Origin of the sequence: Kitasatospora sp. NPDC048365 (assembly GCF_043200835.1) — a bacterium.
GTDB classification, from domain to species: domain Bacteria; phylum Actinomycetota; class Actinomycetes; order Streptomycetales; family Streptomycetaceae; genus Kitasatospora; species Kitasatospora terrestris.
The window spans coordinates 54,914-167,864 of record NZ_JBICYJ010000002.1 but is presented as its reverse complement, the minus strand read 5'-3'; the positions used below and the strand labels follow the sequence as shown (position 1 = coordinate 167,864).

100 protein-coding genes (1 of these 100 only partly in view) are annotated in these 112,951 nt (G+C 74.2%); 61 read left to right on the top strand and 39 right to left on the bottom strand.

The genetic code is table 11. From position 1 onward, the window contains the following. Positions 1-58: 58 nt before the first annotated feature. The 6 genes from ACGFX4_RS02530 (at position 59) to ACGFX4_RS02505 (ending at position 7,409) form a co-directional block, all read left to right on the top strand. A complete protein-coding gene (locus ACGFX4_RS02530; RefSeq protein WP_393069573.1) occupies positions 59-904 on the top strand; it encodes a TIM barrel protein in 846 nt (281 codons plus the stop codon). 51 nt (positions 905-955) lie between these two features. After that, on the top strand, positions 956-1,843 hold the full coding sequence (locus ACGFX4_RS02525) for a 2-hydroxy-3-oxopropionate reductase (protein ID WP_393069572.1): 888 nt from the start codon (positions 956-958) through the stop codon (positions 1,841-1,843). A 177-nt stretch (positions 1,844-2,020) separates the two neighbouring features. After that, positions 2,021-3,163 carry a glycerate kinase gene (locus tag ACGFX4_RS02520; protein WP_393069570.1) on the top strand — a complete coding sequence of 381 codons (1,143 nt, stop codon included), beginning with the start codon at positions 2,021-2,023 and terminating at the stop codon, positions 3,161-3,163. Positions 3,164-3,272: 109 nt separating this feature from the next. Further along, positions 3,273-4,628, top strand: coding sequence for an allantoinase AllB (allB, locus tag ACGFX4_RS02515; protein WP_393069569.1), 1,356 nt, complete (start codon positions 3,273-3,275; stop codon positions 4,626-4,628). Positions 4,629-4,638: 10 nt separating this feature from the next. Then, complete coding sequence (gene alc / locus ACGFX4_RS02510; RefSeq protein ID WP_393069567.1) at positions 4,639-5,895, top strand: allantoicase; 1,257 nt, start codon at positions 4,639-4,641, stop codon at positions 5,893-5,895. A 53-nt stretch (positions 5,896-5,948) separates the two neighbouring features. Beyond that, the gene (locus tag ACGFX4_RS02505) at positions 5,949-7,409 is read left to right on the top strand and encodes a catalase (RefSeq protein WP_393069565.1); all 1,461 of its coding nucleotides are present in this window, start codon (positions 5,949-5,951) and stop codon (positions 7,407-7,409) included. Between the two features lie 114 nt (positions 7,410-7,523). Here the strand turns inward: ACGFX4_RS02505 and ACGFX4_RS02500 are convergent, their stop codons facing one another. Next, complete coding sequence (locus ACGFX4_RS02500; protein ID WP_393069564.1) at positions 7,524-8,909, bottom strand: DUF4241 domain-containing protein; 1,386 nt, start codon at positions 8,907-8,909, stop codon at positions 7,524-7,526. A 182-nt stretch (positions 8,910-9,091) separates the two neighbouring features. Here ACGFX4_RS02500 and ACGFX4_RS02495 point away from each other — a divergent pair, with 182 nt between their 5' ends. Then, positions 9,092-9,871 (top strand): IclR family transcriptional regulator, encoded by a 780-nt coding sequence (locus ACGFX4_RS02495; RefSeq protein ID WP_393069562.1) that lies wholly within the window; start codon positions 9,092-9,094, stop codon positions 9,869-9,871. 1 nt (position 9,872) lies between these two features. Here ACGFX4_RS02495 and ACGFX4_RS02490 read toward each other — a convergent pair whose 3' ends face one another. Next, positions 9,873-10,583 carry a hypothetical protein gene (locus ACGFX4_RS02490; protein WP_393069560.1) on the bottom strand — a complete coding sequence of 237 codons (711 nt, stop codon included), beginning with the start codon at positions 10,581-10,583 and terminating at the stop codon, positions 9,873-9,875. Positions 10,584-10,639: 56 nt separating this feature from the next. Next, a complete protein-coding gene (locus tag ACGFX4_RS02485; RefSeq protein ID WP_393069559.1) occupies positions 10,640-11,281 on the bottom strand; it encodes a pyridoxal 5'-phosphate synthase in 642 nt (213 codons plus the stop codon). 129 nt (positions 11,282-11,410) lie between these two features. Between ACGFX4_RS02485 and ACGFX4_RS02480 the strand changes: the two genes are divergently transcribed. The 4 genes from ACGFX4_RS02480 to ACGFX4_RS02465 all read left to right on the top strand — a co-directional run bounded on the left by ACGFX4_RS02480 (position 11,411) and on the right by ACGFX4_RS02465 (position 16,112). Beyond that, on the top strand, positions 11,411-12,304 hold the full coding sequence (locus tag ACGFX4_RS02480) for a metal-dependent hydrolase (RefSeq protein WP_393069557.1): 894 nt from the start codon (positions 11,411-11,413) through the stop codon (positions 12,302-12,304). 140 nt (positions 12,305-12,444) lie between these two features. Then, on the top strand, positions 12,445-13,530 hold the full coding sequence (locus tag ACGFX4_RS02475) for a PDR/VanB family oxidoreductase (protein ID WP_393069556.1): 1,086 nt from the start codon (positions 12,445-12,447) through the stop codon (positions 13,528-13,530). A 3-nt stretch (positions 13,531-13,533) separates the two neighbouring features. Beyond that, the gene (locus ACGFX4_RS02470; RefSeq protein WP_345699905.1) at positions 13,534-14,397 is read left to right on the top strand and encodes a M24 family metallopeptidase; all 864 of its coding nucleotides are present in this window, start codon (positions 13,534-13,536) and stop codon (positions 14,395-14,397) included. Next, positions 14,394-16,112: an SDR family oxidoreductase gene (locus ACGFX4_RS02465; RefSeq protein ID WP_393069554.1), complete on the top strand. Its 1,719-nt coding sequence runs from the start codon at positions 14,394-14,396 to the stop codon at positions 16,110-16,112. The genes ACGFX4_RS02470 and ACGFX4_RS02465 overlap by 4 nt, the downstream gene beginning before the upstream one ends. On the opposite strand, the gene ACGFX4_RS02460 is transcribed toward ACGFX4_RS02465, so the two are convergent. Further along, positions 16,099-17,004: a protein kinase family protein gene (locus ACGFX4_RS02460; protein WP_393069552.1), complete on the bottom strand. Its 906-nt coding sequence runs from the start codon at positions 17,002-17,004 to the stop codon at positions 16,099-16,101. The two genes, ACGFX4_RS02465 and ACGFX4_RS02460, sit on opposite strands and share 14 nt — an antisense overlap. Beyond that, complete coding sequence (locus ACGFX4_RS02455) at positions 16,991-17,545, bottom strand: chloramphenicol phosphotransferase CPT family protein (protein WP_393069551.1); 555 nt, start codon at positions 17,543-17,545, stop codon at positions 16,991-16,993. Before ACGFX4_RS02455 ends, ACGFX4_RS02460 begins: the two co-directional genes overlap by 14 nt. Positions 17,546-17,653: 108 nt before the next feature. On the opposite strand from ACGFX4_RS02455, the gene ACGFX4_RS02450 reads away from it, so the two are divergent. The 4 genes from ACGFX4_RS02450 to ACGFX4_RS02435 all read left to right on the top strand — a co-directional run bounded on the left by ACGFX4_RS02450 (position 17,654) and on the right by ACGFX4_RS02435 (position 19,947). Further along, on the top strand, positions 17,654-18,502 hold the full coding sequence (locus ACGFX4_RS02450) for a DUF3626 domain-containing protein (RefSeq protein WP_393069550.1): 849 nt from the start codon (positions 17,654-17,656) through the stop codon (positions 18,500-18,502). A 65-nt stretch (positions 18,503-18,567) separates the two neighbouring features. Continuing rightward, positions 18,568-18,990, top strand: coding sequence for a hypothetical protein (locus tag ACGFX4_RS02445; protein ID WP_393069548.1), 423 nt, complete (start codon positions 18,568-18,570; stop codon positions 18,988-18,990). Further along, positions 18,990-19,397: a hypothetical protein gene (locus tag ACGFX4_RS02440; protein ID WP_393069546.1), complete on the top strand. Its 408-nt coding sequence runs from the start codon at positions 18,990-18,992 to the stop codon at positions 19,395-19,397. The genes ACGFX4_RS02445 and ACGFX4_RS02440 overlap by 1 nt, the downstream gene beginning before the upstream one ends. 91 nt (positions 19,398-19,488) lie before the next feature. Further along, positions 19,489-19,947 carry a DUF5709 domain-containing protein gene (locus tag ACGFX4_RS02435; protein WP_393069545.1) on the top strand — a complete coding sequence of 153 codons (459 nt, stop codon included), beginning with the start codon at positions 19,489-19,491 and terminating at the stop codon, positions 19,945-19,947. An 82-nt stretch (positions 19,948-20,029) separates the two neighbouring features. On the opposite strand, the gene ACGFX4_RS02430 is transcribed toward ACGFX4_RS02435, so the two are convergent. The 6 genes from ACGFX4_RS02430 to ACGFX4_RS02405 all read right to left on the bottom strand — a co-directional run bounded on the left by ACGFX4_RS02430 (position 20,030) and on the right by ACGFX4_RS02405 (position 27,164). After that, positions 20,030-20,320, bottom strand: coding sequence for a hypothetical protein (locus ACGFX4_RS02430; protein WP_393069544.1), 291 nt, complete (start codon positions 20,318-20,320; stop codon positions 20,030-20,032). A 127-nt stretch (positions 20,321-20,447) separates the two neighbouring features. Continuing rightward, positions 20,448-21,647 carry an XdhC family protein gene (locus ACGFX4_RS02425; RefSeq protein WP_393069543.1) on the bottom strand — a complete coding sequence of 400 codons (1,200 nt, stop codon included), beginning with the start codon at positions 21,645-21,647 and terminating at the stop codon, positions 20,448-20,450. 89 nt (positions 21,648-21,736) lie between these two features. Further along, positions 21,737-23,218 (bottom strand): NCS2 family permease, encoded by a 1,482-nt coding sequence (locus ACGFX4_RS02420; RefSeq protein ID WP_393069541.1) that lies wholly within the window; start codon positions 23,216-23,218, stop codon positions 21,737-21,739. A 216-nt stretch (positions 23,219-23,434) separates the two neighbouring features. Next, a complete protein-coding gene (pucD, locus tag ACGFX4_RS02415; protein WP_393069540.1) occupies positions 23,435-25,795 on the bottom strand; it encodes a xanthine dehydrogenase subunit D in 2,361 nt (786 codons plus the stop codon). Further along, complete coding sequence (locus ACGFX4_RS02410) at positions 25,792-26,280, bottom strand: (2Fe-2S)-binding protein (RefSeq protein ID WP_393069538.1); 489 nt, start codon at positions 26,278-26,280, stop codon at positions 25,792-25,794. The genes pucD and ACGFX4_RS02410 overlap by 4 nt, the downstream gene beginning before the upstream one ends. Beyond that, positions 26,277-27,164 carry an FAD binding domain-containing protein gene (locus ACGFX4_RS02405; protein ID WP_393069536.1) on the bottom strand — a complete coding sequence of 296 codons (888 nt, stop codon included), beginning with the start codon at positions 27,162-27,164 and terminating at the stop codon, positions 26,277-26,279. The genes ACGFX4_RS02410 and ACGFX4_RS02405 overlap by 4 nt, the downstream gene beginning before the upstream one ends. 400 nt (positions 27,165-27,564) lie before the next feature. Between ACGFX4_RS02405 and ACGFX4_RS02400 the strand changes: the two genes are divergently transcribed. Next, positions 27,565-29,157 carry a PucR family transcriptional regulator gene (locus tag ACGFX4_RS02400; protein WP_393069534.1) on the top strand — a complete coding sequence of 531 codons (1,593 nt, stop codon included), beginning with the start codon at positions 27,565-27,567 and terminating at the stop codon, positions 29,155-29,157. 51 nt (positions 29,158-29,208) lie between these two features. Here ACGFX4_RS02400 and ACGFX4_RS02395 read toward each other — a convergent pair whose 3' ends face one another. From ACGFX4_RS02395 to ACGFX4_RS02385, 3 genes are read right to left on the bottom strand one after another with little or no spacing between them, the layout of a single operon-like run. Next, the gene (locus tag ACGFX4_RS02395) at positions 29,209-30,540 is read right to left on the bottom strand and encodes an acyltransferase (protein WP_393069533.1); all 1,332 of its coding nucleotides are present in this window, start codon (positions 30,538-30,540) and stop codon (positions 29,209-29,211) included. 2 nt (positions 30,541-30,542) lie between these two features. Continuing rightward, a complete protein-coding gene (locus tag ACGFX4_RS02390; RefSeq protein ID WP_393069531.1) occupies positions 30,543-32,693 on the bottom strand; it encodes a bifunctional polysaccharide deacetylase/glycosyltransferase family 2 protein in 2,151 nt (716 codons plus the stop codon). A gap of 32 nt (positions 32,694-32,725) precedes the next feature. After that, on the bottom strand, positions 32,726-33,115 hold the full coding sequence (locus ACGFX4_RS02385) for a hypothetical protein (RefSeq protein WP_345699921.1): 390 nt from the start codon (positions 33,113-33,115) through the stop codon (positions 32,726-32,728). Between the two features lie 360 nt (positions 33,116-33,475). Between ACGFX4_RS02385 and ACGFX4_RS02380 the strand changes: the two genes are divergently transcribed. After that, positions 33,476-34,444, top strand: a complete 969-nt coding sequence (locus ACGFX4_RS02380) for a glycoside hydrolase family 16 protein (RefSeq protein ID WP_393069530.1) — start codon at positions 33,476-33,478, stop codon at positions 34,442-34,444. A 184-nt stretch (positions 34,445-34,628) separates the two neighbouring features. Here ACGFX4_RS02380 and ACGFX4_RS02375 read toward each other — a convergent pair whose 3' ends face one another. Beyond that, a complete protein-coding gene (locus ACGFX4_RS02375) occupies positions 34,629-35,708 on the bottom strand; it encodes an alpha/beta hydrolase (RefSeq protein ID WP_393069529.1) in 1,080 nt (359 codons plus the stop codon). A gap of 310 nt (positions 35,709-36,018) precedes the next feature. Here ACGFX4_RS02375 and ACGFX4_RS02370 point away from each other — a divergent pair, with 310 nt between their 5' ends. Next, a complete protein-coding gene (locus tag ACGFX4_RS02370) occupies positions 36,019-37,116 on the top strand; it encodes an ROK family glucokinase (protein WP_393069527.1) in 1,098 nt (365 codons plus the stop codon). Positions 37,117-37,136: 20 nt separating this feature from the next. Here ACGFX4_RS02370 and ACGFX4_RS02365 read toward each other — a convergent pair whose 3' ends face one another. Continuing rightward, on the bottom strand, positions 37,137-37,712 hold the full coding sequence (locus ACGFX4_RS02365; protein WP_393069526.1) for an O-methyltransferase: 576 nt from the start codon (positions 37,710-37,712) through the stop codon (positions 37,137-37,139). 141 nt (positions 37,713-37,853) lie between these two features. Between ACGFX4_RS02365 and ggt the strand changes: the two genes are divergently transcribed. The 3 genes from ggt to ACGFX4_RS02350 all read left to right on the top strand — a co-directional run bounded on the left by ggt (position 37,854) and on the right by ACGFX4_RS02350 (position 41,269). Then, positions 37,854-39,641 carry a gamma-glutamyltransferase gene (ggt, locus tag ACGFX4_RS02360; protein WP_393069525.1) on the top strand — a complete coding sequence of 596 codons (1,788 nt, stop codon included), beginning with the start codon at positions 37,854-37,856 and terminating at the stop codon, positions 39,639-39,641. 103 nt (positions 39,642-39,744) lie between these two features. Continuing rightward, positions 39,745-40,548: an exodeoxyribonuclease III gene (locus tag ACGFX4_RS02355; RefSeq protein WP_393069524.1), complete on the top strand. Its 804-nt coding sequence runs from the start codon at positions 39,745-39,747 to the stop codon at positions 40,546-40,548. A gap of 148 nt (positions 40,549-40,696) precedes the next feature. Beyond that, the gene (locus ACGFX4_RS02350; RefSeq protein ID WP_393069523.1) at positions 40,697-41,269 is read left to right on the top strand and encodes a hypothetical protein; all 573 of its coding nucleotides are present in this window, start codon (positions 40,697-40,699) and stop codon (positions 41,267-41,269) included. A gap of 74 nt (positions 41,270-41,343) precedes the next feature. Here the strand turns inward: ACGFX4_RS02350 and ACGFX4_RS02345 are convergent, their stop codons facing one another. Continuing rightward, entirely contained in the window at positions 41,344-42,057 is a 714-nt protein-coding gene (locus tag ACGFX4_RS02345) for a lysoplasmalogenase (RefSeq protein ID WP_393069521.1), read from the bottom strand. Beyond that, positions 42,054-42,914, bottom strand: a complete 861-nt coding sequence (locus ACGFX4_RS02340; RefSeq protein ID WP_393069520.1) for a sterol desaturase family protein — start codon at positions 42,912-42,914, stop codon at positions 42,054-42,056. The genes ACGFX4_RS02345 and ACGFX4_RS02340 overlap by 4 nt, the downstream gene beginning before the upstream one ends. Positions 42,915-43,053: 139 nt before the next feature. Here ACGFX4_RS02340 and ACGFX4_RS02335 point away from each other — a divergent pair, with 139 nt between their 5' ends. Further along, positions 43,054-44,463, top strand: a complete 1,410-nt coding sequence (locus ACGFX4_RS02335) for a DUF2398 family protein (RefSeq protein ID WP_393069518.1) — start codon at positions 43,054-43,056, stop codon at positions 44,461-44,463. Between the two features lie 30 nt (positions 44,464-44,493). Here the strand turns inward: ACGFX4_RS02335 and ACGFX4_RS02330 are convergent, their stop codons facing one another. The 4 genes from ACGFX4_RS02330 to ACGFX4_RS02315 all read right to left on the bottom strand — a co-directional run bounded on the left by ACGFX4_RS02330 (position 44,494) and on the right by ACGFX4_RS02315 (position 46,660). Continuing rightward, the gene (locus ACGFX4_RS02330) at positions 44,494-44,697 is read right to left on the bottom strand and encodes a cold-shock protein (protein ID WP_393069517.1); all 204 of its coding nucleotides are present in this window, start codon (positions 44,695-44,697) and stop codon (positions 44,494-44,496) included. A gap of 51 nt (positions 44,698-44,748) precedes the next feature. Then, complete coding sequence (locus ACGFX4_RS02325; protein WP_393069516.1) at positions 44,749-44,931, bottom strand: hypothetical protein; 183 nt, start codon at positions 44,929-44,931, stop codon at positions 44,749-44,751. 135 nt (positions 44,932-45,066) lie between these two features. Beyond that, positions 45,067-45,741, bottom strand: a complete 675-nt coding sequence (locus ACGFX4_RS02320) for a TetR family transcriptional regulator (protein ID WP_393069514.1) — start codon at positions 45,739-45,741, stop codon at positions 45,067-45,069. Further along, the gene (locus ACGFX4_RS02315) at positions 45,728-46,660 is read right to left on the bottom strand and encodes an acyl-CoA thioesterase (protein WP_393069513.1); all 933 of its coding nucleotides are present in this window, start codon (positions 46,658-46,660) and stop codon (positions 45,728-45,730) included. Before ACGFX4_RS02315 ends, ACGFX4_RS02320 begins: the two co-directional genes overlap by 14 nt. 61 nt (positions 46,661-46,721) lie before the next feature. Between ACGFX4_RS02315 and ACGFX4_RS02310 the strand changes: the two genes are divergently transcribed. The 5 genes from ACGFX4_RS02310 to ACGFX4_RS02290 all read left to right on the top strand — a co-directional run bounded on the left by ACGFX4_RS02310 (position 46,722) and on the right by ACGFX4_RS02290 (position 52,634). Next, positions 46,722-48,074, top strand: coding sequence for an SWIM zinc finger family protein (locus tag ACGFX4_RS02310; protein ID WP_393069512.1), 1,353 nt, complete (start codon positions 46,722-46,724; stop codon positions 48,072-48,074). Beyond that, positions 48,071-50,635: a DUF6493 family protein gene (locus tag ACGFX4_RS02305; protein ID WP_393069511.1), complete on the top strand. Its 2,565-nt coding sequence runs from the start codon at positions 48,071-48,073 to the stop codon at positions 50,633-50,635. Before ACGFX4_RS02310 ends, ACGFX4_RS02305 begins: the two co-directional genes overlap by 4 nt. 59 nt (positions 50,636-50,694) lie before the next feature. Next, positions 50,695-51,228, top strand: a complete 534-nt coding sequence (locus tag ACGFX4_RS02300) for a TetR/AcrR family transcriptional regulator (RefSeq protein ID WP_393069509.1) — start codon at positions 50,695-50,697, stop codon at positions 51,226-51,228. A 77-nt stretch (positions 51,229-51,305) separates the two neighbouring features. Beyond that, positions 51,306-51,665: a hypothetical protein gene (locus ACGFX4_RS02295; RefSeq protein WP_393069508.1), complete on the top strand. Its 360-nt coding sequence runs from the start codon at positions 51,306-51,308 to the stop codon at positions 51,663-51,665. Positions 51,666-51,707: 42 nt separating this feature from the next. Next, positions 51,708-52,634, top strand: a complete 927-nt coding sequence (locus ACGFX4_RS02290; RefSeq protein ID WP_393069506.1) for a DUF389 domain-containing protein — start codon at positions 51,708-51,710, stop codon at positions 52,632-52,634. Here ACGFX4_RS02290 and ACGFX4_RS02285 read toward each other — a convergent pair. The 3 genes from ACGFX4_RS02285 to ACGFX4_RS02275 form a co-directional block, all read right to left on the bottom strand. Continuing rightward, entirely contained in the window at positions 52,585-53,913 is a 1,329-nt protein-coding gene (locus tag ACGFX4_RS02285; protein ID WP_393069504.1) for an MBL fold metallo-hydrolase, read from the bottom strand. The two genes, ACGFX4_RS02290 and ACGFX4_RS02285, sit on opposite strands and share 50 nt — an antisense overlap. 166 nt (positions 53,914-54,079) lie before the next feature. Continuing rightward, complete coding sequence (locus ACGFX4_RS02280; protein WP_393069503.1) at positions 54,080-54,535, bottom strand: MaoC family dehydratase; 456 nt, start codon at positions 54,533-54,535, stop codon at positions 54,080-54,082. A gap of 54 nt (positions 54,536-54,589) precedes the next feature. Next, on the bottom strand, positions 54,590-55,024 hold the full coding sequence (locus tag ACGFX4_RS02275) for a pyridoxamine 5'-phosphate oxidase family protein (protein ID WP_393069500.1): 435 nt from the start codon (positions 55,022-55,024) through the stop codon (positions 54,590-54,592). Between the two features lie 163 nt (positions 55,025-55,187). On the opposite strand from ACGFX4_RS02275, the gene ACGFX4_RS02270 reads away from it, so the two are divergent. The 13 genes from ACGFX4_RS02270 (at position 55,188) to ACGFX4_RS02210 (ending at position 69,295) form a co-directional block, all read left to right on the top strand. Then, entirely contained in the window at positions 55,188-56,033 is an 846-nt protein-coding gene (locus ACGFX4_RS02270; RefSeq protein ID WP_345699940.1) for a hypothetical protein, read from the top strand. Between the two features lie 485 nt (positions 56,034-56,518). Beyond that, positions 56,519-56,791 carry a hypothetical protein gene (locus ACGFX4_RS02265; protein ID WP_393069499.1) on the top strand — a complete coding sequence of 91 codons (273 nt, stop codon included), beginning with the start codon at positions 56,519-56,521 and terminating at the stop codon, positions 56,789-56,791. After that, on the top strand, positions 56,785-57,735 hold the full coding sequence (locus ACGFX4_RS02260; RefSeq protein ID WP_393069498.1) for a hypothetical protein: 951 nt from the start codon (positions 56,785-56,787) through the stop codon (positions 57,733-57,735). The genes ACGFX4_RS02265 and ACGFX4_RS02260 overlap by 7 nt, the downstream gene beginning before the upstream one ends. A 75-nt stretch (positions 57,736-57,810) precedes the next feature. Continuing rightward, positions 57,811-58,524 carry an SAF domain-containing protein gene (locus ACGFX4_RS02255; protein ID WP_393069496.1) on the top strand — a complete coding sequence of 238 codons (714 nt, stop codon included), beginning with the start codon at positions 57,811-57,813 and terminating at the stop codon, positions 58,522-58,524. Beyond that, positions 58,524-59,927, top strand: a complete 1,404-nt coding sequence (locus tag ACGFX4_RS02250; RefSeq protein ID WP_393069494.1) for a hypothetical protein — start codon at positions 58,524-58,526, stop codon at positions 59,925-59,927. Before ACGFX4_RS02255 ends, ACGFX4_RS02250 begins: the two co-directional genes overlap by 1 nt. Next, the gene (locus ACGFX4_RS02245) at positions 59,917-61,560 is read left to right on the top strand and encodes a CpaF family protein (protein WP_393069492.1); all 1,644 of its coding nucleotides are present in this window, start codon (positions 59,917-59,919) and stop codon (positions 61,558-61,560) included. The genes ACGFX4_RS02250 and ACGFX4_RS02245 overlap by 11 nt, the downstream gene beginning before the upstream one ends. After that, positions 61,560-62,522: a type II secretion system F family protein gene (locus tag ACGFX4_RS02240; RefSeq protein WP_393069490.1), complete on the top strand. Its 963-nt coding sequence runs from the start codon at positions 61,560-61,562 to the stop codon at positions 62,520-62,522. The genes ACGFX4_RS02245 and ACGFX4_RS02240 overlap by 1 nt, the downstream gene beginning before the upstream one ends. Next, positions 62,519-63,403, top strand: coding sequence for a type II secretion system F family protein (locus ACGFX4_RS02235; RefSeq protein ID WP_393069488.1), 885 nt, complete (start codon positions 62,519-62,521; stop codon positions 63,401-63,403). Before ACGFX4_RS02240 ends, ACGFX4_RS02235 begins: the two co-directional genes overlap by 4 nt. Before the next feature lie 52 nt (positions 63,404-63,455). After that, a complete protein-coding gene (locus ACGFX4_RS02230) occupies positions 63,456-63,731 on the top strand; it encodes a hypothetical protein (RefSeq protein WP_393069486.1) in 276 nt (91 codons plus the stop codon). Positions 63,732-63,775: 44 nt separating this feature from the next. After that, positions 63,776-64,135, top strand: a complete 360-nt coding sequence (locus ACGFX4_RS02225; protein ID WP_393069485.1) for a TadE/TadG family type IV pilus assembly protein — start codon at positions 63,776-63,778, stop codon at positions 64,133-64,135. Beyond that, positions 64,132-64,584: a TadE/TadG family type IV pilus assembly protein gene (locus ACGFX4_RS02220; protein WP_393069484.1), complete on the top strand. Its 453-nt coding sequence runs from the start codon at positions 64,132-64,134 to the stop codon at positions 64,582-64,584. Before ACGFX4_RS02225 ends, ACGFX4_RS02220 begins: the two co-directional genes overlap by 4 nt. 23 nt (positions 64,585-64,607) lie before the next feature. Beyond that, positions 64,608-65,072: a hypothetical protein gene (locus tag ACGFX4_RS02215; protein ID WP_393069483.1), complete on the top strand. Its 465-nt coding sequence runs from the start codon at positions 64,608-64,610 to the stop codon at positions 65,070-65,072. After that, entirely contained in the window at positions 65,072-69,295 is a 4,224-nt protein-coding gene (locus tag ACGFX4_RS02210) for a BTAD domain-containing putative transcriptional regulator (protein ID WP_393069481.1), read from the top strand. Before ACGFX4_RS02215 ends, ACGFX4_RS02210 begins: the two co-directional genes overlap by 1 nt. A 58-nt stretch (positions 69,296-69,353) precedes the next feature. Here ACGFX4_RS02210 and ACGFX4_RS02205 read toward each other — a convergent pair whose 3' ends face one another. Together ACGFX4_RS02205 and ACGFX4_RS02200 are read right to left on the bottom strand one after the other, a co-directional pair. Further along, entirely contained in the window at positions 69,354-69,842 is a 489-nt protein-coding gene (locus tag ACGFX4_RS02205) for a VOC family protein (protein ID WP_393069479.1), read from the bottom strand. Positions 69,843-69,943: 101 nt separating this feature from the next. Beyond that, on the bottom strand, positions 69,944-70,507 hold the full coding sequence (locus ACGFX4_RS02200; RefSeq protein WP_393069477.1) for a DUF4328 domain-containing protein: 564 nt from the start codon (positions 70,505-70,507) through the stop codon (positions 69,944-69,946). A 98-nt stretch (positions 70,508-70,605) separates the two neighbouring features. On the opposite strand from ACGFX4_RS02200, the gene ACGFX4_RS02195 reads away from it, so the two are divergent. From ACGFX4_RS02195 to ACGFX4_RS02185, 3 genes are all read left to right on the top strand, one after another. Continuing rightward, complete coding sequence (locus tag ACGFX4_RS02195; RefSeq protein WP_393069475.1) at positions 70,606-71,601, top strand: zinc-binding dehydrogenase; 996 nt, start codon at positions 70,606-70,608, stop codon at positions 71,599-71,601. Between the two features lie 39 nt (positions 71,602-71,640). Continuing rightward, complete coding sequence (locus tag ACGFX4_RS02190; RefSeq protein ID WP_393069474.1) at positions 71,641-72,681, top strand: S66 peptidase family protein; 1,041 nt, start codon at positions 71,641-71,643, stop codon at positions 72,679-72,681. 118 nt (positions 72,682-72,799) lie between these two features. Beyond that, entirely contained in the window at positions 72,800-74,947 is a 2,148-nt protein-coding gene (locus ACGFX4_RS02185) for a hypothetical protein (protein WP_393069472.1), read from the top strand. A gap of 31 nt (positions 74,948-74,978) precedes the next feature. Here the strand turns inward: ACGFX4_RS02185 and fabG are convergent, their stop codons facing one another. Genes fabG through ACGFX4_RS02170 form a run of 3 tightly spaced genes read right to left on the bottom strand, consistent with a single transcriptional unit; the run spans position 74,979 to position 78,149 of the window. Continuing rightward, complete coding sequence (gene fabG, locus ACGFX4_RS02180; RefSeq protein ID WP_393069470.1) at positions 74,979-75,737, bottom strand: 3-oxoacyl-ACP reductase FabG; 759 nt, start codon at positions 75,735-75,737, stop codon at positions 74,979-74,981. Between the two features lie 46 nt (positions 75,738-75,783). Then, positions 75,784-76,971 carry a thiolase family protein gene (locus ACGFX4_RS02175; RefSeq protein ID WP_393069468.1) on the bottom strand — a complete coding sequence of 396 codons (1,188 nt, stop codon included), beginning with the start codon at positions 76,969-76,971 and terminating at the stop codon, positions 75,784-75,786. Between the two features lie 29 nt (positions 76,972-77,000). Then, on the bottom strand, positions 77,001-78,149 hold the full coding sequence (locus tag ACGFX4_RS02170; RefSeq protein ID WP_393069466.1) for an acyl-CoA dehydrogenase family protein: 1,149 nt from the start codon (positions 78,147-78,149) through the stop codon (positions 77,001-77,003). Between the two features lie 137 nt (positions 78,150-78,286). On the opposite strand from ACGFX4_RS02170, the gene ACGFX4_RS02165 reads away from it, so the two are divergent. Next, positions 78,287-78,922, top strand: a complete 636-nt coding sequence (locus tag ACGFX4_RS02165; RefSeq protein WP_393069464.1) for a TetR/AcrR family transcriptional regulator — start codon at positions 78,287-78,289, stop codon at positions 78,920-78,922. Between the two features lie 46 nt (positions 78,923-78,968). Here ACGFX4_RS02165 and ACGFX4_RS02160 read toward each other — a convergent pair whose 3' ends face one another. From ACGFX4_RS02160 to ACGFX4_RS02125, 8 genes are all read right to left on the bottom strand, one after another. Continuing rightward, entirely contained in the window at positions 78,969-80,195 is a 1,227-nt protein-coding gene (locus tag ACGFX4_RS02160; protein ID WP_393069463.1) for an aminoglycoside phosphotransferase family protein, read from the bottom strand. Positions 80,196-80,253: 58 nt separating this feature from the next. Continuing rightward, positions 80,254-81,477 carry a nitric oxide synthase oxygenase gene (locus ACGFX4_RS02155; protein WP_393069461.1) on the bottom strand — a complete coding sequence of 408 codons (1,224 nt, stop codon included), beginning with the start codon at positions 81,475-81,477 and terminating at the stop codon, positions 80,254-80,256. Between the two features lie 130 nt (positions 81,478-81,607). Further along, the gene (locus tag ACGFX4_RS02150; protein WP_393069459.1) at positions 81,608-82,183 is read right to left on the bottom strand and encodes an RBBP9/YdeN family alpha/beta hydrolase; all 576 of its coding nucleotides are present in this window, start codon (positions 82,181-82,183) and stop codon (positions 81,608-81,610) included. Positions 82,184-82,277: 94 nt separating this feature from the next. Further along, positions 82,278-83,258: an L-histidine N(alpha)-methyltransferase gene (gene egtD, locus ACGFX4_RS02145; protein ID WP_393069457.1), complete on the bottom strand. Its 981-nt coding sequence runs from the start codon at positions 83,256-83,258 to the stop codon at positions 82,278-82,280. Positions 83,259-83,284: 26 nt separating this feature from the next. Beyond that, complete coding sequence (gene egtC, locus ACGFX4_RS02140; protein WP_393069456.1) at positions 83,285-84,025, bottom strand: ergothioneine biosynthesis protein EgtC; 741 nt, start codon at positions 84,023-84,025, stop codon at positions 83,285-83,287. Beyond that, complete coding sequence (gene egtB / locus ACGFX4_RS02135; RefSeq protein WP_393069453.1) at positions 84,025-85,347, bottom strand: ergothioneine biosynthesis protein EgtB; 1,323 nt, start codon at positions 85,345-85,347, stop codon at positions 84,025-84,027. Before egtB ends, egtC begins: the two co-directional genes overlap by 1 nt. Next, entirely contained in the window at positions 85,341-86,666 is a 1,326-nt protein-coding gene (egtA, locus tag ACGFX4_RS02130; protein ID WP_393069452.1) for an ergothioneine biosynthesis glutamate--cysteine ligase EgtA, read from the bottom strand. Before egtA ends, egtB begins: the two co-directional genes overlap by 7 nt. Before the next feature lie 133 nt (positions 86,667-86,799). Next, a complete protein-coding gene (locus ACGFX4_RS02125; RefSeq protein WP_393069451.1) occupies positions 86,800-87,912 on the bottom strand; it encodes an aminotransferase class I/II-fold pyridoxal phosphate-dependent enzyme in 1,113 nt (370 codons plus the stop codon). Between the two features lie 100 nt (positions 87,913-88,012). Between ACGFX4_RS02125 and ACGFX4_RS02120 the strand changes: the two genes are divergently transcribed. The 3 genes from ACGFX4_RS02120 (at position 88,013) to ACGFX4_RS02110 (ending at position 93,719) form a co-directional block, all read left to right on the top strand. Continuing rightward, positions 88,013-88,594: an antibiotic biosynthesis monooxygenase gene (locus ACGFX4_RS02120; RefSeq protein WP_393069449.1), complete on the top strand. Its 582-nt coding sequence runs from the start codon at positions 88,013-88,015 to the stop codon at positions 88,592-88,594. A 111-nt stretch (positions 88,595-88,705) separates the two neighbouring features. Continuing rightward, positions 88,706-90,664, top strand: coding sequence for a protease pro-enzyme activation domain-containing protein (locus ACGFX4_RS02115; protein ID WP_393069448.1), 1,959 nt, complete (start codon positions 88,706-88,708; stop codon positions 90,662-90,664). A 751-nt stretch (positions 90,665-91,415) separates the two neighbouring features. Beyond that, positions 91,416-93,719, top strand: a complete 2,304-nt coding sequence (locus tag ACGFX4_RS02110; RefSeq protein ID WP_393069447.1) for a glycoside hydrolase family 6 protein — start codon at positions 91,416-91,418, stop codon at positions 93,717-93,719. A 59-nt stretch (positions 93,720-93,778) separates the two neighbouring features. On the opposite strand, the gene ACGFX4_RS02105 is transcribed toward ACGFX4_RS02110, so the two are convergent. Beyond that, positions 93,779-95,542 carry a glycoside hydrolase family 15 protein gene (locus ACGFX4_RS02105; protein ID WP_393069445.1) on the bottom strand — a complete coding sequence of 588 codons (1,764 nt, stop codon included), beginning with the start codon at positions 95,540-95,542 and terminating at the stop codon, positions 93,779-93,781. Between the two features lie 121 nt (positions 95,543-95,663). Between ACGFX4_RS02105 and ACGFX4_RS02100 the strand changes: the two genes are divergently transcribed. The 14 genes from ACGFX4_RS02100 to ACGFX4_RS02035 all read left to right on the top strand — a co-directional run. Next, complete coding sequence (locus ACGFX4_RS02100) at positions 95,664-96,470, top strand: SAM-dependent methyltransferase (protein WP_393069444.1); 807 nt, start codon at positions 95,664-95,666, stop codon at positions 96,468-96,470. 53 nt (positions 96,471-96,523) lie between these two features. Then, positions 96,524-98,593, top strand: coding sequence for a putative bifunctional diguanylate cyclase/phosphodiesterase (locus tag ACGFX4_RS02095; protein ID WP_393069783.1), 2,070 nt, complete (start codon positions 96,524-96,526; stop codon positions 98,591-98,593). 277 nt (positions 98,594-98,870) lie between these two features. Continuing rightward, a complete protein-coding gene (locus ACGFX4_RS02090; RefSeq protein WP_393069442.1) occupies positions 98,871-99,698 on the top strand; it encodes a glycosyltransferase family 2 protein in 828 nt (275 codons plus the stop codon). 5 nt (positions 99,699-99,703) lie between these two features. Continuing rightward, positions 99,704-101,029: a glycosyltransferase gene (locus ACGFX4_RS02085; protein ID WP_393069440.1), complete on the top strand. Its 1,326-nt coding sequence runs from the start codon at positions 99,704-99,706 to the stop codon at positions 101,027-101,029. Between the two features lie 5 nt (positions 101,030-101,034). After that, a complete protein-coding gene (locus tag ACGFX4_RS02080; protein ID WP_393069439.1) occupies positions 101,035-102,276 on the top strand; it encodes a glycosyltransferase family 2 protein in 1,242 nt (413 codons plus the stop codon). After that, on the top strand, positions 102,276-103,667 hold the full coding sequence (locus tag ACGFX4_RS02075) for a lipopolysaccharide biosynthesis protein (RefSeq protein ID WP_393069781.1): 1,392 nt from the start codon (positions 102,276-102,278) through the stop codon (positions 103,665-103,667). The genes ACGFX4_RS02080 and ACGFX4_RS02075 overlap by 1 nt, the downstream gene beginning before the upstream one ends. Beyond that, positions 103,657-104,637, top strand: coding sequence for a glycosyltransferase family 2 protein (locus ACGFX4_RS02070; protein WP_393069438.1), 981 nt, complete (start codon positions 103,657-103,659; stop codon positions 104,635-104,637). The genes ACGFX4_RS02075 and ACGFX4_RS02070 overlap by 11 nt, the downstream gene beginning before the upstream one ends. Beyond that, positions 104,634-105,446 (top strand): polysaccharide deacetylase family protein, encoded by an 813-nt coding sequence (locus ACGFX4_RS02065; protein WP_393069437.1) that lies wholly within the window; start codon positions 104,634-104,636, stop codon positions 105,444-105,446. Before ACGFX4_RS02070 ends, ACGFX4_RS02065 begins: the two co-directional genes overlap by 4 nt. A gap of 149 nt (positions 105,447-105,595) precedes the next feature. Continuing rightward, on the top strand, positions 105,596-107,350 hold the full coding sequence (locus ACGFX4_RS02060; protein WP_393069436.1) for a glycosyltransferase: 1,755 nt from the start codon (positions 105,596-105,598) through the stop codon (positions 107,348-107,350). Then, the gene (locus ACGFX4_RS02055; protein WP_393069434.1) at positions 107,347-108,633 is read left to right on the top strand and encodes a family 16 glycosylhydrolase; all 1,287 of its coding nucleotides are present in this window, start codon (positions 107,347-107,349) and stop codon (positions 108,631-108,633) included. The genes ACGFX4_RS02060 and ACGFX4_RS02055 overlap by 4 nt, the downstream gene beginning before the upstream one ends. A 57-nt stretch (positions 108,634-108,690) precedes the next feature. Continuing rightward, a complete protein-coding gene (locus ACGFX4_RS02050) occupies positions 108,691-109,959 on the top strand; it encodes an ATP-grasp domain-containing protein (RefSeq protein WP_393069432.1) in 1,269 nt (422 codons plus the stop codon). Next, complete coding sequence (locus ACGFX4_RS02045) at positions 109,956-111,173, top strand: NAD(P)-binding domain-containing protein (protein WP_393069430.1); 1,218 nt, start codon at positions 109,956-109,958, stop codon at positions 111,171-111,173. Before ACGFX4_RS02050 ends, ACGFX4_RS02045 begins: the two co-directional genes overlap by 4 nt. A 200-nt stretch (positions 111,174-111,373) precedes the next feature. After that, positions 111,374-112,714: a family 16 glycosylhydrolase gene (locus tag ACGFX4_RS02040; RefSeq protein ID WP_393069429.1), complete on the top strand. Its 1,341-nt coding sequence runs from the start codon at positions 111,374-111,376 to the stop codon at positions 112,712-112,714. 149 nt (positions 112,715-112,863) lie between these two features. Continuing rightward, positions 112,864-112,951, top strand: the start of a protein-coding gene (locus tag ACGFX4_RS02035; protein ID WP_393069428.1) for a family 16 glycosylhydrolase. Its footprint extends 773 nt past the window's final position; only the first 88 of its 861 coding nucleotides appear in the window; the start codon lies at positions 112,864-112,866; the stop codon falls past the right edge of the window.

Below are 112,951 nucleotides of genomic sequence, written 5' to 3'. Positions count from 1 at the left end.
CACCAAGCAAAATCGCTCTTCCGAATCGTGGAAGTTGCGGATAGGAAGAGAGCGAGAGGTGACCGACGTGACCGCTGCGGCCAAGCACAGCTTCACGATCAACCTGTCCATCCTGTTCACCGAGCTTCCGCTCCTGGAGCGACCGGCCGCCGCGGCCGCCGCCGGCTTCACCGCCGCCGAGCTGTGGTGGCCCTTCGGTGAGAACCACACCCCCTCGCAGGCCGAGCTGGACGAGCTCCGCAAGGCCTTCACCGACGCGGGCGTGCAGCTCACCGGCATCAACTTCGTCGACGACCTCACCAAGGGCGCCCGCGGCACCGTCTCGCTGCCCGCCGAGCGCGAGCGCTTCCGCGAGAACATCCCGGTCACCGTGGGCCTCGCCGAGTCGCTCGGCACCAAGGCGGTCAACGCCCTCTACGGCAACCGGGTGGCCGGCGTCGACCCGGCCGTGCAGGACGAGCTGGCGCTGGAGAACCTCGCGCTCGCCGCCCAGGCCGCCCACGCGGCCGGCGCCGTCCTGCTGATCGAGGCCCTCAACAAGGTCGAGTCCCCGGACTACCCGCTGGTCAGTGCGGAGGCCGCGGTCGCGGTGGTGGACAAGGTCAACGCCGCCACCGGCCTCGGCAACGCCAAGTTCCTCTGCGACCTCTACCACCTGGCGCGCAACGGCGAGGACCTCGCCGCGGTGATCGACGCCTACGCCGACCGCTTCGGCCACGTGCAGATCGCCGACGTCCCGGCCCGCAACGAGCCCGGCACCGGCGAGCTGGACTTCGAGGACCTCTTCGCCCGCCTCTCGGCCGCCGGCTACACCGGCCGGATCGGCCTCGAGTACAAGCCGTCGAACGGCGTCAGCGCCGACAGCTTCGGGTGGCTCCCGCGCGAGCTCCGCGCCGCCAAGTAAGCGCCACCCGCACCACCCTCCCCGCTTCTCACGTAGTTAAGGATCACCGCGATGAGCCGCAAGATCGCCTTCATCGGCCTCGGCATCATGGGCAAGCCCATGGCCATCAACCTGGTCAAGGCCGGCCACCACGTCACCGGCTTCAACCTGGAGCAGTCCGCCATCGACGCGCTGGTCGCGGCCGGCGGCCACGGCGCCGGCTCGATCGCCGACGCGGTGAAGGACGCCGAGGTCGTCATCACCATGGTCCCCGCCGACCCGCACGTGGAGCAGGTCATCCTCGGCGAGGGCGGCGTGCTGGAGAACGTGAAGGCCGGCACCCTCGTCGTCGACATGTCCAGCATCACCCCGCAGACCTCGCAGAAGGTCGCCGCCGCGGCCGCCCCCAAGGGCGTGCGCACCCTGGACGCCCCGGTCTCCGGCGGCGAGGCCGGCGCGATCGAGGCCGTCCTGTCGATCATGGTGGGTGGCGAGGCCGCCGACTTCGCCGAGGCCAAGCCGCTGCTCGACGCGCTCGGCACCACGGTGATCCACGTCGGCCCGTCCGGCGCCGGCCAGACCGTGAAGGCCGCCAACCAGCTGATCGTCGCGGTCAACATCCAGGTGCTCGCCGAGGCCGTGGTGTTCCTGGAGAACGCCGGCGTGGACCTCGCCGCCGCCCTGGACGTGCTCGGCGGCGGCCTGGCCGGCTCGACCGTGCTGAACCGCAAGAAGGGCAACATGCTGAACCGCGAGTTCGCTCCCGGCTTCCGCATCGACCTGCACCACAAGGACATGGGCATCGTCACCGACGCCGCCCGCGCCGTGGGTGCCGCCCTCCCGCTGGGCGCGCTCGTCGCCCAGCTGGTCGCCTCCGCCCGCGCCAACGGCGACGGCTCGCTCGACCACTCCGCGCTGCTGCGCGGCGTCGAGCGCCTGTCCGGCCGCGAGGTCAAGTAACAGGCTCCCCCTGGTGGCGTGTACCTGTCCGGTCGTGCCCGCGCCACCAGGGGGCTCAATTCCCCCTCCCTGCCGAGGGGAGCCCCTCGTACGTCGGAAGCGGGACGAGGGGAACGGCAGGGAGGGGCACCACCCGCCCCACCGGCCCCGCGAAGCAGCAAGAAAGGCGCACGTCTCATGACCGACACCCCCACGCAGGGCCATGTGGTCGTTGCTCCCGACAAGTTCAAGGGGACGCTGGAGGGCGCCGAGGTCGCCGCGCGGATCGCCGCCGGCATCCGGCGCGCCGCGCCCGGCGCGGAGGTCCGGGAACTGCCCGTCGCCGACGGCGGCGAGGGCACCCTCGCGGCGGCACTCGCCGCGGGCTTCACCCGCGTCCCGGTCAAGGTCGCCGGCCCCACCGGCCTCCCGGTGGACGCCGCCCTCGCGCTGCGCGAGGACACCGCCGTGGTCGAGCTCGCCCAGGCCTCCGGCCTGGCCCGGCTCCCCGGCGGCCGCACCGCCCCGCTCGCGGCCGGCTCGTACGGCGTCGGCCAGCTGATCGCCAAGGCGGTCAGGCTCGGCGCCACCCGGATCGTGCTCGGCCTCGGCGGCAGCGCCTGCACCGACGGGGGCGCGGGCATGGTCCAGGCGCTCGGCGTCGGCCTGTACGACTCCGACGGCGCCGAACTCGCCCCCGGCGGGGCGGCCCTGCGCCGCCTGGACCGGATCGACCTCGGCTCGCTCGCCGACGGGCTCGGCGGGGTGCGGATCGTGGTGGCCTGCGACGTGGACAACCCGCTGCTCGGCACCCGCGGCGCCACCGCCGTGTACGGGCCGCAGAAGGGCGCCGGCCCCGAGGACCTGCCGGTCCTGGAGGAGGGCCTGACCCGCTGGGCCGACGCGGTGCACGCGGTGACCGGCCAGGACTACCGCAACGCCCCCGGCGCCGGGGCGGCAGGAGGCGTCGGCTTCGCCGCGCTGGCCCTGCTGGGCGCCACCATGCGACCCGGCATCGAGCTGCTGCTCGAACTGCTGGGTTTCGACGAGGCTGTGCGTGGGGCGCGTCTCGTCGTGACCGGCGAGGGATGCCTGGACGCGCAGACGCTCCACGGCAAGGCCCCCGCCGGCGTCGCCGCGGCGGCCACCCGGGCGGGGGTTCGGGTGGCCGCAGTGGCGGGGAGGCTGGAACTGTCGGAGGACGAGTGGCGCACGGCGGGCTTCACCGCGGCGCTCGCGCTCACCGATCTGGCCGAGCAGCCGGGCGATTCGATGACGAGGGCAGCCGAGTTGGCAGAAGTCGCGGGGGAGCGGCTGGCGGCCGAGCTGCTGGCGCATTGAGGCCGCCCGGCCGCTTGTGGATTCCTACATTGACGTTTTGTTGAAGGCGGGCCTAGGCTCCGAGCAATCCTTCGGCACCCCCCGCATTCCTGAGTTCGGAGGTCCCCTCATGCCCATCGGCGACACCGCGGTCATCCGCTCCCGCCGGGTGGTCCTGCCGGACGGCGAGCGTCCCGCCGATGTGCTGGTCCAGGGCGGGCGGATCGAGCAGATCGCCGCCCACGGCTCGCTGCTGGCCGGCGACCGGCACCTGACCGACCTCGGCGACACCGTCCTGCTGCCCGGCCTGGTCGACACCCACGTGCACGTCAACGAGCCCGGCCGGACCGAGTGGGAGGGCTTCGCCACCGCCACCCGGGCCGCCGCCGCCGGCGGCGTCACCACGATCATCGACATGCCGCTCAACTCCGTCCCGCCGACCACCACGGTCGACGGCCTGGAGGCCAAGCGGAAGACCGCCGAGGGCCAGGCCTGGGTCGACCTCGGCTTCTGGGGCGGCGCCGTCCCCGGCAACACCGGCGACCTCGAACCGCTGCACCGCGCGGGCGTGTTCGGCTTCAAGTCCTTCCTGGCGCCTTCCGGCGTGGACGAGTTCCCGCACCTGGCGACCGCGCAGGACCTGGAGTCCGTGCTCGCCGAGCAGGCCCGGATCGGCGCGCTCGCCATCATCCACGCCGAGGACCCGGCGGTCCTGGACGCCGCCCCGCAGGTCCCCGGCACGCACTACCGCGACTTCCTCAACTCCCGCCCGGACGACGCCGAGGCCGCCGCCGTCGCGCACCTGCTCGACACCGCCCGCCGGACCGGCGCCCGGGTGCACATCCTGCACGTCTCCTCCGCCGCCGTCCTGCCGCTGCTGCGCCAGGCCCGCGCGGACGGCGTCCGGGTGACCGCCGAGACCTGCCCGCACTACCTCACCCTCGCGGCCGAGGAGGTGCCGGACGGCGACACCGCCTTCAAGTGCTGCCCGCCGATCCGCGACGAGTCCAACCGCGACCTGCTCTGGCAGGCGCTCGCGGACGGCGAGTTCATCGCCGTGGTCTCCGACCACTCGCCGTCCACCCCGGACCTGAAGCTGCTCCGGCGCCACGGCGGCAGCGGCGACTTCGCCGCCGCCTGGGGCGGCATCGCCTCCCTGCAGCTCGGCCTGCCGGCGATCTGGACCGAGGCCCGCCGCCGCGGCCACGACCTGACCGACGTGGTCCGCTGGATGTCCTCCGGCCCGGCCTCGCTGGTCGGCCTCACCGGCACCAAGGGCGCCATCGCCGTCGGCAACGACGCCGACCTGGTCGCCTTCGACCCGGACGCGGAGTTCGCGGTGCACGCCGAGGAGCTGCACCACAAGAACCCGGTCACCCCGTACGCCGGCCGCACCCTGACCGGCGTGGTCCGTACCACCTGGCTGCGCGGCCGCGTCGTCGACACCGACGCCGAGCCGTTCGGCCGTCAGATCACCCGTTCTTAAGGAGACTTCGTTGAGCACCCCGAGCGCTCCGTTCACCGAGCTGGTCAACCTGGCCTCCCGCCTGCTGGGCGCGGGCATCGTCGGCACCAACGAGGACACCTTCGCGGACGCCGAGAACCTGCTGGTCGCCAAGCCGGCCGAGTTCCGCGCGCACACCTTCGGCCACAAGGGCCAGATCATGGACGGCTGGGAGTCCCGCCGCCGCCGCGGCGCCTGTGCCGAGCAGCCGCACCCCACCGACGAGGACCACGACTGGGCGATCGTCCGGCTCGGCGTGGCCGGCGTGATCCGCGGAGTGGTGGTCGACACCGCGCACTTCACCGGCAACTACCCGGAGACCGGCTCCGTCCAGGGCGCCTCCGTCCCCGGCCACCCCTCGCCCGCCGAGGTCGAGGCCGCCGAGTGGACCGACCTGGTGCCGCGCACCGCCCTCCAGGGCAACACCGCCCACGAGTTCGCGGTCGACAACGACACCCGGTTCACCCACGTCCGGCTCAACATCTGGCCGGACGGCGGCGTCGCCCGCCTGCGGGTGCACGGCGAGGTCCGCCCCGACCCGCGCGAGCTCGACGGCCTCACCTTCGACCTCGCCGCGCAGGAGTACGGCGGCGTCGCCGAGGCCGCCTCGGACCGCTACTTCTCCTCCCCGCACAACCTGAACGCTCCCGGCCGCGCCACCGTCATGGGCGAGGGCTGGGAGACCCGGCGTCGGCGCGACAAGGCCAACGACTGGGTACAGATCGCCCTGGCCGGGGGCGGCGAGGTCCTGGCCGCCGAGGTGGACACCACCCACTTCGTCGCCAACGCCCCCGGCTGGGCCGACCTGGTCGGCTACGACGCGAGTGCCGGCGGCGACCCCTCCGCCGACCCGGACGGCTGGTTCGAGCTCCTGCCCCGCACCCGCCTGCAGCCCGACACCCGCCACCGCCTCCGGCTGAACGCCGGCCGCCCGGTCACCCACGTCCGGATCAACGTCTACCCGGACGGCGGCCTGGCCCGCCTGCGCCTCACCGGCAGGCTCACCGAGGCCGGCCGAGCCGCGCTCGCGCTGCGCTGGTTCAACGCGCTCCCGGCCGCCGAGGCCGACGCCGCCCTCGCCGAGGCCGGTCTGACCGCGGCCGAGGCCGCCGCCCTCACCGCCGCCCGCCCGCTCGCGGACGCCGCCGCGACCACCACCGCCGTCGCCGCCCTCCAGCCCACCGACGGCCCCGACGGCGAGCACACCTCCCGCCGCCGCGCCGCCATCTGGCGCCTGCTCGGTATCTGAGCCCGGACCGGAAGCGCGCCAACCCTCCCGTTTTCCGTACTGAAGGACCGCACATGCCCAAGACCCTGACCACCGAGTCCGGCGCGCCCGTCGCCGACAACCAGAACTCCGCCTCGGCCGGCGAGTACGGCCCGCTGCTGATCCAGGACCAGCAGCTGCTGGAGAAGCTCGCCCGCTTCAACCGCGAGCGCATCCCGGAGCGTGTGGTGCACGCCCGCGGCTCCGGCGCGTACGGCTACTTCGAGGTCACCGACGAGGTCTCGCAGTACACCAAGGCGGCCTTCCTGGGCGAGGTCGGCAAGCGCACCGAGCTGTTCCTGCGCTTCTCCACCGTGGCCGGCGCGCTCGGCTCCTCGGACGCGGTGCGCGACCCGCGCGGCTTCGCGGTGAAGTTCTACACCGAGGACGGCAACTACGACCTCGTCGGCAACAACACCCCGGTGTTCTTCATCAAGGACCCGATCAAGTTCCCGGACTTCATCCACTCGCAGAAGCGCGACCCGTACACGGGCATCCAGGAGGCCGACAACGTCTGGGACTTCTGGTCCCACTCGCCGGCGTCCACCCACCAGATCACCTGGCTGTTCGGCGACCGCGGCATCCCCGCGTCGTACCGCCACATGAACGGCTACGGCTCGCACACCTACCAGTGGGTCAACGAGCAGGGCGACGCGTTCTGGGTGAAGTACCACTTCAAGACCAACCAGGGCATCCGCTCGCTGGACGGCACCCAGTCCGCCGAGGTGCTCGGCGCCGACGCCGACTCGCACCAGCGCGACCTGCACCAGGCGATCGAGCGCGGCGTGTTCCCGTCCTGGACCCTGTACGTGCAGCTGATGCCGGTCGCCGAGGCGGCGGACTACCGCTTCAACCCGTTCGACCTGACCAAGGTGTGGCCGCACGCGGACTACCCGCTGATCAAGGTCGGCCGCCTGGTGCTGAACAAGAACCCGGAGAACGTGTTCGCCGAGGTCGAGCAGTCGGCCTTCTCGCCGAACAACTTCGTGCCCGGCATCGGCCCGTCCCCGGACAAGATGCTCCAGGGCCGCCTGTTCGCCTACGCGGACGCCCAGCGCTACCGCCTCGGCGTCAACCACACCCAGCTGCCGGTGAACGCGCCGCGCGCCACCGAGGCCGCCAACTACGGCCAGGACGGCTTCAACGCGCTCAACAAGAACGGCCGCAACAAGAACTACGAGCCCAACTCGTACGACGGCCCGGCGCAGACCGACGACGCTCTCGCCGCTCCGTCCGCCGTCGCGGGCTTCACCGGCACCTACACCACGCCGCTGCACTCCAAGGACGACGACTTCGTCCAGGCCGGCGAGCTCTACCGCCTGATGTCCGAGGGCGAGAAGGGCCGTCTGATCGGCAACATCGCCGGCTTCCTCGCCCAGGTCACCCGCGAGGACGTCATCGAGAAGAACCTGGCGCACTTCCGCGCCGCCGACGAGGAGTACGGCGCCCGGCTGACCGCCGCCGTCGCCAAGCTCCGCGCGGGCGACGACAACTGACCGTCACCTGACGTCATCCGAACCAACCCTCACCGGCCGCCGGGGCACGAAACCCGGCGTCCGGCGGGCCCCTCCCCCTGGGCAGTGGGGAGGGGCCCGTTGGCGTTCCCGGCCCTACCGCCGGCTGACCCGGTCCCGGAGAGCGGTCAGCTCCGCCAGTTCCCGGGCGAGGAAGTCGGCCCGCGCCGACGGGGCGGCGGTCGGCTCCTCGCGCCGGCCGTCGGCCGTCCCGTGGAACGGCGAGCGGACCACGGCGGCGGACTGCTCGGTGGGCGGCAGCGGCTCGGCGCCGCGCAGTTGCAGCAGGTCGGCGACGAAGCAGGTCACCGCGCCGTCGGCGTCGCGTCCGATCCACACCGGGTAGTTGCCGTCGCCGGAGGTGAGGCAGGCGATCAGGTTGGCGCCGCTGACCGGGTCGGCCAGGTCGGGGTACGTGCGGGGCTCGTCGATCAGGAACGACCACGGGTGCTCCAGGGCGGCGGCGCCGAGCTCCTCCAGGGCGGGCCGGGCGGCGGCGTCCGCGAAGGCCAGGGTGGCGGTGTCCACGCCGGCGCCGTGGAACTCGTCCTCGCCGAGCAGCCTGGCGTCCTGGCCGGGCAGCAGGGCGAGCTCCCAGGACGCGGCCGGCCGGTCGCTGATCCGCAGCAGGGCGGCGGCTCCGGAGGACCATCGCTCGCCGTCCCGTTGGACCAGTCCGAGGGAGAGCGGGTACGCGCCCGGTGGGGCGGTCACGGTGTACGGCTCGGCCTTCTCGTCGAGGAATCCCGGGTCGCCGACGACCAGGGCGCCGGTGGGCAGCCGCAGCGTCCCCATCGGCTCGGGCTCGACGACGGTCACCGCCGGCTCGTCCGGGACGGCGAACCGGCTGCCGGGGGTGAACAGCGCCTCCAGCCAGTTCGGCCGCAGCGCCCGGGGTGCGGCCCAGCCGGGCCCGTCGGCGGGCATCCCGGCCTCCTCGACGACGACCGGGGCGGGTGCCCCGGCGGCGAGGCCGAGCATCGGCCCGTCCACGTACGCCGTCCACCGCCCGAACGGGGCCTTGGCCGCGACCAGGTGCTCGGGCGGCACGGACCCGGAGGTGTGGAAGGAACCGTCGCCGGTCAGCTGCAGCGCGCTGCGGCCTTCGAGGTCCGCGGTCAGCTCGAAGAACCTCCCGTCCTCAAAATCCTCCGGCTCCTCCGGCTCGGTGTCCGTCTCGTACAGCCACTCCCGGAAGCGCCGCAGGTGCAGCCGGCCGGGCTCCAACTGGCGGTACTCGTAGATCCGGTGACGGCGGGCCCGGTGGTCGAACAGGAAGACCCCCAGGTAGCCCTCGCTCCAGTCGACCTGGAACAGGGCCGCGGCCTGCCCGCCCCGGCTCAGCACCGCCGCGTACGGCAGCCCCGTCGCGTCCCGCTCGCGGGCCTCGCGCTCGGTCAGGGCGCCGTACGGCGCGCGCCGTTCGGGATCCCACCCCTCGCAGTGGCGGACTTCCGGGGTGCCGTCGGGTGCCGCGGCCATGCCGCCCTCCTCGGTGGTGTTCCGTGAACCAACGGGCGCCACCGTAGCGGGCACCCCCGACAGCCCGATGGCTGGCATATGCCAGTCAAGGGGGAGTGGCCACCTGCGGGAATAACCGGTACGGCCGGCGGGTGGCGTGGCTAGGCTGGAAGGATCGCTGGGCGAGACGGGAGGGCGATGCCATGTCGGCGTTGAGTCGGGACCAGCACGCCACCCTGGGCGGGGGCGGCACGGGCCCGTTCGGGGTGTTGCGGCGGGCGCTGCGACTGTTGGAGGCGGTCGACCGGCGGCCGGGCGGCGCGGCCCTCGCCGAGCTGGCGCGCGAGCTCTCGCTGCCGCAGACCGTGGTGCAGCGGATCGCCGAGGAGCTGGAGATGGAGGGCTACCTGGCGTTCGCGGACGGCGCCTGGGTGCCCGGCGGCGCGTTCGCCCTGCTCGGGCAGCAGAGCCGGGAGCCGATGGTCCGCGCCCGGATGCAGCTCCGGCTCGCCGAACTGCGCGACGAGCTCGGCGCCGCCGTGTACTTCACCCGCTACCACGACGGCGAGCTGACCGTGGAGGCGGTCTCCGAGGCCGACTACGCGCCCGCCGTCGAGGAGTGGGTGGACTTCCGGGCCACCGCCCACGCCAGCGCGATCGGCAAGTGCCTGCTCGGCCAGCTCGACCACGACGGCCGCCGCGACCACCTCTCCCGGCACCCGATCGCCCGGCTGACCTCCCGCACCATCACCGACACCGACCAGCTGATGCACCGTCTGGAGCGCCAGCCCGCCACCGTCCCGGTGCTCGACCTGCAGGAGTACGCGCTCGGCACGGTCTGCGCCGCCGTCCCGGTCAGCGCCGGCTCCACGGTCGGCTGCCTGGCCACCTCGCTGCCCGTCACCGAGCTGCACCGGCTGCGCTCCGCCGCCGAGCTGCTGGCGCTGCGGGCGGCACCGCTGATGCTCGCGATGGCGGTGTGACCTACTCCGGCCGCGCGTCCTGCGGCACCCCGTCGGGGTGCAGTTCGGCGCGGACGTCCAGCGGGTCGTCCGGCAGGTAGCGGACGGTCGCCGTGCCGCCGCGCCGGGGCGGGTCGTAGGCGGGGAAGGAGAGCCGGATCCGGGCCGCCCGCTCGATGCCCGACGCATCGGTCCAGCCCAGGTCGACCTCGGCCCAGGAGCGTCCCTCGTCGTCCACCAGGCCGGGGCCGGACAGCCCGGTCACGGTGGCCCGGGCGGTGATCCCCTCCTCCTGGATCCGCCGCTCGTGCTCGCGCGCCGCGGCGACCCGCGCCAGGTCGCCGGCCCGCTCGCGCACCGTCCGGCGGACCGCGAGCGGGACCAGGCCGGCCAGGACCGCGGCGCCGGCCAGGGGCAGCGGTGTCCCGGCGCCGAGCGCGACCCCGGGCAGCGCGATCCCGAGGGCGGCGAGGATCGAGGCGCCCGCGCCGACCACCGGCAGCGGGCTCGGGTCGTCGGAGCCGCGGGCGGTCGCCGCCCACCCGATGCAGCCGAGCAGCCACGGCAGGGCGCACATCGGCGCCAGGATGCCGCGGTCGGCGCCGGTGAGCGCGGTCAGGGCGGTGCCGAAGGCCCAGCCGGTGGCGGCGAGCCACAGGGAGAGCAGGACCAGGCCCGTCCGGCGCGAGGGGCTCAACCAGCCGGGCGACGGCGGCATTTCGGTGGGCGTCACGCCCGCATGCTAGCGCTCGACGAGGATGGTCCAGTCCAATTCCGGTGAATCGCCGGTCACGGCCAGAGCAGTGTGCGGCTCCACCCGGCGGCGGAGCGCTCGTACCGCAGCCGGACGTGCCGGCGCGACGGGTCGCCCTGCCAGAACTCCACGGTCGCGGCCTCCAGGGTGTAGACCGTGTGCCCGGACACCGGGAGGGCGGGGCCGGCGGCGAGCGCGGCGGTGAAGGCCGCGTCGTACTCCGCGGCGGAGCCGAGCGGCTCGCTCTGCCGGCCCACCAGCGAGGCGGCCCGGGCGCCGGGGGAGCGGGTCAGCGCGGCGGGCGCCGGGACGGCGCGCACGGTGCCCCGGACCCGGACCTGCCGGCCCAGCTGCGGCCAGTACACGGTCATCGCGGCCCGCGGATCGGCGGCCAGCTGGCGGCCCTTGGGGCTGTCCGCGTCCGCCCAGAACACCCAGCCGGACCGGGCCGGGTCGACGTCCCGCAGCACCAGCACCCGGGCGTCCGGCATCCCCTCCGCGTCGACCGTGGAGAGGGTCACCACCTGGGCGTCCGGCACGTCCGCCGCCAGCGCCCCGCGCAGCCACTCCACGAACAGCGGGGCCGGCTCCTCGGGGGCCCGCTCGGCGTCGAAGCCGGGCAGCTCGCGGACCATCGGCGGGCGGGCGATCAGCTCCCGGACCAGTTCCTCGCTCATGCCCGCATGCTAGTCGGCGGCTTATTAGACTTGTTGTCGATAAGGTTGGTCGAAACCCTTGTCCACCCCGGTACCCGCGAGTAGTTTGCGGATACGCCCTCGTCAACCCGTAGGTCAGGAGGCACCCCCATGCCCCGGCAAGCCGAGCCCGCCGCCGTCCACGACAGCCTGGTCCTGGAGCCGCGCGACGTGCAGTTCGACTGGTCCGCGCTGCCGCTCCACTGGATCCCCGACGAGCCGATGGCCACCCACACCATCAACGTGCTGCACCTGCTCCTCCCCGAGGGCGAGCGCTGGTTCGTCAAGGTCTTCAAGGACGCGCTGCCGATGATCACCGACGAGCAGCTGCGCGAGGAGGTGCTCGGCTTCATCGGCCAGGAGGCCATCCACGCCGAGGCCCACCAGGAGGTCCTCGACCACCTGCTCGCCCAGGGCCTCGACCCGCGGCCGTACGTCCGGCAGATCAGCTGGCTGTTCCGCCGCGTCCTCGGCGACAAGCCCGGACTGACCGCCGCCCAGCGCCGCGAGAACATCATCGAGCGGGTCGCCTTCGTCGCCGCGATCGAGCACTTCACCGCCTTCCTCGGCAACTGGGCGCTCAACTCGCCCGGCCTGGACCGCGCCGAGGCCGACCCCACCATGCTCGACCTGCTGCGCTGGCACGGCGCGGAGGAGGTCGAGCACCGCAGCGTCGCGTTCGACCTGATGGTCCACCTCGACCCCGGGTACCTGCGGCGGCTGCGCGGCATGCTCGTCTCCGGGCCGCTCCTGGTCCACCTCTGGGTCCGCGGCACCCGCTTCATGCTCGCCGCCGACCCCACCCTCAAGGGCTCCGTCCGGCCCACCTGGCGCGAGGCCCAGCAGATCGCCCGCCGCGGCCTCCTCCCCGAGCCGACCCGGATGTTCCGCAGCGCCCTGCGGTACTTCCTCCCCGGCTACCACCCCACCAAGGAGGGCTCCTCCAGCCAGGCCCTCGCCTACCTCGCCACCTCGCCCGCGGCGCGCGCGTCTGCAGGGCATTAGGACGCACGAACCCAGGGGCTAGGGGAACCGCGACGCCGGCCCTCGGGGCGTGCACTCCTCTTCCCCACCCCCGTGCCTCACCTTTTCACGTACCTTCGCCGCCCCCGGGGTCGGCCTCCGAGCGCCTGATTGGTTCCCCCATGGATCTGTCCACTCCACCCCCCGATCTGTACGGGCGTCCCCGGGCCGACCGGTTCTTCGAGCGGCTGACCGCGTTCGGCGACTGGTACAGCCCCGCGCTGGGCCGGCCCGGGTTGCGGCGCAGCCCCCGCCGCCCGCAGACCCGCCCCACCGCCCCGCTGAGCCTGGTGGTGATCGCCCACCGGCCGGTCGCCGAGGACGTGGTCGAGCTGCGCCTCGCCGACCCGGCCGGCACGCCGCTGCCGCCGTGGCAGCCCGGCGCCCGCCTCCTCCTCACCCTCCCCTCGGGCCGCAGGCGCCACTACTCGCTCTGCGGCGACCCCGCCGACCGCTTCTCGTACCGTGTCGCGGTGCGCCGGGTGGCGGACGGCGGCGGCGGTTCCGTCGAGGTCCACGACGAGCTGCACGTCGGTGTCCGGCTGAGCGTGCGCCGTCCGCGCAACGGCTTCGCGTTCTGCGGCGACTCCAAGGTCCTCTTCCTGGCGGGCGGCATCGGCATCACCCCGCTGCTGCCGATGGCCCGCGCCGCCCAGCATGCGGGCCTGGACTGGCAGTTGGTCCACACCGGCCGCTCCGCCTCGTCCCTCCCGTTCACCGCCGAGCTGCGCGCCCTCGACCCGAACCGGGTGGAGCTGCGCACCGACGACGTGCACGGCACCCCGGACGCCGCCGAGCTGCTCGCCCGCGCCCCGCGCGGCGCGGCCGTCTACGTGTGCGGCCCGGCGCCGATGCTCGCCGCCGTCCAGCGGGCGTTCGACGCGTCCCCCGCCGCCTCCCTCCACTTCGAGCGCTTCGGCGCCGCGCCGATCGTCGACGGCCGCCCGTTCACCCTGCGCCTCGGCGCGGACGGCCCCGAACTGCCGGTCCCGGCGGACCGGTCGGCGCTCGACGTCGCCCTGGAGGCCCGCCCGGACCTTGCGTACTCCTGCCACCAGGGCTTCTGCGGCACCTGCCGGCTGAAGGTCCTGTCCGGCACCCCCGAGCACCGCGACCGCCGGCTCACCGACGAGGAGAAGGCCGCCGGCGAGATCCTGCCCTGCGTCTCCCGCGCCGCCGAGGGCGGGACCCTCGTCCTGGAGGTCTGACCCATGCGCCCGACCAAGGGCTCCACCGCCCTCCCCGCCTTCCCGTTCGACGACCGCGACCTGGCCCGCTTCCGGGAGACCCAGCAGCTGGCGTACCACTGCGCCGAGCAGGTCGCCGCCTGGATCGAACCGGGTGTCACCGAGCGCCAGGCGACCGCCGAGCTGCGCCGCTGCCTGGTCCGGGCGGGGGTGCAGGACTTCTTCCACGTCCCGTTCGCGTGGTTCGGCGACCGCACCGCGTTCCGCCACTTCCACACCCCGCTGCAGTTCTTCGCCGGCAGCCGCAAGCTGGCGGAGGGCATGCCGTACGTGCTGGACTGCGCGCCGGTGGTCGACGGCTACACCGCCGACATCGGCTACGGCGGCAAGGTCGGCGAGAACCCGGTGTGGGACCGGCTCGCCCAGGACCTGCGGGTGTACCGGGAGCTGATCCTGCGCGAGGTGCGCGCCCGCAAGCCGCTGAACGAGGTGTACGCCGCGGTCGACGCCCAGATCGCCGCGCACGGCTACGACAACCGGCACCAGGTGTACCCGGGCCGGGTGATCGGCCACCAGGTGACCCGGACGACCGCGCGAGGCCCGGCCGGCGTCAACCTGTTCGGCTTCGGCGTGCGTACACTCCAGACGCTCGGCCGCGAGCTGATCAGCGAGCGGCTGCACGGACGTTCGCCGCTGTGGGCGGACGGCCGGGCGTCCCGCCACGCCCCCACCCCGGGCCTGTGGGCGGTGGAGCCGCACATCGGCTTCCGCGAGGTGGGCATCAAGTTCGAGGAGCTGCTGGTGGTCACCGAGGACGACGCCTTCTGGCTCGACGACGACCTGCCGCACGTGCGGCGCTGGACCACTGCCCAGGAGGCCACCGCATGACGCTCGCCCGCCGCACCGTCCACTCCAACGGGCTGCCGCTGGCCGTCTACGAGCAGGGCGACCCGGCCAACCCGACCGTCGTCCTGGTGCACGGCTACCCCGACACCCACGCGGTGTGGGACGACGTCGCCGCCGACCTCGCCGCCGACCACCACGTGGTCCGCTACGACGTGCGCGGCGCGGGCGCCTCCGGCATCCCGCTCGCCCGCGACGAGTACCGGCTGGAGCTGCTCGGCGCCGACCTGTTCGCGGTGGCCGACGCGGTCAGCCCGGACGCGCCCGTCCACGTGGTCGCCCACGACTGGGGCTCGGTGCAGTCCTGGGAGGCGGTCACCGCGCCCGGCGCCCACCACCGGATCGCCTCCTACACCACCATGTCCGGCCCGTGCCTGGACCACATGGGCCACTGGATCCGCCACCGGCTGCGCCGCCCCACCCCCCGGCACCTGCGCCAACTCGCCGTCCAGGGCCTGCACTCCTGGTACATCGCCGCCTTCCAGCTGCCCGTCCTCGCCCCCGCCACCTGGCGGCTGTGGCTCGGCCGCGCGTGGCCGCGGATCCTGCGCGACCTGGAGGCGGTCACCCCGCGCCCCGGCCACCCGCAGCCCAGCCTCACCCAGGACGCCGTCCGCGGCATCGAGCTCTACCGCGCCAACATGCGGCCCACCCTGCGCCGGCCGCGCGAACGGCACACCGAGGTCCCGGTCCAGCTGATCACGCTGCGCCGCGACCACTACGTCTCCGACTTCCTCTCCGAGGGGCTGGAGCGCTGGGTGCCCCGGCTCACCCGGCGCAGCGTGGACGCCACCCACTGGTCGGCGCTGCTGGAGAAGGGCGCCACGGTCGCCGGCATGGTCCGCGACTTCACCACCCGCACCGCCGCCGGCGAGAGCATCGCCCCGCCGGACAGCGGCCAACTGGTCGTGGTCACCGGCGCCGGCAGCGGCATCGGCCGGTCCACCGCGCTCGCCTTCGCCGAGCAGGGCGCCCGGGTCGTGGTCTGCGACCTCGACCTGCCGTCCGCCGAACGCACCGCCGAACTGTGCATGCTCACCGGCGCCTCCGCGTACGCCTACCGGGTCGACGTCAGCGACGGCTCGGCCGTGGACGCCTTCGCCGCCGCCGTCGCGGCCGCCCACGGCGTCCCCGACGTGGTGGTCAACAACGCGGGCATCGGCCACTCCGGGACCTTCCTGCAGACCACCGAGAAGGAGTGGCAGCGCGTCCTGGACGTCAACCTGTGGGGCGTCATCCACGGCTGCCGGGCCTTCGGCAACCTGATGGTGGAGCGCGGCGAGGGCGGACACATCGTCAACCTCGCCTCGGCCGCCGCCTACCTGCCGTCCAAGGTGCTCGCCGCGTACGCCACCTCCAAGGCCGCCGTCTACATGCTCTCCGACTGCCTGCGCGCCGAACTCGCCCCGCACCGGATCGGCGTCTCCACCATCTGCCCCGGCATCGTCAACACCAACATCACCCGGACCTCCACCTTCTCCGGCCTCTCCGACGCCGAACAGGCCGCCAAGCAGGCCAAGGTCTCCAAGATGTACGCCCGCCGGGGCTTCCCGCCGGAGAAGGTCGCGGCCGAGATCGTCCGCGCGGTCCGCACCGGCAAGCCCGTCGTCCCGGTCACCGTCGAGGCGAAGGCGGCCCGGCTGCTCGGCCGGATCAGCCCCGGCCTGCTGCGCCGCGCCGCCCAGATCAACGCGGGCTGACCGGATACCTGACGGTCCTCGACTCCTGCTGCACCCGCCGGTAGAACTCGCCCGTCACGCGAGCCCGTTCGGCGTGGCGCAGCAGGACAGCGGCGGCCGAGCCGACGATGCCCCTCGGCCGCCCGCCACTTCTCCCCTCCAGGTGCTGCACCAGCCGGTAGCCGACGCAGTCACGGTCGTACGCCGCTCGCTCGGCAACGAACTCCCGCTCGGAAGGCGAGAGTTCGAAGCCGTCGTGGGTGGCCATCCCGAAGTCGGTGAAGGCCAGTCGCCGCCCGTCGGTGAGCACGTTGCCGAAGTGTGCGTCGAAGTGCAGCAGTCCGCGGGTGTTCATGAACTCCACGCCGGCCAGCAGCTGTCGCTCGACCTCCTCCGGGTCGCCGAACTCCTGCTCCAGCGTGCTCGGGAACCACTCCAGGAACAGCGCCAGCCGGGCGGTCGCCCGGCCCAGTGCGGTGATCCGTCCGCGGACCGCGGGCGAACCGTCCCAGTACGCCACGGTCCGCTCCACGTCGGCGAGTTCGGGGGGCAGGCCGGCCTCGAAGCCGTCCAGCACCCGCCAGTGGTACAGCAGCGGGAAGGCCTCGGTCGCCCCCGAGCGCACCCACCCGTCGACCAGCCGGTGCGCCGCCAGCTCCCGCCATGCGCCGAAGCCCGGGCTGCCGATGCCGTAGTGGAACTGCGGCGGCAGGCCGAAGAGGTTCGCGGTGGAGTACCGGTGCTCGGGGCGCAGCTCCACCGCGGTCAGCGGCACCAGCTTCACGAACACCGGTGTCCCGCCCGCCTCCAGCCGCCCGGAGGTGCCGCCGATGCCGGCGCCGGTGAGGTGCGCGACGCTCGCGCGCAGCTCGGCGTCCGAGCTGTCGGCGAGCGCCCGCTCAACCGCGGGCATGCCCGGCCCGCAAGCGCTCGAAGGCCGTCGGGCGCGGCCGGTCCGGCAGGAACTCCTTGATCCGGCGCGCGCATTCGGCGGGGGAGAGCACCGAGGTGTCCACCTCCACGTCGTACTCGCCGTGCGCGTGCACCGGCTCGAGCTGTCGCGCCGCCAGCCCCTGCGGGCGGTCCCCGCGCTCGCGCTCGCGGCGTTCCAGTTCCGGCAGCGGGCAGCGCACCCCGACCAGGACCACGTCCTCGGCGGGGAACAGCTCCAGGCAGTCCGCCAGCCGCCACTCCTCGCTGAACAGGTGGTCCACGACCACCGTGTTGCCGGCCGCGGCCATCCCCGCGACCGCCCGGTGGAAGCCCATCCAGGTGCGCCGCAGCACCTGGGGCAGCTCCGCCTCGGTGTACCCCTGCTTGGACCGCATCGCGTGGAACGCGTCCACCGGGAGGTGGAACGAGGCGCCGTCCAGCGTCGCCAGCAACTCCCGGGCCACGCTGGACTTCCCCGAACTCGACGTCCCGTTCAGAAAGATGATCAGCCCGCCGCCCATCGGCACCCCCTGGTGTCCCTCGTGTCCCCGGTTCCGGTACGTCCGATCATCGCCGACCGCCGAAAACCCGGGCGCACCGGGGTCGTTCGTTCCGGCAGAATCCCGGCCATGACGCCGCCCACGCCCGCCACGCCCACTTCGCCCGCAGCGCAGGCCGCGCTGCGCCACGTCGCCACCCACTCCGCCGGCGGCCCGCTCGACCCGGCCCTGCGGATCACCCTCAACTTCCACCCCGACCGCGTCTTCGCGGGCCGCCCGATCCTGGAGGCGATGGCCGAGGACGGCGCCTACCGCTCCCAGTTCGTCACCGGCACCAGCAACGGCGGCCTCACCGCCCACCCGGGCGGCGACCGCTGGCGCTGGGAGAGTCGGATCTTCGGCGGCGCGTACGACCGCGCGCCGGACGCCGAGCGGCCGGTGTACGGCGCCCTCGACTTCCGGCGCAGCCCGTACGGCGCGGCTCCGCGGTTCGGCTCCGCGTACTTCCGGCTCACCGCCGACACTCTGGACCGCGCCACCTTCTGCTACCCGGACAGCTGGCTCGAACCCGCCGACCTGGCCACCGCCGCCACCGGCACCACCCTGATCGCCCTCGCCGAGGCGGACGACCAGGACGCGCTCGACGACTACATCGAGGCCCAGGTCCACGGCCCGGTCGTGCTCGCCGACCACGTCGAGGCGCTGGTCCTCGACCCCTGCTTCCGGGGCACCCCGATCGAGGCGGCCGCCCGGAAGCTGGGCTGCCCGCTCGAGTGGCACCCGGGCTACCGCCTCCCGGTCGCCGAGCTCGCCCGCCACCCCGACTACCGCGGCCCCGAGTACGTCGCCATCGGCCGTGCCCTCGCCGCCGACGGCCACCTCCACCCCGGCCTGCTCGCCACCACCGACCACGACCCGCAGGCGGTCAAGAAGGTCTGGCACTACCTCGCCCGCTTCGGCCGCGCCGAGGCATGTTGAACGCGTTCAAAACCTCTGCCATGATGATCCCGCACGAGTGATGGCCGACCACGGGGGCGACGGGCATGGAGCGTACGGACACGGACCCGCCACGCTGGGCCTGGGCCTGCGTCGCGGCCTGGATCGCCCTGTGGATGCTGAGCCCGACCCCGCCGCACCTGCTCGGCCGCCCCGACCCCACCGGCGAGCTGGAGACGGACAGCATGCTGCTGCTCACCTCGCTGCCCGCCCTCGTGCTCGGCGGGGCCCTCGCGTACCGGCGCGCCTGGCCGGCCTTCCTCGCCGCGGTCGCCGGGGCGCTCGGCAGCTGCCCGGTGGTCGGTGTCCTCCTCGCCGACCTCGACGGCGATGGGGTTGCCCTTCCGCTGGCCACCTTCGTCGCGGCCTACCTCGGCCTGTTCTTCGGCGTCCTCCCGCTCTCGGTGGGCGCGTTCGCGGTCTCGACCGTCCGCAGGGTCCACGCCGGCCGTACCGCGGGGAGCCACTGATGCGCCCCGAGCAGCCGGCGCCCGGCTGGGCCTGGCCGACCGCCCTGTGGTGGCTGGGCCTGGCCGCGCTCTGCGCCGTGGTCCCGGGGCCCTGGTGGGAGTCCCCGCTGATCCCCGCCGTGCTGACCGCCGCGGTCGGTACCGCGCTGGGCCAGGCCCGCGCCTGGCGGGTCCTCGCCGTGGCGGCCGGCGGGATCACCGCCCCCGTGCTCGTCGCGGTCTTCTGGATCGAGTCCGGCGCCGCAGCGGCCGGCCTGGGCGCCGTCCGGCTCCCGGCCACGCTGCTCCTGCTCGACCTCCTGACCTACACGCTGCCCCTGCTGACCGGCGCCTGCCTCGGCTGGCTCTGGCGCATCCTCCGCGAGGGCCTCCCGATCGGCGTCGCACCGGTCGACGGGGGCCGCTGACGGCGGCCGTGGGCGCGCTGCGCACTGCCGTACCGACCGAGGTGGAGCCGCTACGCATGCGGACCGGGCCGTCCCCTGGGAACCTGGACACATGGCCGACGATCAACTGATGGGCGACGAGGTGTACCAGCCGGACGGCTCCGAGGTGCAGGACGACATCGGACCGCTGGAGCCGGAGGACACCCTGGACGATCGGGGGCTGGAGTCCGCGCTCGACGAGGGCTACGCGCCCCCGGAGCGCCCGCTCGCCGTGAACCGCTACGGCACCACCGCCGCCGAGCAGCGTGCCGGTGAGAGTCTCGACCAGCGGCTCGCCCAGGAGCTTCCCGACGTCTCGACGCCCGACGGGGACGGCATCGGCGACACCTCCGGCACCGACGCGGAGCCGGTGGACCCCGAGGCCGGCGAGGCCCGCACCGGGCGGCTCACCGTCGTCGACGGTGCTCGCAGCGACACCGTCGCCCGGGACGTCGGCATCTCCGGCGGCGCGGCCACCGCAGAGGAGGCCGCGATGCACACCGTCGACGACCCCGAGACCCAGAGCCTCTGAGGGGCGGGCGTCCGGCGCCCGCCCCTCGGCGCGACAACGGTCACCGCGCACGGTGCGCGGTGACCGTTGTCAGCAGGCGCAGTCAGGAGAGCGCGGCGAGGCCGGCCCGGAGTTCGTCGGCGGTCATGCAGGGGGTGACGGTGACGTCGGCGCCCAGTTCGGCCCAGAAGGGTTCGACCAGGGCGACCAGGTCGGACTCCTGGCCGAGGTCGCAGACGAGGGTGAAGGCGCGGCGGCCGCCGAAGGGGTAGAAGTAGGCGGCCTCGGGCTTGAGGGCGTCCATGACCTTGCCCATGATCTCGGGAACCTTGCCGGTGGCGAGCAGCTGGTTGGACGTCGCGGTGTCCATTTCGCCGTGGATCATCATGCGCATCGCGGATCTCCTGACCGTACGGGACGGTGCCGGGCCGACGACGCGGACGGGGCCGCGGGGCGGCCGGTCCTGGAGGACCAGCGTCCCGCAGCCCCGGGGGGTGTGCGAGTTCGGGCGACGTGCGGGTTCAGGCGGCGTGCACGGAGACACGGGCCTCGGCGGTGGCCGGGGCGGGGGTCTCGGCGGGGCGGGCGAGGTCGTGGTGGATGGGGCCGTCACCGGCGGAGAGCGGGAGGCAGGAGCCGCCGCGGCGGTGGGCGACGATCTCGGCGGCGACGGAGACGGCGGTCTCTTCGGGGGTGCGGGCGCCGAGGTCGAGGCCGATGGGGGAGCGCAGGCGGGCGATCTCGGCGCCGGTGAGTCCGACCTCGCGCAGGCGGGTGTTGCGGTCGAGGTGGGTCTTGCGCGAGCCCATCGCGCCGACGTACCCGACGGGCAGCCGCAGCGCCCGCTCCAGCAGCGGGATGTCGAACTTGGCGTCGTGGGTGAGGACGCACAGGACGGTGCGGCCGTCGATCCGGTCGAGCTGGGAGTCGAGGTAGCGGTGCGGCCAGTCGACGACGACCTCGTCGGCGTCGGGGAAGCGCCGGGCGGTGGCGAAGACGGGGCGGGCGTCGCAGACGGTGACGCGGTAGCCGAGGAACTTGCCGATCCGGACGACGGCGGCGGCGAAGTCGATGGCGCCGAAGACGATCATCCGGGGCGCGGGCACGTACGACTCGACGAAGACGGTGACGGTGCCCTGGTCGGAGTCGTCGCAGGGGCGGCCGTCGAGGCCGAGGACGAGCCGGCCGGTGCGGCCGGCGTCGAGCATGGCGCGGGCCTCGGCGACCACCGCGCGTTCGAGCGGGGCCACGGTGGAGGGGGCGGGGGAGAGCGCGCCGTGGTGGGTGTCGGCGGTGACGGCGACGGTGGCGCCGAGCAGGGCGGCGGGTCCGTCGACGATCCGGGCGAGGGCGACGGGGGTGCCGGAGGCGATGTAGGCGATGCCGGCGTCCAGACCGGGGTCGGCGCCGGGCACGATCGGCTGGACGAAGACGTCGAGGATGCCGCCGCAGGTGAGGCCGACCGCGAAGGCGTCCTCGTCGCTGTAGCCGAAGCGCTCCAGGACGGGCTCGCCGCTGAGGATCGCGGCCTGGCAGAGCTCGTACACCGCGCCTTCGACGCAGCCGCCGGAGACGGAGCCGATCGCCTCGCCCTCGGAGTCGACGGCGAGGGCGGCGCCGGGGTCGCGGGGGGCACTGCCGGAGACGCCGACGACCGTGGCCACGGCGAAGGCGCGCCCGGCGGCGTGCCAGGCCTGCAACTGCTCGGCGATGTCTTGCACGGTGTGCTCCCTACCAACCAATAGTGCACGGGAAACGGGTGGTGCCGCGGTACCGGAGCCAGGACTCCGGTACCGCGGCCGGCGGGCGGCTAGTGCACGCCGAGCCAGGACTTGATCGGGACGAGGGCGAAGTAGACCACGAAGACCCCGGTGAGGATCCACATCAGCGGACCGGGCTCGCGCCACTTGCCGGTGCCGGCCTTGATGACGGTGTACGAGATGACACCGGCGGCCACGCCCGCGGTGATGCTGTAGGTGAACGGCATCAGGACGCAGGTGAGGAAGGCGGGGATGGCGATCTCGCGGTCGGACCAGTCGATGTGCCGGGCCTGGCTCATCATCATGGAGCCGATGACGACCAGGGCGGCCGAGGCGACCTGGACCGGGACGACGGCGGCGACCGGCGAGAAGAACAGCATCAGGGCGAAGACGCCACCGGTGACGGTGGAGGCGAGGCCGGTGCGGGCGCCGTCGCCGACGCCGGTCGCGGACTCGACGAACACGGTCTGGCCGGACGCGCCCGCCACACCGCCGATCGCGCCGCCGGCACCGTCGATGAACAGCGCCTTGGACAGGCCGGGCATCCGGCCCTGCTTGTCGGCCAGGCCCGCCTCGGTGCCGACGCCGATGATGGTGGCCATCGCGTCGAAGAAGCCGGCCAGGACCAGGGTGAAGACGGCCACCGAGGCGGAGATCGCGCCGAGGCCCTTGGAGCCGAAGGCGCCGAACAGGTCGATGTCGCCGAAGAGGCCGAAGTCGGGGGCGGAGACCGGGGAGCCGGGCCACACCGGGGCGGAGCCGCCCCAGGCCTTGGCGTCCAGGCCGGCCACCTGGTGGACGATCACGGCGATCACGGTGCCGGCCGCGATGCCGATCAGGATCGCGCCGCGGACGTTGCGGGCCAGCAGCACGAAGATGGTCAGCAGGGTGACGCAGAAGATCAGGACCGGCCAGCCCTCCAGCTCGCCGAACGGGCCGAGCGAGAGCGGCGTCGGGCCGCCGGTGTGCACGAAGCCGGCCTTGTAGAAGCCGATGATCGCGACGAACAGGCCGATGCCGATGGTGATGGCGTGCTTGAGCGGCAGCGGGATGCCGTTCATGATCTTCTCGCGCAGTCCGGAGACCACCAGCAGCACGATCAGCAGACCGTAGATGACGCAGAGACCGAAGGCCTGTGCCCAGGTGGTGTGCGGTACGACCAGGGCGGAGATCGCGCCGGAGACCGAGAGGCCGGCGGCGACCGCCAGCGGCACGTTGCCGATCACACCCATCAGGATGGTGGTGACGGCGGCGGCCAGTGCGGTCGCGGTGGTCAGCTGGGCGTGGTCGAGCTTGACGCCTGTGACATCGGCGCCGCTGAGGATGATCGGGTTGAGCAGGACGATGTACGCCATCGCCATGAAGGTGGTGAGACCACCGCGGAGCTCGTTGCCGAAGGTGGAGCCGCGTGCGGAGATCTTGAAGTACGCGTCCAGCTTGTTCTTCGGCGGGGTGGCCGGCGACTGCGTGAGGGCGTCGTCGTCGGCGGGTGCTTCATCGGTGGGGCCGGGCTCCGTGGAGATCCGGGTCATGTCCACTCCCAAGGTTCAAAGGGGATTGGGGTGGGCGAGCCGACCTGGGTGCCAGTCATGGAAGAGGCGCAGGGGGACTGTTCGACTCACTGGGGTGCACCGCTGCAGAGCCCCGGCGAGGGAGAGGCAGCGGTTCGGTGCGTGGGTGGGTTTCATGCGTGGGTGGTGCTGCCCCGGGGCGGCGGGGGAAGACGGTCCGCCGCCCCGGGGACGTTTCTAGAGGGTTCCGGTGAGGTGCTCGGGCCGGACCGGGATCCGGTTGAGCGCGATGCCGGTCGCCTGCCGGATGGCGGCCACGATGGACGGCGTGGCGGAGACGGTGGGGGCCTCGCCGACACCGCGCAGGCCGTACGGCGCGTTCGGGTCCGGGAGTTCGAGGATCTCCACCGGGATCGGCGGGGTGTCCAGGATGGTGGGGATCAGGTAGTCGGTGAAGGACGCGTTGCGTACCTTCCCGTCCTTGACGATGATCTCCTCCATCACCGCGAGGCCCAGGGCCTGGGTGCAGCCGCCCTGGATCTGGCCGACCACGGAGAGCGGGTTGAGCGCCTTGCCGACGTCCTGGACGGCGGTCAGCTCGACCACCTTGACCAGGCCCAGCTCGACGTCCACGTCAACCACCGCGCGGTTGGCGCAGAAGGTGTACTGGACGTGGCCGAAGCCCTGTCCGGTCTCCTTGTCGAACGGCTGGGTCGGGCGGTGGTGGTGCTCCCGGGTCAGGTCGATCGCCTCGTCGCCGAGCAGGTCGACCATGGCGACCAGGACGCCGTCGGCCTCGGAGACGACCTTGCCGCCCACCAGGTCGATGTCGTTCTGGGTCCAGCCGTAGCGCCGGCGGCCCTTGGTGATCAGCGCCAGCTTCACCGCCTCGGCGGCGAGCTTCACCGCGCCACCGGTCATGTACGTCTGGCGTGAGGCGGAGGTGGAGCCGGCCGAGCCGACCTCGGTGTTGGCCGGGTGGATGGTGACCTGCTCGACGCCGAGCTCGGTGCGGGCGATCTGGGCGTGCACGGTGACGCCGCCCTGGCCGACCTCGGCCATCGCGGTGTGCACCATGGCGACCGGCTCGCCGCCGATCACCTCCAGCCGGACCCGAGCGGTGGAGTAGTCGTCGAAGCCCTCGGAGAAGCCGACGTTCTTGATGCCGACCGAGTAGCCGACGCCGCGGACGATGCCCTCGCCGTGCGAGGTGTTGGACAGCGCGCCGGGCACGGCGCGGATGTCCAGGTTCTCCAGGTCCAGCGGCGGGGGCAGCGGCATGTCCTTGACCCGCTGCAGCAGCTCGGCGACCGGGGCCGGCGAGTCGATCCGCTGGCCGGTGGGCATGTGGTCGCCCTCCGCCATCGCGTTCAGCTGGCGCAGCTCGACCGGGTCCATGCCCAGCTCGGCGGCGAGCTTGTCCATCTGCGACTCGTAGCCGAAGGCGGCCTGCACCGCGCCGAAGCCGCGCATCGCGCCGCACGACGGGTTGTTGGAGTACAGCGCGATGGCGTGCATCTTCACGTTCGGGATGACGTACGGGCCGTGGCCGAGGGAGGCCGCGTTGCCGACCACCGCGGGGGAGGCCGAGGCGTACGCGCCGCCGTCCAGCACGATCCGGCAGTCCGCGAAGACCAGCTTGCCGTCGCGGGTGGCGCCGTGCTCGTAGTGCATCTTCGCCGGGTGGCGGTGCACGTGGCCGAAGAAGGACTCGTCCCGGGCGTAGACGATCTTGACCGGCTTGCCGGTGTGCTGGGCCAGCAGGCAGGCGTGGATCTGCATCGAGATGTCCTCGCGGCCGCCGAAGGCGCCGCCGACGCCCGCGAGGGTCAGCCGGACCTTCTCCTCGGGCAGGCCGAGCACCGGGGCCATCTGCTCGCGGTCCACGTGCAGCCACTGGGTGGCGATGTAGAGGTCGATGCCGCCGTCCTCGGCGGGCACCGCCAGGCCGGACTCCGGGCCGAGGAAGGCCTGGTCCTGCATGCCGACCTCGTACTCGCCGGAGACGATCACGTCGGCCAGCGCGCGGACCTCGTCGGTGACGCCGAGGCCGGAGACCAGCTTCTGCTCGTGGCAGATGTTGCCGTAGCCGTGCGACTTGAACTCGTGCGGCTCGTGCACGTAGCCGTGGGTCTCGGGGTCGAGGCACTGCTCCTCGGTGACGATCGGGGTGAGCACCTCGTACTCGACCTTGATCTTCTTCACCGCGCGGCGGGCCGTCTCCGGGTGGTCGGCCGCGACCAGCGCGATCGGCTCACCGTGGTAGCGGACCTTGTCGATCGCCAGGGCCGGCTGGTCCTTGATCTCCAGGCCGTAGAACTTGGAGCCCGGGATGTCCTGGTGGGTGAGCACGGCGTACACGCCGGGCAGCTTGAGCGCCTCGGAGATGTCCACCGAGAGGATGTTGGCGCGGGGGTGCGGCGAGCGCAGCGCCATGCCCCAGAGCATGTCCTCGTGCCACATGTCGGACGAGTACGCGAACTCGCCCTTCACCTTCAGGGTGCCGTCGGGGCGCAGCGGGGAGCCGCCGATACCGTCCTTCGACGCCTGGTTGATGTTCTGCAGGTTCTTCTGACCCGCGATCGTCCGGGTGCTCATTCCCCATGCCCCTTACCCGCGCACTTGCGGGCGGAGGCGAGCCGCACCGCGTCCATGATCTTCTCGTAGCCGGTGCAGCGGCACAGGTTGCCCGACAGCGCCTCGCGGATGTCGTTGTCGCTCGGCTGGTCGTCCTTCTCCAGCAGGGCGTCGGTCTGCACCAGCAGGCCGGGGGTGCAGAAGCCGCACTGCACGGCGCCGGCGTCGACGAAGGCCTGCTGGACGAGGCCCAGCTCGCCGTTCTCGTCGGTCAGGCCCTCGACGGTGCGCACCTCGCGGTCCTGCACCTGGCCGGCCGCGACCAGGCAGGAGCAGACCGGGGTGCCGTCGAGGTAGACCGTGCAGGAGCCGCACTCGCCCTGCTCGCAGGCGTTCTTGGAGCCCGGCAGGCCCACCCGCTCGCGGAGCACGTAGAGCAGGCTCTCGCCCTCCCAGACGTCGTCCGCCTCGACGGGCTTGCCGTTGGCGGTGAAGGTGATCCTCATGCCGCGCTCCTGATCTGCTTGCTGTAGTCGTTCCAACACCAGGTGAGGGTGCGGCGGGCCATCACGGCCAGGGTGTGCCGGCGGTAGTCGGCGGTGCCGCGGACGTCGTCGATCGGGGAGGCCGCGGCCTTCACCAGCTCGCCGAACTGCCGGGTGACGTCGGCGGGGATCAGGGCGCCGGACTCCCACAGGCCGCGCTCGGCGAGCACGCCCTGCAGGTACTCCTCGGCCTCCACGGCGCGGCGCGGCGTGGGGGCGGCCGAGCCGATACCGGTGCCGACGGTGCCGTTCTTGGGGTGCAGGGCGAAGCCGAAGGCGCACACCGCGATCACCATCGCGTTGCGGGTGCCGATCTTGGAGAACTGCTGCGGGCCGTCGGCGACCGGGATGTGCACGGCCTTGATCAGCTCGTCGGCCTCCAGGCTGTTGCGCTTCACGCCGACGTAGAACTCGTCGATCGGGATCAGCCGGGTGCCGCGCACCGAGGCCGCCTCCACGAACACGTCCCGGCCCGCGGCCAGCAGCGCCGGGTGCGCGTCACCGGCCGGCGACGCGCCGCCCAGGTTGCCGCCCACGCTGCCGCGGTTGCGGATCTGCGGGGAGCCGACCGTGTGCGCGGCCTTGGCCAGGCCGGGCAGCTGCTCGGACAGCTCGTCGATGATGCGGGTGTACGGCACCGAGGCGCCGAGCTTCACCACATCCCCGTCGATCGCCCACTCGCGGAGCTCGGGGATGCGGTTCAGGTCGAGAATCGCGGATGGCCGGTGCACGTCGAAATTCATCTCGACCATGACGTCCGTGCCGCCCGAGATCGGCAGCGCGGTCGGGTACTCAGCCTTCGCCGCGAGCGCCTCGTCCCACGTTGCGGGCCGAAGGAACTCCATGCGGTGTCTCCTCAAGTCGTGGCCTGCCGGACAGGGGGCACGTTGCCCGGTGTCGGTGTTCGGACTGTGCAACCACCTCGTTGCCTCGGCGTTGAGTCCTGGTCACCGGGGTGTGTCCGGCGGCTTGTGGCCAGTGAACCGCTGTGACCGGGCCCACTGGCAGTCACCGATGGCATGAAGCCCCGGCTGTGGTCCCGCCCGGCATCCTGTACGTTCCTCTAAGGAAGAGAATTTCGCAGCCCAGGAGTCACCCGGGCGCTACTTACGACCGTAATCCGGCCGTGATTCCGGAGCTACGGGCCCGTGATCCGGGCGGCATTTGTGAGGTGACACCGAACGCCGGGAGTCGGGCACACTGACCCCACCCTCAAACTTTCCGAACGGACGAAGGAGTCTGCGGATGCGTGTCCGTGACCTGCTCGCGCCCGGCGCCCCGCACCTGCGGCTGCTCGCCGGCGAGGACGAGCTCGACCGGCAGGTCAGCGGCGTCATGACCACCGATCTCCAGGACCCGGGGCGCTACCTGCACGGCGGCGAGCTGGTGCTCACCGGCATGCTCTGGCGTACCGCCCCGGAGGACTCCGAGCGCTTCGTGCGGACCCTGGTGACCGGCGGCGCGGTCGCCCTGGCGGCCGGCGAGGCCGAGGTCGGACCGGTGCCCGAGGACCTCACCGACGCCTGCCGCCGGCACCGCCTGCCGCTGCTCGCCGTCCCGGACGACATCGCCTTCGGCACCGTCACCGAGTTCGTCGGCCGGCAGGTCTCCGCCGACCGGGCCGCCGACCTCGCCGCCCTCGTCGACCGGCACCGGATGCTGGTCTCGGCCGCCGGCGGCGGCGGTCTGGACGCCGTCCTGGACCTGCTCGGCGGCGACCTCGACCTGGACTGCTGGGTGCTCACCCCGACCGGCCAGGTGATCGCCGGGCCGGCCGACCGGCTCACCGCCGAGGACCGCGACCAGCTGGCCCGCGCCCACCTCGGCGCCCAGCGCCAGCGCCGCCGCCCCCCGCACCGGGCCCGCCTGATCACCGGCAACTACTCGCTGATCCCGGCCGCCGTCGACCCCGCGGACGAGTCCCCGCTGGCCGACTGGCTGCTCGCGATCGCCGGCGACGTCACCGAGTGGACGCCCAAGCGGCAGCAGCTCGCCGAGAACCTCGCCCGGTTGGTCGCGGCCGAACGGACCCGCCGCGACGAGGGCCGCCGGCTGCGCCGCCGGATCGCCGACGAGACCCTCGCGCTGCTCCAGCGCGACGCCGACCCGGCCGAGATCAGCCGCGCCCTGCACGCCTCCACCTCGATGGCCCGCTACGAGGGCGGCACGCCGCTGCCGGTGACCGGGGAGGGCAGCTGGCTGGTGCTCAGCGCCGAGGCCACCGGGCTGCCGGACGGGGCGCTGAGACCGGTCCTGGAGGAGGCGCTGGCCTTCGCCTCGGAGCGGGCGCTGGTCGCCGCGCTGGGTGCCAACGGCGCCGTCGTGGTGCTGCCCGCACTGGACGTGCCGGTGCCCGCGGACGCGCTGCGCGAGCTGCTCGCGCCGCTGGAGGCCGGGCTGGGCTCGGAGGGGCGGATCACGGTGGGCGTCTGTGCGCCGGCCGCGGAGAGCGGCGGGCTGCGCGGTGCGCTGGAGGAGTCCCGGCACGCCCGGCGGATCGCCGCGGCCCGGGTCGGGCGGGTCTGCGTCGCGGGCCCCGAGGAGCTGGCCTCGCACGTGCTGCTGCTGGCGGCGGTGCCGGACGAGGTCCGCCGGGCCTTCCGCAGCCGGCTGCTGGACCGGGTGATCGCGTACGACATCGAGCACCAGGCGGACCTGGTGCGCACGCTGGAGGCCTTCCTGCGCTCGGACGGGTCGTGGACCCGGTGCGCCGCCCAGCTTCATGTCCATGTCAACACGCTGCGCTACCGGATCGGCCGCATCGAGGAGCTGACCGGCCGTGACCTGTCGCGCCTGGAGGACCGGGTCGACTTCTACCTGGCCCTGGAGCTCGCGTAGCGACCGCAGGTGTGCCCCCACCCGAAACCGGGTGGGGGCACCCGCGGTCGCTCACTCGGCGGAGCGGCGCTTGCCCCGTTGTCGGCGCGGGTACGGGAAGAGCCGCGGCGAGCGTTTGGCGGCGACGTCCTCGACCCAGCCGAAGACCAGCACCAGCAGGGCGAGCAGCGGGATCGCCGTCAGCAGGTCGAGCCAAGGGCTGTTCAGCAGCCACTTGAAGTTCGAGGACAGGTAGTCGTAGGACCACAGCGGGTCGAGCACCGGGACGGCCAGGGTCAGCGCGACCTCGTGCCAGAGGTAGACGCTGACGGCCCGCGAGTTGAGCAGGCTGACCAGGCCGTTCCAGCGTTCCAGCGGCGCCGGCCACTGGTCCCAGGACGGGCTGACGTGGAGCAGGATCGCGACGAAGCCGAAGGACCACAGGGCCTGGGCGATCGGCCAGGACTCGAGGTCGGTCACCTCGCCGGGATCGACCGGGCGGGTGCCCAGGTACCAGAGTCCGGCCACCATGATCAGCGGCGCGATGGAGGGCAGCACGTACTGCGGGATCCGCTTCAGCATCCCCTCCTGGTGGGCCATGCCGAGGATCCAGCAGGCACCGAAGGTGGCGAAGTCGTTCGCGGTCTCCCAGACCCGGCTGTAGATGAACTCCGGCTCGTTGCCGCCGAACGCGTTCATGCCGATGACCATCACCAGCGGGGCGCACAGGGTCGCCACCGGGAAGCGCCGCAGCGCCTTGAGCATCAGCGGGGACAGCAGGACATACCAGAGGTACGCCCGGAGGTACCAGAGCGGGACGATGACCTGCTCGGCCCAGGTCGTCTCGATGGTGTGGTGGAAGCCGGGGAGGGCCCCCGGGTACGGCGGGGTGCTCAGCGGCAGGATCCAGAAGGCCAGCTTGGCCCACCACCAGGTGGGGTGGCCGTCGGATTCCGGGCCGTACGGGCCGCCGCCGTCGTAGACCTGCAGGCCGACCATGATGATGCCGAACAGCCACATCGGCGGCAGCAGTCGGCGCAGTCGGCCGCGGATCACGCCGAGGGCGGGGCGCTTGAGCGAGCGGGCCATCAGGGACCCGGCCAGCGCGAACATCACGCCCATCGAGGGGAAGACGATGGGCAGCCAGGCCCAGCTGAAGTTGTGGTAGATGATCACGCGGACCAGGGCCAGCGCGCGCAGCAGGTCGAGGTAGCGGTCGCGGCCGCCCTTGGCCTTGGGCGCTGCCTGCGGCTCCTGCGGCTCCTGCGGCTCCGGTTCGGCCTCCTGCCGCCACTGCTCGGGGATCCGCAGCGCCACGGTGTCCTCGTGGCGTCCGAGGCTCGCGGGCGCGTGCGGCGGAACGGTCTCCTGGCTGCCGCCGAACCATCCGAAGGAATTGCTCATGGTCATGCCTCCACCGGGGCAGCGACCTCGCCGGTGCGCCGGAGCTTCTGCCAGCGCAGCCGGCCACCGGTGCACGCGGTGATCGTGGACTGCAGCAGGACGATGTACATCAGCTGCCGGTACACCACTTGCTGGAGCGGCAGGCTGATCAGGTGCCAGGGCTTCTCGCGGTCCAGCCGGAAGGCGTACCAGGAGAGCACCGCCTGGATCGTCAGGAAGCCGCCGAAGCTGATCAGGGTGAGTCCGGCGTCCGCGAACAGCACGCCGTACATCAGGAAGATGTCGACCAGCGGCGCCAGCAGCGGGGCGACCACGCCGAACAGCACGACGATCGGCAGCCCGAAGCGGCCGAAGCGCCCGGCCGGTCCGCGGGCGGTGACGGCGCCGCGGTGCTTCCACATCGCCTGCATCGAGCCGTAGCTCCACCGGTACCGCTGCGACCAGAGCTGCTGGATGCTGGCGGGTGCCTCGGTCCAGGCGCGGGCGCGCTCGGCGTAGACGATCCGCCAGCCCTCGCAGAGCACCGCCATGGTGATGTCGGTGTCCTCGGCGAGGGTGTCGTCGCTCATCCCGCCGACGGCCTCCAGGGCCTCCCTGCGGAAGGCGCCGACCGCGCCGGGGATGGTCGGGATGATGCCGAGCATGTCGTACATCCGGCGGTCCAGGTTGTGGCCGAGGACGTACTCGATGTGCTGCCAGGCCCCGATCAGGCTGTCGCGGTTGCCGACCTTGGCGTTGCCGGAGACCGCGCCGATCCCGGGGTCCGCGAAGGGCTGGACCAGCTCGCGCACGGTGGACGGCTCGAAGACGGTGTCGCCGTCCATCATCACGACGATGTCGTGCGAGGCGGCCGCGATGCCGACGTTGAGCGCGCTGGACTTGCCGCCGTTGACCTTGCGGATCAGCCGGACGAACGGCAGGGCCATCTCCTCGACGATGTCCGCGGTGCCGTCCGAGGAGCCGTCGTCGATGACGATGACCTCGATCGGGTAGTCACTGGCGGCCAGCGAGTTGAGGGTGTTGGCGATGCACTCGCGCTCGTTGTAGGCCGGGACGAGCACGGTGACCGGCTCGGTGACGGGCTCGCCCCAGAGGTCCGTCCGCTTGGCGCGGCGGGCGTGGACCGGAGCCAGGACGAGCATCAGCGCGAACCGGCCGAAGTTCAGGAAGCCGACCACGGCCAGCAGCGCGATCAGCACCGGCAGGGTGTGCACGGCCAGCTGGGTGGTCCAGATGTAGCTCTTGCCCGCCCACAGCTGGAAGCCGTGCACCGGTGTGGTGGCGCTGGTGGCGCCGAGCGCCTCGGAGATGGTGGCGAAGCGGTAGCCGTCGGCCTGCAGCTTCTCGATCAGGATCGGGAGCGCCGCGACGGTCTGGGAGCGGTCGCCACCGGCGTCGTGCAGCAGGATCATCTCGCCCGCGCCGGGGGTGGCCGGCATCGACTCCTGGACGATCGCGTCCACTCCGGGGAGCTTCCAGTCGTCGGTGTCGTGGTCGATGAAGGCGGTGATGTAGCCGCGGGCGCCGAGGTACTTGACGACCGGGTAGCTCCAGTCGTCCAGTGCGCCCGCGTAGGAGGAGTACGGCGGGCGGAAGAGCGTGCTGTGGACGCCCGCGGCGCCGGCCAGCGCCAGCTGCGTCTGGGCCATCTCCCAGCTGATCCGGGCGTGCGACTGGAACGCCAGGTCGGGGTGGGTGAAGCTGTGCAGCCCGATCTCGTGGCCGTCCTCCACGATCTTCCGGATCATGTCCGGGTTCTGGGCGGTCATCGAGCCGGTCACGAAGAAGTCCGCGCGGACGTGGTGGGCCGCCAGGATCTCCAGGATCTTCGGCGTCCACTCCTCGGAGGGGCCGTCGTCGAAGCTCAGCACCACGGTGCGGTCCGGGATGCGGTAGCTCACCGGGTGGTTGTTCTTCTCGCCGCGCGCGTCGACGACCGGGCCGCCCTTGAGGACCTTGTCCGGCACGGTCGTCTGGTCGACCGACTCCGCGACCCGGGCGTCGTGGAACACCTCGTTGGTGGCCAGGCCGCGCAGCACGATGAGCGCGAGCAGGCAGGCCAGCAGGGACAGCGGCATGACGAAGCGCAACGGCGGCGCGGCCAGTCGGCGCGGCCTGAGCAGGGTCTGCCGGCGGCGCTGGTGGCGGGACAAATGGCGCTCCTGGAGATGGGTGGTGCGGAGGTTCAGGGGTGCTTGGTCGACTGGCCCGAGGGCGTCGCCCCGCGCGGTGCGGTGGTCGTCGGCTTCGACGTGCCCGAGGTCTTCGTCGAGGGGCTCGTGGAGCGGGACGGCGTCTTGGGCGAGGCCGACCCGGACGGCGAGTGCGACGGGGTGGGGGAGGGCGACGCCGAGGGCGTGGGCGACGGGGCCGGCGCCTGCGAGGGCTGCACGGGGATCTCCATCGCCGGAGCGTCCGCCTGCCCGCCGACCAGGCTGCTGCCCATGGCGATCGCCAGGATCGCGCCGACCACCGAGACCGGCCAGCCGAGGCCGCGCAGCAGACGGCCGCGTCGACCGGACTGGGAGACGAACACCGGAGCGGGAGCGGCCTCTTCGAGACTCGACTCGTACACGTCAGACGGTGGTTCGTGTGCCGATCCGCGTTCGATGGGAGTGATGACTGGGCGCACCTTGCGACGCCTTTCAGTGCAGGGTACGTAGACCGCGGGAGCGTAGGGCGAACGCTAGTGCACGGGCCTGAATCGAATTGAGCCCGATGGGTGGATTTAGCCGGATCTGTCGAAGCGTTGTAATCGGATCGCAATGACGGGCGACGCGTACTTGCGTGTAGGCGTGCACGCACCGTTGACCTCGGACTCCGTGGTTCCGGAACCGGCGAGGGGGCGCTGCGGCGGGTCTTGCGGCCCCCGTTAGGATGACCCCCTCATGTGACCAGTGCGCACGTGCGAGTCGGTACGCCCCAAGGAGCCCGAGTGAGTCAGCCCCGCCGCATACGTCGTCGCCGCGCGTGGAGCGTGCTCACCCTGCCGACCCTGCTGTGCGTCCTCACCGCCTGTTCGAGCGGTGCCGCGTCCGGCGGCGGCGACGGCACCGACGGGTCCGGGAAGGGCGGGTCCGGCACCAGCGCCTCGCCGACCCCGACCGGGCCGCCCGGGACGCTGTTCGACACCTTCCACTACACCGGCGCCAACGACCCGTCGCTGACCGCCCACGGCTGGGAGATCCGCACCGGTGTGGGCGGCCCGGGCATCAAGGACAGCTGGTCCGACGCGGGTGCGAGCTTCCCCGCCGACACCACCGCCCAGGGCGGCCGGACCCTGCAGCTGCAGGCGACCACCGACGGCACCCAGAAGGGCACCAAGCAGGTCGAGATCCAGAGCACCGGCACCAAGCTCTTCAACGGGACCTACGCGGCCCGGGTCTACCTCAGCGACAAGCCCGCCGGCGGCAAGAACGGCGACCACGTCGTCCAGTCGTACTTCCCGATCTCGCCCGCGGACGACTCGGCGAACTACAGCGAGCTCGACTACGAGTACATGCCCAACGGCGGCTGGGGCGCGCCGGGCCCGCAGCTCGACACCACCAGCTGGTTCAAGGCCGATCCGGCGGACCGCGTGACCAAGCCCCACAAGCAGCACTTCGAGGGCTGGCACATCATGATGGTCACCTCCGTGGACGGGAAGGCCACCTACTCCATGGACGGCAAGGAGCTGTTCACCAGCACCGGCAAGTACGTCCCGCGCGAGAAGATGGACGTCCACTTCAGCAACTGGTTCATCGACCTGATGCCGTCCCTCGGCGGTCAGCGCACCTGGAACCTGAAGGTCAACTGGTTCTACTACAAGGACAACGCGGCGGTCTCCTACGCCGACGTCCAGAAGACCGTGGACGGTTTCTACAGCGCCGGCACCGACTTCGTGGACACCCTGCCCAAGGGCTGACCGCGGCACAGACGGGGGAGGGGGGGGGGGGGGGGGGGGCCCCCCCGCGCCCGCGGGGGCGGGGGGGGGCGGGCGGGGGGGGGCCCGCCCCCCCCCCCCCCCCCCCCCCCCCCCCCCCCCCCCCCGCCCCCCCCCCGCCCCCCCCCCCCCCCCCCCCCCCCCCCCCCCCCCCCGCCGGGCCCGGTCAGTGGCCGGCCGGGATGATCCCGCTCAGCCAGGTGAAGATGCCGGGGATCATCGGCTTCCACACGTCGCTGGCGTGCGGGCCGGTGGTCTCCACCGGCACCACCGTGGTCGGCGCCTTCGCGACCGCCCGCAGCGCCTCGGCGGCCTCGTAGCCGTCGCCCTTGTTGCCGCTCAGGTACAGCGCCACCTTCGGCGGGTGGGCGGCGCCCTTGAGGATGTTCAGCGGGTTGGCGCCGTCCCGCAGCCGGGCGTCCTTCGCGGTCAGCGAGGCCGGCTCCTGGCCCGGGTCGTTGTAGCCGGAGAGGCTGACCCCGGCGCGGTAGCGCTCCGGGTGGGAGACCGCGAGCTTCGCCGCGCAGTGGCCGCCCGCCGAGTAGCCGGCGATCGCCCAGCGGTCCGGCGAGGCGTCGGCCCGGAAGTTGTCCAGCACCATCTGCGGCACGTCCCGGCTCAGCCAGGTCTCCGCGTTCACCTTGCCCGGCACGTCGGCGCAGCCGGTGTCGGTGGTGTCGCCCAGCAGGTTCGTCCGCGGCGAGATCAGGATGAACGGGGTGATCTCGCCCTTCGCCATCAGCGGCTTCAGCTGCTCGGACACCTTCAGCGTGCCGTACCAGGTCTTCGACGAGCCCGGCCAGCCCGGCAGCAGCTCGACCACCGGGAAGGTCTTGTCCTTGTACGCCGGGTCGTTGTACTGCGGCGGCAGCCAGACCAGCACCTCGCCGTCGATCCCGGAGAGCTGGCCCTTCAGGTCGGTGGTCTGCACGTCACCGGGGACCTTCGGGTCACCGACCGCCTTGAAGGACTGGATGACCTTCGCCCGCTTGTTCTCGTTCGACGTCCCCGCGGCGCCCCCGTCCGCCGGCGGCACCTGCGGCACCGCCCGCACGTGGTTGCCGGTGCCCAGCAGGTCGTCCCAGCTGCCGTAGATGAGGTTGGCGTTGTTCACCATGACGAAGACCATCAGGACCGCCGTGAACTGACAGAGCAGTAGCATTCCCAGTCTGGACAGCACCTGTACCGGCTGCGGCCCGCGGACCCGGCCCCACAGCAGCAGCGCCGCCGCGATGGAGATCGGCACGAGGACGATCGTGACGATGAGGAACGGTGTGCCTGTCAGTTGCATGCGAGAGTCTCGTATCCGGATCGCTGGCTGCCCGGGCCACGTGCCCGAAGATTGCTTCAAAGTGATCAGACAGCAGAGAACGGACGATCAGTTGCTCCCGAAGTCGGCGGAAACCTGAGAGGAACGTCACGTTTTCGTGAGAATCCGCTGTATGAATCGAGCCTAGTCTGCCAGGGCGGGAGGCTTGCGCCCGGGCAGGATGGTCGGAGACGACCGACTTTTGCCAGACCCTGACCCGGACCTGACCGAAGGAGCGTTCCCACCCGTGACCAGCCCCACCGGCGGCGGCCGCCCCGCGGTCCTGCCCAACCTGCTGGGCCTCGGCCCGCGCGCCGAGCGCCGCCGCCGCGCCCTGCCCGCCAGCGTCCTGCGACTGCCCACCATCGGCGTCGACATCGGGGGCACCAAGGTCGTCGCCGGCGTGGTCGACGGCGAGGGCCGGGTGCTCGACAGCGTCCGCACCGAGACCCCCCACAAGAGCAAGAGCCCCAAGGTCGTCGAGGACGTCATCGTCGACCTGGTCCTCCAGCTCGCCGACAAGCACGACGTCCACGCGGTCGGCGTCGGCGCCGCCGGCTGGGTCGACGCCGAGCGCTCCACGGTGCTCTTCGCCCCCCACCTCAACTGGCGGGGCGAGCCCCTCCGGGACGCGCTCAGCGCCCGGCTGCGCTTCCCCGTGGTGGTCGAGAACGACGCCAACGCCGCCGCCTGGGCCGAGTGGCGGTTCGGCGCCGGCCGCGGCGAGGACCACATGGTGATGATCACGCTCGGCACCGGGATCGGCGGCGCCGTCGTCCGCGACGGGTACGTCGACCGGGGCAAGTACGGGCTGGCCGGCGAGTTCGGCCACATGCAGGTGGTGCCCGGCGGGCACCGCTGCCCGTGCGGCAACCGGGGCTGCTGGGAGCAGTACTCCTCCGGCAACGCGCTGGTCCGCGAGGCCCGCGAGCTCGCCGTCGAGGAGTCGCCCGTCGTCCAGCCGCTGCTCGCCCGGGCCGGCGGCAGCCCGGAGGCGATCACCGGCCCGCTGGTCACCCAGGCCGCGCGGGACGGCGACGCGGTCGCGGTCGAGCTGCTCTACGAGGTCGGCCGGTGGCTCGGCGTCGGGATCGCCAACCTCGCCGCCGCCCTCGACCCGGGGCGGTTCGTGATCGGCGGTGGCGTCTCCGAGGCCGGCGACCTGCTGCTGGGCCCCGCCCGGGACGCCTTCGCCCGCACCCTCACCGGCCGCGGCTTCCGCCCCGAGGCGGGCATCGTGCACGCCGCCCTCGGCAACGAGGCCGGCCTGGTCGGCGCTGCCGACCTGGCCCGGCAGGTCGCCCGCCGCTTCCGCACCATCAAGCGCCACCGCACCCGGCAGTAGGGCCGGCCGGGCCCGGCGCGCTACTGGCGGGCGGCCAGCAGCAGGCCGGAGGACCAGTTCATCCGGACGGCGCGGAAGTCCGGGCGGGAGAGCAGGTCGACGACCAGCTTGTCGACCGCGGCCTGGTGGCCCTCGGGCCAGCCCGGCTGCGGGAGCAGGTCGTCGACCACGTAGAGGCCGCCCGGGGCGACCAGCGCCAGGACGCGATCCAGGTGGGTGAACTTGCCCGGCCAGGTGTCGGCGAAGACGAGGTCGAAGGGCTCGCCCGCGTACGCCTCCAGCCAGGCCCCGCCGTCGCCCGCGACGAACTCGACCCGCGGGTCCCCGGTGAACGCCTGCCGGGCGACGGCCTGCAGGGTGTCGTCCAGCTCCACGGTGACCAGCCTCGCGCCGGCGTCCATCCCGCTGAGCAGCCAGGCGGCGCCCTCCCCGATGCCGGTGCCGAGTTCGAGGATCCGTCCGCCGGGCCGGGTGGCCGCCAGGGTGGCGAGCAGCGAACCGGTCCGCTCCTCGCAGGAGAGGGTGAAGCCCGACGGTTCGGCGGCCCTCCGCAGCGCGGTGAGGACGGCGGGACGGTGCGTGACGGTGTCATCCATGCGCGCATTGTGATCACTGCGGACGGTCTCCGCTACGCCTTATCCCCGGCAGCCGGGACACTTCGTCAGGTCGATGCCCTGTTGTCCGGTCCGCGTCGGCTGTGGGACAACGGTGAACTGACGCCGAATCAGGAGGCTCGCATGCGGTCACCGGCCCGACTCGTCCCGACGCTCCTTCTCGCCACCGGTCTCTTCTGCCTCACCGCCGTCCCCGCCCGGGCGGCGCCGGGCGCCCCGCCCAAATCGCCCGAGGCGGTGGGCTACGGCGGCGCGGTGGCCAGCGTCGACGCGGACGCCACCGCCGCCGGGATCGAGGTGCTGCGCCGCGGCGGCAACGCGATCGACGCGGCGGTGGCGACCGCCGCGGCGCTCGGGGTCACCGAGCCCTACTCGACCGGCATCGGCGGCGGCGGCTTCCTCGTCTACTACGACGCCCGCACCCACCGGGTCTCCACCCTGGACGGCCGGGAGACCGCCTCCCGCACCGCCGACCAGAACCTGTTCCTGGAGAACGGCGCCCCGCTGCCCTTCGCCGACGCCGTGACCAGCGGCCTGTCCGTGGGCGTCCCCGGCACCGCGGCCACCTGGGAGCAGGCGCTGCGGCTGTGGGGCACCCGGTCCTTCGCCGAGGTGCTGCGCCCCGCCGAGCGGATCGCCGAGCGCGGCTTCACCGTGGACCAGACGTTCTACGACCAGACGGCGGCCAACCAGGCCCGTTTCCAGGACTTCCCCGCCACCCGGGAGCTGTTCCTGCCCGGCGGCCTCCCGCCCGCCGTCGGCTCCACCCTGCGCAACCCGGACCTGGCCGCCACCTACCGGGAGCTCGGCCGGCGCGGCACCGACGCGCTGTACCGGGGCCCGATCGGCGCGGACGTGGTGCGCACCCTGCAGCACCCGCCGGTCGACCCCGCCTCCGGGCGCAACGCCCGGCCCGGCCGGGTGGACGCCGCCGACCTCGCCGCGTACAAGGTGATCCGCCGGGAGCCGACCAGGGTCGGGTACCGGGGGTACGACATCTACTCGATGGCGCCGGCCTCCTCCGGCGGCACCACCGTCGGCGAGGCGCTCGGCATCCTCTCCCAGCGGCCCGAGCCCGCCGACCCGACCGCCTCGCTCCACCGCTACCTGGACGCGAGCCGGATCGCCTTCGCCGACCGCAACCGCTGGGTCGGCGACCCGGCGTTCAACGACGTCCCGACGGCCGGGCTGCTCTCGCCCGCGTACGCCGCCGCCCGCGCCTGCCTGCTCGACCCCGGCCGCGCGCTGACCAGCCCGGTCGCCCCCGGCGACCCGGCCCACCCGGCGGCCTGCGCCGCCTCCGGGCCGGCCGCGCCGGAGCCGTACGAGGGCCTGTCCACCAGTCACCTGACGGTCGCCGACCGCTGGGGCAACGTCGTCTCGTACACGCTGACCATCGAGCAGACCGGCGGCAGCGGCATCACCGTCCCCGGGCGGGGCTTCCTGCTCAACAACGAGCTGACGGACTTCTCCTTCACCCCGATCGTCCCCGGCACCCCCGACCCGAACCTGCCCGGCCCCGGCAAGCGCCCGCGCTCCTCGCTGTCGCCGACCGTGGTGCTGCGCGACGGGAAGCCGGTGCTCGCGGCCGGCTCGCCCGGCGGGGCGACCATCATCACCACCGTGCTCCAGGTGCTGACCAACCGGATCGACCGCGGCATGACGCTGGAGCAGGCGATCGCCGCGCCGCGCGCCAGCCAGCGCAACACCGCCGCCACCCAGGCCGAACCCGGCTTCCTCGCGCTGCCCGAGCGGGCCCGGCTGGAGGCGCTCGGCCACGTGTTCACCCCGGTCGCCGAGATCGGCGCCGCGACCGGGGTCGAGCGGCTGCCCGACGGCCGCTGGCTGGCCGCCGCCGAACCGGCCCGGCGCGGCGGCGGGGCGGCCGCGGTGGTGCACCCGGCGGGCTGAGATCACCGCTTCCCGGCTGTGTCGGTGCCGGGCGGTATGTTCAGGGGTGGGCGTGCCTTCGGGTCGCGCCCGCCCCGTCCACCGCCTGGGAAGGCCGCCCGCCGTGACCGTCCGCATCGCCACCTGGAACATCAACTCCGTCACCGCCCGGCTGCCCAAACTCCTGGAGTGGCTGGAGAGCGCCGCGCCCGACGTGCTCTGCCTCCAGGAGCTCAAGTGCTCCACCGACGCGTTCCCGTACGACGCCGTCGCCGAGCTCGGGTACGCGACCGAGGCCCACGGCACCGGCCGGTGGAACGGCGTCGCCATCCTCTCCAAGCTCGGCTTCGAGGACGTGGTCCGCGACCTGCCCGACCAGCCCGGCTTCCTCGCCGACGACGCGATGCTCCCCGTCGTCGAGCCGCGCGCCATCGGCGCCACCTGCGGCCCGGTCCGGGTCTGGTCGGTGTACGTGCCCAACGGCCGCGAGGTCGACCACGCGCACTACAATTACAAGCTGCAGTGGCTGGAGACCCTGCGCGACGTGATCCGCGAGGACGCCGCGGGCACCCGCCCGTTCGCCGTGCTCGGCGACTTCAACGTCGCCCCGACCGACGAGGACGTCTTCGACGTCGCCGCCTTCGAGGGCCTGACCCACGTGACCGCCCCCGAGCGCGCCGCCCTCACCGCCCTGCAGGAGGCCGGCCTGCAGGACGTCCTGCCGCGCCCGCTCAAGTACGACCACCCCTACACCTACTGGGACTACCGCCAGCTGGCCTTCCCGAAGAACCGCGGCATGCGGATCGACCTCACCTACGGCAACAAGGCCTTCGCCGACGCCGTGACCGACAGCTACGTCGACCGCGAGGCCCGCAAGGGCAAGGGCACCTCCGACCACGCGCCGGTCGTCACCGACCTGGAGCTGTAGTCGCGCTGAGTGACCGGCTCGTCTCGAACGGCTTTGCTAAGTGGCCGTACGGGTGGGCGCCGCCTAGCGTCTCCGGTAACCGGTTGTAGCGGATCGATCACGCGGACGACAGCGTCCCCCGCTGCACCGGAGAACCGGAGGTACCGGCATGCGCCGCACGCGTACGGCCGCAGCCGCCCTGCTGGGCGCGACCGCCCTGCTCGGGCTCACCGCCGCCGCGACCACCGCCGCGTCCGCGAAGGACAGCGCGCCCGCCTGGGTCAGCCCCGCCGAGGCCGCCCCGGGCCAGCCGGTGTCGGTCAGCGTCACCTGTGACACCAGCTCGGTGAAGACCGTCACCGCCGCCTCGCAGGCGTTCGTCGGCGGCTCCGCGACCCTCACCGTCGGCCCGGACGGCAAGTACTCCGGCACCGCCAGGCTGGTCTCCAAGGAGGACCTGTCCGTCGCCCTCAGCAAGAAGTCCACCAAGGACACCTCGTGGGGCGTCGACGGCAAGTGCCCCAACGGTGACACCTTCGTCGGGGCGGTCGCCGTCTCCGGCATCGGCGGCGGCGCGGGCGGCGCCGGCGAGTGGGTCGCCGGCCACGACACCCCGCACGGCGGCGTCAACACCGGCGTCGGCGGGTCGATCGCCACCGACGGCCGCCAGCTCGCCGCCGGCGGAGCACTGGTGGTCGCGGGCATCGGCGGCTTCTGGCTGCTCAGGCGGCGCGAGGCCTGAGAGGTGACGCCCCGCCAGGGGCGCGAGGCTCCGTCGATCAGCGGCTCCGCCGCGGGGCGCGACCGACCATGCACTCAGGTGGTGGTGGGTTGGGCGTGCCCCGCGGCGGAGCCGCCGTCGGATGGGGCCTCGCGCCCCTGCAGTGCGCTTTCGCTGGTGAGGCCGGTGGCCAAGAGGTACTGCGCGGCGATGTAGGTCGCCATGATCAGGAAGTTCTGGGCCGGGAGCGGCGTCCAGTCCGCCAGGCGGGTCGCGATCAGGGTGTCCGAGAGCAGGAACAGCGCGCCGCCGACGCCGGTCCGCAGGCCGAGGCCGGCGGAGGTGACGGCGGTCGAGGTGAGCAGCAGGCTGTACGCGGCGACGGGGATCTGGAGGCCGCCGAGCCCCGGCCACAGCCGGCTGATCAGGGTGGCCCAGGCGGTGGCGTACGCGGCCGCCGTGAGCAGTGTCCGCCGCCGGTCGTCCAGCGCGCCCCGCCGGACGAACATCGTCACGTAGCAGACGTGCGCCGCCGCGAACGATCCCATGCCGGCCAGGAACGCGGTGTCCCCGCCGACCTGCAGCAGCACGTCGCCGGCGGCGCTGGCGAGCAGCGCGGGCGCCAGCAGCTTGGGCGCGCCGGGCTTCGCGGCCAGCGTCTGCGCGGCGAGCAGCGGCATCAGCGCGGGCTTGGTGGCGTGCTGCAGCGCGGTGGCGCCGGTGGCGATGGCGCCGAGGTGGGCGACCGAGGTGGCGGCGAAGGCGCCGAGCAGCCCGCGGGCGGCCTTGAGGCGGCGGGTGAGGTTCATGCGGTGGTGCCCTCCGGGCGGTCGGTGCGGGCGGGCTGCCAGCCGGGGCCCATGGTGAGGTGGCGGAGCCGGTCACCCCAGGTCCGGGCCTCGGCGAGGTCCCGGGCGATCGAGGCGTACTCGTGAGTAGCGACCCGGAGGGGATTGTAGGTGCCGATGTTCTTGGTCAGGCCGTAGACGGGGCGGACGGTCTCCGGGGCGAAACTGCCGAAGAGCCGGTCGAAGACGATCAGGATGCCGCCGAAGTTGCGGTCCAGGTAGCCGCCCTGCGAGGCGTGGTGCACCCGGTGGTGCGACGGGGTGTTGAACAGGAACTCCACCGGCCGGGGCAGCCGGTCGATCCGCTCGGTGTGGATCCAGAACTGGTAGACCAGGTTGACGGAGGAGCAGAAGGCGAGTGCCGCCGGGTGCACCCCGGCCAGGACCATCGGGACGTAGAAGACCCACGAGGTGGCGCCGGTCCACGGCTGGCGCAGCGCGGTGGAGAGGTTGTAGTGCCGGCTGGAGTGGTGCACCACGTGGCAGGCCCACAGGATCCGCACCACGTGGTGGCCGCGGTGCGACCAGTAGTAGCAGAAGTCCTGGGCGAGCAGCATCAGCGGCACCGTCCACCACAGCACCGGCACCCGCAGCGGGGTCAGCTCGTAGAGCGCCGAATAGGCGAGCGCGATCGGGATCTTCCAGCCGGCGTCGAAGAGCAGTGAGCCGAGGCCCATGCCGAGACTGGTCGCGGTGTCCCGCGGGGCGTAGCCCTGCTCGTCCTCGTCGGGGTGGAAGCGGTACGAGACCAGTTCCACGACGGTGAGCAGCACAAAGGCCGGTATGGACCAGAGCACCACGTTGGGCAGGTTCGGCATGCGCAGACGATAGGGGACGCCGGGCGGCGGCGGAAGGGGTGGGTTACCGGCCCGTACGCAAGGGTCCGGCCGAAATCGCCACCGCCCCGCCGGATGCCGGGACGGGGCGGTCCGACCACCCCTTAGGCTGGGGGACGACATGGAGCGGCACGAGTACGCGACCGGCGCCGGGGAGGCGCCCGGTGGCACGGGGATCGGGCGCGCGGGCGGGGCGGGGCGGCTCCTCGCCCCTGCGCGCACCGGCCTGTACCCGTGCGCCGAGCGGCTCGCCGACCGCTTCGCCCAGGCACCGCCCGAGGACGCCGACGCGCTCTACGCCGCCGTCTTCGGCCTGTACGGCGCCCGCCACCTCGGCGGGGCGCCGGAGCCCTCCTGCGCGGACTCGCCCGACACCAGCTGGTGGCACGGACCGACCGCGCACCCCGCCTCGCTGCGGGCCCGCCCGGCCGGCTACCGGCGGGTCCGCCGCGACGGTGCCGGCCCGGTCGAACCGCGCGGCACCGCGGCCGGCGGACGCCACCGCAAACCCGAGCGCGCGCCCGCGGCCGACCAGCCCGAGACCGCCGCCGAACGCCGGGCCGCCGCCCGCCTGCTGCTCGCCCAGCCGCTGGTCACCGCCGGCGGACCGCACGGCGCCGGGTTCCCGCTGATACGCCGGCACGCGGGCTGGCTCACCGCCCACTTCCGCGAGCTGCTCGGCTACTCGCTCGCGGTCGGCCCGACGTACGCGCGACTGCGCAAGGCCCCGCTGCCGGGGCGCGGACTGCCCGGCTTCGAGCCCGCCGGGTACGCCGAACTCGCCCTCGGGCTCGCCGGACTGGCCGAGGGGCGGGAGGTCGCCGCGTTCCGCCCCGAGGTGCGCCGGGTGCTGACGGAGTGGCAGGTCCTCGACGCGGACGGCGAGGCGGACCGCGAGCTCGCCGTCGCACTCGCGCCGCAGGCCGAACCGCCCTCGGTCGGGCCGGAGCTGACGGTCCGCCGGCTGCTGGTCGAGACGCCGGTGGTGCTGCTCGACGAGCTGGCGCCCGACGAGCGCAGCTGGCTGGTCGGACGGCAGCGGGCGGAGACGGAGCTGTTCGCGGACTTCCTCGGGCTGGAGGCGGAGATCCGCGCCGAGGGCGTCGCCCTGCTCGACCCGGCGGACGAGCTGACCGACCTCGCGCTGCCCGGTACCGGGACGCTGCCGCAGGCGGCACTGCTGCTGGCCGAGCGGCTGGTGGAGGAGCTGCGCCCGCTGCCCGAGGAGGCCGCGCCGCCCGCCGTGCTGGTGCCCGACGCGCTGATAGACGGCGCGCTCGGCGACATCACCGACGAGCACGGCCTGCGGGAGGGCTGGGAGCCGGGCTACCTGGCGGACCTGACCGCGTTCCGGCGCGACGCGCTCGACCTGCTGCACCGGATGGGTCTGATCGCCCCGGCCGGCCGCAACTGGGTCCTGCGGGCCCCCGCGGCCCGGTACGCGCCGCAGGCCGAGCTCCACCCGGCCCCCGGCTCCGGCCGCCACTCCCGCCCCTCGGCCGCGCCGCCCCGCCAGCGCCGCCCGGCCTGACCGCGGCCCGGGCGGCGGGGCCGTCCGCGGTCAGATGGGGCGGACCTGCTCGGCGACGGGGCGGAACTCCTGGATGGTCTCGTTGTACTCGACCCGCTGGCCCTCGTGGAGGAAGCGGTCCTCGGTGCCGACGACGGAGTCGTAGTAGACGGCGACCTCGGGGCCGCCCTCGTCCGGGGTGATGTAGCCGTACGCGTGGTGGATGTTGAACCACTTGACGGTGCCGGTGTTCATGGCCCGCTCCTTCCAGCTGCCGATCACAGAAAGTATCGGCCCGCGGGAGGCTCAGCGCGCGGCGGAGACCGCGGTGCCCTGCCGGACGGTCTCCACGGTGGCGCCGACGCCGAGGGTGCCGAGGGCGATGGAGGCGGCGACGGCGGCGCAGGCGAGTACGCGGCGGTGCCGCTTCGGCAGAGGGAAGCGCGGGCGGCCCGCGTCGGTCCGGGCACTGGGACTGGTGTGGAGCATGGGATCGAGCATTCCAGTCCGGTGTTAAACGGTTACGACGCGTAGGTGAAGACTGGACGGGCTGCGGGCGTCGATCTTCCCGGGCGCCGCACGGGTGGCATCGTGTCCGAACGGTCATCGGCGGTTGGTGCGGATTCACCCGGACGGGCGACCGGCTCCGGCGTGGCCCTCACCCGGTCGCACCAGCGCGGCGGCCCCGGTCTCGTGCGGTGCGAGCACCAGGCGGACCACGTCCTCCAGCCGGCGGCGGGCGTCGTCCAGGGTGGTCCGGCCGGTCACCCAGGCGGTGAGCTCGCCCTGCCAGGCGTGGCCGACGATGTGCCGGACCAGCTCCCCGGGGGCGGCCGGCAGCTCGGGCATCACCGCGCCCAGCGCCGCGCTGTCGGCGCGGGCCAGCGCCTGCAGGGCCTCGCTGGCGAACGGGTCGGTGGAGGTGGCGACCGCCACCCGCAGCCGGGCGAGCTCGGGCCGGCGCTGGTAGGCGCGCATGCCGTGGCGGACGAAGCGGACCGTCCGCTCGGTGGCGGAGGCCGGGCCGCGGGCGCCGCGCGGGTCGGCCACCAGGTCGGCCAGCAGCCGCCGGTGCCAGTCGGCGATGGCGGCGGCCAGCAGGTGGTCCTTGGAGGAGAAGTACCGGTAGGCGGTGCCCAGGGCGACGCCGGAGCGCTCCGACACCTGTTTCATCTGGAGCCGCTCGACGCCGGTCTCGTTCACCAGGGCGAGGGCGGCCGCAAGGAGACTCCCGCGGCGTTCGAGCTGACGGGGCGACATCGCCTCCACCGGACGAGGTGACAGGTCAACCTTGGTCACCCGGTCCATGATACGGGCGTTCCCGTACCAGGGTCTCCTGCACCGCGGAGGCCACCAGTAGCCCGTCGCGGTCGTAGAACTCGCCCATCGCGAGCCCCCGCCCGTCGGAGGCGGACGGGCTGCGCTGGGCGAACAGCAGCCACTCGTCGGCGCGGAAGGGGCGGTGGAACCACATCGCGTGGTCCAGCGAGGCGAGGATCACCCGGTTCGGCCCGCTGCGCTGCACCCGGTGCGGCTGCAGGTGCAGCGCGGTGGTCGAGGCCAGGGTCAGGTCGGACAGGTAGGTCAGCGCGCAGACCTGCAGCAGCGGGTCGTCGGCGGGCAGCGGGGTGCCGGTCCGCAGCCAGACGAACTGCTGCGGAACGCCCGGGAGTTCCGGCGGCATGCCGGGGGCGTCGGCGGGGATGAAGCGCATCTCCATCGAGCGGAAGATGGTCGCCTTGGCGTACTCCTCGGGCGCGCTGCGCTCCCACGCCTCGAACGGGTCGGTCAGTTCCTCCGGGCCGGGCACCGGCGGCATGGTGCGCTGCCGCTCGGTGGCCCGCTCGGGCTTCTTGAACGAGGCGGACATGGTGAAGATCGCCTCGCCGCGCTGCACCGCCGTCACCCGGCGGGTCGCGTACGAGGCGCCGTCCCGGATCCGGTCCACCTGGTAGAGGATCGGCCGGGTCGGGTCGCCGGGGCGCAGGAAGTAGCCGTGCAGCGAGTGGACCTGGCGCTCGCGCGGGATGGTCCGGCCCGCGGCGGTCAGCGCCTGGGCGGCCACCTGCCCGCCGAAGGCGCGCATCGGCGCGCCCGCGTGGCAGTGGCCCCGGAACAGGTTCTCGTCCAGCTCCTCGATCCGGAGCAGCTCGACGAACTCGACCGGGCCCTGCTCGTACGGAGCCTGCGATGCCTTCGCGTCTGTCACGCGGGCCATGGTAGAACACGTTGCAGTCCGGTGGGCGGCGGTGTCGGTGGTGACGCGTACGGTCGTTGCCATGAGCCAGGCGCTGCAGACCTACCGATACCTCCGGCCCTCGGCCGTGCTCGACGGCGCGGCCGGGCCCGGCCTCGCGCTGTCCACCTCCGGCGGGGGCGGGCCGGCGGGTGCCGGCGTCCACCCGGGGTTCTTCAGCGGCTTCCTCACCGCGCCGGCGCCGGCCGCGGCGGCGCTGCTCGCGGTCGCCGACGTCGCGGCCGCCCGGTACCACCTGCCGCAGCGGCGCGCCTCGCTCGACCCGGTGGTCACCGCCAACGGCGACCGGCTGCGCTTCGAGTCCTTCTCCGGCTGCGGCGGCGTGCACGCCCGGCTGGACGTGCTGGCGGGCGGCCTGGACGGCGGCGAGATCGGCCACGGCACCACCAACGTGGACGTCAACAACCCGCTGCGGGAGAGCCTGAGCCTGGTCGGCGGCGCCGATCCGCTGCACCTCGCGGTCGGTGCGGACGGGCTGGCCGCCACCACACTCGACGGTCAGGTGGTGGAGAAGAAGGTGCCGCTGCCCGACCGCTGGCTGCGCGGGTTCGCCGAGACCCAGGTGGTCACGGCGGGCTTCGAGCCGCGGGCCGAGCTGCCGGCGGCGGAGGCGGTGCGGTTCCTGCGCGCGCTGCCGCGCGGCGGGCGGGGCCAGGCGGCGTGGGTGGTCCCGGCCGGGCGCACGCTGCGGGCCACCAGCCGGCCGGTGCCCGGCGCGGTCTGCCTGCCCGGCCCGGAGCGGCTGGCGGCGCTGCACCGGGTGCTGCGGCACGCCGTGGGGCTGCGGGTGTACGGGCCGCCGGCCGGCCCGGTGCCGGCCGCCTCGGCGTGGGAGGTGGCGCTGCCGGGGATGCGGCTGACGCTCACCCTGTCGCCCGACGTCTCGCGCGGCTTCTCCGGGGAGGGCGGGGTGCTCGCGGCGCTGGCCGCCGAGGGCTCGGCGGCCGACGCGGAGCTGGTGGCCACGCTGCTGGCGTGGGAGCCGGTGATCGACCCGGCGGAGCTGGCCGAGCAGGCCGGGATCACGGTCGCCCGGGTGCGGGCCGCGCTCGGCCGGCTGGGCACCGCCGGTCAGATCGGCTACGACCCGGCGGAGGCCGCGTACTTCCACCGGCAGCTGCCGTACGACGCCGGGCGGGCCGAGGCGCACAACCCGCGGCTGCGGGCGGCACGGGCCCTGGTCGCGGCCGGCGCGGTGCGCTGGGACGGCGAGCTGGCGACCGTGACCGTCGACGACCACCACCAGCGGGTCCGCCGGGCCGCGGACGGGGCGCTGAGCTGCACCTGCCGCTGGTGGGCGCACTACCGGGGCGGGCGCGGCCCCTGCAAGCACGTTCTGGCGGCCGGCCTGGTCCCGGTGGAGGGGAAGCGATGAGCAGCGTTGTCGAGCAGGTCCGGGCCGGTGACCGGGCGGCCGTCGCCGCCGGGCTGGCCGGGCTGACGCCCCCGCAGCGGCGGGCCCTGCTGCCGGAGCTGAAGCGGCTGTACACCGAGCTGGCGGCGAGTTCGCACTCCCGGGCGGGGGCCTGGGCCTGCCTGATGGTGGCCGGCGCGGTCTGCCACAGCGCGCCGTCCGGCGCCGCGACCTGGCTGGCCCGGGGGGAGTTCGAGGACGTCACCGCCTGGCAGGGCCGCCACCTGCAGGAGCTGCTGGACGCACAGCCGGTGGAGTGGCGGGCCGAGGTCGCCGGGCGGCTGGCCGAGCGGCGGCCGCCCCGCTGGGGCGACGACGCCCGCTTCGCGTTGACCGAGCACCTGGTGCGGAGCAGCGGCCGCCCGGTGCCGACGGCCGAGGGCTTCGTGCTCGGCTGGGCACGGGACCGCTCCCAGGATCCGGACCGGTTCCGGCGCTCCAGCCACAAGCTGCCCCCGTTCGACCTCCACGCGCGGCTGGCCGCCGACCCGTTCACGCCGGTGCTCGCCCCGCTGATGTTCGAGACGCCCGGCGCGGAGGGCGAGCTGACCGGGCCGTGGGCGGTGCAGGACGAGGACCGGAAGTGGCCCGCGGTGCTGGCCCGGCTTACCGCCGACGGGGTGCTCGACCGCGCGGACCTGCTGGACCGGGTGCTGGCCCGGCTGGTGCGGGGCGGCCGGCCCGGCGAGCTGCGGGCCGTGCAGGCCGTGCTGGCCGCGCTCGCCCCGACGGCGGCGGAGAACACCGCCCGGATGCGCAGCTACCTGGCCCTGCTGGACGCGCCGTCCGCGGTCGCCGGGCACGCGCAGGCGGTGCTGATCGGGCTGGACGCGGTCGACGTGCTCGGCGAGGCCTCGCAGGTGCTGCTGTTCCGGCCGGAGAAGAAGCTGGTCCGCGCCCAGCTGGCCTGGCTGGACCGGCTGGCGCGGGCGGACGCAGAGCTGGCGGGGGAGGTCGTCCTGGCCGCGGCCGGGGCGCTCGGCCACCCCGACCGGGGGCTGCAGGAGGCGGCGTTGAAGGTGGTCGCGCGGCACCTCGACGCGGCCGGGCCCGCGGTGCTGCCGGAGCTGCGCGCGGCGGCCGAGGCGCTCGACCCGGCGCACCGGGCGGCCGCCGAGCAGCTGTTCGGGCCGGGCGGGGCGGACGGTGCGGAGGGTGCGGACGGCGCGGACCCGGACGGCGAGTACGTCGAGCTGCTGCCGCCGGTGCCCCCGAGGGCCGCCGTGCCCGGGCCGGTCGGGTCGGCGGCGGAGGCGGCCGAGGAGCTGGCGGCGGCGCTGGTCGACGGCGGCGGGGTGGTGGCGTTCGAGCGGGCGTTGGACGGTCTGGTGCGGCAGGCGTACCTCGACCGGGCGGCGCTCGCCGAGGCACTGGAGCCGGTGCTGCGCGACGGGTGGCGCACCGGGCTGTACCCGCTCGGCGAGGCGGTCTGCGGGCGGATCTCCGCGCGGCGGGCCGAGGCGGTGCGGACCGGGCGCGAGTTCCTCTTCCGCAACCGGTTCACCGACGCCTTCGAGGGGCCGCTGGCGGCACGGCTGGAGGAGGTGCTGTGGCGGCTGGTCGTCCGGCCGGTGCCGCTGCTGCTCGCCACGCCGACCGAGGCGACCGGCGCGCTCGACCCGGCGGTGCTGGTCGAGCGGCTGGCCCGGTACGCGCAGGCCGGGGTCGACCCGGGCCCGGTGGACCTGGCGCAGGCGCTGGTGCGGGCCGGCGGCTGTGCGGACGAGGAGGTGCTGGCGGCGGCCGAGGCACTGGATCCGGACGTGGCGCGCTGGCTGCGCGGCGGCGGACTGCCGCGGCAGGACTCGCAGGTGGTGGCCGACGGGACTCCCCTGTACGCGGCGCAGACCGGGGTCGGGCCGGTGGACGGGCTGACGGCCGACCTGGCGAAGCTGCTCGGGCCGGTCCGGATGTCGGGCCGCGCCTGGTACGGCTGGCCGTCGGAGGCCACCGCGCACTGGGCGGCGATGCTGCCCCGGCACCGCGAGGAGGTCGCGGCGCGGCTGATCGAGCGGCTCGCCGACGCCACGGAGCACGACGGGCGGGGCGCGGTGCGGCTGCTTCCGCTGCTCGCCGAGGCCGACGGGCCGGCCGGGCCCGCGCTGCACCTGGCGGTGGCGTACGGCCTGGGCGCCTCCCGGCGGGAGGACCGGACGGCGGCGGTCGACGCGCTGCTGGTGCTCGCCGCCCGGGGCGACCTCGACGCCGCGCTGCTCGGGCGGGAGCTCGGGGCGCTGGTGCGCGGGCGGGCGGTCAAGCCGAACCGGGCGGCCGAGGCGCTCGGGGAGGCCGCCGCCACCGGCGCGTACGGCACGGTCTGGGCGGTGCTCGCCGCCGCCCTGCCGGAGGTGCTCGCGGACGAGCCGGTCCGCGGCGCGGCGGAGCTGGTGGCGCTCGGCGTGGACTGCGTCCGTCGCTGCGGTGCGCGCGGCGGGCTCCCGGCGGTGGCCGCGCTGGCGGGGCGGTCCGGGTCGACGAAGCTGCTGAAGGAGGTGCGGGCGCTGCACGGGCTGCTGGGCTGACGGAGTTCAGGAACGGTCGTTCTTGACCGCTCGTTCTTTTACTCGGTACCGTCTGGGGCATGGGACGACCACGGGCCTTCGACGAGGACGAGGCGGTGCTCGCAGCGGCCGCGCTGTTCGCCGAGCGCGGCTACGAGGGCACCTCGGTGGACGACCTGGTGCAGGGGCTGGGCGTGCACCGGGGCAGTCTGTACAAGGTGTTCGGCAGCAAGCGGGGCCTCTACCTCACCGCGCTCCGCCGCCACCTCGACCAGGACGTGCTGCCGCTCACCGCGGCGATCGGCGCGGCCGACGGCCTCGGGCCGGCGCTCGCGCAGGCGGCCGCCGCGTACGACAGCGGGCCGGCCGCCGGGTTCCTGCTGCTGGCCGCGGTCGAGCGGGCGCCGGTGGACCCGGAGACGGCCGAGCTGGTCGCCGAGGGCCTCGGCGCGCTGGAGGCGGCGATCGGCCGGGTGCCGGGCGCCGCCGGGCAGCCCGCGCTGGCCGAGGCGCTGGCGGCCGCGGTGCTCGGGCTGCGGCTGCGCAGCCGCGCGTCCGGCGGCCGGCCCGCCGCCGGGGCCGTCCTGGCGCTCACCGACCACCTGCGGGCCTGAGGGTCCGTCACCGCCGCACCGTCGTCGCCGCACCGTCACCACCGCCGCACCGTCACCACCACCAAGGAGCCGTTCCCATGGCACGTCTGAGCGTCACCGACGGCACCCTCGTCGTCGAGATCGAGGGGCTGGACAAGCTCTGGGCGATCAAGAGCCGGATCGAGATCCCGCTCGGCAACGTCCGCGGCGCCACGGTGGACCCGGGCATCGTCCGGGAGTCCAAGGGCCTGCGGATGGGCGGGACGCACTTCCCCGGGGTGATCACCGCCGGGACGTTCCGCAGCGGCGGCGAGTGGATCTTCTGGGACGTCCGCAACCCGGCCAAGGCCGTGGTGATCGAGCTCGCCGACGAGCGCTACGCCCGACTGGTGGTGGAGGTCGCCGACCCCCGCGCCGCCGTCGACCTGGTCGAACGGGCGATGCGGGAGGCCGCCTAGGGTGGGCGCAGTCCGATCGCCGACCACGCCCGCGGAGGGCCCGTGCTGCACTTGCGACTGATCGTCCCCGCCGACCTCCGGGACGCCGTGCTCGACCGGCTCGACGGCTGCGTCGGAGCCACCCACGTGATCCTGCTGCCGGATTCGGCGGTACGGCCGTCCGGGGACGTGGTCCTCTGCGACGTCGCCCGCGAGTCCGCCGACGAACTGCTCGGCGAACTGCGCAAGCTGGGCCTGGCCGAGCGGGGCGCGATCTCCGCGGACGGTACCGAGCTGACCATCTCGGCCGCCGCGGAGGAGGCCGAGCGGCTGGCTCCCGGCGAGGGCGCCGACGCGCTGGTGTGGGAGGCGGTCTCCGAGATCACCCACGAGGAGTCCACGCTCACCGCCGTCTACCTGGCATTCCTCGCGGTCGCCACGATGCTGGCGGCCTGCGGCGCGGTGCTGGACAGCTCGATCCTGATCGTCGGCGCGATGGCGGTCGGTCCGGAGTTCGGGCCACTGGCCGGGCTGTGCGTCGCGGCGGTCCAGCGTCGCGCCCGGCCGGCCCTGCGGTCGTTGAACGCGCTGGTCGCAGGCTTCGCCGTGGCCATGGCGCTGACCGTCGGGTTCAGCTTGCTGATGGACGGGCTGGGTCTCTTCACCCAGGCCAGGTTCGAGGCTGCGCGGCCCAACACCTCGTTCATCTGGCAGCCGGACGCGATGTCCTTCGTGGTCGCCTTCCTGGCGGGCGTGGCCGGGCTGCTCTCGCTGACCTCCTCGAAGGCCGGGGCGCTGGTCGGCGTGGCGATCTCGGTGACCACGGTGCCCGCCGCAGCCAACGCCGCGGTGGCGCTGGCATACGGCGACTACGGGCAGGCGTGGGGCTCCGCTCTCCAGCTTGCGCTGAACCTGGCCGGCATCGTGCTCGCCGGGGTGCTCACCCTGTTGGTGCAGCAGGGTGCGTGGCGGTTGGCGCTGCGTCGCTGAGCGCAGTGTCGACCGGAGGTGTGGCGGGAGCCGCGGTGCCGGTGGGGATCGGGGTGCCGGTGGGGAGCGGGGTGGCGAGGTGGTCGGGGACGAGGAGTTCGGAGCCGCTGGGGACCGGTGCCACCGCGCGCCACCAGAGCTTGAGGGCGGGAGGCTCGGCCGGTTCGAAGGGCTTGCCGGGGCGGGGCATCACCAGCACCGCGTCCAGCGCCTGGGCGGCGACGACGGTCCGCTCGGCGGGCTCCTCCCACGGGTGCGGGGCCAGGTTGAAGGTGCACCAGTGGATCGGCAGCATCACCGCGCCCCCGAGGTCCAGGTGGGCGCGGACGCCCTCCTCGGGGGTCATGTGCACCTCGGGCCAGTACGTGCTGTACGCGCCGATCTGCATCATGGTGGCGTCGAACGGTCCGAACCGCTGCCCGATCTCGGCGAAGCCGGGGAAGTAGCCGCTGTCGCCGCTGTGGAAGAGCCGGTGCGCCGGGCCAGCCACCACCCAGGACGCCCAGAGGTAGTGGCTGCTGGTGCGGGGGCCGCGGCTGCAGTAGTGGCGGGCGGGGGTGGCGGTGAGTTTCAGCCCGGCGACCTCGGCCGACTGCCACCAGTCGAGCTCGACGATCCGCTTCGCCGGGATGCCCCAGTGTTCGAGGTGGGCGCCGACGCCCAGTGGCACCGCGAAGTCCGCGCCGGTGGCGGCGAGCGCCTGGACGGTCGGCATGTCGAGGTGGTCGTAGTGGTCGTGGGAGATCACCACCACGTCGACCGGGCCGAGTTCGGTGAGCGGGATCGGGACCGGGTGCAGCCGCTTCGGCCCGGTGAACCCGAACGGCGAGCAGCGCTCGCTCCAGACCGGGTCGAAGAGCACCCGGCGGCCGTCGAGCTCGGCGAGGACGGTGGCGTGGCCGAGCCAGGTCAGGCGCAGGCCCGAGGCGGGCGGCGTGGCGAGTTCGACCGGCAGCAGGCGGTGCAGCGGGACGGCGGCGGACGGCTCGCGGCGCCCCCGGGCCTCGGTGAACTGGGCCCGGGTGATCTCCAGCGGGGAGCGGTCGTACACCAGGCGGCGGGTGGGCACGGGATTGCGGAAGGCCCCGTCGACGAAGTGCGGGGACCGGCGGATCCGGTCCAGCCGGGCGCCCTTGGGGTCGGCGCCGAAGGCGTCGGTGCGGATCCGGTGCCAGGTCTCCCGGGGCAGCGTCCGGAACCGCTTGGCGTCGCGGAGGCCGAGGCCGAGTTCGGCGGCCAGTCCTCCGGCGCGATAGATCATCTCGACGGGACTGGGCACGGCACCTCCACGGTCGGGATCACCCGTACGACAACCATTTCAACGGGACATTACCGGCCAAATCGGGCGCCTACCCCGCAGAACATACCGCGGCACGCCGATCGGGTTAGCGGTCGGCGTGCCGGGGAGTGCGGAGCGGCGTGCGGTGCGGAGGGCGGTGCGGGGGTCAGGCGGCGTAGAAGCGGGTGATCGTCTCCGCGACGCAGTGCGGCTTCGGGCTCTGCTCGCTGGCGATGGTGAAGCGGACGGTGGCCTGCACGCCGCCGGGGACCTCGTCGGCGGAGACCAGCACGGCGGTGGCGCGGACGGCGGTGCCGACCGGGAGCGGGGCGGGGAAGCGGACCTTCTCCGAGCCGTAGTTGAGGGCCATCCGGATCCCCTCGACCGCGTAGCACTCCTTGGCGAGCACCGGGATCAGCGAGAGCGTCAGGTAGCCGTGCGCGATGGTGCCGCCGAACGGGCTCTCCTTGGCGCGGGCCGGGTCGACGTGGATCCACTGGTGGTCACCGGTCGCCTCGGCGAACAGGTCGACCCGCGCCTGGTCGATGGTGTGCCACTCGCTGGTGCCGAGCTCGGTGCCGACGGCGGCGGTCAGGTCGGCGAGGGACGCGAAGGTCGTCAAGGTGCTCTCCAGAAGCAGGTGGACGGACTGCCGGAGAGTATGCCTACCAGCCGGTCACTTGTCAGCGCCCGCCCGCTCCCGCGCAGGCCGCAGCCGCCGTCCGCTGATCAGCTCCGGGGTGAGCACCACGAAGGTCGGCCGGTCCTCGCCGACCCACGGGCGCGGGCCCTCGTGCAGCAGCGCGGCGTGCTCGGCCGGGTCGCGGACCAGCTCGGCGCGGCCGTGCACCAGGACGCTCCAGCCGCTCCGCCCGGCCGGGTCGAGCTCGTCGGCCTGCAGGGCGGCGACCGTGCCGTCCAGTGCGCGGGCGGTGTTGGAGCCCGGACGCAGGGCCAGTACCAGCCGCCCGTCCGGGACCGCCCGGAAGGACACCGGCAGCACCGCCGGCAGGGCGTGCTCGGTGTACACCACCCGTCCGACGGGCACGGTGCCGAGCAGGCGGCGGCACTCGGCGTCGCTCAGTGTCTCCACGCGCTTGTCAGGATCCATACCGTCGATGCTGCCCGCCCGGGGCGGCGGGCAGTAGGGCCCATGGTCCCTGAGCTGGGCGGCAGTGGCCGATTCCGGCCCGCGCGGGGCGGCGGCGACGATAGTTTGTCGCCAGGCGCGCGGGCGGCCCCGGCGCGGTCCGGGCGACGCAGGGGAGGGGGCGGTGGTCGTGGTCGGCGGCATCGAACTGGTGGTGATCGGGGCGGACGGCGGGCCCGAGCGGGGGTTCGCGGGCTCGGCCCGGGCCGGGGACGGGGCCCGGACGCTGGCCGCCGCGCTGCCCGGGCGGACCTTCGACGCGGGCGCCCACGGCTGCCGGGTGAGCCACCTGCCGCCGGACGCGGACGCCAACACCATGCTCACCGCGCTGCGCCAGGCCGGGCAGCGGCCGGCCCGCTGGCTGGTGGTCTGCCTGGTCGGGCAGCTGGTCGCCGACCCGCGCGGGCGGCGGCTCGCCCTGGTGACGGCCGGTTCGACGCCGGACAACGGCTACCGGCGCGGCCTGGCCTGGGACTGGGTGATCAGTGCGATGGTCCACGGCGACCAGGAGGAGACCCTGCTGGTGGTGGACGCGGTCGCCGACAAGGACACCTGGGCCGCGCTCCAGCGGGAGGACGGCGCGGGCGAGTCGATCGCGCACTCCCGGGTGCCGCTGTGGGGGCGGGTGGGCCGCTGGTCCGGCGGGCGGCGCGGTCGGGACGCCGTCCTGCCCGGCGGGGAGGGCTCGTTCAGCTGGGCGCTGGGCCGGGTGCTGGAGCACGGGGTGCCCGGCGCCCCGGCCGCGGTCGGCCCGCTGGAGCTCCAGGCGGCGGTCGCCGGACAGCTCGCGTGGGGCGAGCACGCGGCCGGTGCGGCGGACGCCCTGCTGCCCGTTCCGCGTGACGGGGGACGACTTCTGATGCGCAATAGAGCGGCTGTGAGAGGTGCGTTGGCCGGATTGTCGCTTTCCGATGAACTGTTGGCAGTTCTGTGGCGAGAAAGTGCCCCAACGGATCCGCCTTCCGCGTAAGGTCAGGGGGCCCGGAGTGTTGCCGTGACAGTACGGGGTGGCGAAGAATCGACGCCCCGGAAGCAACCCGACGGGATGGCGGACGAGTTCTGCGACCATGGCTTCCGAAGAGCCGGTCGCGGCGAGGTGGGGCTATGCGGCAGCGCGGAATTGTGTTGCGCACTGGGGCGGTTGGGGTCGGTGGGGTGACGCTGTCGTTGCTGCTCGCGGCATGCGGGAGCAGCGGGGGCGCGGGTTCCGCGGACCGTCTGGGTACTCCCGGGGCGCGTGTTCCCAGTGCGACGGCAGGCACTCCTTCGAGTGGTTCGGGTCCGACCGTTCTGGCCCCGACCGACGGCGTCGAAGGGGCCGTCGGGCGAATCGTTCTGAACGCCTATCAGGGCTGGTGGGACGCGCGGATCCAGGCGTATGCCCGATCGGATTCGGACGCGTCCCAACTCCGGGCGCTCTCTTCCGGCCAGGCCCTCAGCGAGGCCCTGGCCAGTATGAAAGAACTCCAGGACGCGAAACTGGTGATGATCGGCGCCCCGCGCAGTACCGCGGTGGTGCGCACCCTCGACCTGAAGTCCGATCCCAACACCGCGGTGGTCGAGGACTGCCTGGACGTCACCGACTGGCACCAGGCCGATGCCGCGAGCAAGACCGTCAGCGATCCCCCGCAGCGGCTGTCCCGGTACGTGGTGACGAGCAAGCTGCGCCGGACCGCCACCCACTGGCTGGTCGTCGAATACCAACGCGAGGTGAGCCGCACATGCTGAACTCCGCCCGCAGAACGGTGATCTGTCTGCTGCTCGCGCTCTGCGCGCTGGCCGCGCCGTCCGCGACGGCCTTCGCCGAGGGACCGCAGCCGACCGTCCGCCCGTGCGCGCAGCACGACGTCTGCGTGGGCATCAGCCAGGGGCCCGGCACGCCCGCGCCCGGCCACACCGTCCCCGGCGGCGGTGGCGGCGGCGGGGACGGCGTGGTGCCGATGTGCAGTTGGAACGGCCAGCAGTGGCCGTGTTGGGACGACGACCTCGGCTGGTTCTCCACCAATGACGGGTGCTACTACATCGCCTCCGACCCGCAGCCCCCGGCCGGCGACCCCGCCTGGGCGGGCCACCAGCCCTCCGACGGCGCCGTGTACGAGGTCAACTGCCGCGGCACCGGCGGGCAGCTGACCCCCAAGCCGGTCCAGTTCTTCGCCGACCCGCCGGTCGCCGCCCGCCCCCTGGTACGGCCGCGCGACCTGATGAACCAGGTCATCGACGAGTGGGGCTTCCTTCCGCCGGTCCTGCGCGCCGCCCCGGGCGACACCGCCGTGGTCGGCGCCCCGGTGTGGCTCTGGTACGACAGGACCGACCGGACGTACGGGGACCGCACCCGCTCGCTGTCCATGGGCGGGCTGACCGTCACCGTCAAGGCCACCCGTACCCCGGTGACCTGGACCGTCGACGACGGATCCGGCAGCTTCACCTGCGCGGACGCGACCACCCCCTACAGCAAGGACCTGCCCGCGAGCGCGACGGCGCCCTGCTCGCACACCTTCAAGGTCAGCTCCGCACGGGCCAGGGACCAGAAGTTCAACCTGACCGCGCGCTACGACTGGCACATCGAGGCGACCAGGTCCGACACCGGCGCGGAGTTCGCCGACTTCAACATCAGGATGGAGGGCGCCCAGATCGTGAGCCTGCGGGTCGCCGAGGTCCAGGTGCTCAACTGACCGCCGCCCGGAACCCGTTCCCCCAAGCCCCCGAACCGTCCGAACCGCCCGTACCGCACGAGAGGCCGAAGCCCGGTGGAAACCCGTAGCATCCCGAGCCCGAGCCCCGGCAGCGCGGCGTACCAGCCCGAGGCCGGCCGGCCCGCGCCGCACACGCCCTCGCGCAAGCTCGGCGCCCGGCGGCGCCGGCCGGCGGTGCTGGCCATGGCGGTCGCCCTGATCGCCGCCGGCGGGCTCGGCGGCGCCGTCCTCTACAACAGCAGCGGCCAGCGGATCGCCGTCCTCGCCCTCGCCCGGGACGTCCCGATGGGCCAGGTGATCACCGCCGACGACCTGGTGGTCGCCCGGATCGCCGGTGACCCCGCGCTGCGCCCGCTCGACGCCCGCGACCTCTCCCGCACCGTCGGACTGCGCGCCACCACCGACCTGTGGCACGGCGCCATGCTCACCCGCGCCGACGTCAGCGCCGACCCGATCATGCAGCCCGGCCTGCAGGTGGCCGGCGTCGCCGCCAAGCGCTCCCAACTGCCCGCCACCCGACTGCAGCCCGGCCTGCGGGTCCAGATCGTCTACACCCCCGAGAACCGCACCGACCAGGCCACCCTGCCGCGCACCCCCGAGACCATGACCGGCACCGTCTCCGCGGTCGGCAAGGCCGACACCGACGGCGTCCAGGTGATCGACGTCGCCGTCGGCCAGGCCGACGCCGCCCGGCTCGCCGTCTGGGTGGCCAGCGGCCGGTTCCAGGTGGTGCTCGCACCGCGCGGCGGCGCCGGCGGGGGGTCCTGATGGCCGTCCTCGCCGTCGCCGGCGGACCCGGCGCACCCGGCGCCACCACCACCGCACTCGCCCTGCTGCTCGCCTGGCCGCTCCAGGCCGGCCGGCGGATCCTGCTGGTCGAGTGCGACCCCGACGGCGGAGCGGTGCTGGCCGGCGCGCTCGAAGGCCGCGTCGAGGCCGTCTACGGCCTGCGCAACCTCGCCGTCGCCGACCGCCGCGGACTGCTCTCCCAGACCATCTGGGAACAGCTCCTCGACATCTCCCCGCAGGGCAACGGCGAACGGCTGCTGCTGCCCGGCCTCACCGACCCCGCCCAGGCGCCCGGCCTCGCCTACACCTGGGAACCACTGGTCGAGGCGCTGCACGCGCTCGAACCGCTCGGCTACGACGTGATCCTCGACCTCGGCCGGAACGGCGCCGCCGGGGCGGGCGCGGTCCTCGCCCGGCGGGCCGACGCGGTCGCGGTGGTGGTCCGCTCCACACTGCGCGGGCTCAGCACCGCGCGGCCGCGGATCGCCGCGCTGCGGGACGACCTGGAGGCCAACGGGACGGGCGCCGACGCGCTCGGGCTGCTGGTGATCGGCGAAGGCCCGTACCCCGTCGGCGACGTCGCCCGCGAGTTCGCGGTCCCGGCGCTCGGGGTGCTGCCGCACGCGCCGCGCACCGCCCGGCTGCTCTCCGACGGCGGGGACACCGGCGACCGGCGGTTCATCCGCTCCGAGCTGATGCGCACCGCGCGCACGGCGGCGGACCGGATGCAGGAACTGGTCGCGATCCGCCGCCGCCGGCTCGCCCCCGCGCAGGCCGCGCAGGCCGTGCAGGTCGCGCCGCCGCAGTACGACGCCGCCCCGGCGGGCGGCTACGAGCGCCCCGCCGCCCCCGCCACGCCGTTCGGCGGGCCGGTGCCCGGCAGCGGGTACGAGCGCCCTGCCCCCGGACCGGTCGGCGGCCGCGGGCCGGTGCCCGGCAGCGGGTACGAGCGTCCGGCGGGCGGAGGAGTGCCGCAGGGCGGCTACGTCACGCAGGCCGCCCAGGTCACGCAGGCCGCGCAGCCGCAGTTCGACGCCGCCCCGGCGGGCGGGCCGGTCGGCGGGCTCGGGCCGGTGGCCGGCTGGGCCGGTGCCGCGGCGTCCGCGGGCGGGGGCCTGCCGCAGGGCGGGTACTCCGGTGGCGGGTACGTGCAGGCCGGGTACGGGCCGGCGCCGCAGGCGGTGCTGCCGCAGCCGCCGGGGGGTGACGGGCAGCCGCTGTCGTACGCGCCGCACATAGCGCCGCCGGCCGTGCCGCAGCCGCCGGCACCCGCCCCGTTCCCGGTGCCGCAGGCCGACCAGCCCTCGCAGGCACTGGTGCCGTCGTCGCAGGAGCCGCAGGAGCCGCAGGACGGCTGGGGGGAGGTGCTCCGTGCGCGCTAGTCCGTTCAACGGCGCTCCGGTCAACGGCGCGGCCGCGCCGACCGGTTTCACCGTCGCCGGGGTGCCCGGCGGCCACGCGGCCGGCGACGCGGCCGGCCTGCCGTGGGGCAAGCCGCCGCAGCCGGGCCGCCCGGTGGTGCCCGGACCGGTGGCGCCCGCCGCCGTCCCGCCCGGCCCTGTCCCGCCGGTCGCCGCCGTCCAGCCGGGGCCGGTGCACGCCGTGGCGGAGCTGCAGCCGGCCGCGGTCCGGCCGTCTGTGGACCCGCAGGTGGCCCGCGAGCTGAAGCGCCAGGTGGCGGCCGAGCTGCACCAGCAGCTGTCCCGGCTGGCCGAGGGCTCGACCACCGAGGTCGACCGTGCCACCCGCCGCCAGCGCGGCCGCGCCCTGATCGAGGAGGCGGTGGCCCGCTGGTCCGACGCGTACGCGCAGACCCACGGCATCCCGCCGACCCGCGAGCAGGACCGCGCCCTCTCCGAGGCCGTCTACGACCTGCTGTTCCGGGCCGGGCGGCTGCAGCCGTACCTGGACGACCCGGAGATCGAGAACATCCTGATCAACGGCTGCGACGACGTCTGGATCTCCCGCGCGCACCAGCCGCTGCGGCAGGTGCCGCCGGTGGCGGACAGCGACGCGGAGCTGGTCGAGCTGCTGCAGGACCTGGCCCGGCAGCACGGCGGCGGCGAGCGCAGCCTGTCCACCGCCAGCCCGATGCTGGCGCTGCGCCTGGAGGGCGGGATGCGCCTGCAGGCGATGACCGAGGTGACGCCCCGTCCGTACGTGGCGATCCGCCGCCACCGGGTGGCCAGCGCGACGCTGCCGGAGATGGTGAAGCTGGGCACCGTGGACTCCACCCTGGCGGCCTTCCTGGCGGCGGCGATCCGGGCCCGGAAGAACGTGATGATCACCGGCACCCAGGGCGTCGGCAAGACCAGCCTGCTGCGCGCGATGGCCGCCGAGATCCCGCCGGACGAGCGGGTCGGCACCCTGGAGTCGGAGTTCGAGCTGTGGCTGCACACGCTCGGCCACCTGCGGCAGGTCGTCCCGATGGAGGCCCGCGAGGGCAACGGCGAGCGGGTCGACGGCCGGGTCGCCGGCGAGTTGACGATCGGTGAGCTGATCCCGGCCGCGCTGCGGATGACGCTGTCCCGGATCATCGTCGGCGAGGTCCGCTCCGCCGAGGTGGTGCCGATGCTGCGGGTGATGACCAACGGCGAGGGCGGCTCGATGTGCACCCTGCACGCGCGCGGCCCGCACATGGTGGTCGACCGCATCGCCGAGCTCTGCCTGGAGTACGGCGCGCACATGACCGACTCGCTGGCGTACCGGCTGACCGCCAACGCCGTCGACTTCATCGTGCACGTCAGCATGGTCGACGAGACGGCGGTCGGCGGCCGCCGGCACCGCTTCGTCTCGCACGTCCTGGAGGTCACCGGCCTCGGCGAGTCCGGCCGGCCGGCGATGAACACCGTCTTCGGCCCGCGCGCCGACCTGGGCGAGCCCCGTGCCGTCCCGCACACCCCGCCGGCCTGCCTGGACGACCTGCGCCGGACCGGCTTCGACGCGGGGCTGCTCCAGTCCCCGTACGGCGCGTGGACCGCGCCGCTGGCGCTGCGGATCGGAGGCCTCCGGTGATGCTGCTGTTCGTACTGTGCGGCCTGGCGCTGGCCGGCGGCCTGGTCGCGCTGGTCGCCGGACTGGTCGGCCGGCGCGAGAGCGAGGAGGAGCGCGACCGCAACCCGCTGGAGGGCCGCGCCCACCTGTTCTGGTACGGCGCGCCCGGTACCGCCAGCCCGCGGATCGTCCAGCTCCGGCGGATCCAGACCGCGGTGGCGCTGGTCGGCGCACCGGTCGGCTGGCTGGTCACCGGCATCCCGCTGGCCGCCGTCCTGGTGCCGCTGGCGGTCTTCGGCCTGCCCTGGCTGTTCGACGCGACCCGCTCCGACACCCGGCGGATCGAACGGCTGGAGGCGCTCGCCGAGTGGACCCAGCGGCTCGCCGACGTGCTGCTGCTCGGCGTCGGCCTCAACCAGGCCATCCTGACCAGCCGCCGGACCGCGCCCGCCGCCCTGGAGGGCGAGATCGCCGACCTCGCCGCCCGGCTGCAGTCCCGCTGGCGGCCGGAGGACGCGCTGCGCGCCTTCGGCGACCAGCTCGCCGACGCCACCGGCGACAAGGTGCTCGCCGCGCTGCTGCTGCGGGCCGGCGACAGCGGCCCGGGCCTGGCCCGGGCGCTCGCCGACATGGCCGACTCGGTCCGCGAGGAGGTGCGCCAGCGCCGGGCGATCGAGGCCGACCGGGCCAAGCACCGGGCCACCATCCGCTGGCTGGTCGGCATCATCATGTTCGTCCTGCTGATGGGCGCCCTCAACTCCCGCTACACCGAGCCCTACACCTCGGTGGTGGGTCAACTGGTGCTCGGCGTCGTGGCGGTGGCGTTCGTGCTGGTGATCGCCTGGATGCGCTCGCTCGCCGCGCACGCCCCGCTGCCCCGGATCCTGGAACAGGACCGCCGCTCCAAGGCGGGCCGGCTCGGCGCGGAACTCCCGTCCGGCGAAACGGAAGAGAACGAGCCGCTGGTGAAGGAGGCGCTGTGATCTCGCCCTGGGCCGTGCTGGCCGGCGGCGTCGCCGCCGGCGGCCTCGCGCTGCTCGTCGCCGAGCTGCGGCCCGCCCCGCCCGACCTCGGCCGGGCGCTGGACCGGCTGCACCGGGCGCCCGAGCACTCCTCCGCCGCCAGGCCCGAGACGCTGTCCTGGTACGACCGGGTCGGTGTCGGCGCGCTGCGCCTGCCCGGCGTGCGGATCCCGTACCAGCAGCTGTCGTTGATCGGCCGCACCCCGGCCAGGTTCATGGCGCAGAAGCTGCTGTTCGCGCTGCTCGGCCTGGTCCTGCCCGGCTACCTGGCGGCGATGGCGGCCCTCGCCGACATCACCCTGCCGGTGGCCGTGCCCCTGCTGGTCGGGCCGCTGCTCGGCGCGCTGCTCTGGTTCGTCCCCGACGGCATCGTCACCGGTGAGGCCAAGGAGGCCCGCACCGAGTACCTGCACGGCATCGCCGCCTTCCTCGAACTGGTCGCGCTGGAGCGGGCCGCCGACTGCGGCCCCGCCGAGGCGCTGCGCCGGGCCGCCGCGGTCGGCCGGGGCACCGTCTTCCGCCGGCTCCGCGACGCGCTGGACCGGGCCGCCACCGACCGCCTCCCGCCGTGGGACGGGCTGGACGCGCTCTCCGAGGAGCTGGGGCTCACCCCGCTCCAGGACGTGGCGGACATCATGCGGATCTCCGGCACCGACGGCGCCGCCGTGTACGACACGCTGCGGGCCCGGGCCAAGAGCCTGCGCAGCGAACTCCTCGCCGAGGAGCTGGCCAAGGCCAACACCGACAGCGAGCGGATGGTCGCGCCCGGATCGGCGCTGACCCTGCTCATGACGGTCCTCATCGTCTTCCCCGCGCTGTACCAGATGATGCAAGTCGCATGAAACGCACCCGTGTTGAGACCATCCGCCCCGTCGACGTCCTGGAGGCCACACCATGACCCGATTCAGACTGCTGCTGGCGGCACTGCTGCTGCCACTGCTCGCCACCGTCCTCGAACCCGTCCGGCTCGGCGCGCCCGCCCTGCGCTACCGGTTCGGCCGGCTCCGGGCCGCCCGGCTGGCCGGTGACCGCGGCGCCATCTCCATCGAACTCGCCCTCGCCGTCATCGTGGTGGTGGCGATCGCGGGCGCGGTGCTGGCCCTGGTGAAGACCCTGGCCACCAACGTGGAGAACCGGATCCCCAGGGACGCGCCGGCTGGCGGACAGTGATCCGACGTCTGCGTGCGCGTCTCGCGGCCCGGGACGCCGGGGTGATGACCCTCAGCCTGGCCATCGTGCTGCCCATGGTCCTCACCGTCGTCATGCTCGTGGTGCAGTCCGCGCTCTGGTGGTACGCCAGCCAGGCCGCGATCACCGCCGCGCGTGAGGGCGTGGAGGCGGGCCGGCTGCGGGACGCGCACGCGGACGACGGCCCCAACCGGGCCAGGGACTTCCTGGACCGGGTCGGGGAGCTGGCGAAGGAACGGTCGGTGGTGGTGAGCGGCGGACCCGACACCTACCAACTCACCGTCAGCGTCCAGCCGCTGGCGGTTCTGCCCGGATTCGACCGGCTGTCCGTGACCCAGACGGTCAGCGCTCCGCGCGAGCGCTTCACCCAGCAGGGGGCACCGTGAGAACGCGTCCGTCGATCCGCCGGCGGCGGGGATCCGACCGGGGGAGTCTGGCGCTCGAAGCGGCGATGCTGCTCCCGGTGGTGCTCTCCTTCGCGCTGATGGCCGTCGCCGCCGGACGGCTGCAGACCACCGGCTCGGTGGTCGACGCCGCGGCCCGCGCGGCCGCCCGGGCCGCCTCGCTGGCCCGCAGCGAGGACGGCGCCCGGTCGGCGGCGGCCGAGGCCGCCGCCCAGGTGCTGGGCGACCGCCGGCTGCGGTGCGGCCAGGACCCGGTCGGCCAACCGGTCTTCCGCGACCAGCCGTTCGCCGGCGGCAACCTGCGGACGGTGACCGTCCGGGTCAGCTGCCGGGTCGCGCTGCGGGATCTGCTGCGGTTCGACGGCGTGCCGGGGGAGAAGACAGTGACGGGGGAGTTCACCTCGGTGATCGACCGCTACCGGGGGCAGTGACGGACGTGGTGGGGGAGGGGCGGATGAAGCGGCTGCGGCAGCGCGCGCGGTGGCCCCGGCGACGGTCGCCGGAGGCACGCGACAAGGGGGCGATCTCGGTCCTGGTCGCGATCAGTGCGGCCAGCCTGGTCGTCCTGGTCGGGGTGGTGCTCGACTTCGGCGGACGGCTGCGCGCCATCGAGAACGCCGACGCGCGGGCGCAGGAGGCCGCCCGGTTCGCCGGCCAGCAACTCGACGAGAAGGCCCTGCGCGACGGCCTCGGCTACCGGCTGGTGCAGTCCACCGCGCGGGACGCCGCGCTCACCTACCTCCAGCGCCTCGGCCTGCGCGGCAACGTCAACTTCCCCGACCCGCAGACCATCACGGTCACGGTCGACACCGAGTACCGGACCGCGCTGCTCGGCGCCGTCCGCATCAACACCCTTTCCGTGCACGGGCACGGCAAGGCCACCCTGCTGCACGGCGTCACGGAAGCGGAGAACGGCTGATGGCCGCGCGAGGAGCCAAGGACCGTACCACCGGCGGCCGTTCGGCCGACGCGACCGGCCGGGCCGGTGGCCGCGGCCACCGGGCGGTGCCGGCGCGGCCCGCCCGGCGGCGGCGCACCGGCGGCGCGGTGGTCACCGCGCTCGGCGCGCTCGTCGCCCTGCTCGTCCTGCTGGTCGGCGTGCCCTCCCTGCTGCTCTACGGCACCCTCGCGGTCGCCGACATGGGCGGCCCGGTCGAGGGCGGCGTGATCGCCGCGCTGACCAGCCCCGACGACGGCCGGCTCTTCCTGTGGGCGCTGGTCGCGGTCGGCTGGCTGGCCTGGCTGTGCTTCGCGTTCTCCGTGCTCGTCGAGATCCCCGCCCAGCTGCGCGGCCGGGTCGCCCGCCGGCTGCCCGCCTTCGGCTGGAGCCAGCGGATCGCCGCCGGCCTGGTCGGGTCCGTCCTCGCCCTGCTCCCGGTCGCCGGATCGGCCTTCGCCGCCACCACCGAACGCGTGCAGATCGCGCCCGCCAGCGCCCCCGCGCTGCCGGCCGGCACCACCGCGTACGCTGCGCTGCCCGCCGCCGCGCCCGCCACCGCCCCGACCGCCGAGCAGCAGCCCGGCTACACCGTCCGCGACACCCGGCCCGCCGACAGCCTCTGGTCGATCGCCGAGCGCCAACTCGGCTCCGGCGAGCGCTGGGTGGAGATCGCCAAACTCAACGACGGCCGGGCGATGGACGGTTCCGGCACCCGCTTCGACGCGGACCGGCCGATCCAGCCCGGGTGGCGGCTGCTGATGCCCGCCGACGCCAAGCCGGACACCGGCGCGGGCGGCGGACCGGGGGGCGGCGCCGCGCCGGCCGACTCCTCGACGGGCGGGGCGTCCGCCGGGTCCGCAGGGTCCGCGCCCGCGCACGCCACCGTCACCGTGCACCAGGGCGACACGCTCTCCGCCATCGCCCAGCGCGAGCTGGGCGATGCCGAGCGGTGGCCGCAGATCTTCGACGCCAACAAGGGCGTCCGGGCCCCCGACGGCGAGCGGCTCACCGACCCGGACGTGGTGGTGCCGGGCATGGTGCTCAGCCTGCCCGGAGCCTCCGCCCAGGCCCCCGCGCCGACCACCGACCCGGCCCCCGCGACCGAGCCGGCGCCCACCCCGCCGACCGGTGCTGAGCAGCAGCCGACCCCGCCGCCGAGCCCCGCGCCGGCGGAGACGGCCCCGGCACCCGCGGCGTCCGCCCCTGCCTCCGCCCCCGCCTCGGCGCCCGCCTCGGCCGGGCCGGTGGTGCCCGTCGAGCACACCGCACCCGCCGCCGACCAGCACGCCGAGACGCCCAGCGACGACTACACGGTCGCCTTCGCCGCCTCCACCGTCGGCGTCCTGCTCGCCGCCGTGCTGATCGGCTCCGTCGCCCGCCGCCGCACCGACCAGCTGCGCGCCCGCCGCCCCCGGCACCGGATCACCATGCCCGCCCCGGCCGCCGCCCGCTTCGAGGCGGAACTGAAGGCACGCCAGGACATCGACGGCCTGGAGCTGCTCAACCGCGCCCTGCGCACCCTCTCCCGCAACACCGTGCGCGGCGGGAAGAAGCTCCCCGCCCTGGTCGCCGCCCGGATCACCACCGGCCGGACCGTCGAACTCCACCTCGCCGCCCCCGCCGTCCCGATCGCCCCGTTCCGCGCCGCCCACGCGGCGAACGTGTGGTGGTGCCCGGACGACGCCTCCGACCTGCTCTCCGCCGGCCAGGCCGCCAAGTACCCCGCCCCCTACCCGGCGCTCGTCACCCTCGGCTGCTCGCCGGACGGCTCGGTCGTCCTCGCCGACCTGGAGACCGTCCGGCTCGTCCACCTCTCCGGGCACCCCGACGACGCCGAGGACGTGCTGCGCACCCTCGCCGTCGAACTCGCCCACAGCCCGCTCGCCGACCGGCTCCACCTCCACCTGGTCGGCGTCGCCGCCGACCTGCCCGGCTCCGGACCCGCCGCCGACCGGGTCCACCACCACCCCACCATCGAGTCCGCGCTCGCCGCCCTCGGCCCGCGCACCGCCAAGGCCCGCGCCACCCTGATCGGCGCCGACGCCACCAGCCCGCGCGACGCCCGCAGCCGCGGCCACGCCGACGAGTCGTGGATCCCCGAGATCGTGCTCTGCGCGCAGTCGCCGTCCGGCACCGTGCCCGCCGAGCTCGGCCGGCTGCTCGACGGCCGCCCGCGCACCTGCCTCGCCGTCGTCACCCGCGCCCCCGAACGCGGCTCCGGCCCGGTCGCCCGCTGGACCCTCCCGGCGACCGGCCCCGCCCAGCTGCCCGGCCTCCACCTGACCGTCGAACTCCAGCGCCTGGATCGGGAACAGTACGACCACCTCGGCGAACTCGTGCGCAGCTCCGGCGACTTCACCCAGCACCCGGCGCCCGAGTGGACCCTCGACGGCCCCGGCACGGACGAGGACGACGACTTCGTGCCGGCGGAACTCCCGCTGCCCGTACCGGTGCTGGCCGCCGTCGCGGCAGCGGGCCCGGCCGGGGAGGCGGGCGGTGACGAGGCCGCGACGCGCCTGCTCGCGCGGGTCGTCGCCACCGGCGCCAGCCCGTTCGCGGGCACCGCGCCGACCGTGACCCCGTCCCCGGAGGCCCCGGCGGCGACCACCGTGCCGCGCCACAGCATCAACGGCCTCGGACTGCACGCCGTCAGCCCCGTCCACCCGCCGGCCACCAACCCCTACAGCCGGGGCCCGGCCGCCCTGCCGCCCGGCACGACGCCCGCCGTCCCGGCCCAGCCCGCCGCGACCGGCCGCGGGCCGGAGCGCCCCGGCGACGACAACGCCGCCGGGGCGGCGGACCGGCTCCCGGCGGCCGCGACGGGTCCGTTCGCACCGGCGGGTCCGGGGGCCGCTCCGGTCCCGGGGTTCGGGGGGTCCGAGCCGCTGGTGCCCGAGCAGCCGGTGGCCTACCCGGGTCCGTTCGTGTCGTCGGTCGCCGCCGAGGCGGAGCCGTCGTCCACGGTGTCCCTGCCGCAGGTGGCCCCGTACACGGCCGCGGCCGAGCTGTCGGTGGCCCCGCCGGCGGCTCCGGCTGCCGTGGAGCAGCCGACCGAGGCGCCGCTGCCGCAGGCGTCCGCCGTCCCGTTCGCGGCCCCGGCCGCGCAGCCGGTGGTGTCGCCGGGGCCGGAGGCCGCGCCGCCGGCGGCCCCGTTCGCGGGTCCGGGCTTCGGCGGCGCGGAGGCGTCGTTGTCGCCGGGTGCGCCCCCGGCCCGGGTGGTGCCCGGCGAGACCGAGGTGCCGCCCGCGGCCGACGGCGAGCCGGCGCCGACGCACGACCAGGTGCCCGCGCCCGACGCGCACGGCCCCGCGGCCGCACCCACCCGCCCCGCGCCGCGGCCCGACACCGGGCCGGCCCGGACCGACAGCGACGACCTGCTGGCGATCCTGCGTTCGTCGGAGGCGCATGCCGCCCGGACCGCGCCCAGGATCCGCGTCCTCGGCCCGGTCGACGTGCTGAGCGCCGCCGGTCAGGTCGAGCCGGCCGCGGCCGTCAGGCTGACCGAGCTGGCCGCGTACCTGGCGCTGCGGCCCGGCACCGAGCACGTCGCCCTGGACCACGACCTGCACCCGGGCGCCGCGCACCTCGACCCGCGGGCGACCGCGGAGCGTCTGGCCGACCCGCTGCCCGCCAAGCTCGCCGCGCTGTCGCGCTGGCTGGGCACGGCGGCCGACGGACGCCCGTTCCTGCCGATCGACCACGCCGCCCCGGCCGGCCGGCCGGACCCGGTGGCCGCGTACGCGCTCGTGCCGACGGTCAGCTGCGACTGGGACGAGTTCCGCAGCCTCTACCGCCGGGGCATGCGGTCGACCTCGGCGACCGCCGACGCCGCGCTGGCGCACGCGCTGGCGCTGGTCCGCGGGGCGCCGTTCGCGGAGGCCCCGGCCGGGGCGTACGGCTGGGCCGAGTCGGAGCGGCAGGACATGCTCGCCGCGATCGTCGACACCGCGCACGAACTCGCCGCGCGGCGCCTGCAGTACGGTGACCACCGCACCGCCGAGGCGGCGATCTTCCGCGCACTGGCGGTCGCCCCGGACGTCGAGCTGCTGCACCGCGACCTGTTCTACGCGTACGCCTCGGCCGGCGCCCGCGACCAGCTGGTGCGGGCGGTCAACCGGCTGGACGCGCTCTCCCGCCGCACCGGACGCGACCTCGACCCGGACACCGTGGCGCTGCTGCGCGACCTCCTGACCGGGGCGTGACGGCAGGGGTTCCCGTGACGGCAGGGGTTCCCGTGACGGCAGGGGGATGGATGAGGGCCTACGCGGCGTCGCCGGCCGCGTAGGCGTCCTCCAGGGCCTGGACGTCGATCTTGCGCATGGTGAGCATCGACTTCATCACCCGGGCCGCCTTCACCGGGTCCGGGTCGGCGAGCAGTTCGGTGAGCCGGCGCGGCACGATCTGCCAGGACAGGCCGAAGCGGTCCTTGAGCCAGCCGCAGGCGCTCTCCTCGCCGCCGTCGGTGAGCCGGGCCCACAGCTCGTCGACCTCGGCCTGGTCGGCGCAGTCCACCTCGAACGAGACCGCCTCGGTGAAGTGGAACAGCGGCCCGCCGTTCAGCGCGACGTACCGCTGCCCGGACAGTTCGAACGACACCGTCATCACCGTCCCCGCCACGCCCGGGCCGGCCTCGCCGTAGCGCTGCGTCTCCAGGATGCGGGAGTCCGGGAAGAGCGAGGTGTAGAACTCGGCGGCCTCCTCCGCCCGGTCGTCGAACCAGAGGAACGGAGTGATCTTCTGCTGCGCCATGACGCCTCCTCACACGGTCGGTCCCGCACGACGCTAGGCCGTCCCGGCCGCCCGGCGGCGGACCGACCGCGCGGGTGACCCCGGTTGGAGCAGCGCCCGGGTCAGACCGCGACCGGCTCGGCGGCGGGTGCGGGCGGCAGCAGCTCGACCTGACGCGCGGTGATCCGTCGGACGATCAGCAGGTAGGTGAAGGGACCCGCGTACCAGAACACGGTGAAGTACAGGAAGGAGCCGCTCGCGGCGCGCCCGAGCAGGGTTGCGAGCAGCATGGCGTCGGCGGCCAGGCTCAATGCCCACCACAGGTGCACCGGCGCGTCCGTGTCGGGGGCGCCGCCCGTGCGCCGGAGGGCGAGCAGGAGGCGCCAGCGCATCCAGAGGCTCAGCACCGGGACCATCCACCCGGCGAGCGCCCACCCGGGGCCGTACGGCAGCGGCTCCTCGGTGAACAACGCGGCGTTGGCCCAGCAGCGCCGGAACCAGACCGTGCCGACGATGTAGGCGGTCACCAGGAACACGGGCTCCAGCGCGGTGGGCAGGACCGCCGGGCCCGGCAGGTCCACCAGCGCGAGGACGAGCAGGGCGAGGTGGCACGCCACGGTCAGGACCACGGAGACCTGGAGTCCCAGCGCCGGCTCCCGGGGGTCGCGCGGTTGAGGCGGTATCACGGACGGTTCCTCCTCCGGACGGTCGAGTAGCGAGAAGCTAGCAGAAGGGACTTGACCTCAAGCGCGCTTGAAGTTTCAGGATTGGCTCCGACGGGTCGGTGGCCGAGTGGAACGAGGGCGGCATGCGCGCGGTGTGGGTACGGGAGTTCGGCGGTCCCGAGGTGCTGGTGGCGGGGTGGGCGCCGGAGCCGGTGCCGGGGGCGGGGCAGGTGGTGGTGCGGGTGTCGCACGCGAACATCACCTTCGTGGAGACCCAGTTCCGGGCGTCGGGGCGGGGACCGTTCGCCGTCGAGCCGCCGTTCGTGCCGGGCAACGGCGTGGCGGGGACGGTCGTGGGGGTCGGCGAGGGCGTGGACCGGGCGGTGCTGGGACGGTCGGTGGTGACGGCGACCGGCGGTTCGGGCGGGTACGCCGAGCTGGCGCTCGCCCCGGCCGACGGCCTGTACGGCATCCCGGACGGCCTCGCGCCGGAGGCGGCGCTGGCGCTGCTGGCCGACGGCCGGACCGCCGCGATGCTGGTGGAGACGGCCGGCGTCCGGCCGGGCGACCGGGTGCTGGTGGAGGCGGCGGGCGGCGGGGTCGGCAGCCTGCTGGTCCAGCTCGCCGGCGCGGCCGGGGCGGAGGTGACGGCGGCCGCGGGGAGCGCGACCAAGCTGCAGCTGGCCCGCGAGCTCGGCGCGCACGCCACGGTCGACTACACCGAGCCGGGCTGGGCGGAGCGGGTCGGTCCGGTGGACGTGGTCTTCGACGGTGTCGGCGGGGAGATCGGCCGGGCGGCGTTCGGCAGACTCGGGGCCGGCGGACGGATGGTCTCCTTCGGTCTGGCCAGCGGCAGTTGGGCCGATATCGACGCGGAGGAGGCGGCGGCGCGCGAGGTGACCCTGCTCGGGCTGCGTCCGACGCCGGACCGGGTCCGCGCGGCCACCGAGCACGTCCTCGCGGAGGCGGTGGCGGGGCGGCTGCGGCCGGTGATCGGCCGGCGCTTCCCGCTGGAGCGGGCCGCCGACGCGCACCGCGCCATCGAGTCCCGGGCGACGCTCGGCAAGACCCTGCTCGACGTGGCGCAGCCCGGGCCGGACGGGCACGTCCGATAACCCGTCGTCGCCGGGCGGCCCGCCGCCTACGATCACGTCATGGACGCGCCGATCATCCCTCCCAAGCCCCGCCCCGGCGACCGCGTCGCGGTCGTCTCGCCGGCCGCCGGCCTGCCCGGGGTCCTCCCGCTGCCGTACGAGCTCGGGCTGCGCCGGCTGGTCGAGGAGTTCGACCTCGAGCCGGTCGAGTACCCGACCACCCGGACCATGGGCGCGAGCCCGCAGGCACGCGCCGCCGACCTGCACGCCGCCTTCGCGGACCCGGAGATCAAGGCGGTGATCGCCTCGATCGGCGGCGACGACCAGATCACGGTGATCCCGCACCTGGACGCCGAGCTGATCCGGGCCAACCCCAAGCCGTTCTTCGGCTTCAGCGACAACACCAACCTGCTGGACTTCCTCTGGGGCCTCGGCATCGTCGGCTACCACGGCGCCTCGGTGATGACCCAGTTCGGCCGGCCCGGCGCGATGCACCCGATGACCGCCGCCTCTGCGCGTGCCGCGCTGTTCACCGCCGGCCCGTACGAGCTGGCCGAGCCCGGCCGGATCACCGAGGTGAACCGCGACTGGGCCGACCCCGCCACCTTCGAGCAGGAGCCCGCCACCGAGCCCGTCCCGGGGTGGACCTGGCACCACGCGGACCGGGTGGTCGAGGGCCCGACCTGGGGCGGCTGCCTGGAGGTCCTCGCCGGCATGCTGATGGCCGACCGGATCAAGGAGCCCGCGGCGTACGCGGGCCACGTGCTCCTCCTGGAGACCTCCGAGGAGCTGCCGAGCGCGGACACGGTCTGGCGGACCCTGCGCGCGATGGGCGAGCGCGGGCTGCTCCGGCAGTTCCCCGCGCTGCTGATGGGCCGTGCCATGGCGTGGAACTTCGAGAAGCGCAACGACCGGGCCGCCCGCGAGGCGTACCGCGCCGAGCAGCGCGCGGCGGTGCTGCGGGCGCTGGCCGCGTACGCCCCCGACACGCTCGCCGTCTTCGACGTCGACCTCGGGCACACCGAGCCGCAGCTCGTCGTCCCGTACGGCGGCCGGGTCCGGGTGGACGGGCCCGCGCGGCGGATCACCGTGCACTACTGAGCAGGCGTCCGCTCCGCCCGGCTGCGGCACCCGGGCCTGGCTCCGATCCCGGCGACCCCGTAAGGTGGCTGACCGGGCACGGTGCCGCGACCGCGGCAGGGCGGGGGGATGACGGGCAGTGGCGGACCTGACGACCGCATCCGCGGACGGATCGCAGACCCCGGTGGATCCCGAGCAGACCGTCAAACTGCCCGGCCCCGGCGGCGAACCGGCCGCTCCGGCCCCCGCCGACCCGTTCGAGCTGCCGCGCACCGCCGCCGCCGACCCCTTCGCCCGGCCTGACACCGCGCCAGTGGCCGCGCCGCCGGCCGCCGGTGCGCTGCCGCCCGTCCCGCCGCTGCCGCCCACGGCCCCGGCGACCGGGTGGACCGGCGTGATGCCGGCCATCGTGCCCGGCCAGGCACCGCCGCAGGCACCGGCACCGGCGGGCCCGGACGCCCCCGCGCACGGCATCGGCGGCGGCCTGCGCGGCCGCATCCTGGTCATCGAGGGCAGCTACGGCGGCCGGCGCTCCTGGGGCCGCGGCGGATCCGCGCACGCCGAGATGCTCTCCACCGTCCTCGCCGGCGTGGCACCGCAGATCCTGCTCTCCGCCGACGCGGTGGACGCCGTCCACCTGCCCGGCGGCGCCGAACCGCAGACCGTCCTGGCCCACCTGCGGGCCGCCGCCCGCCATCTCGGGCCGGTCCTGATCCACCTCGGCGGCCACCTGATCACCGACCGGCGCGGCGGCCAGCTGTACCTGACCCTCCGGGACGCCAAGCCGTCCGAGAGCCTGCCCTGGTCCGCGCTCGCCACCGAGCTGCGCCACCGGCCCGCCGAACTCGACACCCTCGTCATCGCCGACCTCAGCGCCGACCACGCCACCTGGCCGCAGCTCCTCGCCCTCGGCCACGGCCTCGCCGAAGGCGTGCCGATGTGGGCCGCGATCAGCCCCGACCCCGACCAGATCGGCACCTTCACCCGCGCCCTGGTCGAGTCCCTGCACCGGGGCCAGCCGGGCGCCGACACCCTGCTGACGCCCGAACAGCTTCAGCCGCAGGTCCACTCCGTGCTGCGCGCCGACAACATCGTGGTGGTCGCGCACCCGGCCGGGCGCCCCTACTTCCGCAACACCTCGCGGCAGATCGGCGCCGGCACCGAGTCCGCGCCCGCCGCCGAACCCCGGGTCCCGGCCCCGCCGGCCGGCCCGCCGTCCGTCGCCGCGAGCACGGCCGACGGCGCGGTACGGACCCGGGTGAGCCCCAGCTGGACGCCGCGCGGCATGGTCAGCCTCCGCAAGGCGGGCGTCCCGCCCACGCCGCCGCGACCGCCCCGGCCCGTCTCCCTGCTCAAGGCCGGCGACACCGCCGCCGAGCCCCTGGCGGCGACCGCCGGCCTGCCCGCCCCGGGCGGAGCTCCCGGCTCCGGCGCGGCGGCCCTGCCCGGCGCGGACCCGGCCGCGGCGCCCGGCCCCTCGACGCCCGCCGCCGACCCGCTCGCGGCGACCGTGGACCTGGCGAAGCCGGGCTCCGACCCGCTCGCCGCCACCGTCGACCTGGCCAAGCCGCGGAGCAGCGACCCGCTCGCCGCGACCCTGGACCTTGCCCCCGGCCGGTCGGAACCGACCCCGGACGCGGCGCACGGCGGTTCGGCTCCGGCCCACGACTCGCTGCCCGCCCCGGGCGCGGCCCCGGCCCATGGCCAGTCGGCTTCGACCCAGGCCCCGCCCGGCCCCTCGACGCCCGCCGCCGACCCGCTCGCGGCGACCGTGGACCTGGCGAAGCCGGGCTCGGACCCGCTCGCCGCCACCGTCGACCTGGCCAAGGCGCCGGAGGCGGCGCCGTCGACCGACTACCGCGAGGCGATCGGCCGGATCGTCCGCTGCGCCGACGCGGGCGACCACACGACCGCCGCCGAGCTCGCGCTGACACTGGAGCAGGAGGCCGTCGCCGCCCACGGCGACGACGCGCCGGCGGTTCTGCAGGCGCGCCAAGTGCGCGCGCACGTCTCCCGGCTCGCGGGCAGCCCGGCCCTGGCGGCGGAGCTGTACCGCCAGGTGGCGGTGGTCCTGCTGCGCACCGAGGGCGCCGGGCACCCGGAGACCCAGCAGGCCGCGACCAACGCCGAGGCGTGCTGGCGGGCGATCCCCGAGGCCGCCGAGGCGATCAGGATCGCCCCGGACATCATCGAACTGCGCGCCCACCTGCCGGGCCCCGACGGTCGCAAGCTCCGGGCGGCGGAGCGCCACCTGATGCAGCTCGCCGAGGCCAAGGCGCGGATCTAGCCCGGAGGGCAGGCCCGCGCCCCGGCCGGTCTCAGCGGGCGCCGCCGTTGACGTACAGCGTCTGCCCGCTGACGTACGACGCGTCCTCGCTGGCGAGGAAGGCGACCACGGCGGCGATCTCCTCGGGCTGCCCGACGCGGCGCAGCGGGGTGCGGTCGGCGGCGAGCGCCTGGTGCTCCTCGGCGGTGGAGCCGACGCGTTCGGCGGTGGAGGCGGTCATCGCGGTGGCGATGTAGCCGGGGGCGACGGCGTTCACGTTGATGTTGAACGGGCCGAGCTCGATGGCCAGGGTCGCGGTGAGGCCCTGGATGCCGGCCTTGGCGGCGGCGTAGTTGGCCTGGCCGCGGTTGCCGAGCGCGGAGCGCGAGCTGAGCGAGACGATCTTGCCGTACTTCTGCGCGACCATGTACTTCTGCACGACGTGGCTGCAGTTGTAGGCGCTGGTCAGGTTGACCGTCAGTACGGCGTCCCAGTCGGACTTCGGCATCTTGAAGAAGAGGTTGTCGCGGGTGATCCCGGCGTTGTTCACCAGGATGTGGATTGCTCCCAACTCCTCGGCCACGGCCGCGAAGGCGGCCTCCACCGCGTCGTAGTCGGCGACGTCGCAGCCGTACGCCCGGGCCGTGCCGCCCTTCGCGGTGATCGCGGCCACGGTGTCCGCCGCGCGTTCGGCGGTGAGGTCGACGACGGCGACCGTGGCGCCCTCCTCCGCGAGCCGCATCGCGGTGGCGGCGCCGATACCCTGGGCCGCCCCGGTCACCACGGCGACCTTGCCGGTGAACCGATCCATTGCCAACTCCATTTCTCTGTAACGCTGTTCGGTGGTTCTGCGGTTCTCAGACGTTCTCGACGACGACGGCGGTGCCCTGCCCGACGCCGACGCACATGGTGGCGAGGCCGCGGCGGGCGCCGGTGCGGTGCATCCGGTGCAGCAGGGTGGTGAGGATGCGGGCGCCGGAGCCGCCGAGCGGGTGGCCGAGCGCGATGGCGCCGCCGGTCGGGTTGACCAGCTCCGGGTCGAAGCGCAACTCCCGTACGCTGGCGAGTGCCTGGGCGGCGAAGGCCTCGTTGAACTCGGCCTCGTCGATGTCGGTGACGCTCCAGCCCGCGCGGGCCAGCACCTTGCGGGTGGCGGGCACCGGGCCGATGCCCATCACGTCCGGGTGGACTCCGGCCGAGGCGCCCGCGACGTACCGGCCGAGCGGCTCCAACTCCAGCTCCCGCAGCACCTCTTCGCTGACCAGCAGCAGGGCGGCCGCGCCGTCGTTCATCGGCGAGGCGTTGCCCGCGGTGACGCTGCCGCCGGCCCGGAAGACCGGCTTGAGGCGGCCGAGCTTCTCCAGGGTGGTGTCCTCGCGGATGCACTCGTCCTCGGTGACGGTGACGCCGTCCGGCCGTACCACGGACAGGAGTTCGGCGTCGAAGAGGCCGTCCTTGCGGGCCGCGGCCGCCAGCCGGTGGCTGCGCAGGGCGAACCGGTCCTGGTCCTCGCGGCTGACGCCGTAGCGCTGCGCGACCTCCTCGGCGGTCTCGCCCATCGAGAGCACGCCGTGCAGCTCGTGCATCCGCGGGTTGGTGATCCGCCAGCCGAGCCGGGTGTCGAAGGTCTCCATCCGGTGCGGCAGCGCCTCGTCGGGGCGGGGCAGCACGAACGGCGCGCGGCTCATCGACTCGCAGCCGCCGGCGACCACCACGTCGGCGTCGCCGGAGCCGATCGCCCGGGCGGCGGTGGTGACGGCCTCCAGGCCGGAGGCGCAGAGCCGGTTGAGGGTGGCGCCGGGGACGGTGTCGGGGAGTCCGGCGAGCAGGACGGCCATCCGGGCGAGGTTGCGGTTGTCCTCGCCGGCCTGGTTGGCGGCGCCCCAGTAGACGTCGTCGATCCGGGCGGGGTCGAGCTGGGGGACGCCGTCGAGCAGTCCGCGCAGCACGGCGGCGGACAGGTCGTCCGGCCGGACGGTGGACAGCGCGCCGCGCAGCTTCCCGATCGGGGTGCGGCGGGCGGCGGCGAAGTAGACAGGACGCACTTCGTCGGGCTCCTTATCTGGGTGTCGGTTCAGAACGCGGAGATGCCGGTCAGGGATCGCCCGATCAGCAGCTTGTGGATCTGGCTGGTGCCTTCGTACAGGGTCATCACCCGCGCGTCGCGCAGGTACTTGCCGACGGGGTACTCGTCGATGAAGCCGTAGCCGCCGAAGACCTGGAGGGCGTTGTTGGCCGCCCGCACCGCCGCCTCGCCGGCGTACAGCTTGGCGACGGAGGACTCGGTGGCGAACGGCAGTCCGCGCTCGATGTGGTCGGCGACCCGCCAGGTGAGCAGGCGGGCGGCGTCCACGTCGACGGCGATGTCGGAGATCAGCTCCTGCACCAGCTGGTGCGAGGCGATCGGCTTTCCGAACTGCTCGCGCTCGCCGGCGTACTTCACGGCGGCCTCCAGGCAGGCCCGGGCGATGCCGACGCAGCCCGCGGCGACCGACATCCGGCCCTTGGCGAGGGCGGCCATGGCGACGGTGAAGCCCTTGCCCTCGGCGCCGAGCCGGGCGCTGTCGGGCACCCGGACGCCGTCGAAGGTCAGCTCGGCGGTGGCCTGGCCGCGCAGGCCGAGCTTGCCGTGGATCAGCCTCCGCCCGAAGCCGGGGGAGTCGGTGGGCACCAGGAAGGCCGTCACTCCCCGGTGGCCCGGTTCGCCGGTGCGGGCGAAGACCAGGGCGACCTCGGCCCAGGTGCCGTTGGTGATGAACGTCTTCGAGCCGGTGATCAGCCAGTCGTCGCCGTCGCGCACCGCGCGGGTGGTGAGGTTGGCGGCGTCCGAGCCGGTGCCGGGCTCGGTGAGCGCGAAGCAGGCCAGCGCCTCGCCGGAGGTGAGCCGGGGCAGCCAGTGCCGCTTCTGCTCCTCGGTGCCGAAGGAGTTGACGGACTTGCCGACCAGGCCCAGCGAGACCGAGACGATGCCGCGCACCGAGGAGTCGCCGCGGCCGAGCTCCTCCAGGACCAGGCAGTACGCGAGGTGGTCGCCGCCGCTGCCGCCGTACTCCTCGGGCAGGGTGAGGCCGAGGAAGCCCAGCTTGCCGAGCTTGCGCACGATCCCCAGGTCCACCTGCTCGGCCCGGTCCCACTCGGCGGCGTGCGGCACGATCTCGCGGTCGGTGAAGTCCGCCGCGAGTTCGCGGACGGCGGTCTGCTCCTCGGTGAGTTCCAGGTTCATGCGGCGGGCACCTCGATAAACTAGCGCTGCAAGTTTTATGGTGACTGTAGCCCCGCACCCGGCGGCCTGGGAAGGGGGACCGCACCGCGGCGCCTGCAACAATGGGCGGTCACCCGAACGGACCGGAGGAGGCGACCGTGGCCCGACCGCGCACCCCGCTGCTCAGCCGCGGGCGGATCGTGTCGACCGCCCTCGCCCTGGTCGACGCCGAGGGCCTGGACGGGCTCTCCACCCGCCGCCTGGCCACCGAGCTCTCGGTCAGCGGGCCCTCGCTCTACAACCACTTCGCCACCAAGGACGAGCTGCTCGACGCCGTGGTCGACAGTGTGATGGGCGAGGTGGACCTGTCGATGTTCGACGCGCCGCAGTCCTGGCGGACGGCGCTGCGCGACTGGGCCCGCTCGTACCGGGCGGCGCTGGCCGCCCACCCCAACATCGTGCCGGTGCTGGCCCAGGGCCCCGGCCGCCGGCCGAACGCGCTGCGGCTCGCCGACGCCGTCTTCGGCTGCCTGGTGGACGCCGGGTGGCCGCGCGGACAGGCCACCCGGGTCGGCGCGCTGATGCGCTACTTCATCACCGGCTCCGCGCTCGGCTCCTTCGCGGCCGGCTTCCCCGAGGACGCCCAGCTGTACGCGGCGGACTACCCGCACCTGGGCGAGGCGCACCTGCTGGCCGAGCACCGCCGCTCGATCGACGAGGGCGCGTTCGAGACCGGCCTGGAGGCACTCCTGGACGGTCTCGAACTGCGCTACGCCCGCCTGAACGCGGGCTGAAGACGGGCTGACCCCGGCGCGCGCCCGCCTCGGCGGGCGGCGGGCCTCAGCCCGCGACGGCCTTCAGCGCCCGGCGGATCTCGCCCGCCGGGTCGCCCTCGTGGTAGATCCGCTCGCTCGGCTCGATGCCGTCCAGGAACTCCTGGTAGCGGATCGCGTAGTACACGTGCATCAGCGGCGCGGCCAGCTCCAGCGCCCGCTCCGGGTCGCTGCCCGGCGCCAGCTCCCGCCAGGCCGCCACCCAGCGCCCGCGGGCCTCGGCCCAGCGCTCCGGCGACAGGAACGGCCGTGCCCGCAGGCCGTCGAAGGCCGGGTGGCCGAAGAACGCGTCGGAGAAGTCGATCGCCACCGTGACGCCGTCCCGGTGGCGCCAGTTGCCCGGGTGGTAGTCGCCGTGCACCGAGCTCTCCGGCAGCCCGCAGGCCGCCAACGCGTCGGCGATTCCGGGCAGTTGCCCGGTGAGCGCGTGCGCCGCCGCCAGCTCCTCGGTGGACAGGTCGGTCACCTTGCCGCTCGCCAGCAGCTCGCCGAACGCGCCGGCCAGCGCGGCGGGCGTCCGGTCGCTCAGCGCGGGGTCGCGGCGGCCGGCCAGCGCGGCCTGGGCGCGGGCGAGGTTCTCCACGGCGTCGAGCATGGCGTCCTCGGGCACGCCCCAGCAGTCCACGCCCGGCACCTGCTCCAGCAGCACCCGGTGGTCGGCCGCCGCCAGCACCCCGGGGACCAGCGCGGGGTCGGCGGTGGCGAACAGCGCGATGGCGCGGGCCTCGTCCACGCCGAACGGCGGCGTGGTCTTCAGCCAGACCGGGCCGTCGGCGGTCGGGATCCGGAACAGGCCGGAGAGGTTCCAGGTCTTCACCTGCTCCGCCGGGCCGAGCGCCGGGCGGCCCAGGGCGGCCAGCTCGGCCCCGGCCCAGTCGAGCGCGGCCCGCAGCCCGTCCGCCGTCGCCCACGGCAGGCGCAGCGGGTGGTCCGCCAACTCGCCGTCCACCGAAGCCGGCTCCAGCTCGGCGGCCGGACGTTCCAGCTCGACCGCCGGGCGTTCCAGCGCCTCCGCGTGGTAGCGGACCAGCCCGCCGCGGCCGCCCTCGCCGCCGTCCACCGACAGCAGCCGCAGCAGCACCGCCGGGACGCCGATCCGGTCCGTCAACCCGCCGACCACGCAGGCCGCTTCGGCCCAGTGCGGGGAGTCCACCGGGAACGGGCCGACCTCGCCGAGGAGTTCGCCCTGCCAGGTCACCACGGCGGTGACACGTCGTTCTTCATTCGTCTGCACCCGCGCATTCTCCGGGTGGACCACCCCGCCGGCCAGCGGTTTTTCCACCCGGCCGGGCTCACCACGGCTCGCGGGCCAGGAAGGCGGGCCGCAGGTCCGGGTCCACCGGGTCGTAGTAGCGGTGGTAGACCGGGGTGAGGCCGCCGGAGACCGGGGGCACGATCCAGCTCCAGTCGGCGGGGGTGGGCCGGCCGAGCCGCTTCTCCTGGGCGATGTGCCGCAGGAAGCGCTCCGACTCGGTGTGGTGGTCGGCCATCGTCACCCCGGCCCCCTGGAAGGAGTGCAGCACCGCGACGTTCAGCTCGACCAGCGCGCGGTCCCGCCAGAGCGTGCGCTCGGAGGAGGTGTCCAGGCCGAGCCGCCGCCCGACCTCGTGCAGCATCGCGTACCGGTCGGCGTCCGCGAGGTTGCGGGCGCCGATCTCGGTGCCCATGTACCAGCCGTTGAACGGCGCCGCCGGGTAGCGCACCCCGCCGATCTCCAGGGTCATGTCGCTGATCGCCGGCACCGCGTACCAGCGCAGCCCCAGCTCGGCGAACCAGCCGTGCTCGGGGTGGCGCAGGTCCACCTCCAGCACCGCGTCGTCCGGCACCTCGAACCAGCGCGGCTCCGCGCCCGGTCCGGGCTGGATCAGCAACGGCAGGACGTCGAACCGCCCTTCGCCGCTCTTCCACTTCAGCGACCGGGCCAGTGAGGCCAGTTGCTCCCCGGCCGGGTCGCCGGTCCGGACGCCGTCCTCGTCCAGGTAGCCGGCGTAGCGCACCAGCTGGGAGTTGAGGATCCGCGGGGCCGGGCGGCCCGGCGCGTCCGGCGCGAAGACCGACACCACCGGGCGGATCCGGCCGCCGTTGGTGGCGGTGCGCAGGTGCGTGAAGCACTCCTGCGCCATCTCCTCCGGCTCGGTGACGTGCCGCAGGTCGCGCACCACCAGGCTGCGCCAGTACAGCCGTCCGATGCAGCGCGCCGCGTTCCGCCAGGCGAGCCGGGCACCGAACGCCAGTTCCTCGACGGTGTGCCGGTAGGTGCCGGTCCGCTCGATCTCGGCGATCACCTCGCGCAGCCGCGGCAGGGGGTCGCCGGCCGCGGGGGTCTCCTCGTGGAACTGGCGGACGAACGCGGCGGCCTCCGCGACCGGTCCGCGCCGGCCGGTGTCCCCGGGCGGTCCGGCGGCGTCGTGCACCGGGGGCACGGCGTGGTACGGGTGGCCCGCCTGCTGGTGGTGGCCGAACGGACAGACCCCTGCCGGGGCCGGCTTGCGCGTACGAAGGCGACTGAAGATCAAGAGCACATCCCTCCCGAGTCACAGGAGTACCGGATGTGCGTGCTTGGGCGCAGAGAGTGAGCGATTCGGCCCACACCGCGCCCGCCCCGCCGCTAGGGTGTGCCCGACTCGCGGGCCGGTCCCGTCCGGATCACCGCCCGGGCCGGTCCCGTCCGGTCACCCGCACGGGCGGGTCCAGGCACCAGGCGAGCAGGGCGGGCCAGGGGCCGTAGCCGGAGTCCGGGTTGAGGTGCGCCCCGCCCGGCACCAGGTCGGCGTCCAGGCCGAGCGGCGCGGCGTACGCGGTGAGCGCGCCGCCCGGGCAGTACGGGTCGTCGTCGGCGGCGACCAGCCGGACCGAGGGGCCCGGCCGGACGGCCGTCGGCGGGGCGAAGCCGGCGATCTCCGGGATGCCTGCCGTCACCTCGGGGGAGGGCGGCGCGATCAGCAGCACCCGCTCCGCCCCGGCCGCGACGGGCAGCCCCCGGTCGAGCGCGTGCAGCCACAGCAGGCAGCCGAGGCTGTGGCAGAGCACCGTCCGCCCGCCGGGCCGGGCCGGCAGCCGCTCCAGCTCGCCGAGCCAGGCCTCCAGCCGCGGCTCGTCCGGGTCGGGGAGCTGCGGGTAGTCGACGTGGTGGCCGAGCCCGGTGAGCTGCCCGGCGAGCCAGTGCTGCCAGTGGTCGGCGGGGCGGCGGTTCTGCCAGCCGTGCAGGATGAGGAAGTCCATGCCGACGATCTTCGGGGCCCGGCGCCGGTGAGGTCCAGTCGAATCGGCGCCGGGCGGTACGACTCCGGGCGGTACGGGTTCGGGCGGCGCGGGCTCAGCCGGCGGACGCCGGGCGGGCGAGCGAGAGGCCGAAGCGGCCCTGCTCGTCGGTCCACCACTCGGCGAGCCGCATGCCCGCCGCCGCCAGCTCCGTCGCGACCCGCTCGCGCCGGAACTTCGCCGACACCTCGGTGCGCAGCTCCTCGCCCTCGGCGAAGTGCAGCGGCAGGTCGAGCTCCGGGATCTTCACGGTCTGGTCGCGCCGCGAGCGCAGCCGCATCTCGATCCACTCCTGCTCGGCGTCCCAGAGCGCGACGTGCTCGAACTGGGCCGGGTCGAAGTCCGCCGACAGCTCCCGGTTGAGCACGTTGAGCACGTTGAGGTTGAACTCCGCGGTCACCCCGGCCGCGTCGTCGTACGCGGCGACCAGCACGCCGGTGTCCTTCACCAGGTCGGTGCCGAGCAGCAGCGCGTCGTCGGGCCGCAGCCGTTCGCCGATCCCGGCGAGGAAGCGGGCGCGTTCGGAGGGCAGCAGGTTGCCGAGGGTGCCGCCGAGGAAGGCGAGCAGTCGGGGCCCGTCGCCGTCGGGCAGCTGCAGGCCGTGGGTGAAGTCGGCGAGCACGGCGTGCACGGTCAGCCCCGGGTAGTCCTCGGTCAGGGCCCGCCCGGCCGCCTCCAGGGCGCTCTCGCTGACGTCGACCGGCACGTAGCTGTCGAGGGTGCCGAGCCCGCGCAGCGCGTCCAGCAGCAGCCGGGTCTTCTCGGACGACCCGGATCCCAGCTCGACCAGCGTCCGGGCCCGGCTGACCTCGGCGATCTCCGGGGCGCGGGCGACCAGGATGGAGCGTTCGGCGCGGGTCGGGTAGTACTCGGGCAGCCGGGTGATCTCCTCGAACAGCTCGCTGCCCCGGGCGTCGTAGAACCACTTCGGCGGCAGCCACTTGGGACTCGCGGTCAGACCGTTCTGGACGTCGTGGCGTAGCGCGTGGTGGAAGTGGTCGGCGGGCAGCAGTCGGGTGAGGTCGTATCCGGTCACGGTGGGGTCCTCTCGAGGGCGTGGGGTCAGTCGATCGGTCGGACGGTGCTGCCCGCCGCGGTGGCGAGCAGCAGGGAGCGGTCGGGGACCTCGGCCCAGCCGGGTCCGTCGTCGCCGGGCTCCGAGGCGACCAGCACGCCGCCGGTGGGTCCGGCGCGGTGGTACAGGGTGTCGCCCCAGGCGGTGGCGGCGATCGAGGTGCCGTCGGTGAGCAGCAGGTTGAGCCGGGCGTCGCCGTACTTGGCGGTCTCCCGGACGGTCTCCGCCAGGGCCTCGCCGGGTTCGGCGCCGCCCCGCAGCCGGTGCAGGACCAGGGCCCACACCAGGGCCGAGTCGGTCCGCGCCTCCAGCGCCAGGAGTTCGGCGGGCGGGAGTTCGGCGGCCAGTGGCCCGTACCGTTCGGGCCAGCCGGGCAGCGCGCCGTTGTGGCTGAACAGCCACCGTCCGGCGGCGAACGGCGCGGCGGCCGCCTCGCCGGCCGCGCAGCCCGGGGTGGCGCTGCGGACGGCCGCCAGCAGCGCCCCGGTGCGCACCACCCGGGCCAGGTCCGGCAGGTTGGCGTCGGCCCAGATCGGGCCCTCGCGCCGGTAGCGGGCGGGCCGTTCCTCGCCGTCGGCGTACCAGCCGAGGCCGAAGCCGTCCGCGTTGACCGTGCCGTGCCGCTGCAGCCGGGGCGCCCAGGACTGCCGGTACAGCCCGTACGGCGGCTCCAGCACCAGCCGTCCGAGCGGGACCGGGGGCCCCAGGTAGGCGAGGTGGCGGCACATCAGTCGGCCTCCGCGTCCCGGGCGGTGCGGAACCCGGAGAAGATCTGCCGCCGGACCGGGTAGTCCCAGTTGCGGAAGGTGCCCCGGCAGGCGACCGGCGCCACGGCGAACGAGCCGCCGCGCAGCACCTTGTACTCGGGGCCGAAGAACACCTCCGAGTACTCCTTGTACGGCCACACCCGGAAGCCCGGGTAGCCGGTGAAGTCGCTCGCCGTCCACTCCCACACGTCGCCGATCAACTGCCGGACGCCGTAGGGGGACCGGCCGGCCGGGTAGCCGCCGACCGGGGCCGGCCGCAGGTGCCGCTGGCCGAGGTTGGCGTGCTCGGGGCCGGGCGACTCGTCGCCCCACGGGTAGCGGCGGGAGCGGTCGGCGACCGGGTCGTGCCGGGCGGCCTTCTCCCACTCCGCCTCGGTCGGCAGCCGCCGGCCCGCCCACCGGGCGTACGCGTCCGCCTCGTACCAGCTCACGTGCAGCACCGGCTCGTCGCCCGGCACGGGTTCGACCGTGCCGAAGCGGCGGCGCAGCCACTGCCCGCCCTCGCGCGACCAGAACAGCGGTGCCTCCAGGCCCGCCTGCTGCCGGTGCGCCCAGCCCTCGGCCGTCCACCAGCGCGGGTCGCGGTAGCCGCCGTCGGCGATGAACTCCTGGTACGCGGCGTTGGAGACCGGGGTGGTGTCCAGCCAGTACGCGGGCAGGTCGACCCGGTGCGCGGGCCGCTCGTTGTCCAGCGCCCACGGCTCGGTGTCGGTGCCCATGGTGAACGGGCCTGCAGGGACCAGGACTTCGGCGGGCAGCGGACCGTCGGTCGCGGGCGGCGGCGGGGGAGCGGTGAGCACCGCCGGTCCCTTGCGCAGCTGGTGGGTGATCAGCATGGTCTCGTCGTGCTGCTGCTCGTGCTGGGCGATCATCCCGAACGCGAAGCCGGCGTCCAGCAGCGGCGCGCCCTCCAGCGGGCTGGCCGCGAGCAGGTCGAAGACCCGGCCGCGGACCTCGTGCGCGTAGGCGCGGGCCTGGTCCGGTGGCAGCAGCGGCAGGCTCGGCCGCTCGGCCCGCGGGTGCTCGAAGGCGTCGTACAGCGGGTCGATCTCCGGGTGCATCGGGTCGCGGCCGCCGACGTTGCGCAGCAGCCACAGTTCCTCCTGGTTGCCGATGTGCGCCAGGTCCCAGACCAGCGGTGACATCAACGGGGAGTGCTGGGCGGTCAGTTCGCCGTCCTCGACGCAGTCGGTCAGACCGGCGGTGCGGGTCCGGGCGGCCTCCAGCTCGGCGGCGATCAGCTCGCGCAGCACGGCGGGGTCGGTGGTGTCGGCGTTCAGCACGGCGGCGCCTCCTCGGGCAGCGGCCGGGCGCCCGCCCGGACCGCGTCCAACTGGTCGTCGGCGGGGCAGCGGCCCCGCATCGGATAGCGCTCGGCGAACTCGCCGAGCGCCCGCCGCAGCCGGCCGTCGCCGTCCCGGCCGGGCCCCGTGCCGCCGTCCCGGCCGGGCCCCGTGCCGCCGTCCGCGCGCCGGGCCAATGCCCGGTCGGCGGCGGCGAAGCAGGCGAGCGCGGCCCGGCGCAGCTCGGGGTCGGACATCCCGGCACGTGCGGCGTGCTGCCACAGTGCGCTGCGCGGCGCCGCGTCCGGACCGGGGTCGGGCAGCCGGTCCAGCGCCTCCAGGGCGGTGTCGGCGGCCTGCGGGTCGTCCAGCAGCGCGCCGACCAGCGCCAGCGGCACCAGCCAGCCCTCGCCCGGCTGGGCGTCGATCATGCGCAGCTCCAGGTGGCCGCGCGGGCGGACCGGCGGGAACAGCGTGGTGCGGTGGTACTCCAGGTCGGCCAGGGTGGCGGGGCGCTCGCCGGCGCCGCGCAGCCAGTCCCGGAAGGTCAGGCCGGCCGGTGCCGTCCACGGCAGGCCGTCGGGGCGGCGCACGCACAGCACCTTGGCGTCCAGCACGTACCGGGCCCAGGCGGTGCGCGGGTCGCCGTCCGGTGCAGGGGCGGTGGTGCGGCTCGCGTCCATCCGCGACCACACCATCTGCCGGGTGGACCGGTATCCGGTCGGACGGCCGTCCAGCAGCGGCGAGTTGGCGAACGCGGCGACCAGGACCGGTCCCAGCAGGTGGGTGAGGCGCCAGCGCCCGGCGATCTGCCGCTCCGTCCCGGAGTCCACGCAGACCTGCACGGACGCGGTGCCGGTCATCATCACCCGGCCCCACGGGCCGCCGCGCTCGAAGTACTGCTCCATCGCGACGTAGCGCGGGTGCGAGGCCTGCATCCGCCGCTCGCGGGCCAGCGGGTCGGTGCCGCTGCCGGTGAGGGTCAGGCCCTGGGTGGCGTACGCGGCGCGGAGGGCGGCCTGGTCGGCCAGCAGCAGCTCGGCGCAGGACTGCAAGGTCTCGGCGGGCGGGGAGCTGAGCTCGACCTGCCCGCCCGGCTCCTCGGTGAGCCGGGAGCCCGCCGGGAGCAGCGGGCCGTCGGGGTGCGCGGGCAGCGTCGCCAGGGCGGCCGCGACGCGCGCGGGATCGACCGTCTCCTCGGGACATCGGCCGTCGTGGACGAACCACTCGGCCTCCACCCCGACCAGCCGGGGCGGCCCGATCTTGAAACATATGCCGAGCAGATGTCGCTCCGCCGACGCCTCGGTCAGGGGCGTCACGCTCGGTCGCGACTGTTGCCGGTCCTGCGGGTGATGCGGGCGTACGGGTATCACCGGACTCACCATCCCTCGGTACGCGATTGCGGCCCGGTACTTCCTGCTCAGTCTGCTACGGGCCAAACATCGTCGCCGCTCAGCGGGCATCCTGGCTGGTCAACCGGGTGAGAGCGGCCTGCAGGCGGGGCAGCGGGAGGGCGAAATTCAGCCGTAGACAACCGGTTCCGGCCGCCCCGAAATCGGCACCGTCGGACAGCTCCACCTTGCGCTGCGTGAGCAGCCCGGCGCGCGTCCCCAGGGCCGAGCCGTCCAGCCACAGCAGGTACCCGGCGCGGGGCCGCACCAGCACCGCCGGGCCGAGCGCGGCCACCGCCAGGTCCCGCGCGGCGGTCAGGTGCGCCAGCACCCCCTCCAGCCACGGCCCGCCCTCCGCGAGCGCCGCGCGCTGCACCAGTGCCTCCAGCAGCCCGCCCTCCCACAGGCCGTAGCCCGCCATGACCTCGGTCAGCCGCGCCCGCAGCCCCGGGTCCGGGACCAGCGCGAAACAGCTGGGGACGCCGGAGGTGTTGAAGGTCTTGCCGACCGAGTTCAGCGTCACCACGTGCGGCGCCCCGCCCGTCACCGCGACCGCCACCGGCTGCGGCCGGCCCGCGTCCGGATGCAGCAGGTCGCCGTGCACCTCGTCGGAGACCAGCAGGCCCCCGCACTCCGCCGCCAGCGCGGCGGCCGCCCGGACCTCCTCCTCCCGCCACACCGTGCCCGACGGGTTGTGCGGGCTGCTCAGCAGGACCGCGCCCGGCCGCAGCGCCGCGAAGCCTTCCAGCGGCAGCCGGTAGCCGTCCGCGTCCCGCTCGAACGCGACCTCCCGGTGCGCGGACCCCGCCGCCCGGCACACCGCCGTGAACCCGCCCCACTCCGGCGACCCGGACACCACCGGCCCGGGCAACGGGCCGCACGCCTCCAGCAGCAGCCGCACCGCCGTCCGCACCCCGAACGGCATCAGCACCACCCACGCCGGATCCACGACCACCCCGTGCCGCCGGCGGTACCAGCGCGCCACCAGCTCGCGGTCGGCCGGCTCCACCACCGTGTACCCGAGCGCCGGGTGGGCCGCCCGCCGCGCCAGCGCCGCCCCGATCGCGGCCGGCCCCGGCAGGTCCATGTCCGCCAGCCCCAGCGCGATCGCCCCGCCCGCGGCCCGCGCCCACTTCGCACTCCCGGTCCCCGCCCGGTCGAACCCGGTGTCCATCCGCCCATGCTCCCAGGTACGGCGCCCGCAGGCCCGGTGATCGGCCCGGTCCGGAGGGCGTAGCCTGCGGGTGATCACTGTCGGAGTACGGGGGCGCACCATGGAGACGTCGGAACCGGCCGCGGGCGGGGAGGTCACCCTGTTCGTCGCCCGGAGCGTGGACCGCGGGCACGAGGAGGACTTCGAGCGCTGGGCGCGGGGGATCCTCGGCGCGGCGGCCGCGCACCCGGGCAACCTCGGGACCGGCCTGCTCCGGCCGTCGGCGCCCGGGGAGCCGTGGCACCTGCTGCTGCACTTCCGCGACGCCGAGGCGTTCAAGGCCTGGCAGGAGTCGCCCGAGCGGGCCGCGTGCTTCGCCAGGGCGACCGGCCACCACGTCGAGGTCCGCCGACGCGAACTGCACGGTATGGAGGGCTGGTTCGCCACCACCCCGACCGGCGCCCACCGCACTCCGCCGCCGCGCTGGAAGATGGCGGTCGCCTCCACGGTGGCGATCGCCCCGCTCACCGTCAGCGCCAGCCTGTGGCTCAACCCACACCTGGTCATGCCGGCGGCCGTCCGCTCGCTGGTGCTCGCGCCGGTGATCTCCACGCTGATGACCTATGTGGCCCTCCCCGCCGTCACCCGGGCGATGCGCCGCTGGCTCTTCCCGCGTCGGGGGGCCGACGCCGAGCTTTCGTAAAGTCTTCGTCAGATCCTCCGCGATCGGGCCGAAACCCCTGGGGAATGCGACAACCGATCAATATGATCCGCCCCTGACAATCCATCAGGACAACCCAGGGGGGATCGCTCCATGACCACCGATCACACCCGCCGTCGGACGGGTCTGCGGGCCGCTGCCGCCGTCTCGCTGCTCGCCGGCTCGCTGGCCGTCGGCATACCGACCGCGCAGGCGGACACCGGCCCGACCGGCCGCGCCACACTGGAGGGCACCGCCCCGGAGTGGACCGCCGCCGCCTCCGACACCGGCGCCACCGCCGGCTCCACGCAGGTCGGCGCCCGGGTCTACCTCGCCGGCCGGGACGCCCAGGGCCTCACCGCCTACGCATCCGCCGTCTCCGACCCGTCCTCGCCCAGCTACGGCAAGTACCTGACGCCCGAGCAGGCCGAGGCGCGCTTCGGCGCCACCCCGCAGCAGATCGCCGCGGTCACCGCGTGGCTGAAGTCCTCCGGCCTGACCGTGACCGGCGGCGACCGCCACTACCTCGCGGTCACCGGCGACGCCGCGGCCGTGCAGAAGGCCTTCGCCGCGCCGCTGCACGACTACCGCAAGGACGGCAGGACCTACCACGCCCCGGCGCACGCCGCCTCCGCCCCGCGCGAGCTGGCCGACGCGGTGCTCACCGTCACCGGCCTGGACAACTCGCCGCGCCGGGCCAAGCCGCAGGACACCCTGCCCGGCCCCGGCGACGGCTTCCGCAACGCGGGCCCGTTCTCCACCTACTACGGCTCGAACGTCGCGAGCACCCTGCCGGACGCGTACGGCGGGAAGGTCCCGTACGCCGTGCGCGGCTACACCGGCAAGCAGCTGCGCGCCGCCTACGGCGCGGGCGGCTTCACCGGCAAGGGCGTGACCGTGGCGATCACCGACGCCTACGCCTCGCCGACCATGGCGGCCGACGCGGCCGAGTACGCCAAGCGCAACGGCGACCAGCCGTACCGCAAGGGCCAGTACACCGAGGTCCTGCCGGCCTCCTACAACAGCGTCGAGGACTGCGGCGCCTCCGGCTGGTACGGCGAGGAGTCCCTCGACGTCGAGGCGGTGCACGCGCTCGCCCCGGACGCCGACATCGTGTACGTGGCCGGCGCCTCCTGCAACGACCCGGACCTGCTCGACGCCCTCAACAAGATCGTCGACAGCCGGCTCGCCGACATCGTCTCCAACTCCTGGGGCGACATCGAGGCCAACGAGACCTCGGAGACCGCGGCCGCCTACGACCGCACCTTCAAGCTGGGCGCGATCGAGGGCATCGGCTTCTACTTCTCCTCCGGCGACGACGGCGACAACGTGGCCGCCCACGGCAAGAAGCAGATCGACACGCCCGCCAACTCCGCCTGGGTGACCGCGGTCGGCGGCACCTCGCTGGCCGTCGGCAAGGGCGACACGTACCGGTTCGAGACCGGCTGGGGCACCGAGAAGGCCAATCTCTCCGCCGACGGCAAGAGCTGGACCGACTTCCCGGGCGCCTACACCAGCGGCGCCGGCGGCGGCACCAGCTCCACCGTCAAGCAGCCCTTCTACCAGCGCGGAGTGGTGCCGGACTCCCTGGCGAAGGCCAACGGCCCGACCCGGATGCGCACCACCCCGGACATCGCCGCGGTCGCCGACCCCAACACCGGCTTCCTGGTCGGCCAGACCCAGGCGTGGCCCGACGGCACCGTCTCCTACGACGAGTACCGGATCGGCGGCACCTCGCTGGCCGCCCCGGTGATCGCCGGCGTCCAGGCCCTGGCCCAGCAGGCCCGGCACTTCCCGATCGGCTTCGCCAACCCGGGGATCTACGCCCGCTACGGCTCCCCGCTGTACCACGACGTCACCGACCACCCGCTCGGCGCCGACCGCGACCTCGCGGTCGCCCGGGTCGACTTCGTCAACGGCGTGGACGCGGCCGACGGCCTCCGCACCTCGGTCCGCACCCTCGGGAAGGACTCCTCCCTGCAGGCCGTCCGCGGCTACGACGACGTCACCGGCGTCGGCACCCCCGCCCCGGGCTACGTCGGCTCCTACGCCCTGCCCTTCTTCCGCCGCTGACCCACCCGGGCGCCCGGACGGCCCCGGCTCCCGCCGGTCCCACCCGGGCGCCCACCCCTCCGGCGGGGTGCGGAAGCGCGGGGTGACCCGGGTCCCGGTGAGGCAGGGGCACAGCCGGTCGGCGACCGCGGCGACGGCGCCCTCCATGCCGAGCACGCGCACCAGCCGCATGCCGACGGTCTGCCGCGTCCCGTACGAGGTGCCGACCCCGTACGGGATCTTCTCGCGGAGCTCGGGCACCAGCTGCCCGAGCCGTACGCCCGTCACCTCGCCGGAATCGGCCACGGCGGCGAGGACGCGCCGCTCGACCCCGGCGGTCCACCCCGCGGAGAGGCCGGCCCCGGCGAAGTCGGCGACCATGCCGCGGCGTTCGCGGTCGGCGACCTTCAGCGTGGTGGAGGCTGCCCGCCGGCGCCCGGCCGGCAGGTGCCGTACCCCGAGGCGGGCGCGGCGCTGCCCGTCGTCGATCCGCGGGCGGGTTGCGGCACTCACGTCGTTCGGGCCCCTCGGTCGGCGGGTCTGCTGTTCCGGAATCCTTCCTGCACCACGGTCCGCCCGCCGCCGGGCAACTGCACGCTCGGGCGGGAACTCTGACACAGCGACGGTCCGGTGGGAAGGTGCGTGCAGCACATCGTTCCCGGAAGCGGGAGCGCTCCCACCGAATCCGGTCGAAGTCCTTGACGCGGATCGCAGGGCATGGCTTCATATCCGGTGTCCCCGGGCTGAGTTCGAGCCCGGGAACAGACAGCACATGGGAGCGCTCCCACAATCCGCTCCCAGCCGGATCCGTCCCCCACCCGAAAGGATCCCCCCAGTGTCGGCCCTTCTCGTCAGCCGTCTGAAGACGGCCGCGGCCGCCGTGGTGCTCAGCGCCACGGCCGTGCTGCCGATCGCCACGGCGCAGTCCGCCCACGCGGCCACCCGTGTCGACAACCCCTACGTGGGCGCCGGGGTCTACGTGAACCCCGAGTGGTCCTCGAAGGCCGCCGCCGAGCCCGGTGGTTCCGCGGTCTCCAACCAGCCCACCGCCGTCTGGCTGGACCGGATCGCCGCGATCAACGGCGCGAGCGGGTCGATGGGCCTGCGCGCCCACCTGGACGCCGCGGTGCAGCAGGCCGCGGGCAAGCCGTACGTGTTCCAGGTCGTGATCTACGACCTGCCGGGCCGCGACTGTGCCGCCCTGGCCTCGAACGGCGAGCTCGGCCCCACCGAACTGCCGCGCTACAAGAGCGAGTTCATCGACCCGATCGCGGCGATCCTGGCCGACCCGGCCTACGCCAACCTGCGGATCGTCACCACCATCGAGATCGACTCGCTGCCGAACCTGGTCACCAACGCGGGCGGCACCGCCACCGCGACCCCGGCCTGCGACACCATGAAGGCCAACGGCAACTACGTGAACGGCGTGGGCTACGCGCTGGCCAAGCTCGGCGCGATCCCGAACGTCTACAACTACGTCGACGCGGGCCACCACGGCTGGCTCGGCTGGGACTCCAACCTGCAGCCGGCCATCGACATGCTGAAGCAGGCCGCCACCGCGTCCGGCTCGACCGTGAACAACGTGCAGGGCTTCATCGTCAACACCGCCAACTACTCGGCGCTGCACGAGCCCAACTTCACCATCGACGACACGGTGAACGGCACCTCGGTCCGGCAGAGCAAGTGGGTCGACTGGAACCGCTACGTCGACGAGGCGTCCTACGCGAAGGCGTGGCGCGACAAGGCGATCGCGTCCGGCTTCAACTCCAACATCGGCATGCTGATCGACACCTCCCGCAACGGCTGGGGCGGCGCCAACCGTCCGGCCGGCCCGGGCCCGAAGACCACCGTCGACGCGTACATCGAAGGCGGCCGGATCGACCGCCGCTTCCAGGCCGGAAACTGGTGCAACCAGTCCGGCGCGGGTCTCGGCGAGCGGCCCAAGGCGGCCCCCGAGGCCGGCATCGCGGCCTACGTGTGGGTGAAGCCCCCGGGTGAGTCGGACGGCGCGAGCTCGGCCATCGCCAACGACGAGGGCAAGGGCTTCGACCGGATGTGCGACCCGACGTACACCGGCAACGCGCGCAACAACAACAACATGTCGGGCGCCCTGGCCAACGCCCCGGTGGCCGGCCACTGGTTCTCCGCCCAGTTCCAGGAGCTGCTGAAGAACGCCTACCCGGCGCTCGGCGGAGGCACCTCCGACACCACCGCGCCGTCGGTCCCGACCGGCCTGGCCGGCACCGCGACCTCCAGCAGCGTGGCGCTGACCTGGGCCGCGTCGACCGACAACGTCGGCGTGACCGGGTACGACATCTACCGCGGCGGCGTGCTGGTGGGCTCCTCCACCGGTACCTCGTTCACCAGCACCGGCCTGACCGCCTCGACCGCGTACAGCTTTACGGTCCGGGCCAAGGACGCGGCGGGCAACGTCTCGGCGGCCTCCGCCGCGCTCTCGGTGACCACCACCTCGGGCGGCACCACCGACACCACCGCGCCGTCGGTCCCGACCGGCCTGGCCGGCACCGCGACCTCCAGCAGCGTGGCGCTGACCTGGGCCGCGTCGACCGACAACGTCGGCGTGACCGGGTACGACATCTACCGCGGCGGCGTGCTGGTGGGTTCCTCCACCGGTACCTCGTTCACCAACACCGGCCTGACCGCCTCGACCGCGTACAGCTACACGGTCCGGGCCAAGGACGCGGCGGGCAACGTCTCGGCGGCCTCCACGGCGCTCGTGGTCACCACCTCCTCGAACGGTGGCGGCGGCAGCACCGGCTGCGCCGCGACCTACAAGATCAGCAGTGACTGGGGTGCCGGCTTCAACGCCGACGTCACCGTCACCAACACCGGCACCGCCGCCACCAAGGGCTGGAAGGTGACCTGGACCTTCCCGGGCAACCAGCAGATCACCAACCTCTGGAACGGCGTCCTGACGCAGAGCGGCCAGTCCGTGAGCGTCGTCAACCAGGGCTACAACGGCGCGATCGGGGCCGGCGCCTCGGCCTCCTTCGGCTTCGGGGCGAACTACTCCGGCGCCAACGGCGTCCCGACCCTGACCTGCACCGCCAGCTGATCCGGCACGCAGCAGCCGACGGCCCGCACCCGCTTCCCCGGGTGCGGGCCGTCGCACGTTCAACCGGAGAGCAGGAAGGCCGAGTTGACCAGGGCGACATGGGTGAAGGCCTGCGGGGTGTTGCCGAGCTGGCGCCGCTCGACCGGGTCCCACTGCTCGCTGAGCAGCCCGAGGTCGTTGCCGAGCGCGACCACCCGGGTGAACAGCTCGCGGGCCTCGTCCCGGCGGCCGAGCGCGGCGAGCGCGTCGGCGAGCCAGAACGAGCAGGCCAGGAAGGCGCCTTCGGGCCCGGGCACGCCGTCGGTGCCGTCCTCGGTGGCGTAGCGGCGGACGAAGCCGCCGTGGTCCAGGCCGCTGCGCACCGCCTCCACGGTCCGGGCCACCCGGGGGTCGTCGGCTGGCAGGAAGCCGGTCTTGGCGATGAACAGGGTGGCGGCGTCCAGCTCCCGGCCGCCGTAGCTCTGCACGAACACGCCGCGCCGCGCGTCGTAGCCGTGCGCGCAGACGTCCGCGTGGACCCGGTCGCGCATCGTCCGCCAGCGCTCCACCGGGGCGGGCAGACCGGTGAGTTCGGCCATCTTCACGGCCCGGTCGGCGGCGACCCAGGCCATCACCTTGGAGTGCACGAAGTGCCGGCGCTTCCCGCGGACCTCCCACAGGCCCTCGTCCGGCTCCGACCAGTGCCGCTCCAGGAAGCCCATCAGGGTGCGCAGCAGGCTCCAGACCTGCCGCTCCATCGGGATGCCGGCCAGCAGGGCGAGGTGCAGGGTGTCCACCACTTCGCCGTAGACGTCGAGTTGGAGCTGGTGGACGGCGGCGTTGCCGAACCGGACGGGGGTGGAGCCGAGGTAGCCGGGCAGCCAGTCGGCCTGGGTCTCGGGCAGGCCGCGCTCGCCCGCGACGCCGTAGACGGCCTGCAGGTCGCCGGGGTCGCCGGCGATGGCGCGCAGCAGCCACTTGCGCCAGGCGGCGGCCTCCTCGCGGAAGCCGCCGCGCAGCAGCGCGGAGAGCGTCATCGAGGAGTCGCGCACCCAGCAGAACCGGTAGTCCCAGTTGCGCTGGCCGCCGACCACCTCGGGCAGCGAGGCGGTGGGGGCGGCGACGATGCCGCCGGTGGGCTCGTACGCGAGGGCCTTGAGGGTGATCAGCGAGCGCAGCACGGCCTCGCGCCACTCGCCGCGGTACCGGCAGCCGGCCGACCACTGCTGCCAGCCGGCCAGCGTCGACTCCAGGGCGGCGTCCGGGTCGGTGCGCGGGGTGGTGTGCAGGTGGGAGGGCTGCCAGGTGAGGACGAAGCGGACCCGCTCGCCGGCGTGCACCGTGAAGTCGGAGGCGGTGGCGCCGTTCTGGCCGTAGGTGTGGACGCCGGGCGGGACGCGCAGCCACGCGGAGTCGGGGCCGGCCACCGCCACCCGGTGACGCTCGGTGCGCCGCACCCACGGCTCGACCCGGCCGTGGTTGAAGCGCAGCCGCAGGTCGCCGCGGATCGGGACGGAGCCGCTGACCCCCTCGACGATCCTGATCAGCTGCGGGACGCGGTCGCGCTGCGGCATGAAGTCGATGATCCGCACGGTGCCCTCGGGGGTCTCCCAGTCGGAGGCGAGGACCAGGCTGTCGGCCAGGTAGCGGCGGGAGGTGCAGGCGCCGGCGTCGGCCGGGGCGAGTCGCCAGGAGCCGTGCTCGGCGGTGCCGAGCAGGCCGGCGAAGCAGCTGGGGGAGTCGAAGCGGGGCAGACAGAGCCAGTCGACCGAGCCGTCCCGGCCCACCAGGGCGGCGGTCTGCAGATCTCCGAGGAGCGCGTAGTCCTCGATGCGTCCGGCCATCGGCCCCATTCTCCGACCCGCCGGGCCCGCCCGCCCGTTCGGTCTCCACCGCTTGCGGCAGGGATCTCTGTTATAGGAAGATCTTTATGTCCTGTTGTCATTTTCCGGAAGGGGTGCCGTGATGCGGCGACCGAACTGGGTGCCCGCCGGAACCGACCTCGACAAGCCGAACGCGGCCCGGGTCTACGACTACTACCTGGGCGGTTCGCACAACTTCGAGGCCGACCGGGAGATGGCCCGCAAGGCGATGGAACTCTGGCCGGACCTGCCGCGGATCATGCGCTCCAACCGGGCCTTCCTCCGCCGCTCGGTGCAGTTCCTCGCCGAGAGCGGGATCCGCCGCTTCCTGGACGTCGGTTCCGGCATCCCGACCTTCGGGCCGGTGCACGAGGTGGCCCGCGGCATCCGGCCGGACGCCGAGGTGGTGTACGTGGACCGCGACCCGGTCGCGGTGGCGCACAGCCGGCTGATCCTGGCGGACGAGCCGAGCTGCCAGGTGGTCGAGGCCGACCTGCGCAACGTCGGCGACCTGCTGTCCAGGCCCGAGGTGGGCCGGCTGCTGTCGGCCGGCGAGCCGGTCGGGCTGATGCTGGTCGCGGTGCTGCACTTCGTCACCGACGACGACGAGCCGGACAAGCTCCTCGGCCAGCTGCGCGACGCGCTGCCGCCGGGCAGCGCCCTGGTGCTCTCGCACGCCGGCTCCGAGGGCCGCCCCGACCAGGCCGGCTCCCACCAGGACCTGTACAAGCGCACCCCGACGCCGCTGACCATGCGCAGCAAGGAGCGGGTGGTCGGGTTCTTCGACGGCTTCGAGCTGGTCGAGCCCGGCGTGGTCTACCTGCCGGAGTGGCGGCCGGACGACCCGGAGGGGGTCGGACCGCACCCCGAGCGGATGGCCGGACTGGCCGGCGTCGGATTCCTGTCGTGAGCGAGCGGCTGCCGGCGGACGGCGCGAGCGCCTTCCACGCGGCCTGGGCCGGGATGCTCCGGTCCGGCCACGGCAGCGCGGTTCACCCCGAGGAACTGCAGCAGCTGGCCGAGCGCAGCGCCGAACTGCTGCACCGGGCCGGCCACGAGCAGCCGTTCCAGGCCCGGCTGGCGGAGCAGGCCGGCGCGATGCTGGTCGACAACCACTTCAGCGACCCCGCGGTGCTCTCCGAAGCCCTTCACCTGCTGACCCGCCAGCCGCTCCCGGACGAGGCACGCGGCCCCGCGCTGTGCGGCGCCTTCGCCGCGGGCTGGGCGGCGGCGCTGCGCGAGCGCACGCTGCGTGAGCAGGAGGCCATCCGGCTGGCCGCGGACACCGCGCGCCAGGAGGTGGAGAAGGCGCTGCGGGCGTCCGAGGCACGGTTCCGGGCGCTGTTCGAGAGCGCCGCGATCGGCATCGGCCTGGGCGACACCGACGGCAACATCCTGGCGGTCAACCGGGCGCTCGGCGAGATCTTCGGCGGCGGCCCGGCGGACCTGACCGGGGTGCGGGTCAACGACCTGGTGCACCCCGAGGACACCCCGGGCGTCTGGGAGGCGTACGAGGACCTGATCAGCGGCAAGCGGGAGTACTTCCAGTTCGACAAGCCGTACTACCGCCGGGACGGCGAGGTGGTGTGGACCCACCTGACCGTGTCGCTGATCCGCGACGACGACGGCACGCCGCTCTACCAGGTGGCGATGCTGGAGGACATCACCGACCGCTACCGGCTGCAGGAGCGGCTGCGGCACCAGGCCACCCACGACCCGCTGACCGGCCTGCCCAACCGGGCGGCCTTCTTCGAGCGGCTGGAGAAGCTCTTCGAGGAGCCGGAGCCGGGGGCCCGCTTCGGGCTGTGCTACGTCGACCTGGACGGCTTCAAGGTGGTCAACGACTCGCTCGGCCACGACATGGGCGACCAGCTGCTGACCGCCGTCGCGGGCCGTCTGGAGTCGGCGCTGAGCCCGCTCGGCCACCTGGTGGCCCGCCTGGGCGGCGACGAGTTCGTGGTGCTGCTGGAGAACTGCCGGGGCGAGCAGGAGGCGGTGGCCGCCGCCAAGACGGTGCTGGCCGCGCTGGCCAAACCGGTGCTGATCGGCGACCACAAGTTGGCCGTCGGGGCCAGTGTCGGCGTGCTGGAGCGGCGGATCGCCACCACCACGCCGGGCGCCGCGGTCCGGGCCGCCGACCTGACCCTGTACCGGGCCAAGGAGGCCGGCCGGGGCCGCTGGACGCTGTTCGACCCGAAGGAGAACGCCCGCGCGGTCAGCCGGTACGCGGTGTCGGTGCGGATGCCGGCCGCGCTGGACCGCGGCGAGTTCTTCATCGACTACCAGCCGATGGTCGACCTGGCGGACGGCTCGATGGCCGGTGTCGAGGCGCTGGTGCGCTGGCGCCACCCGCAACTGGGCGTGCTCGGGCCGGACGAGTTCGTCGGCGTCGCCGAGGAGACCGGGCTGATCATGCCGCTCGGCCGCTGGGTGCTGGAGCAGGCCTGCGGGCAGGCCGCCGACTGGGTGGCCCGGTTCGGCGACCGCGCACCCAAACTCTCCGTCAACCTGGCGGTCCGTCAGGCCCGCAACGCGGGGCTGGTGGCGGACGTCGACCGGGTGCTGCGCACCACCGGCCTGGAGCCCTCCCGGCTGCAGCTGGAGATCACCGAGTCCACCGTGGTCGGCCCGGAGGACGAGGCGCTGAAGGCACTGCACGCCCTGGTCGACATGGGCGTCTCGCTGGCCGTGGACGACTTCGGCACCGGCTGGTCCAACCTCGCCTACCTGCGCGACCTGCCGGTCTCCGCACTGAAGATCGCCGGCTCCTTCGTCGGCGACCTGCACGACCCGGCCAAGGACACCCACCTGGGCTGGCGGATCGTCAGCGGCCTTGTCTCGCTGGCCCACACGCTCGGCCTGACGGTCACCGCCGAGGGCGTGGAGAGCCGCGCGGACGCCGAGCGGCTGCGGCTGATGGGGTGCGACTGGGCGCAGGGCTGGCACTTCGGCCGGCCGGTGCGGCCCGGCGAGATCGCCCGGAGGATCGCCGAGGCGAACCTCCCCGAAACGGACTTTGCTCGCGAAAGCTAGAAAATTCTGACAAAACACTTGACGTGCTGTCCGGATCCGTCCGAAGATAAGGGCATCTGGTACCGCTTCTTACGCGGACCACCAGGCGTTGCAAGGGGCGTCCTCCGGACGCCCGAGAGTGCCGACGCCAGTTCTGGGGCCTGTGGGGGGCCTGTCCTCGAGGGACAGCCGATCCGGGGGATCACACGGATCGCACGCCCGCGCGTCGTGACTTGGCTCTCTTCACCATTCACCGGGCACCGGTGTGCCCGTGTGCTTCCCGAGGGGTTCCTCGACGATGAGCACCACTGCGCCCTCCGACCACCATGTCGACGGTGTACTCCCCACCCCCATGCGCCGTGCCGGCGACCGGCTCCCGGCCAGGCAGCTGCCGATGCGCCGCAAGACCGACTTCGTCACCCGGCACTCCGTCAGCCTGATCGTCCCCGCCCGGGACGAGGCGCGCAACATCCCCTGGGTGTTCGAGCAGATCCCGAGCTGCGTGGACGAGGTGATCCTGGTCGACGGCTCCTCCAGCGACGCCACCGTCGCGGTGGCCAAGGAGTGCCTGCCGACCGTCCGCAGCGTGCAGCAGAGCGGACCCGGCAAGGGCACCGCGCTGCGCACCGGCTTCGCCGCCGCCACCGGCGAGTACATCGTGATGATGGACGCCGACGGCTCGATGTGGCCCGGTGAGATCCCGCACTACCTGCACTTCCTCGACAACGGCTACGACTTCGTCAAGGGCTCGCGGTGCATCGCCGGCGGCGGCTCGCTGGACTTCACCCGGATCCGGGCGGCCGGCAACCGGGTGCTGCTCTCCGTGGTCAACCACCTGTACCGCGCCCACCTGACCGACCTCTGCTACGGCTACTGCGCGTTCCGCCGCAGCTTCCTGGCCGAACTCGACCTGCGCTCCACCGGCTTCGAGATCGAGGCCGAGATGATCGCCCACGCGCTGCGCTCGGGCCTGCGCCTCGCCGAGGTCCCGAGCCTCGAACTTCCCCGCCGCAGTGGTCGCTCACACCTCCACGCCGTTGCCGACGGCCGCCGGGTTCTGCGCACCCTGATCGCCGAACGTCCCGGCGCCAGGGCGGCGACGGCCGTTGCCACCGGGGAGGAGTGAGGAAGATGAATGGCTCCGACCGGCGCGCCGAAGCTGCCTGCCCCCGCTTTGCCGTCCGCGATTCGCTGTACACCCCCGTCAGGGTCGTCGAACTGGACCTGGACGAACCGGGTGAGCTGCGCTCTCCCGGTGGATCCGGACCGGCCGACCCCGAAGGCCGCGTGTTGGCGTTGGTGCGGCTGCACGGGCACCCGCTCGGTCTGGTCAAGGCCACCGGTACGGCGGGCGACCCCGCCTCGCTGTGCCGGGCGCTGGTCGACGCCGCCTACCGGGAACTCCACGTCCCCGCTCGGTCCACCGCGGCACCCGCGGCGCGGCACAGTCGGGTCGGCCGCGCCCGGGTGCAAGCGGGTGGACTGCCCGAGCTCCCGACCGTCTCGGTGATCGTCTGCACCAGGGACCGGGAGGCGATGCTGCCGACCTGCCTGGACGCGCTGATGGCGAACGGCTACCCGCAGACCGAGGTGATCCTGGTGGACAACGCGCCGACCAGCGACGCCGTCGAGCAGCTGGTCCGCTCCCGCTACCACGGCCGGATCAGGTACGTGCGCGAGCAGCTGCCCGGGCTCTCCCGGGCCCGCAACCGGGGCCTGTCGGCGGCCCGCGGCGAGATCGTCGCCTTCACCGACGACGACGTCCTCACGGACGCCGGCTGGGTGACCTCACTGGTCGAGGCGTTCCTCGCGGACGACGGGACCGGCTGCGTGACCGGGCTGGTCCTGCCCGCCGAGCTCGACACCCGCGCGCAGACCCTGATCGAGAAGTACGGCGGCCCCGGCCGGGGCTTCGAGGCGCGCAGCTGGTCGCTGCCGACCCTCGCCGAGGACCCGTTGGCCCGGTTCTCCACGGGCCGCTTCGGGGCGGGCGCCAACATGGCCTTCCGCACCGACGTGCTGCGCGCCATCGGGGGCTTCGACCCGGCGGTCGGCACCGGGACCCCGTCGCGCGGCGGTGAGGACCTGCTGGCCTTCCTCCAGGTGCTCACCGCCGGCCACACGATCACCTACCAGCCCGAGGCCATCGTCTGGCACCGCCACCGCCGCACCATGCCCGACCTGGCCCGCCAGGTGCAGGGCTTCGGGATCGGCTTCGGCGCCTACCTCGCCGCCGCCGTGGCGCACCGGCCGAGCCTGCTGGCCGAACTGCTGCGACGGCTGCCCTACGGCATCTGGCGCTGGCGCGCCAGCCACCGCACCGGCGGAGGCCCCACCTGCCCGGAGGACACCGCCATGCGCCGCCTGCGCCAGCTGGAGTGCCGCGGGTTCATGGTGGGCCCGTTCGCCTACGGGTTCACCCTCTGGCAGCAGCGCCGCTCCCGGAACGGAGGCTGACCGCGATGTCCGCCGAGACCCTTCTTCCGCCCCGCGCGCCGGTCCGGGTCGCCGAACTGGACCTCGCGCGGCCGACCGAGCTGCGCCGCCCGGGCCTCGGAGAGGTGATCGCCCCGACCGGCCGGGTGCTGGCCCTGGTCCGCCGCCACGGCAGTCCGCTGGGCCTGGTCACCGCCGAGGACGCCTCCGGCGATCCGGACGGACTGCGCCGGGCACTGGTCGCCGAGGCCGCCCGCCGGTTCGGCCCGGTGGCCGGCACCGCCCGGCCGCCGCTGTCCGCCGACGCGTCGACCGTCAGCGTCGTGGTCTGCACCCACAACCGGACCGACCTGCTGCCGCGCTGCCTCGACTCGCTGCTGAGCAGCCCGTACCCGCACCTCGACGTGATCGTGGTCGACAACGCGCCGACCGACGACTCCACCCGGTTGCTGGTGCTGCTGCGCTACGGCGACCGCGTCCGCTACGTCCGCGAGCCGGTGCCGGGCCTGGCCCGGGCCCGCAACCGCGGCCTGGCCGAGGCCCGCGGCGAGATCTGCGCCTTCGCCGACGACGACCTCATCCTCGACCGGGACTGGGTGCCCGCCCTGGCGGACGGCTTCCGCGAGGCCCCCGATGTCGCCTGCGTCACCGGGCTGGTGCTGCCCGCCGAGCTCGACACCGAGGCCCAGGTCCTGCTGGAACGCTACTGCGGGTACGCCAAGGGCTTCACCGTCCGCAGCTGGTCGCTGCGCGACCGCAGCGAGGACCCGCTGTTCCCGTTCGCCACCGGCCGGCTCGGCACCGGCGCCAACATGGCCTTCCGCACCGACGCGCTGCGCGCCCTCGGCGGCTTCGACCCGGCGACCAGCACCGGCACCCCCGCCAAGGGCGGGGAGGACCTGCTCGCGTTCCTGCAGGTCCTGACCTCCGGCCGGCGGGTCGTCTACCGGCCCGACGCCCTGGTCTGGCACCCCCACCGGCGCAGCATGGCGGCCCTCGACACCCAGGTCTTCGGCATCGGCGCCGGCTTCGGCGCCTACCTCGCCGCCGCCGTCGCCCACCGGCCGCAGCTGCTGGCCGCCCTCCTCACCCGGGTGCCCCGCGGCATCTGGCAGACCCTGCACCGCGGCGGGACCCCTCCCGGCGAGGACGACGGGCTCCTCGTCCACCTGCGGCGCCTGGAGCTGCTCGGCCTGCTGTACGGCCCGTTCGGGTACCTGCGCAGCGTCCGGCTGCAACGCCGGGCCGAGGACCGGGCGAGGCCGTGATGTCCCACCTCGCGTCCGCGCTCTCCCGCCGGCGGCCGGCACCCGAGCGGGTGTGCTCCTGCCCGGTCGAGCTGCCCTGCGAGTGCTCGTACCTGACCCTGCTCCGGTCCCGGACCAGGGCCCTCAGGGCCGCCCTGCGCGGCGACCCGCTGCTGCGCAACGGCCACATCCTGGCCGCCAGCTCGGTGGTGGCGGCGGGCCTCGGCTCGGTGTTCTGGATCCTCGCCACCCGCTACTACAGCGTGGAGGACGTCGGCCGCAGCTACGCGGCGCTCTCCGCGGCGATGTTCCTGGCCACGCTGGGCAGCCTCAACCTCGGCGACGCGCTGGTGCGCTTCGTCCCGGCCGCCGGCCAGCACACCCGCCGTCTGGTGATCCGCTGCTACGTGATCAGCGCGGCCTGCAGCGCCCTGGTCGCCGTCGGCTTCCTGCTGCTCGTCCCGGTGATCGCGCCCGAGCTGGACTTCCTGCGCCGTCCGGTTCTCGCGGTCTCCTTCGTCCTCGCCACCGCCGGCTACGCGATCTTCGTCCTGCAGGACGGCGCGCTGACCGGGGTCCGCCGCGCGGGCTGGGTGCTCGGCGAGAACGCGTTCTTCGCGGTCGGCAAGGCGGCCCTGCTGGCGGGTTGCGCCGCGTTCGCGGTGGGCAGCGGCATCCTGGTGTCCTGGGCCGTGGCGATGGTCGCCTCCATCCTGCTGGCGAACATCGTGCTGTTCCGGTGGGCCGTACCGGCCCACCAGGCAGCCGAGCCCAGCCGGGAGCGGCCGCAGCGGGTGATGCGCTGGGCCGCCGCCGACTACATCGGAACGATGTGCAGCTTCGCCATGGCCAGCGTGGTTCCGCTGATGGTGCTCGCCCAGCTCGGCGCGGACGGCAGCGCCTACTACTCACTGGCGTTCGTGATCGCCTCGACCCTGTACGTCGCCGCGTTCAGCATGGGCCACTCGCTGGTGGTGGAGGGCACCCGCGACCCGCACCTGCTCGTCGGGCACGCCCGCCACATGCTGCGCCACACCGTCCTGCTGCTGCCTGCCGCGTCGATCGTCGTCGCGATCGCGGCGCCCTGGATCCTGCAGCTGTTCGGTGAGGAGTACGCCGAGCACGGCACCACGGTGCTGCGGCTGATGGCGCTGTCCGCGATCGCGAACGTGGTGCCGAACGTGGTCATCCAGGTCGCCCGGGTGCGGCGGTCGATGTCGTGGATGATCGGCGTCCGGCTCGCGTACTGCGTCGCCCTCATCGGCCTGGTGGCCGTCCTGCTGCCCCGCTACGGCCTGACCGGCGTCGGACTGGCCTGGCTGATCACCGAGTTCGCCCTCGCCGTACCGCTGCTGGTGGTGCTGAGGCGCTGGCTCTCTACCGAGGAGACGGGTGAGCCCGATGACCGCTGACCGGGCCGCGAGCGATCTGACCGTCGCGATCTGCGCCTACACCCTCGACCGTTGGGACGACCTGTCCGCCGCCGTCGCCTCGGTCCGGGCCCAGCACCGGCCGCCCGCCGAACTTCTGCTGGTCGTCGACCACAACCCCGCGCTGCTGGAGCGCGCCAGGCGGGAGCTGCCCGGCGTCCGCGTCCTGCCCAGCGAGCAGCGGCGCGGCCTGTCCGGAGCGCGCAACACCGCGCTGAGCGCGGCCCGCGGCGAGCTGATCGCCTTCCTCGACGACGACGCCGTCGCCGACCGCGGCTGGACCGCCCACCTGCTCGCCGGCTACCGCGACCCGCGGGTGTTCGGCGTCGGCGGCCTGGTGCGGCCCTGGTGGCTGGAGGGCCGCCCCGACTGGTTCCCGTCCGAATTCGACTGGGTGGTCGGCTGCTCCTACCACGGTCTGCCCGACCGGGGCAGCGAGGTGCGGAACTTCATCGGCGCCAACATGTCCTTCCGGCGCGCCCCGGCCCTGGCCGCCGGCGGCTTCCGCACCGACCTCGGCCGGGTCGGCACCCGACCGCTCGGCTGCGAGGAGACCGAACTGTGCATCCGGCTGGCCGTGCGCAATCCCGGTGCGGTGCTGCGGTACGAACCGTCCGCCGGGGTCCGCCACCGGGTGCCCGGACACCGGGGCACGGTTCGCTACTTCACCGCGCGCTGCTACGCCGAAGGACGTTCGAAGGCCGCCGTGGTGCGGTACGGCGGCGCGGCCCGGGGACTGTCCAGCGAGCGCGGCTACCTGCGCCGTACCGTTCCGGTCGCGCTGCTCCACTCCCTGCGCCGCGGCGCCCTGGGCAGGGCCGCGGCACTGTGCGGCGGCGTCGCGCTGACCGTCGCCGGCTTCGTCGCCGGCCTCGCCTCCCGAGGCACTCCTCCGAACGGCCCCACCGGGCCGGCCACCGCAGCCGGGCAGCCGATCGGAGATCCGTCATGACCCCGGTACCGGTCTTCCTCTACCACTCGGTGTCCGACGACCCGCCGGACTGGATCGCGCCGTACACGGTCAGCCCCACCGTCTTCCGCGAGCAGCTGGACCGGATCGCCGACAGCGGCCTGTCCCTGGTCCCGTTGCGCCGCCTGGTCGCCGCGCTCCGCGGTGGCCCGCCGCTGCCCGCCGACTCGGCGGTGCTCACCTTCGACGACGGGTTCGCCGACTTCTACTGGTCGGTGGCGCCGCTGCTGGCCGAACGCGGACTGCCGGCCACCCTCTACCTCACCGTGGGCGCCCTCCACCCGCCCGGCGGGGTCGGCGAGGGCAGCCTGCTGCCTCCCACGCCGATGCTCAACTGGCGCCAGGTCAACACCCTCGACGCGCTGGGCATCGAGATCGGCGGCCACTCCCGCACCCACGTCCAGATGGACACCGTGCGCGGCAGCCGGCTCACCGACGAGATCGTCGGCTGCAAGCACGCCCTGGAGGACGTCCTCGGCCACGAGACCGTCTCCTTCGCCTTCCCGCACGGGTACTCGAGCCCCGCGGTCCGTCGCAGGGTCAGGCAGGCCGGCTGGACGTCCGCCGCCGCCGTCGGCAACGCGTTCAGCTCCACCACCGACGACCCGATGCGGATCTCCCGACTGATGGTCCGCCAGGACACCCCCGCGCGGGTCTTCGACGACTGGACGAAGTGCCGCGGTGCCCGCATCGCCCCCTACCCCGACGGCATCGCCACCCGGACGTGGCGCACCTACCGCCGCGTCCGCGCGGCACTCGGGACCCCGACCGGCGGGGCATCGAGGCACTGATTCGACTCCTGGAGCCCGAGGTGACCGATTCGCTGGAACGTGATGCCGAGCGGCCTCTCGACCGCCCGGTGGCCCGGCCGCGCCCGTCGCGGAAAGACCGGTTCAGCCGGCTGTTCGCGCCCGGATGGCCGACTCGGGCGGCCCTGCCGGTGGCACTGGGGCTCTGGCTGCTCGCCCTCCCCAGGACCCGGCTCGACCGGATGGGCGACCTCGGCCTGCTCCAGGCCCTGCCGCCGGTCTACTTCGTGGCCCTCGGCCTGCTGACCGCCGGATTCATCGGCGTCCTGCGGTCCGCTCCCGTCCGGCAGGGCTGGGCAGCGGCCTACGTGCTCGGCCTGATCGCGATGATCCACGCCACGCCCAGCATCCTGTACCCGACGCTGCGGTACTCCTGGGCCTGGAAGCACATCGCCGTGGTGGACGCCATGCTGCGCCACAACGGTGCCGTACCGGACGCGGGCAAGCTCGACGTGTACAACCAGTGGCCCGGATTCTTCCAGCTCAACGGGTTCTTCCTGCGGGTGACCGGAATGGACTCCGCACTCGGCTACGCGTCCTGGTACCCGGTGATCGCCAACGTCCTGCTGCTCGGCCCGCTGCTGCTGCTGTATCGCGCGGTCACCAAGGACCGCCGCCTGGTCTGGGGCGGAGTGTGGCTCTACTACTCGACCGCCTGGGTCGGCCAGGACTACTTCTCCCCCCAGGCCTTCGCCTACCTGCTGTTCGTCACCGTCGCCGCGCTGGTGGTGCGCCAGCTGCCGTCCTCGCGCGCAATGGCGTCCGTCGGGGCCGCCGGGCCGGCCGGATCCGGAGCGCGGGCGCTGTCGGGACTCCCCGACGACCGGCAGCGACGGGGCTGGCGGCCGGGGCCGTTCCTGCTGCTGGTGGTACTGATCGCCGCCATCGTCTCCTCGCACCAGCTGACACCGATCATGCTGATCAGCGCTCTGCTGCTGCTGTCCCTCCCGCGCCGCAACCGACGGACCGTGCTGCCGGTGCTCGCGGTGGCGGTCGCCCTGACCCTCGCGTGGGACGCCACCATCGCCCGGCCGTTCGTCTCGACCCACCTGAGCGACTTCCTCACGGCCCTGGGCACGCCCGACAGCAACGCCGCGTCAGGTCTGGCGTCGCTCGGCAGCGCGGCCCCGGGACAGGTGATCTCCTCCTGGGGAGACCGGGGCCTGACCGGTCTGATGCTGCTGCTCGCGGCGGTCGCGGTGGTCCGCCGCCGCTGGGTCCGCCCCACCGGCCTGCCGCTGCTCCTGATCGCACCGCTGCTGCTGCTGTTCGCCAACGGCTACGGCGGGGAGATGCTCTTCCGGGCCTACCTCTTCGCCCTTCCGGCCGCGGCGCTGCTGGTGGCGGCGCTGCTGTGGCAGACCCGGCCCGAGCGTCCGCTGCGGATCGCCGTCACCGCCGTCGTCCTGTTCGGCCTGCTCGGCGGAATGCTCCTCGGCTACTACGGCAAGGAGGCGATGAACCACTTCACGCCGCAGGAGGCCGCCGCGACCCGACTCGTGACGGACACACCGCCGGGGTCCACGATCGTCTCGCTCACCTCGAACCTGCCGGGCAGTGAGCTGCACTACGAGGAGCACGACCGGATCCCGTTGGCCGACGGCACCGCGGACTACCAGCGGCAGCTGGTGCAGGAACCCCGGGCTGTGCTGGAGGCGACCCTGGCCGACGCGGGCGCGAAGGGCCCGACCTACTTGATCATCACACGCTCCCAGACGGCGGAGTGCGAACTGACCGGCCTGCTCCCCACCTCGACCGTGCGGCAGCTCGTCGACGTGGCCGCGCACTCGGCGATGCTCCGGCCGGTCCTCACCGGCCAGGACGCGGTCGTCTACCAGTACGTGAACCCGGCGGACCCGGCCCGTTCCGGAGGGAGCACACCATGAGACTCCGATCGCCGGAACCGGTCAGGCTGCTCCCGGCCGTGGTGGGATGGGCCGCCCTCGCAGCCACGGCCCTCCCCGCGGGCAGTGCGCCGCGGGCGGCGGTGACCGGCGCCTTCCTTCTGACCTGCCCGGGTACGGCAGCGCTCCTCGCGGCGCGCCCGGACTGGCTGCGGCCCGGATCGCGGCCCGAGATGTTCTCCGCCGCAGCCCTGGCTGTCGCTCTCAGCGCCGCGCTGTCCGTACTGACCGCCCAAGCGCTGTTCCTCGGCCACGCGTTCACCGTTCGCCGGGCCGTGCTGGCGCTCGCCGCACTGACCACCGTGCTGGTCCTGCTGCCGCGACGACCCCTGGCCCAGGAGGACGGCGGCCCGCGGACGGACCGGGCCGGGCGCCCCGGCCGGCGGCACGGATGGTGGGGGGCCTGGCTGGGAGCCGCGCTGATGCTCGGCACCGCCGGCTGCGGAGGCCTGGCCGGCGGGACGGGCCAGCACCCCCCGATCAACCTCTCGGGAGAGGGTCCGCAGGCCGCGGGGGCGGTCGTGACCGACCAGCCTCCGTCCGCGGGCTCGTGGCACCAGGCCTTCCGCGACGACTTCGAGGGCTCGGGACTGGACCGGACGCGTTGGGTCACGTGCTACGACTGGAACGTGCGCGGCTGCACGAACGCGGGCAACCCCGAGGCGGAGTGGTACCTGCCGGGTCAGGTGTCGGTGGCGGGCGGCGCGCTCACCCTGACCGCCGAGCGGCGGACGACCGCCGGCAGCGACGGCCGGTCGTACCCGTGGGTCTCCGGCATGGTGAGCACCGGCCGCGACCACTGGGACGGCGCGCCGCGCCACACCTTCACCTACGGCTACGTCGCGGCCGCGATCCGGGCGCCGGCCGATGCCGTCGGAATGTTCCCGGCCTTCTGGCTGCTGCCCGCGGCGACCCGTGGCGGACTGCCCGAGCTCGACATCGCGGAGTTCATCAACTCCAACCGCTACGTGGACATCAATCTGCACGCCCTGCTGCCCGACGGGACGGAGGGCAGTGTGCACCACCAGGTCGGTCCGACCGACTTCGCGGCGGGCTACCACGTCTTCGGCGTGGACTGGCAGCCCGACTCGATCACCTGGTACGTCGACGGTGAGCCGAAGTTCAAGGTCACCGACCACCGGCTGATCCCGACCGTCCCGATGGAACTGCTGATCAACCTCGCCGTGGCGTACCAGCAGGTTCCTCCGTCCGACGTCGACTCCGCCACGCTCGCCGTCGACTGGGTGGCGGTCTGGCAGCGCTGAGCGCGGCCGCCGACAGCCCGACATCGCCCGTACGCCTCACGAGGAGGTGAGTCCCCGATGCACCGCCGTTCCACGCCCGAACTGGACCGTCGGACTCCCGTCCTGCTGGTCAAGGTGGGCCGGTACCCGCTGGCGCACGGCCCGCTCGGAGCGGTCCGCTCACTGGGCCGGGCCGGTGTGCCGGTCTACGCGATGGTCGAGGACGGGTTCACGCCCACGGCGGTCTCGCGCTACCTGGCCGGATCCTTCGTGCGGCCCATCACCGGATGCGAACCGCCCGAACGGCTGGTGGAGACGATCCGCGGCGTCGGCCGGGACCTGGCGAACCGGGTCGGACGCCGGTGCGTGGCCGTCCCCACCGACGACGAGGCCGCCGTGGTGCTCGGTGAGCACGCGGCCGAACTCGACCCGTACCTCCTGCTGCCCCGGGTGCCCGCCGGACTGCCGAGGCAGGTGGCCGACAAGGGCTCGCTGCACGAGCTGTGCCGGGCCCACGGTGTCCCCGCACCGGTCGCGGTCGCGGCCCACGACCGCGACGAACTGCTGCGAGGTGCCGCGGAATGCGGTTATCCGCTGGTGCTGAAGAACCTCGCACCGTTCACCCGGCTGAGCCGGCCCGTGGTCGGTCACACCACCGTGGTGCGCGACGAGACGGAGCTGCTGGCCGGCTGCCCGCCGGACGACGGGTTCTCGGTGCTGGTCCAGGAGTACCTGGCCGGGGACTTCTCCGAACACTGGATCACCCACCTGTGCTGCGGCCCGGACGGCGACCCCCTGGTCGTCTTCTCCGGTCGCAAACTGCGCTCGTTCCCCCCGACGGGTGGCTTCACCACCCGCGCGGTGTCCGAGACCAATTCCCAACTGGCCAAACTGGCCGGAGAGTTCTGCCGCCGTATCGGCTACAGCGGGATCGCCGACCTGGATTGGAGGCTGGACCTGCGGGACGGCAGGTACAAACTGCTCGACTTCAACCCCCGGGCAGGAGCCCAGTTCCGTCTGTTCGAGACGGTGGACGGCGTCGACGTCGTCCGGGCCCTGCACCTGTCGCTCACCGGCCGCCCGGTCCACGGCGGCCCGCAGCTGACCCGCTACTACGGTGTCGGCCAGCTCGACCTGATCTCCGCGGCGGTCGCGATCTGGAACGACCACCGCCTGCCGTCCGACCTGAGACCACGCCGCTCCACCGAGCGCGCCTGGCTCTGTCACGACGACCTGCTGCCGGCCGGGGTGCTGGCCGCCCGCTTCGGGGCCCAGGCCACCCGGCGGGCCGCAGGCAGCATCAGGTTCCCGGCGGCCGCCCGCCGCTTCCTTGGAGGTACGACATGATTCCCCCCACCGCATCAGTTCCCGTCGCCGTCGTCGGTGCAGGCCCGTACGGGCTCGCCCTCATGGCCCACCTCCAGGCGGCGGGTGTGCCGGCCCGGGTCTTCGGTGTGCCGATGGGCAGCTGGCGGACCCGGATGCCGACCGGCATGTTCCTGAAGTCCACGCCCCGGGCCTCGTCGATCGCGGATCCGGACGGCCGTTTCGGCCTGAACGACTTCCGTGCCGCCGAGGGGCTGCCCCGGGTGGGGGACCGCTACGTGATCCCGATCGACGAGTTCGTCCGCTACGGCGAGTGGTTCCAGCACAGGTGCGTGCCCGAGGTGGAACGCGCCGCCGTGCTGCGGATCCGGTCCGCGCCGCAGGAATTCAGCGTCCTGCTGGACACCGGCGAGGAGTTCGCCGCCCGCGCGGTCGTGATGGCCAACGGGTTCCCGTCGTTCGCGCGGGTCCCCGTCGAGCTGCAGTCACTGGTCGACGCGGGCCTGGCCTCGCACACCTCCGACCACGCCGACCTGGCGAAGTTCGCCGGCCAGCGGGTCGCCGTGATCGGCGCGGGGCAGTCGGCGCTGGAGAGCGCCACGCTGATGCACGAGGCGGGTGCCGAGCCGGTCCTGGTGACCAGGGGCGAACGGCTGCTGTTCGGCGACCCCCCGGACAGCGATCGACCCGAGGACCGCCCGTGGCCGGTACGGCTGGCCAAGCCGGGCTCCCCGCTGGGGCCCGGATGGTCCTTCTTCGCGTTCAGCCGGGCCACCGGAGGATTCCGCCACCTGCCCGACCGGACCAGGGCCGAGCTGGTGCGCACCGTGCTCGGCCCGTCCGGGGGCTGGTGGCTGCGCGACCGGCTGACCGGCCGCTTCCCGGTGCACACCGGTCACCGGGTGATCGCGGCCGAAGCGGTCGACGGCAGGGCCCGGCTGCGGCTCAGCGGGTCGACGCCGACCCTGGACGCGGACCAGGTGCTCGCCGCCACGGGGTACCAGGTGGACGTCGACCGGCTCGACGCGCTCTCCCCGGAGCTGCGCCGGGCGGTCACGCGGCGCAACGGAGGCGCCCCGAGGCTGTCCGCGGGCTTCGAGTCCTCGGTCCCCGGGCTCTACTTCACCGGCCTGTCCGCAGCCGACAGCTTCGGTCCGCTGATGCGCTTCGTGGCCGGGACCGGGTTCGCGGCCCGCCGGATCAGCAGGTCGATCGCAGCGGCGCAGCCGCGCTGACCCCCCGCCCGCCGGCCTGGTGTGCGGCAACTCACAGCGGGCCGACCGGGGCCGACGAAAACCGGCGCCACCAGGAGTTTTGAACAGGTACATGATCGATGCCGCGGCCTCGGCCGCGGCATCGGGCTTGCATACGGACCATCCCCTCGTTCAGGCTGCACACTCCACAGCCGAGGGGGGAGCGAAAGGTCCTCCACCGCATGCCCAAACACTCCAAGCACCGACGCGGCCCCAGCCGCCGCCGAGTCGCCGTCCTCGGGCTCGCCTTCGCCGCCACCGCATCCGGTGCGGCCGCCTGGGCCGCGCCGTCCCAGCCGACCGAGCCGGTGATCGTCGACTCGCTCACCGTCACCCCGACCGCGACCGGCGCGGACTCCCCGGTGACCGCCAGCGTCAGGCTGCACGCGACCAAGCAGACCTCCGTGCAGGCCCTCACCGTCGCCGTCCGCTCCGCGGACGGCCGGAACTACGACTTCCGCGGCGCGATCCCGGCCACGCTCGGCTCCACGCCGCGCACGTTCACGCCGGAGACCCGGACCTTCCCCGCGGGCACGTACACGTACTTCGTCGCGTACGAGAGCAACAACCGCTGGCACAACCTGAAGCCGATCGGCACCTTCACCGCGGGCAGCAGCACGCCCGCTCCGGCGCCGAGCCCCTCGGCGACCGCCTCGCCGACGCCGACTGCTTCGTCGAGCGCTTCCCCGACGGCGACTCCCACGCCGACGCCGACGCCGACTGCCACGCCGACCCCGACCGGTTCGCCGACGTCCAGCCCGTTCGCGACTCCCACGCCGACGGCGAGCCCCACGGGCACCGCTTCGCCGACCGCCTCGCCCTCCCCGTCGACCGGCTCCGCCGCCGCGCCGCTGGGCATTCCGGGCAGCTGGCGGCAGGTCTTCGCGGACGAGTTCAACGACAGCACGCTCGACGCCACGAAGTGGAACCCCAACTGGTTCGGCTGCGCCACCTGCATCACCCCGCCGGTGAACGGCGCCGAGTCGGCGGCGTACGCGCCCTCCCAGGTCTCGGAGAGCGGCGGCAGCCTGCACCTGACGGCGGCCCAGAAGCCCGCCACCGTCAACGGGAAGACCTACCAGTACACGTCCGGCCTGGTGAACACCAACGGGAAGGCCCAGTTCACCTACGGCGCGTTCGAGTCGCGGATCTACCTCCCGGCGGCCGGTCCTGACGTCGCCAACTGGCCCGCGTTCTGGACGGACGGTCAGAACTGGCCGGCCGACGGCGAGCTGGACGTGATGGAGGGCCTCAGCGGCCAGGCATGCTACCACTTCCACTCCCCGTCCGGTGGCCCGGGTGGCTGCGCCTCCGGCAACTACACCGGCTGGCACACGTTCGGAGCCGAATGGGCGCCGGGCTCGGTCACGTACTACTACGACGGTGTGAAGGTCGGTCAGATCACGAGCGGCATCACCTCGTCGCCGATGTACGTGATCCTCAACAACGCGGTCTACGCCTCCGGCCCGACGGCCACGCCCGCGGACATGCAGGTCGACTACGTCCGGGTCTGGCAGCACTGACCCGAACGGCCCCGGCGACGGCCCGGCCGCGGACCTCGGTCCGCGGCCGGGCCGTCGGCGTCGCTCCGGTCGGTGGTTTGCCGTCGATCGGACTCGGGTATCCCTGGCCCCTGGTCCGTCGAGGGGGGTACGAAAGGGTCCAGCCCCTCATGTCGAAGCATCCCGAGAACGCCCGCCCCGCCGGGCGCACCCTACGACGCTGCGCCGCGCTCGGCCTGGCGCTCGCCGCCACCGCCG

Coding starts and splice junctions, on each gene's coding strand:
- ACGFX4_RS02215 (WP_393069483.1), top strand. CDS start 64,608: ATGAAGCGGCTGCGGCAGCGCGCGCGGTGGCCCCGGCGACGGTCGCCG.
- ACGFX4_RS02445 (WP_393069548.1), top strand. CDS start 18,568: ATGGAGCGTACGGACACGGACCCGCCACGCTGGGCCTGGGCCTGCGTC.
- ACGFX4_RS02310 (WP_393069512.1), top strand. CDS start 46,722: ATGAGCCAGGCGCTGCAGACCTACCGATACCTCCGGCCCTCGGCCGTG.
- ACGFX4_RS02205 (WP_393069479.1), bottom strand. CDS start 69,842: ATGGCGCAGCAGAAGATCACTCCGTTCCTCTGGTTCGACGACCGGGCG.
- ACGFX4_RS02325 (WP_393069516.1), bottom strand. CDS start 44,931: ATGCTCCACACCAGTCCCAGTGCCCGGACCGACGCGGGCCGCCCGCGC.
- ACGFX4_RS02300 (WP_393069509.1), top strand. CDS start 50,695: ATGGGACGACCACGGGCCTTCGACGAGGACGAGGCGGTGCTCGCAGCG.
- ACGFX4_RS02120 (WP_393069449.1), top strand. CDS start 88,013: ATGGAGACGTCGGAACCGGCCGCGGGCGGGGAGGTCACCCTGTTCGTC.
- ggt (WP_393069525.1), top strand. CDS start 37,854: ATGCGGTCACCGGCCCGACTCGTCCCGACGCTCCTTCTCGCCACCGGT.
- ACGFX4_RS02330 (WP_393069517.1), bottom strand. CDS start 44,697: ATGAACACCGGCACCGTCAAGTGGTTCAACATCCACCACGCGTACGGC.
- ACGFX4_RS02045 (WP_393069430.1), top strand. CDS start 109,956: ATGATTCCCCCCACCGCATCAGTTCCCGTCGCCGTCGTCGGTGCAGGC.
- ACGFX4_RS02420 (WP_393069541.1), bottom strand. CDS start 23,218: ATGACCCGGATCTCCACGGAGCCCGGCCCCACCGATGAAGCACCCGCC.
- ACGFX4_RS02500 (WP_393069564.1), bottom strand. CDS start 8,909: ATGGCCGCGGCACCCGACGGCACCCCGGAAGTCCGCCACTGCGAGGGG.
- ACGFX4_RS02455 (WP_393069551.1), bottom strand. CDS start 17,545: ATGGGCGGCGGGCTGATCATCTTTCTGAACGGGACGTCGAGTTCGGGG.
- ACGFX4_RS02075 (WP_393069781.1), top strand. CDS start 102,276: ATGTCCCACCTCGCGTCCGCGCTCTCCCGCCGGCGGCCGGCACCCGAG.
- ACGFX4_RS02110 (WP_393069447.1), top strand. CDS start 91,416: ATGGGAGCGCTCCCACAATCCGCTCCCAGCCGGATCCGTCCCCCACCC.
- allB (WP_393069569.1), top strand. CDS start 3,273: ATGCCCATCGGCGACACCGCGGTCATCCGCTCCCGCCGGGTGGTCCTG.
- ACGFX4_RS02260 (WP_393069498.1), top strand. CDS start 56,785: ATGCTGAACTCCGCCCGCAGAACGGTGATCTGTCTGCTGCTCGCGCTC.
- ACGFX4_RS02240 (WP_393069490.1), top strand. CDS start 61,560: ATGCTGCTGTTCGTACTGTGCGGCCTGGCGCTGGCCGGCGGCCTGGTC.
- ACGFX4_RS02275 (WP_393069500.1), bottom strand. CDS start 55,024: ATGGATCCTGACAAGCGCGTGGAGACACTGAGCGACGCCGAGTGCCGC.
- ACGFX4_RS02115 (WP_393069448.1), top strand. CDS start 88,706: ATGACCACCGATCACACCCGCCGTCGGACGGGTCTGCGGGCCGCTGCC.
- ACGFX4_RS02265 (WP_393069499.1), top strand. CDS start 56,519: ATGAAAGAACTCCAGGACGCGAAACTGGTGATGATCGGCGCCCCGCGC.
- ACGFX4_RS02050 (WP_393069432.1), top strand. CDS start 108,691: ATGCACCGCCGTTCCACGCCCGAACTGGACCGTCGGACTCCCGTCCTG.
- ACGFX4_RS02105 (WP_393069445.1), bottom strand. CDS start 95,542: ATGGCCGGACGCATCGAGGACTACGCGCTCCTCGGAGATCTGCAGACC.
- ACGFX4_RS02080 (WP_393069439.1), top strand. CDS start 101,035: ATGTCCGCCGAGACCCTTCTTCCGCCCCGCGCGCCGGTCCGGGTCGCC.
- ACGFX4_RS02085 (WP_393069440.1), top strand. CDS start 99,704: ATGAATGGCTCCGACCGGCGCGCCGAAGCTGCCTGCCCCCGCTTTGCC.
- ACGFX4_RS02100 (WP_393069444.1), top strand. CDS start 95,664: ATGCGGCGACCGAACTGGGTGCCCGCCGGAACCGACCTCGACAAGCCG.
- ACGFX4_RS02315 (WP_393069513.1), bottom strand. CDS start 46,660: ATGGCCCGCGTGACAGACGCGAAGGCATCGCAGGCTCCGTACGAGCAG.
- ACGFX4_RS02460 (WP_393069552.1), bottom strand. CDS start 17,004: ATGCCCGCGGTTGAGCGGGCGCTCGCCGACAGCTCGGACGCCGAGCTG.
- fabG (WP_393069470.1), bottom strand. CDS start 75,737: ATGGATCGGTTCACCGGCAAGGTCGCCGTGGTGACCGGGGCGGCCCAG.
- ACGFX4_RS02405 (WP_393069536.1), bottom strand. CDS start 27,164: ATGGAGTTCCTTCGGCCCGCAACGTGGGACGAGGCGCTCGCGGCGAAG.
- ACGFX4_RS02450 (WP_393069550.1), top strand. CDS start 17,654: ATGACGCCGCCCACGCCCGCCACGCCCACTTCGCCCGCAGCGCAGGCC.
- ACGFX4_RS02440 (WP_393069546.1), top strand. CDS start 18,990: ATGCGCCCCGAGCAGCCGGCGCCCGGCTGGGCCTGGCCGACCGCCCTG.
- ACGFX4_RS02150 (WP_393069459.1), bottom strand. CDS start 82,183: ATGGACTTCCTCATCCTGCACGGCTGGCAGAACCGCCGCCCCGCCGAC.
- ACGFX4_RS02230 (WP_393069486.1), top strand. CDS start 63,456: ATGACCCGATTCAGACTGCTGCTGGCGGCACTGCTGCTGCCACTGCTC.
- ACGFX4_RS02305 (WP_393069511.1), top strand. CDS start 48,071: ATGAGCAGCGTTGTCGAGCAGGTCCGGGCCGGTGACCGGGCGGCCGTC.
- ACGFX4_RS02470 (WP_345699905.1), top strand. CDS start 13,534: ATGCGCCCGACCAAGGGCTCCACCGCCCTCCCCGCCTTCCCGTTCGAC.
- ACGFX4_RS02070 (WP_393069438.1), top strand. CDS start 103,657: ATGACCGCTGACCGGGCCGCGAGCGATCTGACCGTCGCGATCTGCGCC.
- ACGFX4_RS02170 (WP_393069466.1), bottom strand. CDS start 78,149: ATGAACCTGGAACTCACCGAGGAGCAGACCGCCGTCCGCGAACTCGCG.
- ACGFX4_RS02365 (WP_393069526.1), bottom strand. CDS start 37,712: ATGGATGACACCGTCACGCACCGTCCCGCCGTCCTCACCGCGCTGCGG.
- ACGFX4_RS02335 (WP_393069518.1), top strand. CDS start 43,054: ATGGAGCGGCACGAGTACGCGACCGGCGCCGGGGAGGCGCCCGGTGGC.
- ACGFX4_RS02190 (WP_393069474.1), top strand. CDS start 71,641: ATGGACGCGCCGATCATCCCTCCCAAGCCCCGCCCCGGCGACCGCGTC.
- ACGFX4_RS02485 (WP_393069559.1), bottom strand. CDS start 11,281: ATGAGCGAGGAACTGGTCCGGGAGCTGATCGCCCGCCCGCCGATGGTC.
- ACGFX4_RS02065 (WP_393069437.1), top strand. CDS start 104,634: ATGACCCCGGTACCGGTCTTCCTCTACCACTCGGTGTCCGACGACCCG.
- ACGFX4_RS02475 (WP_393069556.1), top strand. CDS start 12,445: ATGGATCTGTCCACTCCACCCCCCGATCTGTACGGGCGTCCCCGGGCC.
- egtC (WP_393069456.1), bottom strand. CDS start 84,025: ATGTGCCGCCACCTCGCCTACCTGGGGCCCCCGGTCCCGCTCGGACGG.
- ACGFX4_RS02340 (WP_393069520.1), bottom strand. CDS start 42,914: ATGCCGAACCTGCCCAACGTGGTGCTCTGGTCCATACCGGCCTTTGTG.
- ACGFX4_RS02505 (WP_393069565.1), top strand. CDS start 5,949: ATGCCCAAGACCCTGACCACCGAGTCCGGCGCGCCCGTCGCCGACAAC.
- ACGFX4_RS02465 (WP_393069554.1), top strand. CDS start 14,394: ATGACGCTCGCCCGCCGCACCGTCCACTCCAACGGGCTGCCGCTGGCC.
- ACGFX4_RS02210 (WP_393069481.1), top strand. CDS start 65,072: ATGGCCGCGCGAGGAGCCAAGGACCGTACCACCGGCGGCCGTTCGGCC.
- ACGFX4_RS02345 (WP_393069521.1), bottom strand. CDS start 42,057: ATGAACCTCACCCGCCGCCTCAAGGCCGCCCGCGGGCTGCTCGGCGCC.
- ACGFX4_RS02480 (WP_393069557.1), top strand. CDS start 11,411: ATGCCCCGGCAAGCCGAGCCCGCCGCCGTCCACGACAGCCTGGTCCTG.
- ACGFX4_RS02350 (WP_393069523.1), top strand. CDS start 40,697: ATGCGCCGCACGCGTACGGCCGCAGCCGCCCTGCTGGGCGCGACCGCC.
- ACGFX4_RS02400 (WP_393069534.1), top strand. CDS start 27,565: ATGCGTGTCCGTGACCTGCTCGCGCCCGGCGCCCCGCACCTGCGGCTG.
- ACGFX4_RS02295 (WP_393069508.1), top strand. CDS start 51,306: ATGGCACGTCTGAGCGTCACCGACGGCACCCTCGTCGTCGAGATCGAG.
- ACGFX4_RS02525 (WP_393069572.1), top strand. CDS start 956: ATGAGCCGCAAGATCGCCTTCATCGGCCTCGGCATCATGGGCAAGCCC.
- ACGFX4_RS02430 (WP_393069544.1), bottom strand. CDS start 20,320: ATGCGCATGATGATCCACGGCGAAATGGACACCGCGACGTCCAACCAG.
- ACGFX4_RS02090 (WP_393069442.1), top strand. CDS start 98,871: ATGAGCACCACTGCGCCCTCCGACCACCATGTCGACGGTGTACTCCCC.
- ACGFX4_RS02410 (WP_393069538.1), bottom strand. CDS start 26,280: ATGAGGATCACCTTCACCGCCAACGGCAAGCCCGTCGAGGCGGACGAC.
- ACGFX4_RS02435 (WP_393069545.1), top strand. CDS start 19,489: ATGGCCGACGATCAACTGATGGGCGACGAGGTGTACCAGCCGGACGGC.
- pucD (WP_393069540.1), bottom strand. CDS start 25,795: ATGAGCACCCGGACGATCGCGGGTCAGAAGAACCTGCAGAACATCAAC.
- ACGFX4_RS02395 (WP_393069533.1), bottom strand. CDS start 30,540: ATGAGCAATTCCTTCGGATGGTTCGGCGGCAGCCAGGAGACCGTTCCG.
- ACGFX4_RS02520 (WP_393069570.1), top strand. CDS start 2,021: ATGACCGACACCCCCACGCAGGGCCATGTGGTCGTTGCTCCCGACAAG.
- ACGFX4_RS02095 (WP_393069783.1), top strand. CDS start 96,524: ATGCTCCGGTCCGGCCACGGCAGCGCGGTTCACCCCGAGGAACTGCAG.
- ACGFX4_RS02495 (WP_393069562.1), top strand. CDS start 9,092: ATGTCGGCGTTGAGTCGGGACCAGCACGCCACCCTGGGCGGGGGCGGC.
- ACGFX4_RS02040 (WP_393069429.1), top strand. CDS start 111,374: ATGCCCAAACACTCCAAGCACCGACGCGGCCCCAGCCGCCGCCGAGTC.
- ACGFX4_RS02055 (WP_393069434.1), top strand. CDS start 107,347: ATGAGACTCCGATCGCCGGAACCGGTCAGGCTGCTCCCGGCCGTGGTG.
- ACGFX4_RS02250 (WP_393069494.1), top strand. CDS start 58,524: ATGGCCGTCCTCGCCGTCGCCGGCGGACCCGGCGCACCCGGCGCCACC.
- ACGFX4_RS02225 (WP_393069485.1), top strand. CDS start 63,776: ATGACCCTCAGCCTGGCCATCGTGCTGCCCATGGTCCTCACCGTCGTC.
- ACGFX4_RS02125 (WP_393069451.1), bottom strand. CDS start 87,912: ATGGACACCGGGTTCGACCGGGCGGGGACCGGGAGTGCGAAGTGGGCG.